The sequence below is a fragment of the Pseudomonas tremae genome, from assembly GCF_023278125.1.
GTDB lineage: Bacteria > Pseudomonadota > Gammaproteobacteria > Pseudomonadales > Pseudomonadaceae > Aquipseudomonas > Aquipseudomonas tremae.
Map to the genome: position 1 here is coordinate 1,635,942 of NZ_CP066270.1, position 113,381 is coordinate 1,749,322.

The following is a 113,381-nucleotide window of genomic DNA, read 5'->3' on the forward strand; positions in this document are numbered from 1 at the left end:
CCGAGAGCCTGCTGGAATGGCACGCGCGACTGGCCGAGCGCGGTGGCTGGCTGGTGGTGGATGAAGCGTTCATGGACAACACGCCGGCCCTCAGCCTGGCAACCGAGACTTGGCGCATCGGGCTGATAGTGCTGCGCTCGTTCGGCAAGTTTTTCGGTCTGGCCGGTGTCAGGCTGGGGTTTGTGCTGGCCGAGCCGGTGCTGCTCAAGGCGCTGGCGCAAGAAATAGGCCCTTGGTCTGTCAGTGGTCCGACCCGCATTATCGGTCAGGCCTGTCTGGGCGATGTGCAAGGCCAGGAGCATCAGCGCGAGCGCAGTGATCGGGCGCGTGACCGGCTGGTGGCATTGCTCGAACAGTACGGCCTGGCTCCGGACGGTGGCTGTGCGCTTTTTCAATGGCTGGTCACCGCACAGGCACAGACACTTTACGAATTTTGCGCCCGGCGCGGTGTTCTGCTACGGCTGTTCGCAGGGTCAACCCCGGAATCCGGCAGCCTGCGCTTCGGTTTGCCTGGCGAAGAGGCTGACTGGCATCGTCTGCACAACGTTTTGCTTGAATACCGCAAGGAATACCCATGGCCACGCTGATGGTACAAGGCACCACGTCGGATGCCGGCAAAAGTACGCTGGTGACGGCGCTGTGCCGCTGGCTTATCCGGCAGGGTGTGAGCGTCGTGCCGTTCAAGCCGCAGAACATGGCGCTCAACAGCGCGGTGACGGCGGACGGTGGCGAGATCGGACGTGCGCAGGCTGTCCAGGCCCAGGCGTGCTTTCTGGAGCCACACACCGACATGAACCCGGTGCTGCTCAAGCCTAATAGCGACACCGGCGCGCAGGTGATCATTCATGGCCGTGCTGTTACCACCATGAACGCGGTGGCTTATCACGGCTATAAAGAGATCGCCATGCAGGCGGTGCTGGAGTCGCATCGACGGCTTGGCGAAAGCTACCCGGTAATCATGGTCGAAGGCGCGGGCTCGCCTGCCGAGATCAATCTGCGCGCCAACGACATCGCCAACATGGGGTTTGCCGAGGCGGTCGACTGTCCGGTGCTGCTGATTGCCGATATCAACCGCGGCGGCGTCTTCGCCCATCTGGTCGGCACGCTGGAGTTGCTCTCGCCGAGCGAGCAGGCGCGGGTCAAAGGTTTCATCATCAACCGGTTTCGGGGCGACATTGCCCTGCTGCAACCGGGTCTGGACTGGCTGGAAGCGCGCACCGGCAAACCGGTGGTCGGCGTTTTGCCTTACGTGATGGACCTGCATCTGGAAGCCGAAGACGGTCTCGATCAGCGCCAGACCGACAAGGTCGAACAGGTCCTCAACGTGGTCGTGCCGGTGCTGCCACGCATCAGTAATCACACCGATTTCGACCCGCTGCGCTTGCATCCTCAGGTCAATCTGCAGTTCATCGGGCCAGGCCAGGCGATACCGCCTGCCGATCTGATCATCCTGCCCGGCTCGAAAAGCGTACGCAGCGACTTGAAATACCTGCGCGCCAATGGCTGGGACACCGCTATCGACCGGCACCTGCGCTATGGCGGCAAATTGATGGGGATCTGCGGCGGCCTGCAAATGCTCGGCGAGTACCTGCATGACCCGCTGGGGCTGGAGGGTGCTGCCGGTTCAAGTCCCGGGCTCGGTCTTCTGACGATGAGTACCGTACTGGAAACCGAGAAACAACTACGCAACGTGCGAGGCCATCTGACGCTGGAAGACGCTGAAGTCAGCGGTTACGAAATTCATGCCGGCGTGACCACCGGCGTGGCGCTGGAGCAGTCCGCGGTCAGGCTTGATGATGGCCGTTGCGATGGCGCGCAGAGCACTGACGGGCAGATACTCGGCACCTACCTGCATGGGCTGTTCGAATCACCTGCGGCGTGCAGTGCCTTGTTGCGCTGGGCCGGCCTGGAAAACGTTCAGTCGGTCGATTATCACGCTTTGCGCGAGCGCGACATCGAGCGCCTGGCGGACCTGGTTGAAAAACACCTGGACGGCCGCCTGCTCCGCGAGCTGTGCGGCCTGGAGGCAAGCTGAATGCTGCAATTGATCCTCGGTGGCGCCAGGTCCGGCAAAAGCCGGCTGGCCGAGAAACTGGCCATGAATTCCGCGCTGGAGGTGATTTACATCGCCACCAGCCAGCCCCTTGATGGCGAAATGAATCATCGCATTGCCAGCCATCGTGCGCGCCGTCCCGAGCAATGGGGGCTGGTAGAGGAGCCTGTCGAGCTGGCGCGAGTGCTGCGCGACAACGCCGCGTCCGACCGCTGTCTCCTGGTGGATTGTCTGACCCTGTGGCTGACCAATCTGCTGATGCTCGACAGCTCAGAGCGTCTGGCTCGGGAGCGTGAAGCGCTGCTTGACTGTTTGGCCGGTTTGCCGGGTGAAATTATTTTTGTCAGCAACGAAACCGGGCTCGGTGTTGTGCCTCTCGGTGAGCTGACCCGCCGTTATGTCGACGAAGCCGGCCTGCTGCATCAAACGCTGGCCGAGCGTTGCCAGCGCGTCGTATTAACCGTTGCTGGTCTGCCCCTGGTCCTTAAAGGAACACCGTTATGAGTAATTCCTGGTGGCTCACGCCTGCTCAGGCCATAAATATGCCAATGCGCGAAGCTGCACTGGCGCGCCAGGCGCAACTGACCAAACCCGCCGGTTCGCTGGCACAGCTGGAGCGCCTGGCGGTTCAGCTTGCCGGCCTGCAAGGGCGTGAGCGTCCGGCTGCCGACACATTGTGGATCGCGATCTTCGCGGGCGATCACGGCGTTGTTGCTGAAGGTGTGTCAGCGTATCCGCAGGAAGTCACTGGCCAGATGTTGCACAACTTCGTCAACGGCGGCGCAGCGATCAGCGTGCTGGCGCGTCAGTTGTCGGCGCACCTGGACGTGGTGGACCTGGGCACGGTTTCGCCGATGGACCTGCCGGGCGTTCTTCATCTGCGACTGGGGGCGGGTACTGCCAACCTCGCGCAGGGGCCGGCGATGAGCGAAGAGCAGGGTTTTGCTGCCTTGCAGGCCGGTCGCGACAGCGTCTTGCGTGCCAAGGCAGCGGGAACCGAGTTGTTTATCGGCGGAGAAATGGGTATTGGCAATACCACCTCTGCCAGTGCGCTGGCGTGCTCTATTCTGGAATGCGCCGCGCCGTTGCTGGTAGGGCCTGGCACCGGACTGAACGCGGAGGGCGTCGCCCACAAGACGCAGGTCATCGAGCGCGCGCTGGCGTTGCATGCCGAGCACTCGGGTGATCCGTTGCGAAGCCTGTTCTGCCTGGGTGGGTTTGAAATCGCAGCCCTGACGGGCGCCTATCTGGCCTGCGCGCAGGAAGGTATCGCGGTGCTGGTCGACGGCTTCATCTGCAGCGTGGCGGCATTGGTGGCTGTGCGCCTGAACCCGTCGTGCCGCAGCTGGTTGTTGTTTGGTCACCGTGGTGCGGAGCCGGGACATCGGCATTTGCTGGAAACGCTTTGGGCCGAGCCGCTGCTTGATCTTGGCATGCGTCTCGGTGAGGGCAGCGGTGCGGCTCTGGCAGTACCTCTGGTGCGCCTGGCTTGCGAGCTGCACAACGGCATGGCGACATTTGCCGAAGCTGCGGTGGCGGATCGTCCGGCATGAACTTGCATCTTGATCTGTTGAGGCATGGGGAAACCGAGCTGGGCGGTGGGTTGCGCGGCAGCCTTGATGACGCGCTGACAGACCTCGGCTGGCAGCAGATGCGTGATGCGGTCGTTGACGGCGGCCCCTGGGAGCGGATTGTCAGCTCGCCGTTGCAGCGCTGCGCGCGGTTCTCCGAGGAGTTGGCGCAACGTCTGTCGTTGCCCCTGCAACTGGAGCCGGGTCTGCAGGAATTGCACTTTGGCGATTGGGAAGGCCACAGTCCTGCGCAACTGATGGAAACCGATGCTGAAGGGTTGGGGTTGTTCTGGGCTGATCCTTATGCGTTCACGCCGCCCAATGGCGAACCTGTGGCCGATTTCTCGTCTCGAGTGCTGAACGCCGTGCAGCGTTTGCATCAGGCCTGTGCCGGTGAGCGCGTGCTGCTGGTCAGCCACGGCGGGGTGATGCGTTTGCTGATGGCTCAAGCGCGTGGTCTGCCTCGTGAGCAGTTGTTGCAGGTGGTGGTCGGTCACGGCGCCCTGTTGTCGATTCAGGTCGCCGCTGGCGGTCTGCTGACGGAAGTCTGAAATGCTCCCATTCTGGATCGCTCTGCAATTTCTCGGCAGCCTGCCGATCCGCCTTCCCGGCATGCCTCGTCCCGAGGAGCTTGGGCGTTCGCTGTTGTTCTATCCGCTGGTAGGCGTGGTATTCGGCACGTTGTTGCTGGGTTTCAATGCGCTGCTCGGCGGTACGCCGCTGATGTTGCACGCCGCGCTGCTGCTCTGCGCCTGGGTGTTGCTCAGCGGTGGTTTGCACCTGGATGGCCTGGCAGACAGCGCCGACGCCTGGCTGGGCGGTTTCGGCGATCGCGAGCGTACCTTGAGCATCATGAAGGACCCACGCAGCGGGCCCATCGCGGTGGTCACGCTGGTGCTGTTGCTGCTGCTCAAATTCGCCGCCATTGTGGCGCTGATCGAAAGTCAGAACAGCATCGGGCTGCTATTGGCGCCGCTGATCGGGCGCAGTGCCATGCTTGCACTGTTTCTTGGTACGCCTTACGTGCGCGCTGGTGGGTTGGGCCAGGCACTGGCCGATCATCTGCCGCGCAGCCTCGGCCGCAAGGTGTTGTTGGCCAGCGCCTTGGCCTGTGTGCTGCTGGCGGGCTGGTCGGGTGTGTGTGCAGTGCTGGTCTCTACTGTGTGTTTTTTCTGGTTGCGTCACTTGATGATGCGGCGCCTTGGAGGGGCGACGGGCGATACGGCAGGCGCTTTGCTGGAATTGCTCGAGCTGACAGTCGTGCTGACACTGGCGCTGGTTTAAGCGCTGTCGAGGGATATGCCCTGACTGGATTGACAGCGTTGCCGGGCAGGGCGTAGCGTCGCGGCTCGCAGGCACATCCGCGTGCAACTGTTGCAGGGAGCTGACAATGACATCGATCTGGCGTACCAGTGGCTGGATTCTCGTGGGCAGCGCCTTGATCCTGGCGTTATCACTGGGTACGCGGCACGGCTTCGGGCTGTTTCTGTCGCCCATGAGCGCGGATTTTGGCTGGGGCCGCGAAGTGTTTGCCTTCGCCATCGCTTTGCAAAACCTGATGTGGGGGCTGGCGCAGCCGTTTGCCGGTGCGCTGGCAGACCGCTTTGGCGCGGCGAAAGTCGTGTTCGTCGGCGGTATTCTTTATGCCGTGGGGCTGCTGTGCATGAGCATGGCCGACTCGCCCCTCAGTCTTTCATTGAGTGCCGGTTTGCTCATCGGCATAGGCCTTTCCGGTACGTCGTTCTCGGTCATTCTGGGTGTGGTCGGGCGCGCGCTGCCTGCCGAGAAGCGCAGCATGGGCATGGGGATCGCCAGTGCGGCCGGGTCATTCGGCCAGTTCGCCATGCTGCCCGGTACCCTGGGCCTGATCAGCTGGCTGGGCTGGTCCGGCGCCTTGCTCGTGCTGGGCGTGATCGTCGCGTTGATCCTGCCATTGGTGGGCATGCTCAAAGACATACCTACCGCCTCTACCGGCGTCGAGCTTACCCTGGGCGAGGCTCTGCGCGAGGCCTGCTCGCATTCGGGGTTCTGGTTGCTGGCGCTGGGCTTTTTCGTCTGCGGCTTTCAGGTGGTTTTCATTGGTGTGCATCTGCCTGCTTATCTGGTGGACCAGCACTTGCCGGCCAAGGTCGGCACCATGGTGCTGGCGCTGATCGGGCTGTTCAATATTTTCGGCACTTACACCGCGGGCTGGCTGGGCGGTCGTATGTCCAAGCCTCGACTGTTGACCACGCTTTATCTGCTGCGCGCAGTGGTGATCGTGCTGTTTATCTCGGTCCCGCTCAGTCAGACCACCGCCTACCTGTTTGGGGTGGCGATGGGCCTGCTTTGGCTGTCCACAGTTCCTCTGACCAACGGTACGGTGGCGACGCTGTTCGGTGTGCGCAACCTGTCGATGCTGGGCGGTATCGTTTTCCTGTTTCACCAGTTGGGGGCTTTTCTGGGTGGCTGGCTGGGCGGTCTGGTGTACGACCGTACCGGGAGCTACGACCTGATCTGGCAAGTCTCAGTGCTGCTCAGCCTGCTGGCGGCGGCGCTCAACTGGCCTGTGCGTGAGCGCCCGGTGGCCAGGCTGCAGGCGCAAGGTGGTCTGGCGTGACCGGGCGCTGGCCATTAGCCTCGGCCTTGCTGGCGGTGGCGGTGCTGTTGGGGCTGCTGTGGTGGGCCTGGCAACATGTCGGGCTGGCAGCATTACAACTGGGCCTGGGCGCTTGCTAGGCAGAAGGCCTGGCTTGCGGTAGCGTGTCGGTAGACCACAATAATCTTCAGGGCCACCATGATGAATATTCGCTTTGCTTCGATTTCTCTTTTGTTGCTGGCCATGAGCGGCGCTGCAATGGCCGCCGATTGCCCGCCGCTGTTGCAAGGCGAGCTGCCCAAGCTGCGCGCCAAGGAAAACATCGACCTGTGCAAGCGCTTTGCCGGCAAGCCGCTGGTGGTGGTCAACACGGCCAGCTTCTGTGGCTTCGCGCCGCAGTTCAAAGGGCTTGAAGAACTCAGCCAGCGTTACAAGGGGCAGGGGCTTGAGGTGCTGGGCGTGCCGTCCAACGACTTCAAGCAGGAGGCCAAGGACGGTGAAGAAACCGCCAAGGTTTGCTACGTCAATTACGGCGTGACCTTCACCATGACCGAGCCGCAGGCTGTGCGCGGTGACGATGCCACTCACCTGTTTAAAGTGCTTGCCGAGCAAAGCAGCGCGCCACGCTGGAACTTCTATAAGTACGTGGTCGATCGCCAGGGCAAGGTCATCGCCAACTTTTCCAGCATGACCAAGCCCGATGATCCTGAACTGATTGCGGCCATCGAAAAGGCGATTGCATCGAAGCCCTAGGTTGCAGGGGAGTGCGAAGCTCAAGTCGAGCCCGAATCTCGCTGATTCGCAGCACGGTATGACGCAGAGCGTTACGAAATGCATGCCAGCGCGGGGCATTGGCATGACAGTCATGGAGTATGAATGCTGTTCCCGCACCCCATCGGGGAGCGCAGCCCCAGGCGCTTTGCATCCGCTTTCAAGGGTGTCAGGCGCGCAATAAAAAGCCCGCGATCATCACTGGTCGCGGGCTTTTTCAGCTTGGCGGTCGCCTGTCAGAAGCGATAGGTAACCGAGGTGCCCAGGCCGTGAGCAGTGTTGCGGTAGTCGGCGCTGTAAGAACCCTTGGTCGCGCTGCTGTCGCGGATCTTGGTTTCTTCTTCACGCAGGTACGAATACGCCACGTCGATGGTCAGGTCGTCGGTCGGGCTCCAACCGGCACCGAAGCTGATGATCTTGCGATCGCCAGTCGGGATGCGTGGGGAGCGGTTGACGTTGTTGGTTGGCGACTGATCAACGGAGAAGCCAGTGCGCAGCGTCCACTCTTTATTGACCTTGTACGATGCACCAATGGCGTGTGCCCAGGTGTCGTGCCAGTTCTGTTCTTCAGAGATAGTGCCGATCGGGCCGACGGAACCGCCGAGCAGGGCAGGAACGCCATCGTTGTTGACGGTGATGTCTTGCAAGCGGCTCCAGCGGGTCCAGGTGCTGCCTGCATAGACAGTCCAGTTTTCGTCGAGCTGCTGAGTGATGGAGAAGTCCACGGACTCAGGCGTGGAAATATCCAGCGAAGCGTCGTACTTCTGGCCGGAGAATCCGCCGAAGCCCGAGCCTTCGATCTTGGTCTTGCCTTTGAGCTTGTAATCGACCTTCGAGTGGTAGGTCAGGCCAAGGCGTGTGGTGTCGGTGGCTTGCACCAGAATACCGGCATTGAAGCCGATCGCGGTGTCATCGCCTTCGATCTTCACCTTGCCGTCGTTCAGGCCAGGGCTTCTGGCGTTCAGCGTGGCAGACGTCAGCTCGCCGTCGATACGGTTGATGGTCGGGCCGAAACCGATGGAGACCTTGTCGTTGAATGCATAGCTGACTGTCGGCTGAAAGGTCACGACCTGGACGTGGCTCTTGTCGCCCCAGTAGCGGCCTGCGAAGCCTTTTTCGTAATCGGTGACCAGGCCGAACGGCACGTACACGCCCAGACCAAATGCCCAGTGATCATCGATAGGTTTTACGTAGTAGCCCATTGGCACGCCGACGACCGGGACCATGTCACCGTCGTTGCTACCGCCAAATGTGCCGCGACCATTGTCGATGTCGGTCTTGGCGATAACGGCTGCGGCGCCTCCGCTGATTTGTTCGCGTTTTATGCGCGACATGCCGGCAGGGTTGCCGAATACAGTGCTTGCGTCATCGGCTGAGGAGGAGCGACCTGCGAAACCGGTGCCCATGCCGCTGATACTTTGTTCATTGAGGGCGAAGCCGGCAGCGAGCAATTGAGAAGAAGCCAGGCCCAGAGCGAGTCCCAGCGTTGTCCGGTTCAGTGCTTTTGTCATTATTTTCATTATTAGAACTCCTTGTTGTTCACCGCTCGGAAATTACCAACATTTTGAACGGCGCGCTATAGCCTGAATAGCCCGATTTAGAGCTATTCTTGTAGGACAATCCTGAAAAAGCAGTAGGAAATGCACTTTTTTCGAAGTTCTGTTGTCGTGCTTACTCGTCAGGTCGGTCACTTTTATCACGGGCATTAAAAAGCCCCGCGTGTAAGGCGGGGCTTCGGGCTTGCGTTACAGCTGTCGTCAGGCGATGAGAGCCTGACGGGTACGCTCGATCACGGCTTGCAGCGGTTCGGCGCTTGCGTACTGATCGGGGTACAGGCGTTCGCTGTGGCGGGCGATGCCGTGTTCATTGACGATGGTAAAGCTGAAGCAACCTTTGCGAGCTGCCATGATCAGGCAGTTCATCGGGGCAAAAGCATTGGTAAGCGTGTGAATCGCGTGCTGAGTTTGAGTATTCATATTCAAGGTGTTTCCTGAAACAACACGGAACAATACCGTGCATAAATAAAGATTCCAGTAAACGCGGGCCGACATTTGATAAAAAAGCCTGGCTGGGCGGAGAACCTGACTGGAACAAGACAGGCAGTTGAAGCGCGCTTTATCGTATGGCGCTCTGGCTGACCGGTAGGTACTTAGGAGGGCAGGCAACACGACAGGAGCAAAGGTTCTACGCTCCAGGTGAAGATCCTGATCAATTGCAGGCTGGTTGAAGCAGACCATGAGAGCCGTTACTGCACTGACACCTTTATGGTGCTTCAGCGAGAAGGTTCATGTCTGGAAACCATCGAGGTGGTCGATCCCTTGTTGCCAACATTCTCGTCGCATGGAGGAGTGTCTGTCGGGGGACTTGTCGACCGGAATTGATTTTCAGCTTGGTACTAACGGCGGCAATGCTACCGACGGCGAACAGGTAATGCAATAGGCTACGTGAAAAATAATTCTCAATGCACAAGCAGTCGATAGGCCAGCACCGCCACGGAGGCAACCATCGAACATCCCAGCAGGTAGGCTGCGATGGTCAGTCGAGTCGACTCGCGGCGTTCGGTGGCGCGCATTATATCGCCTGCCTGATTGATGCGGCCCTTGCTCAGGTCCCTGCAGATGATCAGGTTCAGGGCGATGGCAGATAACAGCACGCTGCAGGCGAACACCACGCCGTCCGGTGAGGGCAGCAGCAGGCTGGTCGCGATAGCAGTTATACAGACTGCTATCAATAACACGAAGAACTTCAGTATCTCCCTCATGGAACCCTTCACTGAATCATTGATGGCTGACGGCGGGTGTTTTTCAAGATGACTTCTGCCGAAGCGCGCGCAGTCTATCGCTTGCAGCAACTTTAGGGGACTGCGCCGTGCAGGAAAGCGCTCGGGGGCATGGCGCCTTCTTTTGAAACGACCGCTACAAGCCAGTGTGTATGGGGATTTAGGTGACATCGTGCGCAGATTACCTGACGCACCACATCCCTGAAAAAACGCCTACGCGAGCGTTGTGCACATTAGCGCCACAAGCTGCCACATCACTGTCACAAGTGTTGCTAAGGGTTTGATTTATGATGGTGATTTATTAAGTCAATGAAAAACATCGCTTTTTTTTGCTGGTGAAAAAATCGTCAGTTTGAGCGCAAGCCCCATTCTGTCTGCGTTTGCGGAAGTTAAAGGAAGGTTGTCCACTGAGTTATCCACAGCTTCTGTGGATTGTCCCGGTGGTGATGTCCCGGTAATGGGGGCTGTGCGACTGCGCAAAAACGCGTAGAATCCGTCACCCCGATTTGCCCCCGCCTTTTGATCTTGCCTCGCTAGAGAGGCTGTTTCTGCTGCACTATTTGTGTTTCTACCTACAATGCCGCTGGCGGTGATTCGGCCTGCATGGAGTCTTTATGGCACTGGACCTGAACAGCCTGTTACTTGGGCTTGCTGCAGCCGCATTGCCCTTGTTGGCATTGCTCTGGCAGATGCAGCGTCGTCTGGCCTCGCGCCAGGCTGAAAGCGCGTTGCTGGATGAGCGTCTGAGCATGGCGCAGATGGCGCAGGAAGGCCTGAACGCGCAACTGGACGCCTGCCGTGACGAAGTCAGCGATCTGGGGCATGCCAACTCGGCCAAGCAGGCCGACCTTGCTGCGCTGCGCCGTGAAGTCGAATTGCTGCGCGAGGAAAGCGACAATGCCCGCGAAATGGCACAAGGCTGGACAGTCGAGCGTGCCGGCAGAGAAGCCGAGTTGCGTCGGCTGGATGCGCAGTGCGCAGCACTGAATGCCGAACTGCGCGAGCAGCAGGACAGCCATCAACAGCGTCTGAACGATCTTCAAGGGTCCAGAGACGAACTGCGCGCCCAGTTCGCCGAGCTGGCAGGCAAGATCTTCGACGAACGTGAGCAACGCTTCGCCGAAACCAGCCAGCAGCAATTGGGGCAATTGCTGACACCGCTCAAGGAACGTATTCAGTCGTTCGAAAAGCGTGTCGAAGAAAGCTACCAGAATGAAGCTCGCGAGCGTTTTTCGCTGGCCAAGGAGCTGGAGCGTCTGCAGCAACTGAACCAGCGCCTGAGTGATGAAGCCACCAACCTGACGCGCGCGCTAAAAGGGCAGAAAACCCAGGGCAACTGGGGCGAGCTGATTCTCGAGCGGGTGCTGGAGCATGCAGGGTTGGAAAAAGGCCGCGAGTACCAGACGCAAGTCAGCCTCAAAGGGCCTGATGGCGAACGTTTTCAACCTGACGTGCTGATCATGCTGCCGGGTGACAAACAGGTGGTGGTCGACGCCAAGGTGAGCCTGACCGCTTACCAGCAATATGTGTCTGCCGATGACGAGGTTATCGGCCAGACCGCGCTCAAGCAGCATGTGCTGTCACTGCGCAATCACGTCAAAGGCTTGTCGGGCAAGGATTACAAGCGCCTTGAAGGTCTGCACAGCCTGGATTTCGTGCTGCTGTTCGTGCCCATCGAAGCGGCGTTTTCAGCGGCATTGCAGGCTGAGCCCAATCTGTTTCAAGAGGCTTTTGATCGCAATATCGTGATTGTCAGCCCAACCACGTTGCTGGCCACTTTGCGGGTAATCGACAGCCTCTGGAAACAGGAGCGGCAGAGCCAGAACGCGCGCGAGATCGCCGAGCGGGCAGGCTGGCTGTATGACAAATTCGTGCTGTTCATTCAGGACCTGGACGAAGTGGGCAACCGCTTGCAGCAACTGGACAAAGCGTATTCGGCCGCACGCAACAAGCTGACCGAAGGGCGCGGCAACCTGATCAGTCGCAGCGAGCAGCTCAAATTGCTGGGCGCACGGGCCAGCAAGAGCCTGCCGCCCGACCTGCTCGAAAGGGCCATGACGGACGGGGAAGGCCTGATTCGGCAGCCTGAGTGAGGCAGGGCGCAGGCAGTTGCAAAAGCCCGCTGCAATATCCGGCAATGAGCCGTCCGTCGCAAAGACTAGAAGCGATCCTGCACAACTGTCACATTGGTTCCATCGGGGAAATTTTTTTCCGTAGCACTCGGCTAAATGTTCAATTTGCTTCTACGATCTTTAGTGAGTGATGGATACAGGTCAGGTTTTTCCCTCAAGGGGGCTCTATGAACAGCAAAATGCAAGAATGGCTCCATGATCTTGGCGTTGCACTGGGTCTTATCGAACGACCGAAACTGCAGCCTATTCCGGTTCGTACCAACGACGATCGTCGTCGTCCACGCCGGTAAGCACCTCGCTGCACAGCGTGTGCCTGGTCACGTTACCTATAGCAACGGGGCGTAAAAGCGTCCCGGCACAAGACGTTTTTTCCAGAGTCGGTGTCCCGGTTACACTCATAACCCCTCGCTTTTGCTGTCGTCCGGCAGCGTTTCCCGTCTTATCAACAGAATGGTGTCGATCACCTGTGTCAGCGGCGTGGTCTGTAACTTCATCGAATCCGGAAACTCGACGTTGAACTTCGTCTGCAGAGCATCAAGCAGTTTCTCGATGTCGTCTTGATCCATAGCCAGGTCGTCGAAAGTGGCTGCCATGTGAATTTCGGACTTATCCACCAGGATAACGCCCAACTCGTCAAACACTCCCTGACTGATTCCCTCGCGATTCATGAGTATTCCTGATGTTGGCCTTGTCAGGATGGGGCAGGCGTACTTCATGTCACCAGCTTGGACTGATTAGACTAGCTCAAGCAGGGGAGACGGCTGTGGATTGCACCGACGCGGATGGACGAAGTTGTTTAAACTGCCCGATTGTTCGACAGGCGGCTCTCTGCATGGCCGAGCTGACATCCTTGTTGCCCTCCAGGCGTGCCGTTTCTGGTTGCGCGGCAGGCCCGTCCCAGAGAGAACCGATGCCCCGCGCCCGCTGTGAACGTTGTTTGCGCCCGACCCTGCATTGCCTGTGTGCGTTGATCCCGCGTCTGGACAGCCGCACCCGGGTGTTGATCCTGCAGCATCCTGGCGAAGTCAGTCATGCGTTGAACACCGCACGGCTGGCAGCGCTCGGGCTGGTCAATGCGCAACTGTGTGTCGGGGAGGTGTTCGATGATCTGCAAACACTCCTGAACCCGCCCGGCTATCAGGCACGATTGCTGTTCCCGGGTGAAACTGCCGAAACGCTGGCGCCTTACGCGGGCGATTCGCTGCCGATGCTGCTGGTCGTGCCGGACGGCACTTGGCGCAAGGCACGAAAAATGCTGCACCTCAACCCTCTGTTGGCTGCCTTGCCGCGCGTCAGTCTGGGTGCCGTGCCTGTTTCGCGTTACCGCTTGCGCAAGGCGCCTGGTCCGAATGCATTGTCGACTCTGGAGGCAATCGTGCATGCGTTGCAGTCACTTGAAGCACCGGGCTCGTTCGAGGCGCTGCTGAAGCCGTTCGATGCATTGATCGACGGTCAGATTCAGGCCATGGGCGACGAGATGTATCAGCGTAATCATGGCGACAAGGCTTGATAAAACAATTTGCAGCGTTAAGCGCGCTCAGCTGTAACTGTTGCTTTTCAGGACAGCGCCTAGAATAAGCGGGTGTTCTATTTCTCGCGGAATTGCCGATGCACATCTCTTCTGGTCGTTGGGTCTACGGCCTGTGCCTGTCACTGCTGACGGCGCTGCTCTGGGGCATTCTGCCGATCAAACTCAAGCAGGTTCTGCAGGTGATGGATCCGGTAACAGTTACCTGGTTCAGGCTGTTCGTCTCCGGCGTGCTGTTGTTTGTGTGGCTGGCGTCGGTCAAGCGTCTGCCCAGCTTCAAGATGCTGGGTCGCAAAGGCAAGGTGCTGGTGGGGCTGGCTGTGTTCGGGCTGGTAGGTAACTACGTGTTGTACCTGATCGGTTTGCGCCTGCTGAGCCCGGGTACCACGCAGCTATTGGTGCAGGTAGGCCCGATCTTTCTGCTGATCAGCAGTATCTTTCTGTTCAAGGAACGCTTCAGTGTGGGGCAGGGCATCGGCTTGCTGGTGCTGATGGTCGGCTTTGGCTTTTTCTTCAATCAGCGTCTGCTCGAGCTGTTTACCTCGCTGGGTGATTACACCACCGGTGTGCTGATCGTGCTTCTTGCTTCGACGGTCTGGACCTTTTACGGGCTGAGCCAGAAGCAGTTGCTCACGGTATGGAACTCACTGCAGGTCATGATGGTGATCTACCTGTTCTGCGCATTATTGCTGACACCTTGGGCGCACCCCGCCGAAGCGTTGCTGCTGAGCCCGTTGCAAGGCTGGCTGCTGCTGGCCTGCTGCCTGAATACGTTGGTGGCCTACGGTGCGTTTGCTGAAGCATTGGCCCACTGGGAAGCGTCGCGGGTCAGTGCGACCCTGGCGTTGACGCCTCTGGTCACTCTGGCCGCAGTAGCGGCGTCTGCCTGGCTTTGGCCTGCTTACGTGCAGGCCGAAACCCTGAACGTGCTGGGTTACGGCGGTGCCTTGCTGGTGGTTTCAGGGTCGGCGTTGACCGCGCTTGGGCCTTCTCTGGTCGCTGGTTACCGGGCAAGAAGGGCGAGGCTGGCTCAGGTTTAAGAGGCATTGATGCAGGGTAAGCCGTTCAGCGCTTGCCCAGCGCCTGGGCCTGAAGAATCCATTCCTGCCGCTGTTGTTCGGTGGCACTGTGTACCGGCGCGAATTCGGTCAGGCGCTTCGTCTTGATCCCGCAAAAGCCCAGGATTGTCCGAACCATCTGCCGATGTGCAGGGGCGCCGTATATCCAGCGAAAATAACGCGGCGGGGTATCCAGAGTCACCAGCAGCTCTGCCGTCCGACCTTTGAGCAGTTCGTTGGCGCGATGCCTGCGTCCGTGGGCCTTGAACGCAAAGCCCGGCATCAACACCCGGTCGAAGAACCCGGTCAGCAACGCAGGCAGGCCGCCCCACCAGACCGGATAGACAAATACCAGGTGCTCGGCCCAGTGAATCTGACGCTGGGCTTCAAGCAGGTCAGGCTCCAGCGTCTGGGTCTGGTCGTAGCCACTGTGCAGAACCGGATCGAAATCCAGTTCGCCCAGCTTGATGACCCGCACCACATGGCCTTCGCTTCGTGCAGCCTGCGCGTAGGCATCACCCAGGGCATGGCAGAGGCTGATGGTTTTCGGCGTGCCGTACACCATCAGTATCCGTTTGCCGTTGCCTTCCAGTGGCGTTGCACCGGATCTGGCATCAGCCATTGCTGCCTGCCTCCAGCATTTTGTCCGGACGTACCCAGGCGTCGAATTCCTCATCGGTCAGGTAGCCCAGCGCAAGTGCCGCCTCGCGCAGGGTCAAACCCTCGGTATAGGCTTTCTTGGCAATTTGCGCCGACTTGTCGTAGCCGATATGCGGATTGAGCGCAGTGACCAGCATCAAGCCGCGCTCGAGGTGCTCGGCCATCTTCTCGGCGTCTGGCTCCATGCCGGCGACGCAGTGTTCGTTGAAGTTGCTGCAGCCATCGGCCAGCAGGCGAATCGATTGCAGGACGTTGTGGATGATTACCGGCTTGTACACGTTCAGTTGCAAGTGCCCCTGACTGGCGGCAAAGCCTATCGTCACATCGTTGCCCATGACCTGACAGGCCAGCATCGACAGCGCTTCGCACTGAGTCGGGTTGACCTTGCCGGGCATGATCGAACTGCCGGGCTCGTTGGCTGGCAGCCTGACTTCTGCCAGCCCGGCGCGTGGGCCTGAACCCAGCAGGCGCAAGTCATTGGCGATTTTCATCAGGGTGCCGGCCAGTGTTTTCAGCGCGCCGGAAAGCGCTGCCAGCGGCTCGTGACCCGCCAGTGCGGCGAACTTATTGGGCGCGGTGACGAACGGCAGGCCGGACAATGCGGCCAGTTCTGCAGCGATCGCTTCAGCAAAGCCCTTCGGCGAGTTGAGCCCGGTGCCCACTGCCGTGCCGCCTTGCGCCAGCTCGTAGACCGCAGGCAGGGTGGCGCGAATGGCTTTTTCAGCGTAATCCAGTTGGGCCACAAAGCCTGAAAGCTCCTGGCCAAAGGTGATCGGCGTCGCGTCCATCATGTGCGTACGTCCGGTCTTGACCAGTTTCATGTGGCGCGCGGATTGCTCGGCCAGTCCGGCAGACAGTTCGGCTATGGCCGGCAGGAGGTGTTCCTTGACCGCCTGAGCAGTGGCGATGTGCATGGCCGTCGGGAAGCAGTCGTTGGAGCTTTGCGAGCGATTGACGTGATCGTTAGGGTGGACCGGCGATTTGCCGCCACGGCCCTGACCGGCCAGTTCGTTGGCACGACCGGCAATCACCTCGTTGACGTTCATGTTGCTCTGCGTGCCGCTGCCGGTTTGCCAGACCACCAGCGGGAACTGCGCATCGTGCTGCCCTTCAAGTACTTCATCGGCGGCCTGTTCGATCAGGCGCGCGATGTCTGCAGGCAAGTCTCCATTGCGATTGTTGACGCGCGCAGCGGCCTTCTTGATCAGGGTCAGGGCGTGCAGGACGGGCAGCGGCATGCGCTGATCGCCAATCGCGAAATTGATCAGTGAGCGTTGGGTCTGCGCCCCCCAGTAGGCATCCTCGGGGACTTCGATCGGGCCGATGCTGTCGGTTTCGGTGCGGCTCACAGGTCTTACTCCTTTAAGTACGTTGCAGGTTAGGTAGCCATATGCGGAGAGGGTTCCCGAGCACTGCTTTTTAACCGCTCGGTGAACCGGGGGTTGAGACAAAAGCCCACATAAGCGCAGAATGGTCGGCCCTGGGGTAATGCCTCGTTCGCTAGATAAGGAAACTCGATGACCCGTCTTCGTGCCATTTGTACCGCGGTAGCGCTGGTGTGTGCCAGTGGTCAGGTCTTTGCCGACACCGCCAGTCACAATGCGAGCGCCGAAACATTCCTGAAGCTTGCCAACGCCGATCGCCTGGGCGCTCCGGTCTACGCGCAGGTTCAGCAGATGTTTGCCCAGCGTTTCGCTGAAACCAAGGCACCTGCCTCGAAAAAGGCGCTGCTTGAAACCTATCAGGCCAAAGCCAACACCGCACTTGATCAGGCCATCGGCTGGAACAAGCTCAAGCCTGAAATGGTCAAGCTCTACACCACCAACTTCACTGAAAGCGAGTTGAAGGATCTGGTTGCGTTCTACCAGTCCCCGCTTGGCAAGAAAGTGATGACCAAAATGCCTGAGCTGGCGCAACAATCCGCTCAGTTGACCCAGAGCAAGCTGGAAAGCGCAGTGCCGGTCGTCAACAAGCTGCTGGCTGACATGACTGCCGAGCTGGAGCCTGCCAAGGCCGCTGCTCCTGCTGCCGCTCCGGCCAAGAAGCCCTGACAGGCGGTTTTTGACATGACCATGCAACAACGAATCGAGTCGGCGCTTGCGCTGCTGCAACCGCATCATCAGCAAGTGCTCGATGAGAGCCACATGCACAGTCGTGGTCAGCAGACGCATTACAAGGCCGTTCTGGTCAGTGATCAGTTCGAGGGCCTGAGCCAGGTCAAGAGGCACCAGAAGGTCTATGCCACGCTGGGGGCTCTGATGGGCGAGTTTCACGCGCTGGCCTTGCACACGTACACGCCTGAAGAATGGGCGAAAACCGGTGCTGCGCCTGCTTCGCCCACCTGTGCTGGCGGTCATTGACAGGCACGCTTTGCCGATCACGCCCCCTCTGCGGGGGCAATTGATCCGCCGAGCTGCCTGCTGAACCGCGCTTTTTGCTAGAATCCGCACCGCGCCGACTGGCCGGTGCGTTTTTTTGTCCGCAATTTTTTACCCGGTAGGCCCTTTGCGAGGGTCGCCACTGGAGAGATACATGACTCAAGAGCCGATGACTCAGCCGATCGTCGTAGCGGCGCTATACAAGTTCGTGACCCTCAGCGATTACGTGGCACTGCGCGAGCCGCTGTTGCAGGCGATGGTCGACAACGGCATCAAGGGCACTCTGTTGATTGCCGATGAGGGCATCAACGGCACGGTTTCAGGCAGCCGTGAAGGCATTGATGGCCTGATGGCGTGGCTGAAGAGTGACCCACGCCTGATCGATATCGATCACAAGGAGTCCTACTGCGACGAGCAGCCGTTCTACCGTACCAAGGTCAAGCTCAAGAAAGAGATCGTGACCCTGGGTGTGGAGGGCGTGGACCCCAACAAAAACGTGGGCACTTACGTCGAGCCGAAAGACTGGAACGACCTGATCACTGACCCCGAAGTGCTGTTGATCGATACCCGTAACGATTACGAGGTATCAATTGGCACTTTCGAAGGCGCCATTGATCCAAAGACCACGTCGTTTCGTGAGTTTCCCGAATACATCAAGGCGCATTTCGACCCGGCGGTACACAAAAAGGTCGCAATGTTCTGTACCGGTGGCATCCGCTGCGAAAAAGCCTCGAGCTATATGCTGGGCGAGGGTTTCGAGGAGGTTTATCACCTCAAGGGCGGGATTCTCAAATACCTCGAGGAAGTCCCCGAGAAAGAGAGTCAGTGGCGCGGCGAATGTTTTGTCTTCGACAACCGGGTGACAGTTCGTCATGACCTGACCGAAGGCGATTACGATCAGTGCCATGCCTGCCGTACCCCTATCAGTGCCGAGGACCGCGCCAGCGAGCATTACTCGCCGGGTGTCAGTTGCCCGCATTGCTGGGATTCGTTGAGCGAGAAAACCAGGCGCAGTGCCATTGACCGGCAGAAACAGATCGAATTGGCCAAGGCGCGTAACCAGCCTCATCCAATCGGTCGTAATTACCGTTTACCATCCGAGCATCCAACTTCAGAGGCCTGAGCCATGTCCGCCCGCCTGATCTATGTCATGGACCCTATGTGTTCATGGTGCTGGGGTTTTGCCCCGGTTGCCGACGCACTGGTCACTCAGGCGCGCGAGGCGGGCGTGCCGTTGCACCTGGTCATGGGCGGCCTGCGTTCTGAAAAGATCGTTCTGGAGCCCGCCAAGCGCCGCTACATTCTCGAACACTGGCGGGCGGTCGAGGAGGCCACCGGGCAGGTGTTTCATCTCGAAGGCGCACTGCCGGAAGGTTTTGTCTACGACACCACTCCAGCCTGTCTGGCGGTCGCCGCCGCGCGGCATCTCGACCCTGAAGGTGCCTGGCTGCTGGCAGGGTTGATTCAGCAAGCGTTCTACGGCGAGGGTCGTGATGTGACGCTTCCTTCGGTGCTGGCCGAGTTGGCCGGGCAGGCGGGTTTTTCGCGTCAGGCATTCGCCGATGAATTTGAAAGCCCGGAGCGGCAGGCGGCCACGGTCGCTGATTTCGCCTGGGCGCAGGACCTGGGCATTGCCGGGTTTCCGACCCTGCTCGCCGAACGCAATGGCCAATTGGCGCTGCTGACCAATGGTTATCAGCCGCTGAGCAGCCTTTCGCCGCTGCTGGGGCGGTGGTTGGAGCGTGCACTCAGTGCGTGATGATCCCCCCGACGCGCACCGACAAGCGCATGCAGGCCGTGGCGATGCATTGAGCTGGGCTGAAATCCGCCGCCTCGCGTTACGTCATAAAAAAGCGCTGTGGCTGGCAAATGGTGTCGCGGTTCTGGCGACTCTGTGCAGTGTGCCGATCCCCCTGTTGCTGCCGTTGCTGGTTGACAAAGTGCTGCTGGGCCGGGGCGATGCCGCGCTGAAAGTCATGAATCATCTGTTGCCCGACAGCCTGCAGAAGGCGGTGGGCTACATCGGCCTGATGCTTTTGCTGACACTGCTGCTGCGCGTAGGGGCGCTGGTTTTCAACGTCTTGCAGGCGCGGTTGTTTGCCGGGCTGGCGAAGGACATCGTCTACCGTATCCGGCTGCGCCTGATCGAGCGGCTCAAGCGAATTTCACTGCGAGAATACGAAAGCCTGGGCAGCGGCACTGTCACCACGCACCTGGTGACCGATCTGGACACGCTGGACAAGTTTGTCGGCGAAACGCTCAGTCGCTTGTTGGTGGCGACCCTGACGCTGGCCGGCACGGCGGGCATTCTGATGTGGATGCACTGGAAGCTCGCGCTGCTGATCATGCTGTTCAACCCGCTGGTGATCCTCCTCACAGTCAAGCTCGGCAAGCGGGTCAAGCACCTCAAGAAGCTTGAGAACGACAGCACCTCGCGCTTCACTCAGGCGTTGAGTGAAACGCTGGATTCGATCCAAGAAGTCAGGGCCGGCAATCGGCAGGAGTTCTTTCTGGGGCGTCTGGGGTCAAAGGCGCAGGAAGTTCGCGACTACGCCATTAACTCGCAATGGAAGAGCGACGCTTCGGGGCGTGCAAGCGGCCTGCTGTTTCAATTCGGCATCGATATCTTTCGCGCCGCTGCGATGCTCACTGTGCTGTTCTCGGACCTCTCCATCGGGCAGATGCTCGCAGTCTTCAGCTACCTGTGGTTCATGATGACGCCGGTGGAGCAATTGCTGAACCTGCAGTACGCGTATTACGCAGCGGGCGGCGCACTCACGCGTATCAACGAGTTGCTGGCTCGAGCCGACGAGCCGCAATACCCCGGCGGTGTCGACCCCTTCAAGGGACGCGATACCGTGGGCATCGAAGTACGCGGCCTGAGCTTCGGCTATGGCGATGATCTGGTGCTGGATCAGTTGAATCTGAATATCGCGCCGGGGGAGAAGGTTGCGGTTGTCGGTGCCAGTGGCGGGGGCAAGAGTACGCTGGTGCAGTTGCTACTGGGCCTGTACACGGCGCGCACCGGGATCATTCGCTTTGGCGGCGTCAGCCAGCAGGATATCGGCCTGGAAACAGTGCGCGAGAACGTCGCCGTAGTCCTGCAGCATCCGGCGCTGTTCAACGACACCGTGCGGGCCAATCTGACCATGGGCCGCGACTGCAGTGATGACGCCTGCTGGCGGGCACTGGAAGTCGCGCAACTGGATTGCGCCATACGCGAACTGCCGCAAGGCCTGGACAGTGTGGTGGGGCGCTCCGGGGTCAGGATGTCTGGCGGGCAGCGCCAGCGTATGGCGATTGCGCGCATGGTGTTATCCGATCCTAAAGTGGTGATCCTCGATGAAGCGACTTCGGCGCTGGACGCTGCCACGGAGTACAACCTCCATCAGGCCCTCGCACGCTTTCTGCGCAGTCGCACCACGTTGATCATCGCGCATCGTCTTTCTGCCGTTAAGCAGGCTGACCGGGTGCTGGTGTTCGACGGCGGCCGAATTGTGGAAGACGGTGATCATCAGCAGCTGATTGCCGATGGAGGTCTGTACGCCAAACTGTACGGACATTTACAACAAATTTGATGTGCTTCGCCTTGATCAGTGTTCAAGTTGCTTCAATTTTGGGAGATTCAACTGCCATCATTGCGGAATTTAGCCTAGTCTCTGCGCTAGACGTTTATTCAGGCATGTGGTGACGTGAAACCCATGAAACAACCATGGACCTTCTCCAAGCCCCGTCTGTTGGGCATCGTATGGCCTTTCATTGCCGTCGCACTGTTTCAGGCGTTGTTGGGCTGCGTAAGCCTCTACACCATGTCTGCCGTGCGAAGCTATGTCGCGGGTGAAAGCCTCTGGTCCAAGGGGCAGAAGGACGCCATCCACTACCTGAGTCTTTACGCCAATACGCACGATGAAGGCGATTACCTGAAGTATCAGCGTGCCTTTGCTGTGCCGCAGGGCGGCCATGCATTGCGCAAGGCGCTTGACCAGCCCATTCCCTCTCTGTCGGATGCGCGGGCCGGCATCATCCAGGGCGGCAATCACCCGGACGATGTCAACGGCATCATCTGGATGTACCTGAATTTCCACAATTTCAGTTTCATGAAGCAGGCCATTCACTTCTGGGAAGTGGGGGATGGCTACCTGATGCAGCTCAACGAGCTTGCACAGCATATCCATGAGCGTGTTATTCAGGGCGATGTCACGCCTGCCGATGTCGAACAGTGGCGCGTGCAGATCAACGTCATCAATGACGGTGTCACGCCTGCAGCCAAGGCATTCAGCGACGCGCTGGGCGAAGGGTCGCGGTTTATCCTCAACCTGCTGATAGCGGTCAATCTGGTGACCGCCATTGTGCTGATTGTGCTGGCGCTGATGCGTGTGCGCCGCCTGATTGCCCAACGACGGCTGTTCGCCGACGCGCTGCAACTTGAGAAGGAGCGGGCGCAAATTACCCTTGAATCGATCGGCGACGGAGTGATCACCATCGATGTGGCGGGTGCCATTGTGTACATGAACCCTGCGGCCGAAGGTCTGACGCACTGGAAGAGCTCACAGGCCAGCGGGCTTCCTCTGGCGGCGCTGTTCAACCTGCTGGATGAATACGACCAGAAAGACAGCTCGACGCTGATCGATCAGATTGCCTCCGGAAGGCTCAAGGGCGGCAGCGCCAGCAGCAAATTGATCCAGCGGCTGGATGGCAGTACGGTTTCGGTAGCACTGGTCGGGACACCGATCCACACCTCCGGCGTGATCAGTGGTGCAGTGCTGGTGCTGCATGACATGACCCAGGAACGTCAGTACATCGCCGAGCTGTCATGGCAGGCTGCCCACGACCCGCTGACCGGGCTGGTCAACCGCAGCGAGTTCGAGCGACGCCTGCAACAGGTGCTTGATGAGCGCGGCGACGGCTCAGGCACCCATTGCCTGATGTTCCTTGACCTTGACCAGTTCAAGCTGGTCAATGACACCGGTGGCCATGCCGCAGGCGACGAACTGTTACGCCAGCTGTGTCAGGCCTTGCCGCAGGGCCTGCGCGACAGCGACACACTGGCACGTCTGGGTGGCGACGAGTTTGGCGTTCTGCTCGTCGACTGTCCGGCCAGCAAGGCTAACGACATTGCCGAGGCCTTGCGCGAAATTGTGCAGAGCCTGCATTTCATGTGGAAAGGCCGGCCGTTCATGACCACCGTCAGTATTGGTCTTGTGCATCTGGGCGACGTGCCTGTCACCCTCGAAGCATCACTGTCCGCCGCCGACATGGCCTGTTACATGGCCAAGGAAAAGGGCCGTAACCGGGTTCAGGTGTACAGCGTCGACGACCTGACGCTGTCCATGCGTTTCGGCGAGATGGCCTGGATACAACGCTTGCACATGGCAATGGATGAAAACCGGTTCTGTCTTTATGCTCAGGAAATCGCCGCCATGAGCGGAGAGGGCAATGAGGTACGCCACATCGAGATTCTTCTGCGTCTGCGTGACGAATCCGGGAGGATGGTGGTGCCGGACAGCTTTATCCCGGCTGCCGAGCGTTACGGGCTGATGACCACCCTGGATCGCTGGGTGGTACAGAACGTTTTCAAGGTCATCGCCCAGTGCCAGAGTGATGACAGGCATCAAGCACCTCAGGCGCTGTGTGCTATAAATTTGTCTGGTTCAAGCATTGGAGATGATACGTTTCTCGAGTATCTGAAGCATCAGTTCGTGGCTTTTGATGTGGCGCCGGAGATGATCTGCTTCGAGATCACTGAAACCAGTGCCATTGCCGATTTGCAAAGCGCCATCAGATTCATCAACGAGCTGAAGTCACTGGGCTGCAGGTTTTCTCTGGATGATTTCTGTTCCGGGATGTCGTCCTTTGCCTACCTGAAGCATTTGCCAGTGGACTTTCTGAAAATTGATGGCAGTTTTGTAAAGGACATGCTCGACAATCCGATCAACAAGGCCATGGTCGAGGTCATCAATAATATTGGCCATGTGATGGGCAAACGCACCATTGCCGAGTACGTCGAGACGCCCCAGATAGAGTCTGCGTTGCTGGAAATGGGCGTGGATTTTGCACAGGGCTATCTGATTTCGCGTCCTGAATTGTTCACTTGTGAAAGTCTGTACATTCAGCCCGTACGGCCTGACCCCCTGATGTTCGGCGCGCCAGGAACGCTACGTTAATCAGTCGAAACCTTATAAGGAGATACCCAGTGATCGACACTTTCGAGAGAACAGGTCCGCTCATGGAAGCCAGCAGCTACCCGGCCTGGGCGCAGCAGCTGATCAAGGATTGCAGTGCTGCCAAGGCGCGGGTCGTCGAACACGAGTTGTATCAGCAGATGCGTGACGCAAGACTGAACCCGCTGATCATGCGCCATTACCTGATTGGTGGCTGGCCCGTCGTGGAGCAGTTTGCGGTGTACATGGCCAAAAACCTGACCAAGACCCGCTTCGGCCGTCATCCTGGCGAAGACATGGCGCGTCGCTGGCTTATGCGCAACATTCGAGTCGAACTCAACCACGCTGATTACTGGGTCAACTGGTGCGCATCTCACGATGTGACGCTTGAGGATCTTCATGATCAGCACGTAGCCCCGGAGCTGCACGCGCTGAGCCACTGGTGCTGGCAGACCAGTTCCTCGGATTCTCTGGCAGTAGCGATGGCTGCCACCAACTACGCCATCGAAGGTGCAACGGGGGAGTGGTCGGCGGTGGTCTGTTCGTCAGGTGCCTACGCTGAAGCGTTCCCTGAAGAGACCCGCAAGAAAGCCATGAAATGGCTCAAAATGCATGCACAGTACGACGATGCGCATCCTTGGGAAGCGCTTGAGATTATTTGTACGCTGGTGGGTAACAAACCGAGTCAACAGTTGCAGGCCGAGCTGCGTCAGGCCGTTACCAAAAGCTACGATTACATGCACTTGTTCCTGGAGCGCTGCATGCAGCTCGACAAGATCAAGTCTGCGCGCGGACGGGTCGCCGCACTGGAAGCGTAGGGAGGAGGAAGGCGGGAGAGGTCGCGACGCTAGCTGGCCATCGCAAGGCGGTTTCGGCCTTGACGCTTTGCAACATAAAGAGCGTTGTCGGCCCGGCGCAGCAGGCTGTCGGCCGTTTCCGTTGACAGCAGCGTCGAACAGCCGAGACTGACAGTCATGTTCAGCGTCGGATCAAGCTCCTGAAACTCGAGGTCTCGTACCGCCTGGCGTAATCGTTCACCGATCAGTTCAGCTGAATCGGAGTCGGTGTTCGACAGAATCACCACAAATTCTTCCCCGCCATAGCGGAACACGCGGTCAATATTCCGCAACTGCGTCTTCAGACTGTGCGCTACGGTTTTCAGCACGTCATCACCCGTGTGATGGCCGTATTCATCATTCACTTTCTTGAAGTGATCAATGTCCAGCATGAGCAGCGACAGCGGCTGCTTGTGGCGACGAGAAACCTCTATTTCCCGGGCAAGGCTCTGGTCCATTGCGATACGGTTGCCGGTATCGGTCAGCGAGTCACGAAGTGCGCTCTGAGTGGCGATGCGGTACAGCAATGCATTGAGCAGCGGGTACAGCAGGCAGACCAGCAAGGACTCGAGGTCGCTCAATTGCCGGGTGTCAAAGGGCTTGGCACACTGGAACTCCAGTTCGCCGATGAATTTACCTTCATGACGCAAGTGAAAACTCGCACTGTTGGATGACACCTCGCCCAGCCGCAGGTGCAGGTCACTTTCGACGTGTCTATAGATCAGACCGCTTAATGGCAGGAACCGCTGCACGCCCTGAAAGAACAGGGTTAATATCCGCTCTGCCTCCAGACTGGTCTGCAGTTGGCGCCCAAGCTGGTAAATCAGCTCGGGCAGTGACGGGGGTGGGAGTACGGCGTCAGGTCGATTTCGAAAGCCAAGTCTCTGCAATTCAGCCGTATCGAAATCGATTGCATGGGTCTGGGTAGGAAAATTCATCTCTTCGCTCCTCAGCACATATTGCTGGCTTGGCTGGGTTAGAGGGGACGTGTCGCGATTCGGTTCATTTTTGCCTAGACATATTGAAATCAGTGGTTTAGCTGACGTCAGCTCTCTGACAGTGACGAATTTTCGGCAATTCCTTGGCTTTAAGAAGCGCAAAAAGCGGCGCTTGTGACAGTTTTTTGTCACAAGCACACGGGGGCGTGTCAGTTTATTGAGCGTTCAGGGCTTGTCCGTTGACGCCCTTGCTGTCCGGCCCCATGAGGTACAGGTAGACCGGCATGATGTCCTCGGGCGCAGGGTTGTCCAGAGGGTTTTCGGAGGGGTAGGCCTGTGCTCGCATGCCGGTGCGAGTGGCACCCGGGTTGATGCTGTTGGCGCGTATGGCGGCCACGCCATCGAGCTCGTCAGCGAGGGTTTGCATCAGCCCTTCGGTAGCGAATTTCGACACGCTGTAGGCGCCCCAGTTTGCACGTCCCTTGCGGCCGACGCTGCTGGATGTGAACGCGATAGAGGCATCTTCCGAGAGTTCGAGCAGCGGCAGCATCGCCTGGGTCAGCATGAACGTGGCATTCACATTGATGTGCATGACCTGCGCGAATTCCTCGGCGGATATCTGTTCCAGCGGGGTGCGCGGACCAATAATCGATGCGTTGTGCAGCAAACCGTCGAGACGACCGAACTCGGTCTCGATCATGCCTGCCAGTTCCTGGTAGTGGCCCGGGCCGGCGATTTCGAGGTCGAACGGTATGACTACCGGTCGTGGCTGGCCTGCCGCCTCGATCTGGTCGTACACCTCGGACAGGCTGCTCTCGGTTCTGCCCAGCAGCAGGACGGTTGCGCCGTGTGCGGCATAGCTTCTGGCAGCCGCTGCGCCAATCCCGCGACCGGCTCCGGTAACCAGAACGATCCGGCCTTTGAGCAGGTCCGGGCGCGCGGAGTAATCAAACATGAATGGCCTCTTTCATTAATAATGGCGGGTTCAGCAACTGCACACGGCGTTATCCAGCACCTTGCGCAATTCTAGCGGATGGTCGACCACCACATCGGCGCCCCAGTGGTCGGGGTTGTCGTCGGGGTGGATGTAGCCGTAGCGAACAGCAGCAGTCTTGGTGCCCGCGTCCCGCCCTGATTCGATATCGCGCAGGTCATCGCCTACGAACAACACGCTGGCTGGGTCCAGATCGAGCATCTTGCAAGCCAGGATCATTGGCTCTGGGTGCGGTTTGCTGTGCGTGACGTGATCGGGGCAGATCAGTACCGCCGAGCGCTCCGAGAGCTTGAGCTGATCCATGATTGGCTGCGCAAATCGCACCGGTTTGTTGGTCACCACGCCCCAGATCAGACCGGCTTTCTCGATATCGGCCAGCAACTCGGGCATGCCGTCGAAAAGCTTGCTGTGGGTGGCGCAGTCACGCTGGTAGCGTTCCAGAAACTCCACACGCAATGCCTCGAACTCCGGTGCATCGGCAGACATTGCGAAGGCGGCGGCGACCATTGCTTTGGCGCCCCCGGAGACGACGTCGCGGATCAGTTTGTCCGGCACGCCGGGAAGGTCGCGTTCCGCCAGCATCGCCTGAGCAATGGCGATGAAGTCGGGCGCGGTGTCGAGCAGGGTGCCATCCATGTCGAATAAAACTGCTCTCAAGCGCATGTCTTATGCCTCCCGCAGGGTATGGATCATGTAGTTGACGTCAACGTCGGAGGCAAGTTTGTAATGCTTGGTCAGCGGGTTATAGGTCAGGCCGGTGATGTCCTTGACCTGCAGGCCTGCATCGCGGCTCCAGGCGCCCAGCTCGGAAGGGCGGATGAATTTCTTGAAGTCATGAGTGCCGCGCGGCAGCAGGCCGAGAATGTATTCGGCACCGATCACGGCAAACAGGTAGGCCTTGGGATTACGGTTGATGGTCGAGAAAAACACCTGGCCGCCGGGCTTGACCATGCGGTAGCAGGCTCGAATCACCGAGGAAGGGTCCGGGACGTGCTCGAGCATTTCCAGGCAGGTCACCACATCGAACTGCTCGGGCATTTCTTCGGCCATGTCTTCGGCAGTGATCTGCCGATACTCGACGCTGACACCGGATTCGAGCTGATGCAACTGCGCCACTGCCAGTGGCGCTTCGCCCATGTCGATACCGGTGACGGTTGCGCCGCGCAGTGCCATCGCCTCGCTCAGAATGCCGCCGCCGCAACCGACGTCCAAAACCTTCTTGCCGGCCAGACTGGCGCGCTCGTCGATCCAGTTGACGCGCAAGGGGTTGATGTCATGCAGCGGCTTGAATTCGCTTTCGCGGTCCCACCAGCGATGGGCCAGGGCCTCGAATTTGGCGATTTCTGCGCGGTCGACGTTGCTCATGGGTGTCCCTCTTGAACTCAAAATTCGTTTTCATCAGTCTGGTATAGATGAACCAGACTGGCATGTGTTCGGTCCGGATCGAATTATTCGACTTTGCCGGAAATACGCTGGCCCCAGGCAATGGCAGTGTCGCGCAGTGCATGCTCATCCATGCGGGTCAGGTGGCCATCGTCGAGCAACTGTTTGCCTGCCACCCAGACGTGGCTCACACAGTCGCGTCCCGTGGCATATATAAGCTGAGACACCGGATCATAGATCGGTTGCTGGGCCAGTCTGGACAAGTCGAAAGCGACCATGTCCGCAGCCTTGCCAAGTTCCAGCGAGCCGGTTTCGTCCTGCAAGCCCAGCGCGCGGGCACCATTGAGGGTTGCCATGCGCAATGCCCGGTGGGCATCCAGAGCTGTGGCCGAACCGGCGACCGCCTTGGCGAGCAGGGCGGCAGTGCGCGTTTCGCCGAGCAGATCGAGGTCATTGTTGCTGGCCGCGCCGTCGGTGCCCACTGCAACGTTCACACCCGCCTGCCATAGTCGCTCGACCGGGCAAAAACCGCTGGCCAGCTTGAGGTTGGACTCGGGGCAATGGATAACGCTGGAATTGCTTTCCACCAGCAGTTCGAGGTCTTCATCGCTGATTTGCGTCATGTGTACGGCCTGAAACCGCGGGCCGAGCATGCCCAGGCGATTGAGCCGGGCAAGGGGGCGTTCCTGATGTTGCTCGACGGCCTGTTCGACTTCAAAGGCGGTTTCGTGGACATGCATCTGGATCATGGCATCGAGTTCGTCGGCGATGACCCGGATCTTTTCCAGGTTTTCATCGCCCACGGTATAGGGCGCGTGCGGGCCAAAGGCAATTTTGATACGCGGGTGGTGTGCCAGGTCGTTGAACAGTTCGATGCCGTTGTGCAGTGCTTCATCGGTGGTCCGTGCGCCCGGAATCGGAAAGTCCAGTACCGGCACGGTGATTTGCGCGCGCATACCGCTGAGGTGGACGCGTTCGGCAGCCACTTTGGGGTAGAAATACATGTCCGAGAAACAGGTGATGCCGCCCTTGAGCTGCTCGGCGATGGCCAGATCGGTGCCGTCGCGCACGAAATCTTCATCGACCCACTTGCCTTCGGCAGGCCAGATGTGGTCCTGCAGCCAGGTCATCAGCGGCAGATCGTCGGCCAGGCCGCGAAACAGTGTCATTGCTGCGTGGCCATGGGCGTTGATCAGGCCGGGGCTGAGCAGCATGCCAGGTAGCTCTTGCACCTGCAGGGCATCGTGGCGCAGTGCCTCGGCCCGTGGGCCGATATAGACGATGAGGCCGTCGTAGATGCCGATACCGTGGTCCTTGAGCACTACGCCCGCAGGCTCGACCGGCACCAGCCAGGTGGGCAGGAGCAGCAGGTCGAGCGGTGGCGTGGCGTTCGGCATGAGAAGGTTTCCAAAGCTTATTACGTTGATGTCGAAGTATACCCGAGCGTCTTCGCGGACTGCTCGCTATAATCAGCGGCTTTTGATGCTGGGTTTCGGATGTTCAAGATGGAGTTGGCGATGCGCGATCGACTGTTGGCTGCAGAGAAGGTAAAGGCCATCGATTGGCGAGACAACGCGTTGTACCTGCTTGACCAGCGGGTGCTGCCTTTCGAGGAGGTCTGGCACCGCTACACCACTGCCGCCGGGGTCGCCGAGGCGATTCGCACGATGGTGGTCAGGGGTGCGCCTGCTATCGGCATCAGTGCCGCCTATGGCGCGGTGCTGGGCGCTCGTGCCCGTATAGAAGAGGGCGGCGACTGGTATCCGGCGCTGGAAGAGGACCTGCAGTTGCTGGCCGATTCGCGACCGACCGCAGTGAACCTGTTCTGGGCATTGAACCGTATGCGTGACCGGTTGATGCGGGTCAAGAACGGCGACAACCCGCTGGCGGCGCTGGAGGCCGAGGCCGTGGCCATTCACCTGAGCGACCGCGAAGCCAATCTGACCATGGCGCAGCTGGGCGCCGATCTGATTCGCCGGCACCAAGGCAATCTCCAGACAGTGCTGACCCACTGCAATACCGGGGCGCTGGCCACGGGCGGTTTCGGCACCGCGCTGGGCGTGATTCGCGCCGCGCACCTTGAAGGCATGATCGAGCGGGTCTACGCCGGTGAAACCCGGCCCTGGCTGCAGGGTTCGCGGCTTACCGCATGGGAACTGGCCAACGAAGGCGTCCCGGTGACCCTCAATGCCGACTCTGCCGCCGCCCACCTGATGCGCACCAAAGGCATTACCTGGGTGATCGTCGGCGCCGACCGCATCACGGCCAATGGCGATGTGGCGAACAAGATCGGCACGTATCAGCTGGCGGTCGCTGCCATGCATCACGGCGTGCGCTTCATGGTCGTGGCGCCGAGTTCGACCATCGATATGGATATGGCCAGCGGCGACGACATCATCATCGAAGAGCGTGATGGTCGTGAGCTGCTTGAGGTAGGTGGGCAGCGGGTCGGCGCTGACGTAGAGGCCTTCAATCCGGTGTTCGATGTGACGCCGGCAGACCTCATCGACGCCATCGTGACCGAAAAAGGCATTGTCGAGCGTCCCGACACTGCACGCATGGCGCAATTGATGAGCCGCAAACACCTTCATTGATCCCTGGGCTCCACGCCTCGCCGCTTGCGCAAAGCGGCTGCGCGAGCCTGTAAGCGTCTCTCAGGCGTCTTGTGGGCTGGTGGCTCGCTTTCAGGGCCTGCAAAGGATGTGAGCGCCTCCGCGATTGTGGTAACATCCGGCGGTTTCCGGGGACACTGACAATGGTCGTCCACGCTGCGTAGATTCATGGCATAACTCGTTGATTTGTCGTAAGTCGCTGCCTGCAAATGCTGGCAGCGGCGAGCTTTGTAAATCCCGAATGGATTTATGAGGTTTCACCAGAAAAAGGAATCAGGCTTCTCATGGGCGAACTGGCCAAAGAAATCCTCCCGGTCAATATCGAAGACGAGCTGAAGCAGTCCTACCTCGACTACGCAATGAGCGTAATTGTGGGTCGGGCACTGCCCGATGCGCGCGACGGCTTGAAGCCCGTGCACCGGCGCGTGTTGTTCGCAATGAGCGAGCTGGGTAACGACTGGAACAAGCCGTACAAGAAATCCGCCCGTGTGGTTGGTGACGTGATCGGTAAATATCACCCGCACGGCGACACGGCTGTGTACGACACCATCGTTCGTATGGCTCAGCCATTCTCGCTGCGCTACCTGCTGGTAGACGGCCAGGGCAACTTCGGTTCGGTCGACGGCGACAACGCTGCGGCCATGCGATACACCGAAGTGCGCATGACCAAGCTGGCTCACGAGCTGCTGGCCGACCTGCACAAGGAAACTGTGGACTGGGTGCCGAACTACGACGGCACCGAAATGATCCCCGCGGTCATGCCGACCCGTATTCCCAACCTGCTGGTCAACGGTTCCAGCGGTATCGCCGTGGGCATGGCGACCAACATCCCGCCGCACAACCTCGGTGAAGTCATCGACGGTTGTCTGGCACTGATCGACAACCCCGAGTTGACGATCGACGAACTGATGCAATACATCCCCGGCCCGGACTTCCCGACCGCAGCGATCATCAATGGTCGCGCCGGCATCATCGAAGCCTATCGTACCGGCCGTGGACGCATTTACATGCGTGCCCGCTCCATCGTCGAAGACATTGACAAGGTGGGCGGTCGCCAGCAGATCGTCATCACCGAGCTGCCTTACCAGTTGAACAAGGCGCGGCTGATCGAAAAGATCGCCGAACTGGTCAAGGAAAAGAAACTCGAAGGCATCACCGAACTGCGCGATGAGTCCGACAAGGACGGCATGCGCGTGGTCATCGAGCTGCGCCGTGGCGAAGTGCCTGAGGTCATTCTCAATAACCTCTACGCCCAGACCCAGCTGCAAAGCGTCTTCGGTATCAACATCGTTGCGCTGATCGACGGTCGCCCGCGCATCCTTAACCTCAAGGATCTGCTGGAAGCGTTCGTTCGCCACCGCCGTGAAGTGGTCACCCGCCGTACCGTCTTCGAACTGCGCAAGGCGCGTGAGCGTGGCCATATCCTTGAAGGTCAGGCCGTGGCGCTGTCCAACATCGACCCGGTCATCGCGCTGATCAAGGCCTCGCCGACACCTGCCGAAGCCAAGGAAGCGCTGATCAAGACGCCATGGGAATCGAGCGCCGTGGTCGAAATGGTCGAGCGTGCCGGTGCCGACTCATGCCGTCCTGAAAACCTCGATCCGCAATACGGTCTGCGTGAAGGCAAGTATTTCCTTTCGCCGGAACAGGCTCAGGCCATCCTGGAGCTGCGTCTGCATCGTCTGACCGGTCTGGAGCACGAGAAGCTGCTGGGCGAATATCAGGAAATCCTGACTCAGATCGGCGAGCTGATCCGCATCCTGAACAGCGCCACGCGCCTCATGGAAGTGATCCGCGAAGAGCTCGAACTCATCCGTTCCGAGTACGGCGATGCCCGTCGCACCGAAATTCTCGATGCGCGTCTGGACCTGACCCTGGGTGATCTGATCACCGAAGAAGAGCGCGTTGTCACCATTTCTCACGGTGGCTACGCCAAGACCCAGCCATTGGCGGTCTATCAGGCCCAGCGTCGCGGTGGCAAGGGCAAGTCGGCTACCGGCATCAAGGATGAGGACTACATCGCTCACCTGCTGGTTGCCAACAGCCATACCACGTTGCTGATGTTCTCCAGCAAGGGCAAGGTTTACTGGCTCAAGACCTACGAGATCCCGGAAGCCTCGCGCGCTGCACGTGGTCGCCCGCTGGTCAACCTGTTGCCATTGAGCGACGGTGAGTACATCACCACCATGCTGCCGGTCGATCTCGAAGCCATGCGCAAGCGTGCCGACGAAGAAGGCGAAGCCCTCGAGGCCGAGCTGGACGACGCGGAAAACAGCAACGAAACCGAAGAAGAGCGCAAGGCCCGCATCAAGGCTGCCGACAAGAAGAAGGCTCCGTTCATCTTCATGTCCACGGCCAACGGCACGGTCAAGAAGACTCCGCTGGTGGCATTCAGCCGTCAGCGCAGCGTCGGTCTGATCGCCCTTGAGCTGGACGAAGGCGACATCCTGATTTCTGCTGCCATCACTGACGGCGAACAGGAAATCATGCTGTTCTCCGACGGCGGCAAGGTTACCCGCTTCAAGGAATCCGACGTTCGCGCCATGGGCCGTACGGCTCGCGGTGTGCGTGGCATGCGTCTGCCTGAAGGGCAGAAGCTGATTTCGATGCTGATCCCGGAAGAAGGCAGCCAGATCCTTACCGCTTCCGAGCGCGGCTACGGCAAGCGTACGGCCATCTCCGAGTTCCCCGAGTACAAGCGCGGCGGGCAGGGCGTTATCGCCATGGTCAGCAACGAGCGAAACGGCCGCCTGGTCGGCGCGGTTCAAGTGCTTGATGGCGAGGAAATCATGCTGATCTCTGACCAGGGCACACTGGTGCGTACCCGCGTCGGAGAAGTGTCCAGCCTGGGTCGTAACACTCAAGGCGTGACCCTGATCAAGCTGGCCAGCGACGAAAAACTGGTTGGCCTGGAGCGTGTTCAGGAACCATCGTTAGTCGAAGGCGAAGAGCTTGAGGGCGAAGAGGTTGTTGATGGTTTGGTTGCAGGTGTTATTGATGCGGACGTCGAGGATTCAGGTGAAGACCTGCAGGCCGACGCAGCAGCCGATGATGACGAACCTCAGAGCTGAGTTGTAACGTAAATCAGGTAAGGGCTGGCTCGTCTGTGATTGCATCTGCGTCACGGACAAGTCCAGCCCTTGCGGCATTCGGCCAGCCTGAACCGGATCAGAATTTTCGTAACGAGCTGCCGACCGCCATGGCGGCTGCCTGCTCGTGATGCAGCATCCAGAAACAAGCGCGTACAGACCCAACGTATTTGACGAGAGTGGATATGAGCAAGCGAGCCTTTAACTTCTGCGCAGGTCCTGCCGCGCTTCCTGAAGCTGTTCTGCTGCGTGCCCAGACGGAGCTCCTCGACTGGCACGGCAAAGGCTTGTCGGTCATGGAGATGAGCCACCGCAGCGACGAGTTTGTCTCCATTGCCACCAAGGCCGAGCAGGATTTTCGCGATCTGCTGTCCATTCCCTCCCATTACAAGGTGCTGTTCCTGCAAGGCGGCGCCAGCCAGCAGTTCGCGCAGATCCCGCTGAACCTGTTGCCTGAAGACGGCAAGGCCGATTACATCGACACCGGTATCTGGTCGCAGAAGGCTATTGATGAGGCGTCGCGTTACGGCGCAGTCAACGTCGCGGCCAGCGCCAAGGCTTACGATTACTTCGCCATCCCTGGCCAGAACGACTGGAAGCTGTCCCAGGACGCAGCCTACGTTCATTACGCGCCGAACGAAACCATCGGTGGCCTGCAATTCGACTGGATCCCGGAAGCCGGTGATGTGCCGCTGGTAGCCGACATGTCTTCGGACATTCTCTCGCGTCCGGTAGATATATCGCGTTTCGGCATGATCTACGCGGGTGCGCAGAAGAATATCGGCCCCAGTGGCATCGTGGTGGTGATCATTCGCGAGGACCTGCTGGGTCGCGCGCGTTCGCTGTGCCCGACCATGCTCAATTACAAGGTCGCTGCCGACAACGGCTCGATGTACAACACGCCGCCGACGCTGGCCTGGTATCTGTCGGGGCTGGTGTTTGAATGGCTGAAAGAGCAAGGCGGTGTGGAGGCAATCGGCAAGCTGAACGACATCAAGCAGCGCACGCTGTATGACTTCATCGATGCCAGCGGGCTGTACAGCAACCCCATTAACAAGCCTGACCGTTCGTGGATGAACGTCCCGTTCCGTCTGGCGGATGATCGTCTCGACAAGCCGTTTCTGGCCGGTGCCGATGCGAATGGCCTGCTCAACCTGAAGGGCCACCGTTCGGTCGGTGGCATGCGCGCTTCTATCTACAATGCGGTGGATCTCAATGCGGTCAATGCATTGGTGGCCTATATGAAAGACTTCGAGAAGGAGCACGGTTGATGTCCGAGCAAGAACTCAAGGCGCTTCGCGTCCGTATCGACAGCCTCGATGAAAAGGTTCTGGAGCTGATCAGTGAGCGGGCTCGCTGTGCACAGGAAGTGGCCAGGGTGAAAATGTCCTCGCTGGCTGAAGGCGAGGTGCCGGTTTTCTATCGTCCCGAGCGCGAAGCTGCGGTGCTCAGGTGGGTGATGGAGCGTAACCGCGGGCCGTTGAGCAACGAAGAGATGGCGCGTCTGTTCCGCGAGATCATGTCTTCCTGCCTGGCCCTTGAGCAGCCGCTCAAGGTCGCCTACCTCGGTCCGGAAGGCACGTTTACTCAGGCTGCCGCGATGAAGCACTTCGGTCATGCGGTTATCAGCCTGCCGATGGCCGCCATCGACGAAGTGTTTCGCGAGGTGGTCGCCGGTGCGGTGAATTTTGGCGTGGTCCCGGTGGAAAACTCCACCGAAGGCGCCGTCAACCACACGCTGGACAGCTTTCTCGAGCACGACATGGTGATCTGTGGCGAAGTCGAGCTGCGCATCCACCACCATTTGCTGGTGGGCGAAAGCACCAAGACGCAGAGCATCTCGCGTATCTATTCACATGCCCAGTCGCTGGCGCAGTGCCGTAAATGGCTGGATGCGCATTACCCGAATGTCGAGCGGGTTGCGGTGGCCAGCAATGCCGAGGCCGCCAAGCGGGTCAAGGGTGAGTGGAACTCTGCGGCAATTGCCGGCGATATGGCAGCAGGCCTTTATGGCCTGACGCGCCTTGCAGAAAAGATCGAAGACCGCCCGGACAACTCGACACGGTTCCTTATCATTGGTAATCAGGAAGTCCCGCCTACCGGCGATGACAAGACCTCGATCATTGTTTCGATGAGCAACAAGCCGGGCGCGCTGCATGAATTGCTGGTGCCGTTCCACGAGAGCGGGCTGGACCTCACGCGGATCGAAACCCGTCCGTCACGCAGTGGCAAGTGGACCTATGTGTTCTTCATCGACTTCGTCGGTCACCATCAGGATCCGCTGGTCAAGTCCGTGCTGGAAAAAATCAGTAGCGAAGCCGTGGCCTTGAAGGTGCTGGGTTCTTACCCTAAAGCGGTACTTTGAGGGGGCGGTACATGATCTGTCTGTTTTTTGCCTTGCCGGTCTGTCAGGTGTGTTCGCGTGGTTGATGTGATTTCAGAACAGCCTGTCCGGCCTCTGATCGGTCGACTGGTGGTGGTAGGGCTCGGGTTGATTGGCGGCTCGTTTGCCAAGGGTGTGCGCGAGAGCGGTCTTTGCCGGGAAGTGGTCGGGGTCGATCTCGACCCAAGGTCACGTGAGCTGGCAGTCGAGCTGGGCGTTGTGGACCGCTGTGAAGCGGATCTGGCCTTGGCCTGCTGCGGCGCCGACGTTATTCAACTGGCTGTGCCGATTCTGGCGATGGAGAAGCTGCTTGCGTTGCTCGCGCCACTTGACCTCGGCGGCGCAATACTGACCGATGTCGGCAGTGCCAAGGGTAACGTGGTCCGGGCTGCGCGACAGGCATTCGGGCAGATGCCGTCGCGTTTCGTGCCGGGGCACCCGATCGCCGGGTCCGAGCAAAGCGGCGTCGAGGCCTCCAATGCTGCGCTGTTCAGGCGCCACAAGGTCATCCTGACTCCGCTGGCCGAAACCGACCCGCATGCCGTTGCAGTCGTTGACCAATTGTGGTCCGCTCTGGGCGCCGACGTAGAGCACATGCAGGTCGAGCGCCACGACGAAGTGCTGGCCGCAACCAGCCATCTGCCGCACCTGTTGGCGTTCGGTCTGGTGGACTCGCTGGCCAAGCGTAACGAAAACCTCGAAATATTCAGGTACGCTGCCGGCGGCTTTCGTGATTTCACACGTATCGCAGGCAGTGATCCGACCATGTGGCATGACATCTTCATGGCCAACCGCGAGGCGGTGTTGCGAACGCTGGATACCTTTCGCAGTGATCTCGATGCCTTGCGCGATGCTGTCGATGCGGGCGATGGGCCGCAGTTGCTGGACGTATTCACGCGTGCCCGCGCGGCTCGCGAGCATTTCGGCAGAATTCTGGCCAGCCGCGCGCGCGTGGATGCGGCGCCCGGCGATCAGCGTAACGCCGCAGTCCGCTCCGGTGACGGTGTAAGTCATCGCATCAAAGGGCCAATTGATGTCACGTCCTCGGTGCTGTTTATGGTCGCCACCTCGATCAGCGAAGGCTGTGACTTGCTGCTGGAAGATGTCGGCGTCAGCTCGGCGTGCGAGGGGGCTATAGATGTTCTGCGCCTTATGGGGGGCGATATCGCGCTGCAAAACGTCCGTGCAACGGCAGGCGGAACGCTCGCAGACCTGCACGTGCGCTCTGCCAGGCTGAAAGGCGTCGATGTCCCGGAGGCGCTGGTTCCGCTGGCCATCGACACGTTTCCAGTGCTTCTGGTTGCCGCAGCCTGCGCAGAAGGGCGTACCATTCTGCGCGGCGCACAGGCGCTGCAGGCTGAACAGGCAGAGTGTGTGAGGCTGATGGCTGACGGGCTGCTCACCCTCGGAATCGAGGCCGAGCCCGTGCTGGATGGCATTATTATCGAAGGCGGCACGCCAGATGGCGGCGAGGTTGATGCTCGCGGTGATCAGCGTATCGTCATGGCGTTTCGCGTTGCATCGTTACGGGCTTCGGCGCCCATCCGTATTCAGAATTGTGCGGATGCCGCCACAGTGTTTCCCCATTTTCTGGCGCTGTGCGCTCAAGTCGGCATGCGTGTAGCGCAAGAGGACAAAAAGTGAAGATCAAACCCCCCGTTATTACCATCGACGGACCTAGCGGTTCCGGAAAAGGCACGGTTGCCGGATTGCTGGCCAGAAAGCTTGGCTGGTGCCTGCTTGATTCCGGTGCCTTGTATCGCTTGCTGGCTTTTGCCGCGCGCAATCATGGCGTCGACCTGACCAACGAAGAAGCGCTCAAGGTCCTTGCCGCTCATCTGGATGTGCAATTCGAGGCGACCCGGGAAGGGCAGGGGCAGCGCATCGTCCTTGAGGGCGAAGATGTCACTCAGGCCATTCGCAACGAGCAGGTCGGAAGCGGCGCTTCGCAAGTTGCATCATTGCCGGCGGTACGCGATGCCCTGTTGTTGCGCCAGCGCGCCTTTCAGGAAGAACCGGGGCTTGTGGCTGATGGCCGCGACATGGGAACGGTCGTGTTTCCGGACGCCCCGCTGAAAATATTCCTCACCGCCAGTGCCGAGGAGCGTGCGCGCCGACGTTACTTGCAGTTGAAGGCCAAGGGCGATGATGTTAGTCTGTCGAGTCTGCTAGATGAGATATGTGCGCGCGACGAGCGCGACACCCAGCGAGCGGTAGCACCGCTCAAGCCGGCGCACGACGCCATACAGCTGGATTCCACCGAGTTGTCCATCGAGCAGGTGCTTGAACGCATTCTGAGCGAAATCGCACTCCGCGATATTGCCGGGTGACGAAGAAGCATGCGGGAGACCAGTCATAGTCCCGCAGGCTTTCTTTTACTTGAACGAAACCCACGTTGTCTGGAGCGTGGCAGATGGGCGTATTCTTCGCCCTTGATCAACAGGAATTAAAATGAGCGAAAGCTTTGCAGAACTTTTTGAAGAAAGCCTAAAGACCCTCAACCTTCAGGCCGGTTCGATCATCACCGCGATCATCGTGGATATCGACTACCAGGCTGGTTGGGTTACGGTTCACGCCGGTCTGAAATCTGAAGGCCTCATCCCGCTGGAACAGTTCCACAACGACGCTGGCGAGCTGACCATCAAGATCGGCGATGAAGTTCACGTTGCGCTGGACGCGGTCGAAGATGGCTTTGGCGAAACCAAGCTGTCCCGCGAAAAAGCCAAGCGTGCCGAGTGCTGGATCGTTCTGGAAGCGGCTTTCGCAGCTGAAGAAGTGGTAAAGGGCGTTATCAACGGTAAGGTTAAGGGCGGCTTCACTGTCGACGTTAACGGCATCCGTGCGTTCCTGCCTGGTTCTCTGGTTGACGTCCGCCCTGTGCGTGACACGACTCACCTGGAAGGCAAAGAGCTCGAGTTCAAGGTCATCAAGCTGGACCAGAAGCGCAACAACGTTGTCGTTTCCCGTCGCAGTGTCCTGGAAGCCGAGAACAGTGCCGAGCGCGAAGCTCTGCTCGAGTCCCTGCAGGAAGGCCAGCAAGTCAAAGGTATCGTCAAGAACCTCACCGATTACGGCGCATTCGTCGATCTGGGTGGCGTCGATGGCCTGCTGCACATCACCGACATGGCCTGGAAGCGCATCAAGCATCCATCGGAAATCGTCAACGTTGGCGATGAGATCGATGTAAAGGTCCTGAAGTACGATCGCGAGCGCAATCGTGTTTCCCTGGGTCTGAAGCAACTGGGTGAAGACCCATGGGTTGCTATCAAGGCTCGCTACCCGGAAAGCACCCGTGTTACCGCGCGTGTTACCAACCTGACCGACTACGGCTGCTTCGCAGAGCTGGAAGAAGGCGTGGAAGGCCTGGTACACGTTTCCGAAATGGACTGGACCAACAAGAATATCCACCCTTCGAAAGTCGTTCAGGTTGGCGACGAAGTGGAAGTCATGGTTCTGGACATCGACGAAGAGCGTCGTCGTATCTCCCTCGGCATCAAGCAGTGCAAATCCAACCCATGGGAAGATTTCTCTGGCCAGTTCAACAAGGGCGATAAAATCTCCGGCACCATCAAGTCGATCACCGATTTCGGTATCTTCATTGGTCTGGACGGCGGCATCGACGGTCTGGTTCACCTGTCCGACATCTCCTGGAACGAAGTGGGCGAAGAAGCCGTACGTCGCTTCAAGAAGGGCGACGAGCTCGACACTGTGATCCTGTCGGTTGATCCTGAGCGTGAGCGCATCTCGCTGGGTATCAAGCAGCTGGAAAGCGATCCGTTCTCCGAGTACGTCACTGTCAATGACAAAGGCGCAATCGTTCGCGGTATCGTTAAAGAAGTTGACGCCAAAGGCGCCATCATCACTCTGGCCGACGACATCGAAGCGACCCTCAAAGCCTCCGAAATCAGCCGTGACCGCGTTGAAGACGCGCGTAACGTTCTGAAAGAAGGCGAAGAGATCGAAGCCAAGATCATCAGCGTTGACCGCAAGAGCCGCGTAATCAGCTTGTCCATCAAGTCGAAAGACGTTGAAGACGAGAAAGAAGCAATCCAGAGCCTGCGTAGCAAGCCTGAAGTTGCTGAAAGCACTGGTCCTACCACTATTGGTGACCTGCTGCGCGCGCAAATGGAAAAACAGAACTAAGTTCTGCTTGACCATAAAAGGGGCGACTTCGGTCGCCCTTTTTCATGCTCGCCATTCGGGCCACACCGCTGTTATCCCTTCAGCCTGTCATGTACGGCTTTGGTCGTAAAACGCCTTCAATAGCCTCTCGGGCCCTGTCAGCTCATCGTGGGTTCTGGTGTCTCTTTCCTGTAACAAGGGTGTAAACGCTTTGTGCCTGGTTGGCAGCGTTGAACATAAGTCAATACATGGGCTGTTCAAATTCATCCGGTCATGCTAAAACCTTCGGAGCGCTGATCTAGCTGCTTGAAAAAGAAGGGAAAAATATGACGAAGTCGGAGTTGATCGAACGAATTGTCACCCATCAAGGGCTGCTCTCATCCAAGGATGTCGAGCTGGCCATCAAGACCATGCTTGAACAAATGTCTCAGTGCCTCGCAACCGGTGACCGAATCGAGATTCGGGGTTTTGGCAGCTTCTCTCTGCATTACCGTGCACCGCGAGTAGGGCGTAACCCGAAGACCGGCCAATCGGTCAGTCTCGATGGTAAATTTGTACCGCATTTCAAGCCGGGCAAAGAGCTTCGAGACCGGGTGAACGAAGATGAAGAAGAGGGCTTTTGAAGCCGCCCACCAAAGGATCAACAGATGCGTATTTTCAAACGAGTCATTCTGATCGTTACCGTCCTTTTCGTTGCGTTGGCGACAACCGTATTTGTGCTTGAAAATCGGCAGTCCGTTGCTGTGAACCTGTTTGGCTGGTCAGCGCCGGAGCTTCCTTTGGCTTTGCCTGTAGTCATAGCGCTGCTTCTGGGCATGCTCATAGGCCCGTTTCTGGCGTGGATTACCAGCTTTCGTAAAAAACGTTCGCCTTCCGTTCGTTCTGCCTGAGTAGAGTCTTCAGGCCTCTTCGGTTGCTGGTGTGACGATGTCATCTGAAAGCCAGCCGACTTCTCTCCTCGATAAAACGGCACGCCTTGCACGTGTGCTGTAGTGTATTTCAGCACACCATCCGGTTTTTTACCGAAATTCGTACTTATAATATCGTCAGTTTATTCTCGCGTTAGTTGAGTAAATGTTACTGCTGCGCGTAGGAATATTCTCTTTTTAAAACAGAGTGCCCATTCTCAAGGGGCGTACGGCTATAGTTGCATTCAGTGACGATAGCCGTTTCTGTAACAGCGTTGTGTCAAGTCTTGAAAATAAGTTGTTCAAGTGCAGAATGCGCCGAAATAACGGCCCAGGCCTGAAGTCGGATTGTGGCACTCGCCACCGATTCAGGAAGGCAACAAAAGGTAACTGCATGTCTTACCCGGAAATCATTCACCACGGCGCTGTCGATACTGTCACCGGCTCATGCCATCAACTGCTCATGAACAGTTCAAGCAGCCTGTTGATCGACTGCGGTTCGGTCCAGGGGCGCGAAGGGCGGGTCGAGTCAGCATCGTTCGATTTCGACCCCGAGAGCATCAGGGCGCTGCTGGTCACTCACGTCCACAATGACCATGTCGGACGTATTCCCGAATTGCTGGCGGCAGGCTATACAGGGCCGATACTGTGCAGCGAGCCCAGCGCTCACATGCTGCCGCTGGTCATGGAGGACACTCTTAAAATTGCATTCGCCCACGATCCCGCACAGGCCGAGCGACACCTCGAGACCATTAACAAGCGGGTCATTGCGTTGCCGTTCGATAACTGGTTCAGCCTGATCGATCACGAATCGCTGCATTGCAAGGTTCGCCTGCAGCGTGCCGGGCATATTCTGGGTTCGGCATATGTGGAATGCGACCTGCACTACCCGCTGGAAGGGCGCTCCATCCGCGTGGTTTTTTCCGGAGACCTGGGCGCCAGTCATACGCCGTTCCTGCCTGCGCCAAAGCCTCCGGAGCGCGCAGACGTTCTGGTTCTGGAAAGCACATACGGTGATCGTCTTCATGAGGATCGCAGTACTCGCCAGCAAGGGCTCGAGCGAATCATTGACAAGGCGCTGGAAGACAACGGCACGGTCCTGATTCCAGCCTTCAGTATCGGTCGTACTCAGGAGTTGCTCTATGAGCTGGAGGACATTCTGCGGCGCAAGATGCTGCTGAGTCAGGCCGGTGAAGGCTCTGCGCGGCTCGACGGCGACGACATCCTGCCTGGCGACTGGTCACGGTTGCCGGTCATTCTCGATTCACCGCTGGCAAGTCGTTTCACGAAGCTCTACCAGTCATGTGAAGATTATTGGGATAACGATGCCCGGCTTCGCTCGGGGGCCGGAAGAAAGCCGTTGGGTTTTGATCAGTTGATCGGTATCGACACTCACGAGCAGCACCTGCGCACCGTCAATTACCTCGCAAGTACTGCGCGTCCCGCCATTGTCATTGCCGGTAATGGCATGTGTGCAGGAGGCAGGATCGTCAATTACCTGAAAGCCATGTTGGGCGACCGTCGACATAATGTGGTGTTTGTCGGTTATCAGGGCAAAGGCACACCGGGTGCAGCCATTCAGTCTCATGGCCCGCTGGGAGGCTACGTCGAGCTGGACCGCGAGCGTTTTGATATTCGTGCGGGTATTCACACCGCCAACGGTTATTCTGCCCACGCAGATCAGGCTGAACTTGTCGAGTTTGTCACTGGTATGAAAGAGTGGCCTGCGCAGGTCCGCCTGGTGCATGGCGAGGCCTCCGCCAAAGAAGCGCTGGGGACTGTGTTATCCCGTAAGTACGCTCTTCAAAAACATGCTGTGGATCTTGTCATTCCCTGACGGTTTTTTATAGGCCCGAGCGGGCGTTCTAGTTGTCTGGCGAAAACGGCCTGTTCATTTTAACCACTCGGCGTTCTGGCATAACTGTTGTAAAGAAGGCGGTTGGAGAAGTGGCAAGATAGATTGAAAATATTTTAGTTGTCAAAAAGAGTCACATAAGGAATATTTGGCCGATTTGGAAGGGCGTTCTTGCATGAGCGATGATGTTGCATTGGTTGCGATAACAGGTGCGACAGGGTTCGTCGGCAGCGCTGTCGTTCGTTATTTGATTGATCGTACCGGTTACTCCGCAAGGGTCGCTGTCCGGAACGCAAGTGCGTATCAGTGTCCTGCGCAACGTGTGGAGGTCGTTCAGGTAAAGTCCCTTGCGCCGGATAATGATTGGGCGGCATTTCTGCGTGATGCGAAGGTAGTTGTGCATTGTGCAGCGCGCGTTCATGTACTCGCCGAAACTGCTTCCGAGCCAGACCAGGAATATTTTCGCGCCAACGTCAGCGCCACCCTGAACCTGGCCGAACAGGCGGCAGCTGCAGGTGTGAAGCGCTTCATCTTCCTCAGTTCCATCAAGGCCAATGGCGAGGTTACAGCGCCGAACGCGCCGTTCACGGCCGACGACACCTGCAAGCCGCTGGACGCCTACGGCGTTTCCAAGTTGAAGGCCGAGGAGGGGCTGCGCGAGTTGTCTGTCCGAACGGGCCTGGAGGTCGTGATCATTCGCCCGGTGCTGGTCTATGGCCCTGGGGTCAAAGCCAACTTCAAAAGCATGATGCGCTGGCTCGATAAGCGCGTGCCGTTGCCGCTCGGGGCCATTGATAACCGTCGAAGCCTGGTCGCCGTCGACAATCTGGCTGATCTGCTAATGCGCTGTGTCGAGCACCCTGCTGCTGCGGGGCAGACGTTTCTGGTGAGTGACGGGGATGATCTTTCCACCAGTCGGCTCTTGCGTGAGATGGGCAAGGCGCTTGGCAAGCCGGCCAGATTACTGCCCGTTCCGGCCGGTGTATTGAAAGGGGCGGCAACGTTGTTGGGCAAGAGCGCGTTTTCCCAGCGTTTATGCAGCTCGTTGCAGGTCGATATCAGTAAAACCTGTACGATGCTGGACTGGCATCCAGCTGTGAGTGTTGAACACGCGATGCGCGATACGGCTCGGTATTATCTGGAACATGACAAGCATGATTGAGTGGCTATCGGTAGCGGTGGTTGCGCTCCTGTCTCTGGCGTTGACGGGGTTGCTGCGCAAATACGCACTGGCCAGAAGCCTGATTGATGTGCCCAACGCGCGCAGCTCTCACTCCTTGCCTACTCCCCGTGGTGGCGGCGTTGCCATTGTCATCGCGTTTCTCCTGGCCGTAACGTTGCTGACCGGGATCGGGCACCTGTCAGCGTCTGCTCTTACCGCCATCATCGGTTCGGGAGGCCTGGTGGCACTGGTCGGTTTCATGGACGACCATGGGCACATTGCTGCACGCTGGCGGCTTCTCGGGCATTTTGTCGCTGCCGGCTGGACCTTGTTCTGGCTGGGCGGGCTTGCGCCACTCAGCATCATGGGCTGGAGCTTCGATCCGGGGCCGCTCGGCCAGGTACTTGCCGCGTTCTATCTGGTGTGGATGTTGAACCTCTACAACTTCATGGACGGCATCGACGGAATTGCTGGCGTCGAGGCGGTGACCGTGTGCTTGGGCATGAGCATCATTTATGCATTGGGGGGCCATGTCGGGTTATCGTGGGAGTCTCTGCTGCTGGCCGCTGCTGCGGCAGGTTTTCTGTGCTGGAACTTCCCCCCGGCCAAGATATTCATGGGGGATGCGGGCAGCGGTTTTCTCGGAATCGTCCTCGGTTTGCTATCCATTCAGGGTTCCTGGGCTTCGCCTCAGCTATTCTGGTGCTGGCTGATCCTGCTGGGCGTGTTTATCGTCGATGCGACCCTGACCCTGATTCGCCGATTGTTGCGTAGAGAGAAAGTCTACGAAGCCCACCGAAGTCACGCCTATCAGTTCGCTTCGCGGGATTACGGCAAGCACCTGCCCGTGACGCTGGCCGTCGTGATGATCAATCTGGTATGGCTGCTACCCGTGGCACTGTGGGTAGCGCTGATGGGGGGCGATGGGCTGACATGGACGGCAATTGCCTACGTACCGCTGGTTTATCTGGCCCTGAGGTTCAGGGCGGGTAAAGCGGAAAGGATGTAACGAAGCGGGTTTCCGGTTGTCTCAGACACGTAGTTGTTTCTCAGGCGCCGGTTCCAGTGATGTTCAACCGGCAGCATAACGGAGCATTAAACAATTGATGAGTAGGTTGCGGTCCAGTTTGCTGGCGTTACCCCGCCGCAAAAAACGGATAATTCAGGTTGCTGCCGACGTGCTGCTCGTCTGGCTGGCTCTGTGGATGGCGTTTGTCGTGCGACTGGGTATCGACGAACTGATCAACCCGCTGGAAAAACACACCTGGCTTTTCATCAGTGCGCCGCTCGCCGCCATTCCCCTGTTTATCCGTTTTGGCATGTATCGGGCGGTCATGCGCTATTTCGGCAATGATGCCCTGATTGCGATCATCAAGGCGGTCACGATGTCATCCCTGATACTGGGGTGCATGGTTTACGTCTACAGCAACCATCAGCAACTGGTCCCGCGCTCGGTCATCTTCAACTACTGGTGGCTGAGCATGGTCATGATCGGCGGTCTACGCCTTGCCATGCGCCAATATTTTCTCGGTGACTGGTTTGCGGCAGCGCAGCACGTGCCCTTTGCCAAAAGTGACAATGGTCTGCAAAAAGTCGCCATCTACGGTGCCGGTGCTGCTGGTAATCAGTTGGTCGCTGCATTGCGCATGGGGCGCCTCATGCATCCCGTGGCGTTCATCGATGATGACGAATCAATCTCCAATCGAGTGATTTCAGGCCTTCAGGTTTATAAGCCGCGAAACATTCAGCGAATGATAGATTCAACCGGCGCTCAAGAGATTCTTCTGGCAATTCCATCATCATCACGTGGGCGGCGTCGGGAAATTCTCGGTTTTCTGGAAGGCTTCCCGCTTCACGTGCGAAGTGTTCCCGGTTTCATGGATCTGGCGGCCGGCAGGGTAAAGGTGGACGACCTCCAGGAAGTCGATATCGCCGACCTTCTGGGACGTGACTCGGTACCTGCGCGGGACAACCTGCTGGAGCATTGCATCAAGGGCAAGACGGTCCTGGTGACTGGCGCCGGCGGGTCGATCGGTTCAGAGCTCTGCCGCCAGATCCTCCTGCTGCAGCCCACCCAGCTGCTGTTGCTGGATCACAGCGAATTCAACCTTTACAGCATTCTTTCCGAGCTTGAGCAGCGTTCGGCGCGCGAATCGCTTTCGGTCAAGTTGCTGCCCATTCTCGGTTCAGTACGCAACCACCCCAAGCTGCTGTCGATCATGAAAACCTGGAGGGTCGACACGGTTTATCACGCGGCCGCCTACAAGCATGTGCCGATGGTCGAACACAACATTGCCGAGGGTGTGCTCAACAACGTGGTTGGTACGCTCAATACCGCCCAGGCGGCCTTGCAATCGGGTGTTTCCAACTTTGTCCTGATCTCCACCGACAAGGCGGTCAGGCCGACCAACGTAATGGGCAGCACCAAGCGCCTTGCCGAGTTGATACTGCAGGCCCTGAGTCGCGAAACGGCGCCGGTCATATTTGGCGACAAGGCCAATGTGTATCAGGTGAACAAGACCCGCTTCACCATGGTCCGCTTCGGCAATGTGTTGGGGTCGTCAGGCTCGGTGATACCGCTGTTTCACAAGCAGATCCAGTCAGGCGGACCTCTGACGGTCACCCACCCGAAGATCACCCGCTACTTCATGACTATCCCCGAGGCTGCCCAGTTGGTCATTCAGGCGGGTTCCATGGGCCATGGCGGAGATGTGTTCGTTCTGGACATGGGCGAGCCGGTCAAGATCATAGAACTTGCCGAAAAGATGATTCACCTGTCAGGTCTGGCCATTCGTTCCGAGAAGAACCCGCACGGTGACATTTCGATCGAGTTTACCGGGCTGCGTCCGGGCGAGAAGCTCTACGAAGAGCTGCTGATCGGAGACAACGTCGTCGCCACCGAACATCCGATGATCATGAGTGCGAACGAAGATTATCTGCAATGGGATGTGTTGAAAGGCCGCCTGACAAAGTTGCTGGATGCGGTTGATCGGGACGATTACAACAGTGTGCGTCAATTACTGCGTGAAACAGTCAACGGCTATACACCAGAAGGCGAAATCGTTGACTGGATGTATCAGGAACGCAGCGGAGAACCGTGATTTCCCTCGCTTTTACTGAGGTTTGTCAGGCGCAGACATACGTTGATTGATGTCGAAACAGGTCGCAATGCTCCGTTTCTTTTCCCGAGAGAAACAGTGGTTTAAGTTTTAGGCACAGCATTTGGAGTGCTGCCTTGAACTGCTATGGAGCTTCATCTATGCGAACCCCTTTTTTCAGCTCTCTTGTCTTTGCCTTGCTGACCACAGCCTCGGTTGCGGTCAGCGCCGCCCAACAACCGGCTCAGCCGCCGCCCATGATGACCATGGACGCAGCACCCGCTGTCGTTCATGAGCAGCGCGAAGATCGGGTCAATCTCAACACTGCCGATGCACAAACCCTCCAGAAGCAGCTGGCCGGTATTGGCAAGAGCAAAGCCGATGCCATCGTTGCGTACAGAGACGCCAACGGCGAGTTCACGTCAGTCGATGAGCTGATTGAAGTAAAGGGCATTGGCAAGGCCATTCTGGACAGGAACCGCGATAAGCTGTCCGTTAACTAAGTATTAAAGGCGCCTGAAAAAAGACAGGCCGATCATTGATCGGCCTGTCTTTGGGTGCATCGTTAAATAAGCGTTGATACAGCGACAACGTCCACATCTTCAATGTGTCAGTTTGCGGTTTTTCTCAGCTCCTGTTTGAGGAAGTCGCGTGTCTCGTCAAGAATGCGTTTCGACAACGCGTCGTCGAAAGCGCTGCGCGCTAGTACCAAGCCACCTACCAGAGTAGACAATGTTGGCAAGCTTCTGGATTTGTCACCAGAAGGTGCCTTGTCGAACAGCTCAAGCAAATGAAGAATGATCTTGTCAGTTACCTCGCTGGGTTGATCGCGATGTCCCAGTTCCAGGCACATGCTCGGTAACGGGCATCCGCCATCCGGTGCGTCACGACTGTCAAGAGAAAGATATAGATCAATGAATTCACTGAGCGAGTCCTGTTTGGCGAAAACTTCGCTGGTGATTCCTTTTACCTCGTCGAGGGCGTGATTCAATGCCTGTTCGACCAGATCATCCTTGGATTTGAAATGCGCGTAAAAACCGCCATGGGTCAAGCTGAGTGCTTTCATCAAAGGTTGTAAGCCTGTAGCACCAATGCCGTCGCGCCGAAAGCGCATCGACGCTTCCTTGACGATGCGTTGGTGGGTTTGGGCCTTATGATCGAGCGCGTAACGCATGCGCTGAGTCTCCAGAGATGACCAATGTGTCAGGGCATTTATACATGGATAGGTGAATCGATGCAGCAGGCTTTCGCTAATGATTGCCAGTCGATACCGAATCCTGCGAACCACTTCCGTTTTGAATGTCCAGATAATGTATCAGGCTGGCCTTGGATATTTCACCCAGATGGCTGCCCGTCAAGCGCCCTTCAGGCGAATAGAACAGGGTAGTCGGGAGCGCGACCGAGCCGACTTGCCGGGCAAACTCCCCGTCCGGGTCAAGTAAGCTGTTGCGCAGCGGCAGGCCCTGTGTCGACAGGTAGCGGCTGACTGTATCGGCACTTTCGGCTTGATTGACGAACAGGAATACGATGTCCGTTCGCGCCAGTTGCATATCTCGCAGCACTGGCATTTCCCTTCTACACGGAGGGCACCATGTTGCCCAAAGGTTTATGACAATCGACTTGCCTCGGTAGTCAGAGACTCTGACCGGCTTGCCAGTCGTGTCCAGCAGCGTTGTTTCGGGCAGTGGCGCCCCCTGTTGGTAGCTGCTCAGAATCAGGCCGCCCAGCAGCCATACAAGCAGCCCGGTGCCGAGGCCCAACGCTAGCGCACGACGTCGCTTGGGGTGTCGCCAGCCGATGATCAAACCGCCCATCACGGCCCCGATAACACCCGGCCAGACCAGGAAGCCGCCATCCCGGATGTCCAACGCCTTCCAGGGCGCGTCGCAGCACTCAGCGAAGTAGGCAGCAACGAAGGCCACACGTGCAGTGATGAGGCCAAGAATGAACAGCCCGAATACAGCTGTCTTTTTGGGTTCGACATGGCGCAGGCAATGGGCTTCTATCAGCGTCGCCAGCACAAGGGCCGTGAGCAGTAGCACGTGTGAAACCGCGATGGCGAACGGGCCTGCATTGATACTCAACATTTTGTTTTGGCTCTTGAAAGGCTTTGGTCTGCGCGCGCGATCATGCTCGCAGTTGAAAGCTCGCTGGCCGAGCCTTCGCGCGGTGATGGTATCTCTCGGTGTTTTTTTCGCATAACGCGCAACTGTGCCTGAGTGTGTGGCGGTTGATGGCGTCTGGATAAGCCAGAAAAGCACGGCTCACGACAGAAGGACAATCGGTCGCCAGCCCTTGGTATGCAAGGCGTGCGTAACGTAAAGACATCGCGGCCTTGCAAGTATTGTCCTACAAGCCTTTGACTTCTGCTGCCAATCCCGGAGAATCTGCCGCGCTGTTTTCGAGGGAGGCGCGGAACTGCCCGCTTTTTCGACGCGTCTTCCTTTTTGATAAACCGGCCACGGAGAGTCGACCGGATGAATGATCAGGCTAATGGCGTCGTAGAACGTCTGGACGTAGCTCCCGAGAGCATCGCCTCTTGGAATCGTAATGACACCACCTGGATGCTCGGATTGTTCGGTACCGCCATCGGCGCAGGTACTCTATTTCTACCCATCAATGCAGGCATTGGCGGTTTCTGGCCACTCATGGCCTTGGCATTGCTGGCATTCCCGATGACGTTCTACGCGCACCGTGGCTTGACCCGGTTCGTGCTGTCCGGACGCGAAGGGGCCGATATCACGGAAGTGGTCGAGCAGCATTTCGGCAAGAGCGCCGGCGCGATGATCACCTTGCTGTACTTCTTTGCAATCTTTCCGATTCTGCTGATCTACAGCGTCGCACTCACCAACACCGTAGGCAGTTTTCTCGAGCATCAGTTGCACGTAATGCCGCCCCCACGTGCGGTGCTGGCTTTTGTGCTGATCATGGGCTTGCTGGCCGTAGTGCGGTGTGGCGAACGATTCATCGTCAAGGCCATGAGCTTGATGGTGTACCCGTTTATCGTCGCGCTGCTGTTCCTTGCGGTATTCCTCATTCCGCACTGGACCGGCGGTATCCTGAGCACCGCGACCACCTTGCCTGAGCCCTCGGCATTTCTGCCGACCCTGTGGCTGGCTATCCCGGTGATGGTGTTTTCCTTCAACCACACGCCGATCATCTCTGCCTTCGCGGTAGACCAGAAACGTCAGTACGGCGAGAACGCTGAGGTGCGCAGTTCGCAGATTCTGGCTCGTGCTCACGGCCTGATGGTGGTGATGGTGCTGTTTTTCGTCTTCAGCTGCGTACTGACCCTTTCACCAGCCCAGTTAGCCGAAGCCAAAGCGCAGAACATCTCGATCCTGTCTTACCTGGCCAACCACTTCAATAACCCGACAATCGCTTTTGTCGCACCGCTGATTGCGTTCGTGGCCATCTCCAAGTCGTTCCTCGGGCACTACATCGGTGCCAGCGAGGGTCTGAAAGGGCTGGTTTTGAAATCCGGTCGTCGTCCGGCCCCCAAGGCTCTGGACCGGATGACTGCGATGTTCATGCTGGTAGTGTGCTGGCTGGTGGCAACGCTTAACCCGAGCATCCTGGGCATGATCGAAACGCTGGGCGGGCCGGTTATTTCGGCGCTGCTGTTCCTGATGCCGATGTATGCGATCTACAAAGTGCCGGCCATGCGCAAGTATGCAGGCGCATGGTCCAACTATTTTGTAATTGCCGCCGGTCTGGTGGCTATCTCGGCACTGATCTTTTCGCTGACACGCTGAGCCCCTGTGAGCTGCGCCGGCGTATCGGTGCAGCTCACGGTCAGGCTGTACGGAGTGCAGTCAATCCACAGGTTCAGGGTATAGCGGCCTGGACAGGTGCATGATGCTTGCGTAGTCGTAAACGTACTGGCGTCCCGCATGGCTGGTCGAACGCAGTTGGTCGATCAGTTGTCGCTCTTTCTTGTTCAGGTACCTCAACGCCGGATCTTGACTGGACTTCAGGCGATCACGTTCATGGGCGTCAGGGAATGCGATGACGTTTGTCATGAAAAATCTCCTTGGGTGTTAGTCCTTGTTCGCTTTGATGTAGCCCCGGTTGCGCTGGTTGTAGCGACGGCCCACCTTACCCATAAAAACTCGGCGCGGGCAACCCCGCAGATGGCCGCTTTGTCACAACGTTTGTGTAATCTCGTAGGATTGTCCTGTGCCGTTGATGACAATCTGTACGGCATCGTCTTCGAATTTGCCCAACAAGCTTTGCCCCAGTGGCGCGCGTGCGGTGATCACCGTGATTAACTGGTCGCCCGCGCTGACCTTCAGGCCTGCAGCATCCGGCCCCAGAAACAGGTAGTGAGTCTGCCCGCCCTGGGCTTCGACGATTATCAGATCACCGGTCTGAATGCCTCGCGATTCATCGAAAGGTTTGAGTGACCACTTCTGATAAAGCGTCAGTGACTGGCGTATTTCCTCTACCCGTCGTGCCTGGCCAGCTGCCAGATAAGAGGCTTCCAGGCCCAGCGTGTCGTATTTGTTTTCAGCGATGTTTTCTTCGTGGGTAGCCGTTTCGTAAGCGGTCTGCGCAGCCCGCTGCGCAACGTCCAGATCAATTTCCAGTTTATCGATGATCAGCTGCAACACGTCCTGCTTGTTCATGAGTTATCCACAATATTGATCGATGCTCGCACGACTTTTCTCGCTCGGAGCGGTGCGATCCTGCTGTATCCAGAAGTCACACTTGGAGCGGCTGAACGTGCGCTGCTGTTGTTCCTGAACCTGCTCGCGGGCCTGCCGGGCCTCGCTTTCACGCAGGCTTTGCTCGTATTTGCGGAACATTTCAGTTTCCGGCTCAGACGGCGGGGTGGTTTTCTGCGCGGGCGGGGCGGTCAGTTGCGCGGCAGCATTTTCCAGCGCCTGGCTTTGCGCGGGCGGCAAGTTCTTGAAGTACAGCATACCCGTGAAAAAAACAGCCATTGCGCCCAGCCAGATGCCCAGTGCAATGCAGACAATCAACTTCAATGACACATACAGGTCGCGACGGCGGGTGGTGGATGGCATGGCTGAACTCCTTTCAGGGCGACAAATGCTCTCGGTATCACGCAGGCGCAGCGTAGCGGCCATAGTCCACGGTAGCGAAGGGTAGATGCAATGTTTTGCGCCGACTGCCTTGCAGTCCGGCGCACGAGCCGTCATACAGTAACCGCATGGCCATTCAAACCATTGATCTTTGATGGTACTTTGCGCTGGGTTTGCATGGCTGACAACGCCTGCGATGTGAGGCAGTCCCCAGATCGAGAGACTGTTCTGGCACCGGCATTCGTTCAAGGAGAGGCATCGTTCATGGTTGAGCACCAATCAATACTTTTCGGTCCGCCCGGTACCAGCAAAAGCCATCGGGCACGAGCGGAAAAAGCACTGGCACTTGGCGTGGACAAGGCGCGTATTGTGCCGCTCACCTTTCATCCCGATTACAGTTACGGCGAATTCGTCGCAAGGCTGCTGCCTACCACCAACAAGAGTGGGCAAATCGAGTACCACGTTCACGCAGGTCCTTTCATCCGGGCGCTGGCGATGGCATTCGCTTACCAGCTTCAAGACTCTGCCGGTCAGGTACCGAAAAACGTTGTGCTGTTACTGGATGAAATCAACCGGGGCAACTGCGCGGAAATATTCGGCGATGTGTTCCAACTGCTGGACCGCGATGAGTCGGGCTGGTCCAGTTACGAGATCAGTGTTTCCGAACTGGTGTTATGTGCTTTCAAAGCAGAGCTTGAACGCGTGCTCGGTCATTCCTGGCCTTATCCTGAGTTGACTGACAAGCTGCAAACCTGTCTGGAATTGCGGCAGCTGTGCCTGCCGCCGAACCTGCACATGATCGGCACCATGAACACCAGTGATGAATCCATATTCTTCATGGACTCGGCGTTCAAGCGGCGTTGGCATTTCGAGTTTTGTGCCGAAGGTTTTGCTCAAGTGCCCGCCGAACAGCGCGATGCACTTATGCCATGTGGGCAGGATTTGACATGGCAGACGTTCGTGAATGCCTTGAACCGGTTCATCCGTGAACGCTGCACTGCGCCCAGGCTGGATGACAAACTGGTCGGCCCCTGGTTTGTAAAGGCCAGGTGCAGAATCGACAAACAGACCCTGCTTCAGGCTCACCCGGCGCATCTGGCTGCACTGGAAGCCAGCGCCAGCAAGTTCGGCGACATGATCAGCGGTGTGCCTGAGAGCAGAGCGTTCGACGAGCAGCACAGGCTTCTGGCAGAAGAGTTGTCTGAAACCGACAAGCAAAGGCTTCTAAAGCATGGCGGTTATGATAAAAGCGCCGAGCTGAAATTCACCGCGATCCGCTCCGGTTCTGGTGTGGCCAATGATTATTACTGCTCCAATCGGAGCCGCAAGAAATACAAGTCCGATGACACAGGCCTGATTGTCGAAGACTACCTGCAAACCCTATCGATGTTTGAGGTGGGCATAGCCTCCTATCACATCGAGCGCACCGATATCGTCGGCAAGTTGTTCTTTTACTTGTGGGACAACGTATTTGATCGAGACAAGTCACCGCTCTGTAATCTGCTCGATCTGAAGCATCAGGAGCTGCGTACCTTCGGGCAGTTTGCGGATCAGGCTGAGCAGTTTGTCGAACGCTTGTGCGCCGGGCCGGTTGAAGCAACTGTGCCGCCGCGTGAAAACGCAGCCAGCGCCCCGGCAGAAGAAAACTCTACAGCCGAAGAAGTCTGAAGATGCGGCTGGACGAGATCGAACGGGTCGAAAGTGGCAATGAAGTGGGGCTGGTACGCGAACCCGATGGCCGATACTTGCTGAAAGTCCCTTATGGTATGGCAGGGATGGACAGCGAAGAGGCCCTCTCGCTGCTTTACCGCTGCTTTGTAGTTTTTCGCCGAACCCGTCGTGACAGCGATTCGTCGAGCCCCCGTGACGGAACGGAAGACGCTCGGGAAGAGGGCTGTGGGCGTGGTGGCGACAGCGTTTCGTTTCATGATGCGCTCGGGCTCGATGAACTGTTCGACAAGGCTGACCCACGCAGTCTGCTGTCCCTTTGCGAGAGGAGATGCCGCAGCGTTGATGATCCGTATCGCCGATTTGACAGACACCTGCACCGGGCCGTGTTCGACCAAAGTGGCGTGGCTTACCTTGACTATGTTCAGGGACCGCTCAAGACCGGGCAGTTCGGCAAGGCCGATATAGTCGGGCTTTACTGTGTCCTTGCCCTGGATTTCTATCGAGAACTGCTGAAGGTCGATCCGCTTTGCGCCTGGGGTAGTTTTCTTGGCGAAGGGGAGGCCCTGGCAGAGGCTTTTCGACACCGCTACCTCAGTGCCGAGGACTCTCTCTATCGTGGCGATGCCGAGTCGCGTCAGCGCAGTCTGAGTCGTCTGCGTCACTTGTTGCAGTCTATCGATCGATGCGCGGTACCGCGGGACGCCCACTATCATCAGTTGCATGGCGCGCTCGAGTCTTACCTGAATGCCGGCAGTCAGGGGGGCGCCCACTGCGGGCTTGTATGGGGAGTGAACGACTTCTGGGCGGTCTGGGAGTCGATCTGTCTGTGCCATGCGCTGAGCGAAAAGGCGGGTGGCGAAGAGCGCTTCGAAACCTGTGATGACCAGCATCTGCCACATGGACTGTCGAGTTACGAGTCCCAGTCCCGCTGGGACAGACAGCGGCAGAAACTCTTCGCGCGCAATCACATCGAGCGGCGTCCCGATCTGGTGACTCGGGATGACGCAGCCTGGACCATCGTGGATTTCAAGTATTACTCGCGGCCGCGGCTGATGCGGCCCAAGTGGGCCGAGGATGCTGTTCTGGCAAAGGAAGAGCGTGATTTTCTGAATATGGAGGTCTATGGGTTGCTGCTCTGTCACCACCTTGCCAGAGAAGGTTGCAGCGACCATCGGGTAACGCTTGAAATGTGGCTGCCTGGCGAGCAGGCAAAATGGTCCGAGCCTGTGGGTCAGCCAGCATGGGACCCGCCTCTGGTGCTCCGTTCATTGCCCACTGTCGACCTGATCCGTGCGTATGCAACACGCTATCAGTGTTCTGCTCTGCTCTGAGCGCCCCCCACTTGCTTTTGACTTGGGTAAAGGTGGTGGCAACCGACCTTTCTGAACGACAATCAGCGTTTTGCCCTTCAGCCTCAGGAAGCCAGGATGAAAGCCTCGTGGGACATTTTTTGCAGCGTCGTCGATAACTACGGTGATGCGGGTGTGACCTGGCGTCTGGCACGCCAATTGGTTGCCGAACATGGCCTGCAGGTTCGTTTATGGATCGACGATCTGTCGGCGTTCGCTCGGCTGTGTCCTGGTGCCGACGCGGCGGCCGTGCAGCAACAGCATGAAGGCGTCAGCGTTTGCCAGTGGCCAGTGCAATGGGCAAGCACGGTCATTCCTGATGCAGTGATCGAAGCCTTTGCCTGTCGATTGCCGGAGTCGTACACCGAAGCAATGCTGCAACACTCGCCAAGGCCGCTGTGGCTGAACCTCGATTACCTGAGTGCCGAAGAATGGGTGTCAGGCTGTCACGGGCTGCCGTCGCCGCAGTCTAACGGCCTCAAGAAGTTCTTTTTCTTCCCGGGTTTTTCCGACACCACAGGCGGTTTGCTGCGCGAGCGAGACCTTGTGAACAGGCGCCATGCCTTTGAGCATGACAAAGCGGAGCAGCGCGCCTTTCTTGAAGGGCTGGGCGTCGAGCCGCTGGAAGATACCCGTCTGATATCGGTGTTTGCCTACGAAAACCCGGGCCTGGGCAGTTGGCTTGACGTATTGGCCAACGATGAACGACCGACACACATGCTGGTGCCGGAAGGCCGCATTCTGGGCGATCTGCAGCGCTGGCTTGGCAGTGAACTGGCGGTAGGCACGACGCAGGTGAGGGGCGCACTCACGGTGCAGGTCTTGCCGTTCGTCAGTCAGGAGCAGTACGACCTGCTGCTGTGGAGCTGCGATTTCAACATCGTGCGCGGTGAGGACTCGTTCGTGCGGGCGCAATGGGCGGGGCGACCGATGCTCTGGCACATCTATCAACAGGAAGACGATGCGCACCTGCCGAAGCTCGATGCTTTTCTGGCACTGTATCTGGACGGGCTTTCGCCCCCTGCCGGACAGGCTTTGAGCCGCTTGTGGCACGGTTGGAGCGCTGGCGGCGACCTTGCCGATAGCTGGAAAGAGCTGATGGCGCACTGGCCTGAAATCGAAAGACATGCCGAGCGCTGGTGCCTGCAACAAGCCGCACAGACTGATCTTGCCACGGCGCTGGTGCAGTTTTATGGAAATTCGCTATGATACGCGACCTTGATATCAGGCTCTGTACGGAAAGTGCCTGTGTAGGCTATTTCTCGTACAGAGCCTTTGGTTAATTCATCCAAATTCGGATATATGCAATGAAAACTGGTAAAGAGCTGAAACCCGGTACCGTGATCCGTCTCGAAAACGATCCTTGGCTGGTTCAGAAAGCTGAGTTCACCAAATCCGGTCGTAACAGCGCGATCATGAAGACCAAGCTGAAAAACCTGCTGACCGGTTACAAGACCGAGATCGTCTACAGCGCCGATGACAAACTGGACGACGTGATCCTCGACCGCAAGGAAGCCACTCTGTCTTTCATCAGTGGTGACACCTACACGTTCATGGACACCACTGACTACACCATGTACGAGCTGAACGCCGAAGACATCGAAAGCGTTCTGCCATTCGTCGAAGAAGGCATGACCGACATCTGCGAAGCCGTTTTCTTTGAAGACCGTCTGGTTTCCGTTGAACTGCCGACCACTATCGTGCGCCAGGTTGACTACACCGAAGGTTCCGCTCGCGGCGACACCTCTGGCAAGGTCATGAAGCCTGCCAAGCTGAAAAACGGCACCGAGCTGAGCGTTGCAGACTTCATCGAAATCGGTGACATGATCGAGATCGACACCCGCGAAGGCGGTTCCTACAAGGGCCGTGCCAAGTAAGCAGGGTGTTTTGACCCCGTTACGCAAAAAACCCGCATCGCTGCGGGTTTTTTTATGCCTGAAATTCTGCTGAACAGCGGTGCTCAGGCTTCAAGCGGCTTTCACACCGTCACATGCAGGCGCACATCGACGTTGCCACGTGTGGCGTTGGAGTACGGGCAGACCACGTGAGCGGCGTCTACCAGTTGCTGGGCGTCGGCTTGTTCAAGGCCAGGAAGGCTGACATGCAGGTCGATGTCCAGACCGAAACCACCGGGGATCTGGCCGATGCCTACGTGAGCAGTGATCGAGGCGTCTGCCGGGATGCTGCGTTTGCTTTGACCGGCCACGAATTTCAGCGCGCCAATGAAGCAGGCCGAGTAGCCGGCAGCGAACAATTGCTCAGGGTTGGTGGCTGCGCCGCCAGCACCGCCGAGTTCTTTCGGGGTCGCCAGTTTGACGTCGAGAATATTGTCGCTGGAAACGGCACGACCATCACGGCCGCCGGTGGCGGTTGCAACTGCGGTGTAAAGCGTGTCCATGGTATTTCCTCGTTTTCATGAGCTTGGTTGTGCGCCAAATACTTGCGCGCAATATAATCACGCGACAAAGGTATCTCTTGATTAGTTAGTGCGCAAGCTAAATTTCGCGAGGAGTGAAACGCTGCGTTGAATCCCGCCTACAGACTCTGGTGCAGATGGTCACGCAGGTCGAGCAACTGAGCCTGCAGTTCATGGAGTTTTTCCATGCTCAGGCCGCTGGTGGAGAGAATGCAGCCTGGCACGTTCAGGGCCTTGTGCTGCAATGCACGACCTTGTTCGGTCAGGTGCAGTAACACCACACGCTCGTCTTCCTTGCTGCGCGTGCGACTGATGAAGCCTTCACCTTCAAGGCGCTTGAGCAAGGGCGTCAGCGAACCCGGATCGGTCAGCAGGCGCGTGCTGACATCGCTCACGGTCAGACCGTCTTTTTCCCACAGCACCATCATGGCCAGGTACTGCGGATAGGTCAGGCCAAGTGCCTGAAGCAAGGGTTTATAGACCTTGGTCATCATCAACGAGGTGGAGTAGAGGGCGAAACATAATTGATTATCCAGCAGCAACAAGTCGCAATCAGCGGACTCAAGGTGGGTCGGGCTCTTGTCGGCACTCATGTCGGATCCTCGTACTCGGTAAACTGAGTTTAACCCAGTGTTGAACTGTTTTAACGCGCTGGATAATTTCCATGCCTGCGAGCTGGCAGCAATGTCATCATGTGTTGTGTATGAAAAAAGACATTATCGGGTGTTGACGCGGACAGGACTGCGCAGCATTTGACCATCGGATGGTTGGGGATGCAGTGTGATTGAAATTGTGATGTTCGTGTTGCTCGGCGCGTTAATGGGCACCTTGGGAGGGTTGTTCGGAATTGGCGGCGGGCTGGTGGCGATTCCGGTACTGGGCGTTTTGTTCGGGCTTGATCAACAGCTGGCTCAGGGCACTGCCTTGTTGATGGTGCTGCCCAATGTGTTGCTCGCGTTGTGGCGCTACAACCAGCGTAACCGGATTTTACTGCGCAACGCACTGATGCTGATCATTCCCGGTTTCTTCATGGCCTGGCTCACGTCGCTGCTGGCCGTACGGGTCGATCCACAAGGCATGCGCCTGGGCTTTATCGTCTTTCTGGTGGTCTTGACTGTGTTTAACGTCGCGCAAATGTATTGGCGTAATAGTCAGGCAGGCACCGGGCTGCGTCATGAGCGCTGGCTGTGGCTGCTGGGTGTCGGTTCCGGCGTCACCGGCGGCTTGTTTGGCGTAGGCGGCGGAGTGGTGGCTACTCCGATCCTGACCAGCATGTTCGGCGCTACGCAGGTGGTTGCGCAAGGGCTTGCTCTGTCGCTTGCGGCTCCAAGCACTGGTATCACATTGGTCACTTACGCGCTGCACGACCACGTCAACTGGTCGATGGGTATCCCGTTGGCGATCGGCGGTCTGGCCAGCATCAGTTGGGGTGTAAAGCTGGCGCACTCGTTGCCGGAGCGCACGTTACGCCTGATGTTCTGTGTGTTTCTGGTGCTGTGCGCAGTGATTCTCGCGCTTAAAGTCTGAGCCCTTCGGGACCACCCGCTCAAGTTTCGAGCGGGCAGTTGATCTGGCACGCGTTGGTCAGCGTCTGACCTGCTTTAGGGTTTCGGCAATCAGGAACGCCAGTTCCAGCGACTGATCGGCGTTCATGCGCGGGTCGCAGTGCGTGTGATAGCGGTCCGATAGGCCGTCTTCAGTAATCGGTCGGGCGCCGCCGATGCATTCGGTGACGTTCTGACCGGTCATTTCGATGTGGATGCCTCCGGCGTATGTGCCTTCTGCCTGATGCACCTGAAAGAACTGCTTCACTTCGCCGAGGATCTGCGCGAAGTCGCGGGTCTTGTAACCGCTGCTGGCCTTGATGGTGTTGCCATGCATCGGGTCGGAGCTCCACAGCACCTTGCGGCCTTCGCGCTCGACCGCACGAATCAGCTGTGGCAGGTGATCGCCGACCTTGTTGGCACCCATACGCGCTATCAGGTTCAGACGTCCCGGGTCGTTGTCCGGGTTGAGGGTGTCGATCAGGCGAATCAGGTCTTCGGTGTTCATGCTCGGGCCGACTTTTACTCCGATCGGGTTGTTCATCCCGCGCAGGAATTCAACGTGCGCGCCGTCCAGTTGCCGGGTGCGATCGCCGATCCATAACATGTGCGCCGAGCAGTCGTAGTAATCGTTGGTCAGGCTGTCGCGCCGCACGAAGGCTTCTTCATAGTTGAGCAACAACGCCTCATGGGCGGTGAAGAAGCTGGTTTCGCGCAGTTGCGGCGAGCTGTCCATGCCGCAGGCGCGCATGAATGCCAGGGTTTCGTCGATACGACCCGCCAACTGGCTGTATTTGTCGGCCAGCGCCGAGTTGGCGATAAAGTCCAGATTCCACTTGTGTACCTGATGCAGGTCGGCAAACCCGCCCTGAGCGAAAGCGCGCAACAGGTTGAGGGTGGCAGTGGACTGGTTGTAGGCCTGGATCAGGCGTTCCGGATCCGGCACGCGGCTTTTTTCGTCGAAGCCGATACCGTTGACGATGTCACCCCGATACGCAGGAAGCGTCACGCCGTCGATGGTTTCGTCATTGGCCGAGCGTGGCTTGGCAAACTGTCCGGCCATGCGTCCGACCTTGACGACCGGGCAGCCGGCGGCAAAAGTCATGACGATTGCCATCTGCAACAGCACCTTGAACGTGTCGCGAATCTTGGCCGCAGAAAACTCCATGAAGCTTTCTGCGCAATCGCCGCCTTGCAACAGGAACGCCCGACCCTGGGTGACTTCGGCAAACTGGCGACGCAACTCGCGGGCTTCGCCTGCGAATACCAGCGGCGGGTAGCTGGCCAGCGTCTGTTCGACTTTCAGCAAATGCTCTGTGTCAGGGTATAGGGGTTGCTGTTGAATCGGCATTGCCCGCCAGCTGTCGGGGCTCCAGGGTTGGCTCATCATTGGCTCTTGGGTTGCGCAATCGGACAGGCATGTTAGCAGTTCGTCGTCACGCTGCCAGCGTGGTGCAGATCACTGGAAAGGTGTTGCAGCCTGCAAAGTGTGACAAAACGGTGCGCTTGCCCGACAATTCGAGCTTTGCGCCCGGTGCGGCCCAGGACCAGGAACGGTGATGACGGAAGAGCGTGAGCGCGTAGAACGAATTCTGGCTGAGGTCCATGACGACTTCGGCATGATCCGCGTGCTGGAGGTGGAGGATTACCGCTTCCTCGAGTTCGGCGATGCAATTGAACAGAGTTGCACCTTCACGGCTGATCCGAGCTGGCTGGAGTATGACTACACCCGTGCGATGTTGATCGGCGCCTTGTGCCACGAGGCGCCGGAGAGCGCATTGTTTCTCGGTCTGGGCGCCGGGACGCTGACCCAGGCCTGCATGAAGTTCCTGCCGCTGGAAGATGTGGAAGTGATCGAACTGCGTCCCGACGTGCCACGTCTGGCGATGGAGTTCATGGGGCTGGATGATGACCCTCGGCTGTACATCCGCATCGGCGACGCGCTGGATCTGCTGCACAGCGCGGAACCGGCTGATCTGATCTTTGTCGACCTGTATACCGATGTCGGGCCTGGCGTCGGGCATCTGGCCTGGAATTTTCTGCAGAGCTGCCAGCAGCGTCTCACGCCCGGCGGCTGGCTGATCATCAACCAGTGGGCGACCGACGATGGCAAGCCGCTGGGCGCGGCGCTGCTGCGTGGTCTGTACCATCGTCATTACTGGGAGCTGCCGGTCAAGGAGGGCAACGTGATTCTGATCGTGCCTGCCGATCTGGATCAGGTGCTTGATATCGAGGCGCTCAGCGTACGTGCTGAAGCACTTGCACCACGTTTGGGGTACTCGCTGGCTTCATTGATCCGGGCTGTCCGTTCAGCGACCTGACAAGCCTGGCGATGCGCCGATTATGCGGAAATTCGGGTAGGACAATTCGCCACACCCTGCAGGGCGCGATACCGGTCATCCGAAGAAATAGATTAAACGTTTAAGCGACAATGCCCGTAATCTCTGGTCCGCGCTTTGGCGAGGGCCTGTCGCGCCGCTGGTCAATGCCAGCTTTTGCACTCGCAGGGCGTAATGTTTCATAAAAAAAGACTCACCAAGGTGCGTATTTCCGGTATAGTGCGCGCCGGCCTTAACACGGCCCTCGTCGAGGTATTGCAGTTCCCCGAAGCCAGCTTCGGTCGCTTGTTCGCATAGCGGACTAGCCTGGACGATCCATTCATCAAACGTTTTCGCAAATCCCCGCCGACAAAGCAGCCAGGGTGACCTCAAGGTCGTACACGGCACGCGCAGCTTTGAAGCATGGGTCTTTGCGGATGCACTAGAGGCAGACCCATGACCCAGGAAATCGGCGGCTTCGCCGCTCTCGAACTTCATCCAAATATCGTTGCAGCTGTCGTCGCCACTGGCTACGAAGAGCCTTCGGCCATCCAGCAGCAATCGATCCCGATTATTCTCGCCGGTCACGACATGATCGGTCAGGCGCAAACCGGTACGGGTAAAACCGCCGCGTTCGCACTGCCTATCCTGCACCGGATCGACCCGAGCAAGCGCGAGCCGCAAGCACTTATCCTGGCCCCGACCCGCGAGCTGGCACTTCAGGTTGCCACCGCGTTCGAGACCTACGCAAAACAAATGCCGGGCGTGACCGTTGTAGCGGTCTACGGCGGCGCGCCTATGGGCCCTCAGCTCAAGGCCATCCGCAATGGCGCACAGATCGTCGTCGCTACTCCGGGCCGTCTCTGCGACCACCTGCGTCGTGACGAGAAAGTCCTGGCGACCGTGAACCATCTGGTTCTCGACGAAGCGGACGAAATGCTCAAGCTGGGCTTCATGGACGACCTCGAAGTCATCTTCAAGGCCATGCCTGAAACCCGCCAGACCGTCCTGTTCTCGGCCACCTTGCCGCAATCTATTCGTGCCATCGCCGAACGCCACCTGCGTGACCCGAAGCACGTCAAGATCCAGACCAAGACCCAGACCGTTACCGCGATCGAGCAGGCTCACCTGCTGGTTCACGCTGACCAGAAGACCTCGGCTGTATTGAGCTTGCTGGAAGTCGAAGACTTCGACGCCCTGATCATGTTCGTCCGCACCAAGCAGGCGACCCTGGACCTGGCAAGCGCCCTTGAAGCCAAAGGCTACAAGGCTGCTGCACTGAACGGCGACATCGCCCAGAACCAGCGTGAGCGCGTCATCGAATCCCTCAAGGATGGCCGTCTGGACATCGTTGTTGCGACCGACGTTGCCGCCCGTGGTCTTGACGTTCCTCGTATCACCCACGTATTCAACGTGGACATGCCTTACGATCCTGAGTCCTACGTTCACCGTATCGGCCGTACCGGTCGTGCAGGTCGCGAAGGTCGTGCTCTGTTGCTGGTGACTCCTCGCGAGCGCCGCATGCTGCAGGTGATCGAGCGTGTTACCGGTCAGAAGGTTGCGGAAGCCCGCCTGCCGGATGCCCAGGCCGTCCTGGATGCTCGCATCAAGAAACTGACCAACAGCCTGTCGCCGCTGGTTGCCGATGCCGAATCGACTCATGGCGATCTGCTGGATCGTCTGACTGCCGACATCGGTTGCAGCCCGCGTGCCCTCGCTGCTGCACTGCTGCGCAAGGCTACCAACGGTCAGGCTCTTACCCTGGCAGCCATCGAGCGTGACCGTCCGCTGGTTCCGAACAACGCCCCTCGCGGTGATCGTCCAGAACGCAGCGGCAGCAGCGACCGTGGTGATCGTCCAGAGCGCGAGCGTCGTGCGCCGGTTCCATTGGCCGAAGGTCGTGCACGTTGCCGTACCGCGCTGGGTGCGCGTGATGGCATCGCTGCCAAGAACCTGCTGGGCGCCATCCTCAACGAAGGCGGCCTGGCTCGCGAAGCCATCGGCCGTATCCAGGTTCGTGACAGCTTCAGCTTGGTAGAACTGCCGGAAGATGGTCTTGAGCGTCTGTTGACCAAGCTCAAGGACACCCGCGTTGCCGGCAAGCAGCTCAAACTGCGTCGCTATCGCGAAGACTGATCCGCTCTTGAGCTGATCGGCACATAAAAAATCCCCGACTGGTTCGGGGATTTTTTTATTCCGGATTCTGCAGTGCCTGCGTTGTTCAGGGTCAGTCGAACCGATAGATGTCCATCCCTAGCGCGCCCATGGTGAAGCCTTGGTGAGCAATGCTGAAAGCGCCCCCTGCGCCTCGGGCGAAATACAGCGGCAGCAGATGTTCATCACTTGGATGCGCACGTTTGGCATGCGGGGCGAGGGTGCGGTAGTGGTGCAGGGCTGCTTCATCGTCGTCATGCAGCTTGTCTACCATCCAGTTGCGAAACTCCACAGCCCAAGGCTCGGCGCTTCCCGGGCCCGCGTTCCAGTTCAGATCCCGCAGGTTATGGGTGATGCTGCCTGAGCCGATAATCAGCACGCCTTGTTCTCGAAGCCCGGCGAGCGCTTTGCCCACTTGTGTCTGCAGCGCTGGTCCCTGACGGCTTGGCAGTGAGACCTGCACCACAGGGATGTCGGCGTCCGGGTACATTAGCGACAAAGGGACCCAGACGCCGTGATCAAATGGCCTTCTGCTGTCGATGCGTGCCGTCAGACCATCCGCTGCGAGCAGTTCGACGACCGTCCGGGTCAGCTCCGGCAGCCCCGGTGCGGGGTATTGAACCGCGAACAGCTCGGCTGCAAAGCCGCCAAAGTCATGCCAGGTCTCGGGTTGAGGGTTGCCGTTTACAATAAGCTCATGGCTTTCCCAGTGCGCAGACACCATCACGATGGCGCGAGGTCTGGGCAGGCTGGCAGCCAGTTGCCTGAGGGCAGGGCCGCTCTCGCCGGGCTCCAGGGCCAAGGTAGGGGAGCCGTGGGAAATGAAGAGGCTAGGGAACATTCAAAGCTCCAGAAAATGAGGATGAACCATAGTCGTTCATCCTCATGATCTAAATCTAATATAAGTTCCAGCGGTTTTTTATCGGGTATTTAGATGTTCAGCCGCGACGGCGCAGTGCCTCGATGCGTTGCTCCAGCGGCGGGTGGCTCATGAACATGCCTGCCAGGCCTTTCTTGAGGCCGGCGTTGATGCCGAACGCCGTCAGGCTGTCAGGCATGTTCACCGGTACGCCCTGTTCTGAGCGCAAGCGTTGCAGAGCGCCAATCATTGCGTCAGTGCCTGCCAGTCGGGCACCTGCATCATCAGCGCGGAATTCCCGTTTGCGCGAGAACCACATGACAATCGCGCTTGCCAGGAAACCCAACACCAGTTCGGCGAAGATCGTCGTGATGTAGTAGGCAATACCCTGACCGTTCTCGGTCTTGAAGATCACCTTGTCGACGAAGTTCCCGATAATGCGGGCGAAGAACATCACAAAGGTGTTCACCACACCCTGCACCAGTGCCAGCGTGACCATGTCACCGTTGGCAACGTGGCCGATCTCGTGCGCCAGTACAGCTTTCACTTCATCCGGCGAAAAGCGCTCGAGCAAGCCCTGGCTCACTGCTACCAGTGCGTCGTTCTTGTTCCAGCCCGTAGCGAATGCATTGGCTTCATAGGCCGGGAAAATACCGACTTCCGGCATCTTGATGCCTGCGTCGCGAGACAATTGTTCGACGGTCTGCAGCAACCATTGCTCATGGCGAGTGCGAGGCTGGGTAATGATCTGAGTGCCGGTGCTCATTTTCGCCATCCACTTGGAGATGAACAGCGAGAACAGCGAGCCCGCGAAACCGAACACAGCGCAGAAAACCAGCAGCTGATTGAGGTTTAGATCAACCCCGTTGGCCGCCATGAACCCATTGAAGCCAAAAAGGCTCAAGGTGATGCTGGCAATCAGCACGACCGCAAGGTTAGTGGCCAAAAACAGCAAAATGCGCATCATGGTCGAAACGTTCTCCTCAGGTAAATATGTAACTCGATGCCGGGTATATAAGGTGATGACCGTCGCTATTCAACACAGGGACTATTTCAAACTGTGTCCTGCCGTCGCAATCAATGGTAATCCGGGAAAGCTGAACAGCGCCTGAGCCAGAGTGGTCGATGCCTGAAGGGGTGGAGGCTGTGCCTGAAGACAGTTTTTGCGGGATAGAAATAAACTGCCCCGAACGGGTCGGGGCAGCCAGGCAGCGCGACAGCTTACTGACTATAACCTTTCAGAAAGTTACCGATGCGGCCAATGGCCTGCTCCAGTTCGTCGACGCGCGGCAGGGTCACAACGCGGAAGTGATCAGGGTAGGGCCAGTTGAACGCCGTGCCTTGCACCACCAGGAGTTTTTCCGACAGCAGCAGGTCGAGAACGAACTTCTCGTCGTTGAAGATCGGACAGACTTTCGGGTCGATACGCGGGAACGCATACAGCGCGCCCATCGGCTTCACGCAACTGACGCCTGGAATGTCGTTGAGCAATTCCCAGGTGCGGTTGCGCTGCTCCAGCAGGCGGCCTGGTGGCAGAATCAGGTCGTTGATGCTCTGGTAGCCGCCAAGAGCGGTCTGGATGGCGTGCTGGCTGGGCACGTTGGCACACAGGCGCATGTTGGCAAGGATGTCGATGCCTTCGATGTAGCTCTGCGCGTTGTGCTTCGGCCCGGAAATGGCAATCCAGCCGGAGCGGAAGCCCGCTACCCGATAGGACTTGGACAGGCCGTTGAATGTCAGACACAGCAGGTCCGGCGCCAGCGAGGCGGTGCAGATGTGCACGGCATCGTCATAGAGGATCTTGTCGTAGATTTCATCGGAGAACACCACCAGGTTGTGCTGACGTGCCAGTTCCAGCATGCCCAGCAGCACTTCGCGTGAGTAAACCGCACCCGTCGGGTTGTTCGGGTTGATGATGACCATCGCCTTGGTGTTCGGGGTGATCTTGGCCTTGATGTCTTCCAGGTCCGGCCACCAGTTGGCCTGCTCGTCGCACAGATAATGCACCGGGCTTCCACCCGACAGCGCAACGGCTGCCGTCCACAGTGGATAGTCGGGAGCCGGCACCAGCACTTCGTCGCCATTGTTGAGCAGTGCCTGCATCGACATCACGATCAGTTCGGAAACGCCGTTGCCCAGATAGATGTCTTCAATGCCGACACCTTCGACCTGTTTCTGCTGGTAGTACTGCATGACGGCTTTGCGGGCGCTGAACAGGCCCTTGGAGTCGCTGTAGCCCTGGGCTGTCGGCAAGTTGCGGATCACGTCCTGCAAAATTTCGTCCGGCGCCTCGAAACCAAACGGTGCCGGGTTGCCGATATTCAGCTTGAGGATGCGATGGCCTTCCTCTTCCAGACGTTTGGCGTGCTTGAGCACTGGCCCGCGAATGTCGTAGCAGACGTTTGCGAGCTTGTTCGATTTGTTGAACTGCATGGTGATGATCCCGAAAATGGACGAGGTGTTGCCGGCCTGCAATGAGGGTTGCTGCACGCTCGCCATGAAAATGGGTTTGTATGCGACAAACACGGGTGACAGACTGGGGTCTGAATGGGCGCAATCATACGTGCCACCTGATCTGCGGAAAAGACACAGATCGGGCTTTTTCGAGTTTGGAGGTGTACCTGTGGACAAGATGCAAAAAACGCTTGAAGAGTGGAAGCAGATGCTCGACCCGGAGCAATACAATGTGTGCCGACTGAAAGCCACCGAACGGCCGTTTTCCGGCAAGTACAACAACACAAAAACAGCTGGTGTCTACCATTGCATCTGTTGCAACGAGGCGCTGTTCGATTCGCAAACCAAGTTCGACTCGGGTTGCGGCTGGCCGAGTTTCTATGCGCCGCTGGAAGGCAGTGCGGTGGTCGAAGTACGCGATATCAGTCATGGCATGATTCGTACCGAAGTCGTCTGCGCCAAATGTGACGCTCACCTGGGGCATGTATTTCCCGACGGCCCTCCACCGACCGGCCTGCGTTATTGCATCAACTCGGTGTGCCTGACGCTGGAGACTCGCGCTTAGCGCACCTTGCTATTTGCCGGCAACAATTATGAAAACTGGCGTGCGCGCAGCTGCCTTCTTGCGCGCTATCGTCAGGCGGTGTCTTTCCCGTCCTGTCTCGAACCTAGGTCTCGTCATGAGTGAAAACCTGCTCAACATCCCGGTCACCACGATCAAGGGAGAACAGAAAACCCTCGCCGATTTTTCCGGCAAGGCGGTGCTGGTGGTCAACACGGCAAGCAAGTGTGGCTTCACGCCTCAGTATCAGGGGCTGGAAAAGCTCTGGCAGGACTACCGGGATAATGGGCTGGTAGTGCTCGGCTTTCCGTGTAATCAGTTCGGCAAGCAGGAGCCGGGCGATGAAGGCGCTATTTCGGGGTTTTGCGAGCTGAACTACGGTGTCAGCTTCCCGCTGTTCAAAAAAACAGACGTGAATGGCCCTCAGGCCCACCCGTTGTTCGTCCAGCTCAAACAGCAGGCGCCGGGCTTGCTGGGAACCGAGCGTATCAAGTGGAATTTCACCAAGTTTCTGATCGGCAAGGACGGCACTCTGGTCAAGCGTTTCGCCCCCCTGACCAAGCCTGAAGAGCTGACCAGTGAAATCGAGGCGCTGTTGCGTTAGGCGGTTTCAGCTGTTCTCGGTGAGCGGTATCCACTGGTCCAGAATGCTGATAAGTTCGGTCCGTCTGAACGGTTTGGCCAGGTAGTCGTTCATGCCTGCCGCCTTGCAGCGCTCGCGTTCGTCAGGCATGGCGTTGGCGGTCAGGGCGACGATCGGCAGGTTGGGCCAGCGACCGCTGCTGCGGATCTGGCGGCTGGCTTCGTAGCCATCCATGACCGGCATGTTGCAGTCCATCAATACCAGATCGAAATGGCCTTGTTCCAGTTGCTCCAGTGCTTCGCCACCATGGCTGCTGACGACCACTTCGCACCCCAGTTTGACCAATATGCTTTTAGCGACCAGTTGATTGACCGGGTTGTCTTCTACCAAAAGGACCCGCGCCAGCCGTTGTGTTGCCTGTTCGCCTGACGCTGGGTCTCCGATACCTGTCTCTTCATGATTCAGGATTCGTCGCAGCGTATGGTAAAGCGCGTTTCGGGCCAGCGGTCGGGCCTGCTGTTGCAGCGGGGCGAGGGCAGCAACCTGTTCGCTAGGCATGAAGTTGCCGTACGCGGTGACCAGTAATATCGGTACTGGCGTCCTCGGCCGAATGGCGAACAGGCATTCCGGGCAGTCGGTAATCACCAGGTCCGGCGTGTCATCCGGATCAAGGTCGTCAGCGCTGCGTCGCTTGAGGTCCACGCCCCAGTAAGGCAGCAGAGTGCCCAGCAGTTCGACCAGCCCGCTGCCCGCCGAACTGATGACCGTGACACGGCCTTTGAGTGGGGTTTGGGCGACCGCAGGCATATGGATCGGCAATGGCAATTCGGCGCTGAACTGACTGCCGAACCCCGGCAGCGAGTGAATGCTCAGCTTGCCATTCATGGCCTCGCACAAATTGTGGGTCAGTGCCAGACCCAGTCCGGTGCCACCGTACTGGCGGGTGATGGCGGTCTCTGCCTGAGTGAATGGCTGAAAAATCCTGGCCTGCGCATCCTGCGCGATCCCTATGCCGGTATCGCGCACCTCGATACGGATGCGATTGTCTCCGAGCGTGGCGTCCGCATGGTGAGTCAGGCGCACATCGACGCGTCCGAAGCGGGTGAACTTGAGGGCATTGGACAGCAGATTGCTGACGATTTGCCGGACTCTGGTCGGGTCGCCCGTGATCATCGCCGGAAAGTCCGGCTCGATCAGGCAGGTCAACTCGACACTGGGCGCCGCGTTCTGCGAGAGCAGGTTGGCGGTGTCTTCGATCAAGGCGCCGAGATCAAAAGGAATGCGCTCGATCTCCAGGTGACCGGCGTCGAATTTGGACATGTCGAGAATATCGTTGAGCAGTTCCACCAGGACCTTGCCCGAGTCATGGGCAATCATCAGCTGCTGGCGTTGTTCTGCGCCCAGCGGGCTGTCCAGCGACAGCGCCAGCATGCCCAGCAAGCCGTTCAGCGGCGTGCGGATTTCATGGCTCATGTGCGCCAGGAAAGCTGCGCGCGCATGGGCCATGTCCAGCGCAGTACTGCGCGCTATCTGCAGCTCTTCATTGGATTCGCGCAGGCGCAGGTTGCTTGCCTTGAGCTCGTCGGTACGCGCCGAGACGATATTTTCCAGCTCGTTGAGGTGATCGTTCAGCCGGTCCTCGGCCGCACGGCGTCTGGAAAACTCGGTGCTCACGGTTTCGAACTGGCGATTGAACGTCGCGACCAGCACGCCGATTTCATCCTGCTCGTGGTGCGGCGGGCAGTTTATCTTTGCCTGATCGGGGCTGCGCGGATCGCGACTGCTCAATTCCCGGATGACCCTTACCAGCGGTTTGGTCAGGGTTGCGTAGAACAGGATGGTCAGAATGCCGGCCAGCGCAAGACTGCGTAAAAATCCGTTGAGCAGGGTGATTTCTGCGCGTTGCAGGAAGTGACTGCCGAACGCGAAGGTGTCGACAGTCAGGTACAGTGTGCCGATGGTTTCGTCAGGAAGGTGATCGAGGTGCAGCTTTTCCTGAAACTGCCGGCTTTCGCCGAACAGCCAGTCGCTGAGCACTCGATAGCGGCCTGTGGCCATTGGTCGATCAACGCTGGCGAGTACCGTATCGTTGTTGTCGGTCAGTCTGGCACTGACTACCGCAGGCGAGTGCAGCAGCCCGAGGGTGAGTTCCTGAGCCAGTTCGGCATCGATGTTGTAGGCAATTCGCGAGGCGGGATTCTGGATGATTTCCAGCAGTGACTTGATTTCCCGATTGATGGAAGCGTCTTCACTGGCATAATCGATCGCAATCTGCGCCACGCTCAGCAGGGTTCCAAGCACGAAGCCGATCAGAACGGACAGTCGTGCCTGTTTGAATGAAAGCCTGTTCTTGAGCGATATATCCATGAGTAATGACTGTCAGTTGTCGTGCCGATGCCGGTCAAGCATAGCTGATCGGCACCGGTCACCCATCAGTTAAATAGTGAGGAGATCCCGTGGATTCTCGGTTGGATGCTTTTCTGCAGCGCGCTGACGCGGTGCTGGCCCGTCTGGAGCCATTGCTGCCGGCCCTGCGAGACCCTGTCGACTGGACAAAGGCGCTGGCTGCCCGTTGGGTGCGCGAAGGGCGCAGCGGCTATCTGATGCCTTTGCAGGTCAGTCTGGATACACGCCTGACCGACCTGATCGGCGTTGACCGGCAACGTGATCAGCTAGGGCGCAATACACGCCAGTTCATTGCAGGCCTGCCTGCCAACCATGCCTTGCTGTGGGGCTCGCGGGGCACTGGCAAGTCGTCGCTGATCCGGGCATTGCTTGCCGAATATGCGCCTGCGGGCCTGCGTCTGATCGAGATCGAACGTGATCACCTGGGGGATCTGCCCCGTGTGGTCGAGCAATTGCAGGCGCTGCCGCAGCGGTTCGTGCTGTTCTGTGATGACCTGTCGTTCGAGTCGGGGGAGGGCGATTATCGCGTGCTGAAAAGCGTGCTTGACGGTTCGCTGGAGCAGGCACCGGACAATGTGCTGCTGTACGCCACCTCCAATCGTCGCCATCTGGTGCCGGAGAAGGAGAGCGACAACGTCAACTGGCAGCACGTCGACGGTGAACTGCACCCCAGTGAAGCGGTAGAAGACAAGATTGCCCTGTCCGATCGCTTCGGGCTGTGGCTGTCTTTCTACCCGTTTACTCAGGAGCATTATCTGAACGTGGTCGAGCACTGGATCACGCAACTGGCACACAAGGCTGGACTGCAATGGCAGCGTGACGAGCCTCTTGAAAAGGCTGCCATTCGCTGGGCAACCGCGCGCGGCAACCGAAACGGCCGATGCGCTTATCAATTTGCGCGTTATTGGGTAGGACTTGAATTGTTGGAGCAACAGGCATGATCGATTTGCAAAACACCGGGGCAGGTCTTGAGGGTTACGGGCTGCTGGCCGCACAGCTTGAGGCGTTACTGGCCGATGAGCGTGATTTCATCGCCAACGCGGCGCAGTTCTCGGCGTTCCTCTACACCCAGATCGAAGACCTGAACTGGGCTGGCTTTTATCTCAATCGTGACGAAGAACTGGTGTTGGGACCGTTTCAGGGTCAGATCGCCTGCGTGCGCATCCCGTTCGGTCGCGGAGTCTGCGGGGCGGCGGCGCACACCCGGCAGACCCAGCGTGTTCAGGATGTTCACGAGTTCCCAGGGCACATCGCCTGCGACAGTGCGTCGAACAGCGAACTCGTTGTGCCGTTGGTCAAGGAGGGACGTTTGATTGGCGTGCTGGACCTGGACAGTCCGAGTGTAGGGCGCTTCAAGGAGGCGGATCAGTCGGGGGTGGAGCGTCTGGCAGCCATCTTCCTGGCGTCGACCGATTGCTGAGCCAGCATCAATCGACCTTATGCTGCCCGTATGGCTATTCGGGCAGCTGCGCGGGCAGTCATCAGTCGTAGATGACTTTTTTCTTCCATTCCGACTCGGTGTCGTCCTGTTTCAGGCCTTCAGTCAGAGCGTTATCGTCATCTTCGGTAGGTGCGGTGTTGGTCAAGACCACCGAGTTGGCACGGGCCAGTTGCTTTTCCATCGCCAGCAGTTGCTGTTGATAAGTGACAGGGTCGGGCTGGTTACGCAAATACTGCACGCCGCGCTCGAAGGCCAGGCGTGCCTGACCTGGCTGGTCCTGAGACAGTGCGGTTTGACCCAGATTGTTGAAGAACTCGATATGCAGGTTGACCAGAATAGTGCGTATCTCACGAATCCAGTGCTTGGCTTCGCTGGTTTGCAGAAAACCGTCATGCGCAGCCCGCGTGACCTGGCCATGCAGGGCTTCCAGCAGAAACCGTACATCCTTGGCCTTGGCTTCGGTCTGAATAGGCGAGACCGGGTTGGGCACATCGATGCCTTCGCCTTTGGCAATCTGCTCTTCCAGTTCGCCGATGCGGTGCTTGAGCTGGGCGTTGCCTTTCTCCATATTAAGCATGCGCTGCACAACGTTGAGTTCCAGGCGTGTCAAAAGCAACTTCAGTGCGGGTGACATCAGCTGACCTGGAAACACTTCAGTGATTTCACCGCAGCGACGCAGGCGATCACTCAGTTCAACCTTGGTGCGGGCTTTTTCCAGTTTGCCGTTTTCAGCGACGTGATTCAGGTAGCCGATCGCGATCAGCAGCGCAATGCCTGCCAGTACCATCAGCGTGATCATGAGTGGAGTCACTGTGCAAACCTCATTTGTTCAATTAGTTTTAGTGCGAGTGTAGTGGCTAAGCACTACTGCGCATAGATGCCCTCTCGGAGTTTGTCGGCATCTCTTCTATATAGATGAGGGCAGATCAGGCAACTGAGCAATATAGGTCAGGCCAGCGGACGGCCGGTTGCTGTCGGCCACTGTCTGGCCGACGTCGAAGTTATTGATTTCAATAAATTTTCAGATGGGGGTTGACGCCTTCTCAAACCATCCATAGAATGCGCGCCACTTACAGCGTAAAGCACACAGCGTAGCGCAAATAAGTAGTGAATGTTGTACGTGTGTCCCCTTCGTCTAGTGGCCTAGGACACCGCCCTTTCACGGCGGTAACAGGGGTTCGAGTCCCCTAGGGGACGCCATTGCGGGAATAGCTCAGTTGGTAGAGCACGACCTTGCCAAGGTCGGGGTCGCGAGTTCGAGTCTCGTTTCCCGCTCCATTTTTAAGCAGCTTTGCTTCAGGGCAGGGTTGAGTGAAACCAGTACACATCTTCGGATGGTGTCTGGAACTGAAACACACACCATTGTGTTTCAGGCAGTGTCCCCTTCGTCTAGTGGCCTAGGACACCGCCCTTTCACGGCGGTAACAGGGGTTCGAGTCCCCTAGGGGACGCCATATTGCGGGAATAGCTCAGTTGGTAGAGCACGACCTTGCCAAGGTCGGGGTCGCGAGTTCGAGTCTCGTTTCCCGCTCCAAATTCACAAAAACGCCGCTCAATAGAGCGGCGTTTTTGTTTGTGCGTTTTACTGATCGGCATTTCCAGACAACGCCACTTGCTGTGAAGCAGCGTTGTCCGGCGCTTACCATCAAGGCATCTGCGGCATTTCATTAGGGCGCATGTCAAACACTAGCACCTCTGCGTCGACGCCGTCTTTCAGGCTGATCAACTGTTCGTTGCGCACCCGTACACCGTCCCCTTCGCCCAGTTGCTCGCCATTGAGCACGACGCTGCCACGGGCAACATGCACGTAAGCGTAGCGGTTGGGTGCCAGCTCCAGCGTCGCAGTTTCGTTGCCATCGAACAGGCCGGCATACACGCGAGCGTCCTGACGAACCTTGAGCGCACCGTTTTCGCCTTTCGGCGAGATGATCAACTGCAAACGGCCGCGTTTCTGCTCGGCGCTGAAATGCTCCTGCTGGTAGTTCGGCGTTGCACCTGCAACGTTCGGTACGATCCAGATTTGCAGAAAATGCACGCCCTCGGAGTGCGAATGGTTGAATTCACTGTGCGCCACGCCGCTGCCGGCACTCATGAGCTGCACATCACCCGGGCGAATTACCGAGCCGGTGCCCAGTGTGTCCTTGTGTTCCAGTGCGCCTTCCAGCACGTAGGAAAATATCTCCATGTCGCGGTGCGGGTGCTGACCAAAGCCTTTGCCTTCAGCAACGCGATCATCGTTGATCACTAGCAGGTCAGAAAACCCCTGCTGCCGCGGGTCGCGATAGCCGCCAAAAGAGAAGGTGTGAAAGGATTTCAGCCAGCCATGATTAGCAGCGCCACGCTCGGAGGCCTTGCGAAGAGTCAGCATGATTCTTTCTCCATCCATACATCGATGCTGCACATTCAGCAATCGATCAAGTGAGACGAAGATTACGGCTTATCGACTGTCGCAATAAGGGGCTGAGAGATGAATCACTGTCTCGCTGAGGTTGACAGTGCCCAGCGGAACGTTAGGCTCTGGGTGAACATCTTGTTGATCACACTCAGGCCGCGACCCATGAATCCTTTTGAAGACATGCGAATTTTCTGCCAGGTCATGGAGTCTGGCAGCTTCACGGCGGCATCCGAAAAGCTCGGGCTGTCCAAGCAGTTTGTCAGCCGTCGCCTGATGCAGTTGGAGGAGCGGCTAGGGGTGCGTCTGCTCAACCGCTCGACACGACGCCTGGATGTCACGCCACTGGGCCAGAGTTACTACGAATCGTCCCTGCGTCTATTGGCCGAGGTCGAACAAGTGGAGCAGGGCATCACCGGGCAGAACCATGAGCCCAGAGGCACGCTGCGCCTGAGTGCGCCGCTGTCGTTTGCAGTTGCTCATCTGGGCTGCCTGCTGCCACAATTTTTAAAGCGTTACCGCGATGTGGCGGTGGAAGTCGATCTGAGCGACCGTCCGGTGGACGTGATCAGTGAGGGTTATGACGTGGTACTGCGTATTGGCTTGCTGGAGGATTCCAGCTTGATTGCGCGGCGCATTGCGTCGATTGATCGGGTTTACTGCGCCAGCCCGGCGTACCTCGCCGAGCGTGGTACGCCGCAAAAACCCGAGGACTTGCACGCTCACGATTGTCTGCCTTACGGGCACAGTCGTCAGGTGCAGTGGCGTTTTCAGAATGTGGGCAAGGCAACCAGCCTGAGCGTCAGTGGCCGAATGCGCGTCAATAACGGTGAGCTGCTCAAGGACGCCGCCCTTGCCGGGCTGGGTGTCACCTATTTGCCGACCTTTATCGTCGGTGCAGCGTTGCGCGACGGGAGCCTGGTTCGTGTGCTGGATGATTTGCGGCCCGAGCCGCTGACGCTGTCAGCAGTTTACCCGCAGCACCGTCAGGCGTCGCGGCCAGTGCAGGCATTTGTCGAGTTTCTGCGTGAGCGCCTTGATTCTGGGATTGAGCCGGATGATCTGCGCAACTGATCGGAATTCCCACGTCATCCCTCGCTGCATCCGGCAAACGCTGCCTTGCCGTCACACATCAGTATGGCGCCGAACACTGCGACGTAGCACCAGCGCTCGTTGATTGGTCTTGCGCTGGGTATGATGGTCGTCTGTCTTTGCTGGAGCGGACATTCATGCCTGCCGAAAAACCCGAAGTAGTCATCACCTATTGCATTCAGTGTCAGTGGCTGCTGCGTGCAGCGTGGCTGGCTCAGGAGTTGCTGAGTACCTTCAGTGACGACTTGGGCAAGGTGTCTCTGCAGCCTGGCACCGGTGGCGCATTTCGCATCACCTGTGACGGTGTGCAGCTCTGGGAGCGCAAGGCCGATGGCGGCTTTCCCGAGGCCAAAGTGCTCAAGCAGCGCCTCCGGGACCAGATCGATCCGGCACGCGATCTCGGCCATAACGACCGACCCACGCCCGACAGCCCTCGGTAAGACGGCGCCGCTGTCACGACATCGCCATGTGCGTGTCACATTCAGTTAACCGGCATGCTCCACTCTCTTCGAAACCATGCCGGAGGTCGTCCCCATGAGCAGTGCCCAGCTCGCCACACCCAGCCGCAAACAACGTGTGCGGACCTTGTGGATTTCCGACGTTCACCTTGGCACGCGTGATTGCCAGGCCGAGCATTTGTCTGCCTTTCTCAAGCGCTATCAGGCTGACAAGGTGTATCTGGTGGGCGACATCATTGATGGCTGGAAGCTGCGTGGCGGCATGTATTGGCCACAAGCGCATACCAACGTGATCCGCCGCCTGCTTACCATGAGTAAGCGTGGCACCGAGGTCATCTACGTCACGGGCAATCATGACGAGTTTCTGCGCCGTTACTCGAAACTGGTGCTGGGCAACATACAACTGGTAGACGAAATCGAGCACCTGACGGCAGATGGCCGACGTTTTCTGGTGATACACGGCGATCAGTTCGACGTGATCACCCGTTATCACCGCTGGCTGGCCTTTCTGGGCGATTCGGCCTACGAGTTCACCCTGACCCTCAATCGCTGGCTGAACCACTGGCGGGCCAAGTATGGCTATGGCTATTGGTCGTTGTCGGCGTACCTGAAGCACAAGGTCAAGAGCGCCGTGAGCTTCATCAGCGACTTCGAGGAAGCCATCGCCCACGAGTGCGTCAAGCGCGGTCTGGACGGCGTGGTGTGTGGGCATATTCACCACGCTGAAATTCGTCAGGTGGGCGGTGTGGAATACCTTAATTGCGGTGACTGGGTCGAATCCTGTACTGCCTTGATCGAGCACCTGGATGGCAACATCGAACTGTTCCGCCTGGCTGATGCACACCTGAAAGCGCAGCAAGTGGTGACGCAGGAACCGGTCAGCGAGCCTGCTGCCTGAACCTCAGAACGGCACCTTGCCCAACAGCATGTCGCGGTACATCACGAAGTCGCCGAGCAGGCTGTAGAACGGGTGCCTGAACGTGGCCGGACGGTTTTTCTCGAAGAAAAAATGCCCTGCCCAAGCGAAGCCGTAACCCGCAAGCGGCAGCAGCCACAACAACCCCCATCGGCCACTGCCCAAGCCGAACGCCAGCAAAAAGACCACCAGCGACGTGCCGATAAAATGCAGGCGCCGGCTGGTACTGCTGCTGTGTTCCGCGAGGTAGAAGGGATAGAACTCGGCAAAGCTTGAGAAACGCTTGATGGTATCCACGGTGCGCCACCCTCGTGTTGGTTCCTGTTGTTATACACAAGTCCCGAAGAGCCCGGAAGACGAGGGGGGCAGCGCGGGAAGGCGTGTTATCGCGGTGGTCGGCCTCAATGTCGCCAGAACGCCGGTACGCACAGAACCAGCACGGTAATGATCTCCAGTCGACCCAGCAACATGCCGCCGGACAGAATCCATTTGGCGGCATCCGGCAGGGTAGAGAAATTACCGGCCGGCCCGATGACTTCACCCAGGCCTGGCCCTACGCCGGACACCGTACTGGCGGCGCCGGTGAGCGCGGTCATCCAGTCCAGACCAAGCAGTGACAGCATCAGCGCAATCAGGCAGATGGTAATCGTGAAAAAGAACGAAAAGGTCAGGATCGAGCGAACGATCTCGTCGTCCAGACGATGGCCGTTGTATTTCTGCTTCATCACAGCGCGCGGGTGGATCAACTGATTGAGGTTGGTCTTGAGCAGGATGTAGGCCACCTGGAAGCGGAAAATCTTCACGCCGCCCGCTGTCGAGCCAGAGCAGCCGCCGATGAAGCCCAGGTAAAAGAACAGCATCAGCGAGAAATTGCCCCACAGGCTGTAGTCGCCGAGTGCAAAGCCTGTAGTCGTGACCACCGACGTGACATTCAGGGCCACATGGCGCAACGCTTCGGTCCAAGGCAGGTCCGTGGTGTTGGCGTACCAGACGGTCATCACCAGCCAAGTGAGCAGCAACAGACCGATCAGCCCCTGCACCTGCTCATCCTTGATCAGCGCCTTGCGGTTGCCGCGCAGGGTCGCGACATAGAGAGTAAAGGGCAGGCTGCCGAGGATCATCACCACGATGGCGACCCAATGCACGGCAGGCTGGGGCCACTTGGCCAGCGACTGGTCGGAGGTAGAAAAACCACCGGTGGAAATGGCCGACATCGCGTGGTTGATCGCATCGAACAGGCTCATGCCTGCTGCCCAGAAGGCCAGGCTGCCCAGCGCGGTAAAGCCGACGTAGGCCAGCACAATAAATTTTGCGACCATGTGCGAGCGCGGCATGACTTTTTCGGAGCGGTCGGAAGACTCGGTCTGGAACAGGCGCATGCCACCGATACGCAATAACGGAAGAATGGCCACCGCCATGCCGATGAAGCCGATGCCGCCGAGCCAGTGCAGCATCGAGCGCCAGATCAGAATGCCCGGCGACATGCTGTCCAGATTGCTGAGTACGGTCGAGCCGGTGGCGGTAATGCCCGACATGCTTTCAAAAAACGAGTCGGTGTAGCTGATGTGCTGGGTCAGCAGAAAGGGTAGGGCAGCGAAGATGCACACCACGATCCAGCTGGAAACCGTCAGCATGTACATGTCCCGTGGGCGCAGTTGCACATTGTCGGGACGTCCGGGCACCACCAGCGCCAGTCCTGCGATGAAGGTAATCGCGCTGGCCCACAGAAACTCGCGCAGGTCTTCGAAACGGTCGTAGATGACCAGCGTCGCCATGGGCACAATCATCGCGACCGCCAGAGTGATCAGGAAGATGCCGATGATGAAACCAATGATGCGAAGGGTCGGCAACGACATGGATGGCTCTGGGCGGTGTCTGGGAAAGGCGCCATTCTACCTGCGCTTTGTGCCAAGTAAACCGGCATGGCGGGCCGGAAGGTTCGACACAAAGGGTAAGGATTTGCCGGTCATGCTCGTTATTGACGGTAAACAGGCTCTAGAATGTCAGATCATTTTTCAAGGAGACCGCCCATGCAGGCGCTCGACGTTTTGCTCAATCGCGTATCTGTACCGCGACTGGTCGACCCGGCCCCGGACGCGGCTCAGCGGGAAATCATGTTCGGTGCGGCCTTGCGCTCGCCCGATCATGGCCAGTTGAGGCCGTATCGTTTTCTGACTGTCGAAGGCTCGGCCCGCGAGCGCATGGGCGAGCTGCTGGTGGAGGCGCTGCAGCAAAGCGGCAACGAAGTCACCCAGCAGGCGTTGGACAAGGCCCGTCTTGGCCCGTTGCGCGCGCCGCTGGTCGTGGTAGTCATCGCCCGGCTGCAGGACCACTTCAAGGTGCCGCGTTCGGAGCAATTGATCACTGCTGGTTGTGCGGCCCACGGCGTGCTGCTGGCTGCTTATGCGCTGGGTGTCGGAGCGGTATGGCGTACAGGCGAATTGTCCTACGCGCCGCAGGTTGCCAAGGGCTTCGGGCTTGATGAAGGTGAAGAAGTGATCGGTTTTCTTTACCTGGGCACGCCGCTAAACCCGCCACGCCAGGCCCCTAAAGTTGACGTGGGCGAGTATGTCAGCGAGTGGCAGGGCTAGTCGTTACAGGAAAACTGCTGCACGTCGGTGCTACTGCGTTGATAACCGATCGAGCGCGAGCTCGACCGGTTTTCGCCCGTTGCCCCTTGCATGGCCTTTGTTCGGCGACGTTTCCTACACCGTCTGAAGCGACCTAGCGTTGGCCGGCTCGAGCGGCAGATCGAGCGTCGCGATAAAGCCGCCTTCCGGGTGATTGCCCAGAATCAGGCTGCCGCCGTGCCTTTCAGCTGCCCGTCTGGCAATCGCTAGACCCAGGCCGTGCCCCGGAGCAGTCTGTCCAGGCGCTCGATAAAAAGGCTCGCCGAGTTGCGCCAGGTGCTCGTCTGCGACGCCCGGACCGTGATCGCGAACGCTCAGACGGATGCGGTTGCCAGCCTGAATCGCTTGCAGCTCGATGCTCTGCCCCGGGGCATTGAAGCGCAAGGCATTGCGCAACAGATTGTCCAGCGCCCGCTCGATCATGTCCGGCCAGCCTTGCAATTGCAAAGCGCTCTGAACCTCGACGTTGATATTCTGCTCGACGCCGTCCAGGTGCGTGTCATGCTTCAGGCGGTTTAACAGCGCGTTGAGGTCAATGGGCTCCGGGACAGCGAAATCGGCATCCAGACGCGCCAGGGCTAGAATCTCGCTGATCAATGCTTCCAGTCTGTCGCATTCACGGCCCAGGCGCGGCCATAGTCGTTCCCGTTCGGCAGGTTCTGCCCGCTCGGCAAGTGCCAGCGCGATTCGCAGCCGCGCCAGCGGTGAGCGCAGTTCATGAGACACGTCGCGCAATAGCTGACGTTGACTACCAATCAGGCTTTGCAGGCGTGCGCCCATGCGGTTGAAATCGGTGGCCAGCACGCCGAATTCATCCCGACGATTGGCCAGTTGCCCGAGGCTTTGCTGTTGGTAGCTGGTCTGCCCCAGATCATGCACCGCACCGCGCAGTCGGTTCAGCGGGCGAGTGATCGACAGTGTCACAAACAGGCTGAACAGGGTCAGCACCACCAGGGCGATGCCCAGCGCACTCAATGGCCACATGAGGCTCTGGCGATGCCAGGCATCAAGTTCCGGGTGCGGGACGCGGTAGATGAACAGGTAGGTTTCGCCGGTTTTGGGGCTTACGTATTCAGTCGCCAGCCGCCGCCAGGGCAGTTTGCGCCCCTGATCCTCATCGGCTTGCTGCCTGGCTTCGAGCGCTGCGGCACGGGGTGGGAAAGTGCCCCGCACCATAGGCTCGCCGCTGTCGCTCAGTACCTGAACGTCAATGCGATTACGGCGTTTGATGTCCTGGAGAAACTCTTGAGCATCATTCGCCCCCTGCTCTTCGAAGCGTTGTGTCCATTGTTCCGGCAACGTATTGAGCACCGGATGGCGATTGAGGATCCACGCATCCTGATTGAGCATATGCCCCACCAGCACTGACAGGCCTCCCACCAGAGCAATGGCTAGCCAGAAACTGGCCAGGATTCGCCAGAACAGTGAGCGCACGGGACTTCCTCGATCTGAATAAAAGAAGCCCGGCATGCGTGTGCATGCCGGGTTCGTTGCAACGCGTCAGGCCGGACGGCCTGACAGTTATTGCATTTTTGCCGCTTTTTCCGCTTTCCAGGCTTTGAATTCGGCCCATTCGGCACGACGTTCGTCCTGCCTTTTCTTGATTTCGTCGAACTGCTTCTGCTGTTCCGGGCTCAGCAGTACACGAATTGCACTGTCAGTCTGGGCGCGCTTGGCATTGATTTCGTTATACATCGCTTTCTGCTCGGGAGCAGGCATCTTGTCCAGGTAGCGTTGAGTGATGTCATGACGTTCATGCTTCTGCTCACGCATCAGCCTGTCGATCTGCTGGCGCTGCTCACGGCTCAGGTCGAGGTCTCCCAGCGGGCCTGGTCCGCGATGCATGCCTGGGCCGGGTTCACCCATTGGGCCGCGACGCATGTCCGGGCCTGGGCCTTGATTACCACGATCAAGGCGCATGGCTGGCGCGTCTGCGTCAGGGCCGCCTGGTGGTGGAGGTGGCGGTGCAGCCATGGCAATGGTCGGCAGGGCAGTGGCAAACATCAAAGCGATCAGGGTCTTGCGCATGGTGTATCTCCTTGTCTCTAGTGCGGCTTGATGCCGATGAGCCCAGTTTAGGGAGAACAAGGTCAAGCGCAGTCAGCGCTTGGTAAAGCTTGTGTAAGGGAAGCGCTACACGTCGCACCCTTCGGGTTGCAGGCGAAAGGCTTTGGCGTGCGGCTTTCAACTGTTCAGAGGCTGTAATAGTAGCCGCGGCTGCGCAGTGCGACGATGCGCGGACGTCCGTCCGGGTGTGGGCCGATTTTCTTGCGCAGGTTGCTGACATGCATGTCCAGGCTGCGGTCGTACAGTGTCAGTTTGCGACCCAGTGCCAGTTGTGCCAGTTCCTGTTTGTCCAGCGGCTCGCCAGGCTGGCGCATCAGGGCTTCCAGCAGACGGCTCTCGGACACCGTGAGGGTCAATTCCTTTTCGTCGACACTGACTACGCCGCGCATCGGGCTGAACGTCAGGTCACCCAGTTCCAGCTGTGTAGACGATGCCACCGGATGACTGCGACGCAGCACCGCGCGCAACCGGGCAGTGAGTTCGCGGGGGTCGCAGGGTTTGGCCAGGTAATCGTCGGCACCCAGTTCCAGGCCCAGAATGCGGTCCAGCGGTTCGCCACGTGCCGAGAGCATGACCACTGGCAGGTCGGGGTGGTCGGCGCGCAATTGCTTGAGCAATTCCAGGCCGCTGCCATCGGGCAGCATCACATCCAGCACCACGGCAGCCGGGGCCGCTTCGGCCAGTGCCCGCCGCGCGCTGTTGCCGTCGTGGCAGGCGCGCACCTGAAAGCCTTCCTGGCTCAGCCAACTGCTCAGCAGTTCGCACAGCTCCTGATCATCATCTATTAGTAACAGCTCGCTCATGACTCACTCAATTGGCCACTGCCGGGGTGCCGCGTGACTCTGCCTCGATCAGAAAGCAGAGCTGTTAAAAAGTCGGTCGGGCAGGGTCAGGGCATGACCTGCTTGAACGGCTTGACCACGACATGAGCATAGGCGCCTGCTGCAACATACGGGTCGGCGTCGGCCCAGGCTTTGGCTGCGCTCAGTGATTCGAATTCGGCCACGACCAGGCTGCCGCTGAAACCGGCTGCGCCTGGATCGTTGCTGTCGACCGCAGGGTGCGGGCCGGCCAGCACCAGTCGGCCAGCGTCTTTTAGCGCATTCAGGCGCTCAAGGTGCGCAGGGCGAACGCTCATGCGTTTTTCCAGCGAATTTTCGACGTCGGTGGCGATGATTGCGTAGAGCATGTCAGTCCTCGGATTTGGTCGTATTGGGAGCGGTGTCGTGCAGGTGACGCGACAGGTAGATGCCTTGACCGACCAGGAACAGCAGGGTCATGCCCAAGCTGCCGAACACCTTGAAGTCGACCCAGAACTCTTGGTAGGTGAACGCCACGTACAGATTGGCCGCTCCACAGAACAGGAAGAAGATGATCCACGCGATGTTCAGTCTGGTCCAGATGGCCGCCGGCAAGGTCAGCGCGTGGCCCATGATGCGCTGGATCAGCGGGCGATCGCCAATGAAGTGGCTGCCGGCGAAGGCGACCGCAAATAGCCAGTTGACCACCGGCGCTTTCCACTTCAGGAAGGTTTCGCTGTGGAAGGCCAGTGTCAGGCTGCCGAACACCAGGCAGGCGACCAGCGTCAGCCACTGGCTTTTTTCCAGCTTGCGCTGTTTGATGTAAAGAATGCCGTAAACCACCACCGAACTGATGATCAGCATCGCCGTTGCACTGAAAATGCCGCCTACCATGTAGGTATTGCCGAGGATATCCACGGCGCGCGGCTCGGTTTTATAAACGATGAAAAACAGGAGCAGCGGGATGAAGTCGATGAATTGTTTCACAATGGCAGCCAGAAGCAGGATGTGGCGGCATAATAACAAACATCAATGAACACGAAAGCACCACTATGAATGTTGACCTGCATTGCCACAGCACCGCTTCCGACGGGGCGCTCTCGCCCACGGCGCTGGTTGCCCGTGCCCATGAAAACGGCGTGCGCGTCCTTTCTCTGACTGACCACGACACGCTCGAAGGGCTTGAAGAAGCCCGTGAGGCGGCGCTTTCATTGGGTATGCAACTGGTCAATGGGGTGGAACTGTCTTGTGTCTGGGGCGGCGCGACTATTCATGTGCTGGGTTACGGGTTCGATACTCAGGCCCCTGCGTTGACCGACGCCATCGCCCGTTTGCATGACGGACGCTGGCTGCGTGCCGAAGAAATCAGCCGTAAATTGGCGATCAAAGGTATGCCTGGAGCGCTGGAAGGCGCGCGGGCGATCCAGCAAGAGCTCGGCGACAGCGGCAATGCACCGGCGCGTCCGCACTTTGCCGACTTTCTGGTGCGCGGTGGTTACGTCAAGGATCGTGCCGAAGCATTTCGCAAATGGCTGGGTGCGGGCAAACTGGGCGACGTCAAGCAGCATTGGCCGACGCTGGAAGAAACGGTGGCGACGTTGCGCGCCTCTGGCGCCTGGGTCAGCCTCGCGCATCCTTCGCATTATGACTTTACCCGCAGTAAACGGCGTAAACTGGTCGGCGATTTCGTCCAGGCCGGTGGGCATGCCATAGAAGTGGTCAATGGCATGCAGCCTGCCGATCAGGTCGGAACCCTGGCCATCCTCGCCCGTGAGTTCGGTCTGCTGGTGTCTGCCGGCAGCGATTTCCACGGTCCCGGTGCCTGGGGCGAGATCGGCACCTATCGTCCGGTGCCGGAGGATCTACCGCCTTTATGGTGCAGATTCAAACATGAACAGCCTACTGCCGCCGTCTGAACAGGAAGTTACCGTGAGTCAATTTTTCCAGGTCCATCCGGAAAACCCGCAGCCGCGCCTGATCAAACAGGCCGCGGAAATCATAAAAGCCGGCGGGCTGGTGGTGTACCCGACAGATTCGTCCTACGCGCTGGGTTGCCAGATTGGCGACAAGAGCGCCATCGAGCGTATTCGCCGTCTGCGCCAACTGGACGACAAGCACAATTTCACCCTGATGTGCTGCGACCTGTCGCAACTGGGGCTGTTTGCCAAGGTCGACACCGGTGCCTTTCGCGCGCTCAAGGCGCATACGCCAGGGCCGTATACCTTCATTCTCAACGCCACTCGTGAAGTGCCGCGCCTGGTGCTGCACCCCAAGCGCCGCACCATCGGCCTGCGCGTACCCAGCCACCCCATCGCCCAGGCATTGCTGGAGCAACTGGGCGAGCCGCTGATGAGCGTCAGCCTGATCATGCCCGGTGACACGGTGCCCTTGAGCGACCCGTACGAGATGCGCCAGGTGCTCGAGCATCACGTTGACCTGATCATCGACGGCGGTATCGGTGGCATCTCCGCGTCCACAGTCGTCAATCTGTCCGAGGGCGAGCCGCAGATCGTTCGGGTCGGTTGTGGTGATCCGGCGCCGTTCGGTGAACGCGCTTAATGACGGTCGTCGAGGCCGCAGACAGCCAGTCTGATGCCCAGCAGGAGCTGCCGTTCGCGCTGGTCTACGGACGGGCAGTCACGCAGATGCCGCTGGACCTGTACATTCCGCCGGATGCGCTCAAGGTTTTTCTCGAAGCGTTCGAAGGACCGCTCGACCTGCTGCTGTACCTGATCCGCAAACAGAACATCGACATCCTCGACATCCCGGTGGCCGAAATCACCAAGCAATACATGGGTTATGTCGAGTTGATGAAAACCGTGCGTCTGGAGTTGGCGGCGGAATACCTGGTCATGGCGGCCATGCTGGCCGAGATAAAGTCGCGCATGCTGTTGCCGCGCTCGGCGGAAATAGAAGAGGAAGAGGGCGACCCACGTGCCGAACTGATTCGGCGCCTGCAGGAATACGAGCGTTTCAAGGCCGCCGCTGAAGGCATCGACGGCCTGAAGCGAGTCGGTCGCGATGTGATCGTGCCGAAACTCGACGCCCCTGAAGCCCGCGCCCGCAAGCTGTTGCCGGATGTCAGCCTTGAGGAAGTGCTGATGTCCATGGCCGAAGTGCTGCATCGCGGTGACATGTTCGAGAGTCATCAGGTCAGCCGCGAGGCCCTGTCCACCCGCGAACGCATGAGCGATGTGCTGGAGCGGCTCAAGGGCGGCGGTTTCGTGCCGTTTGCCGAGCTGTTCACTGCTGAAGAAGGACGTCTGGGGGTGGTTGTGACATTCATGGCCGTGCTTGAGCTGGTCAAGGAGTCCCTTGTCGAACTGGTCCAAAACGAGCCCTTTGCGGCGATCCATGTCCGGGCGCGAGCCGAGTAGAGCAAGAACACACCCATGAACCTCAACGAACCTCGCGAACTGGCCCCTTTGCTTGAAGCATTTCTGCTGGCCTCCGGAAAACCGCAGACGCTTGAACGGCTGTATGAGCTATTCGAAGAAGGCGAGCGGCCCGAGCCTCCGGTGTTCAAGAAAGCGCTGGAGGTGCTGCGCAAGTCCTGCGAGGGGCGCGCTTTTGAGCTCAAGGAAGTGGCCTCGGGCTACCGATTGCAGATTCGGGACCGCTTTTCGCCGTGGGTCGGACGGTTGTGGGAAGAACGACCGCAGCGTTACTCCCGGGCCATGCTGGAAACTCTGGCTTTGATTGCCTATCGCCAGCCGATTACCCGTGGCGAGATCGAAGACGTGCGTGGTGTGGCGGTCAACAGCCACATCGTCAAGACACTGCTGGAGCGCGAATGGATTCGCGTCGTGGGCTACCGCGACGTGCCGGGCAAACCGGCGATGTTCGCTACCACCAAGGGCTTTCTCGATCACTTCAACCTCAAAAGCCTGGATGAACTGCCGCCGCTGGCCGACCTGCGCGAAATGGAGACGGAACCGGTCATGGACTTCGAGGAGGCCCCCGTGCCCGCCCATTTGCAGGCGCTGGCCGATGCCAGTCTCGACCCGGACGAAGAGCCTGAGGCCCCACGCGACGAAACCAGCTTCCGTAGCCTGCTGGTGGAGCTCGATTCGATGGAACAGGGACTCAAGATCGACTTCGATGACCTGTTGCGAGCGGAGCCAGAGGCTGAGGCTGAGGCTGAGGTTGAGAATAAGGGCAAGGATAAAGAAGACGAGGCCTGATTCTCGCTCCCACACTCCGCGTGGTAGCGCCTTTCTGGACGTTCCGCGTCCCTCTTTGCAATGTAGAGCAGGAGCGTGCGAAACGATATTCTCTGACTGTCGTGCCGATGCCCTGCGAGCTTCCGGTCGAATTCCTCTGCCACGCCACGGTCACATCTGATATCCCCAGCCATGAGATTCGCTGCCCCATGAGTTCGACCAAGAACCCCTGCATCAGCCTGTGCAAATTCGATGATGACATTTGCCTTGGGTGTGGCCGCAGCAAGCGGGAGATCAAGGCCTGGAAGAAGCTGGAAAAAGACGACAAGCGCAGCGTGCTCGAGGAGTCCGCCAAACGGCTGGCGAAGCTCAAGACCGCCGGTCGCAAAAAGAAGAAGTGATACCGGCATTTGTCTCTGGCGCTTGATGCGTAAAAATGCTCAGGGGCGTATGATGGCCGACCCTCGGCGATAAGCAATCGCCCGGGCTTTCAAGTATTTCGCCTTGCCGCTTCCTACAGCGCGCAGGGCACAGGTCTTGCCGGTTCTCGGCCAGCCCTGATTCGACACACCGGGAGGTGCCCAGATGAGTGAAAAAGACAAGCAGGACAGCCAGGAAATCGGACCCGCAGGCGAAAAGCTGCAGAAGGTTCTGGCGCGCATTGGCGTGGGTTCACGCCGTGACGTAGAAGCCTGGATTACCCAAGGCCGTATCAAGGTCAACGGCAAGGACGCGACCCTCGGTCAACGCGTCGACCTGCATGACGCCATCAGTGTCGATGGTCGCGTCATCAAGCGCGAAGAAGCGGCTGAAACAGTCCGTCGCGTAATCATGTACAACAAACCCGATGGCGAAATCTGCACCCGTGACGACCCTGAAGGCCGTCCGACCGTGTTTGATCGTCTGCCGCGCCCTAAAGAAGGCCGCTGGATCAACATCGGTCGTCTCGACATCAACACCACCGGCTTGCTGATGTTCACCACCGACGGCGAACTCGCCAACCGTTTGATGCACCCCTCGTTCGAAATGGACCGCGAATACGCAGTTCGTGTGCGTGGCGAGGTCGATGACGACATGCTGCTGCGCCTCAAGAACGGCGTGATCCTCGAAGACGGTCCTGCGCGTTTCACCGATATCCAGCAGGCTCCGGGCGGCGAAGGCTTCAACCACTGGTACCACTGCGTGGTGATGGAAGGCCGCAACCGCGAAGTGCGTCGGCTCTGGGAATCCCAGGGGCTGGTGGTCAGCCGTCTGAAGCGCGTGCGTTACGGGCCGGTGTTCCTCAACTCCGACCTGCCGATGGGCCGCTGGCGTGAAATGAGTCAGTACGAAGTCGACATTCTGGCTGCCGAAGTCGGCCTTCAGCCTGTGGCCCAGCCTCAGATGAATGCCAAGACCAAGGACAAGATGGAGCGTCTGCAGCGTCAATCGTCCCGTCCGTTGGGCAAGGGCGAGCGCGTTGTCCGTACGCTGCGTCCTGCCGCTGGCGCTCCGGCGAACAGCGACCGCGCCCCGCGTCAGCCGCAGATCACCGGCAGCGAGCGTGATCGTCCGCGTGGCGGCGATTCGACTCAGCGTCCGTCACCGCGCAAGGATTCCGGCAAGCCCGGTTCCCGCGCACCGCGTCCGGCCGACAACAGCCGTGGCACGCCGGTCGCCGAGCGTCCAAGCGAGATGAACAAACGTCCTGCCAAGCCCGGCCCAAAGCGTGTCGGCATCAAGCTGGTCAACGATGACGCGCCGTCCGGCAAACGTCGTGGCCCACCGGCAGGTTCGGGTCAGCGTCCTGGCTTCGGTCGTCGCAAGCCCGAGTGATCGCGCGGTGTAAATGAGCGGCAACGCCAGTCCTTAGGGCTGGCGTTGTTGTTTCTGGCGCGTTGAAAAGCGCTGTCACACAGCCGATGCACATCCGTTCCCCCGTTTTGAACTTCAGCCGGGATGCAGGTGTACAATGCTGCGCCTTTTTCTGTGAACCATTGCTGTTCAATACGCCGGGCTCTCGCTCCGGGTACTGCAGTTCTGCTGTGTCACGAGCGCGGCAGGTCCTTTTCCGTCGCAGAACAAGAACACCAGGTGGCTATTGAATGAGTGAAACATCCGCACCGTCAGGCGAGTTGAAACGTGGCCTGAAGAATCGGCATATCCAGTTGATCGCGCTAGGCGGCGCCATCGGCACCGGCCTGTTTCTCGGTTCGGCGGGTGTATTGAAATCTGCTGGCCCCTCGATGATTCTCGGCTATGCCATTTGTGGTTTCATCGCCTTCATGATCATGCGCCAGCTGGGCGAGATGATTGTCGAGGAGCCGGTGGCAGGGTCGTTCAGCCATTTTGCACACAACTACTGGGGCGGTTTTGCCGGCTTTCTGTCGGGCTGGAACTGCTGGCTGCTTTACATCCTGGTGGGTATGTCGGAGCTGACCGCGGTCGGCAAATACATTCATTACTGGTTGCCCGATATACCAAGCTGGGTGTCGGCGGCGGCCTTTTTTGTTTTGATCAATGCCATCAACCTGACCAACGTCAAGGTCTTTGGCGAGACCGAGTTCTGGTTCGCGATCATCAAGGTGGTGGCAATCATCGGCATGATCGCGCTGGGTAGCTACATGCTGGTTAGCGGCAGCGGTGGCCCGCAGGCATCGGTCAGCAACCTTTGGGAGCACGGCGGGTTCTTCCCCAATGGCGTTAGCGGGCTGGTCATGGCGCTGGCGATCATCATGTTCTCGTTCGGCGGCCTCGAAATGCTCGGTTTCACCGCTGCCGAGGCCGAACAGCCGAAAACCGTCATCCCCAAGGCGATCAATCAGGTCATCTATCGCATCCTGATTTTCTACATCGGTGCGCTGGTGGTGCTGTTGTCGCTGACGCCGTGGGACAGCCTGCTGGCCAGCCTCAATGCCTCGGGTGATTCGTACAGCGGCAGCCCGTTTGTGCAAGTGTTCTCGATGCTGGGCAGCGACACGGCTGCACACATCCTCAACTTTGTGGTGCTGACCGCTGCGCTGTCGGTCTACAACAGCGGCACCTATTGCAACAGCCGCATGCTGGTGGGGATGGCCGAGCAGGGCGATGCGCCTAAAGCGCTGGCCCAGGTCGACAGACGCGGCGTGCCGGTCAAGGCAATCTTTGCCTCTGCGGCCGTGACCCTGGTGGCGGTGCTGCTCAATTACTTCGTGCCGCATCAGGCGCTGGAGCTGTTGATGTCGCTGGTGGTGGCCACGTTGGTGATCAACTGGGCGATGATTAGCTACTCGCACCTGAAATTCCGCCAGCACATGAATCGCACAGGGCAAGTGCCGCTGTTCAAGGCGCTGTGGTATCCCTATGGCAATTACGTGTGCCTGGCTTTTGTGGTGTTTATTCTCGGCATCATGCTGATGATCCCCGGCATTCAGATCTCGGTTTACGCAATCCCGGTGTGGCTGGCGGTTATGTGGGTATGTTATCGGGCCAAAAACAGGCGTAGCGTTATGCTGAATGCCGGGGTTGGCAAGTAAACGTGTCTGTTACAGAAAAGAAGATGCCTTGATGCTGGTGATTTCCAACAATGTCCATCTGCCGGACGCCGAGATCGAGCTGACTGCCATTCGTGCCCAGGGTGCGGGTGGGCAGAACGTCAACAAGGTCTCCAGCGCCATGCACTTGCGTTTCGACATCAACGCTTCATCGCTGCCGCCGTTCTACAAGGAGCGGTTGCTGGCGCTGAGCGACAGTCGGATCACCAGTGACGGGGTGATCGTGATCAAGGCCCAGCAGTACCGAACGCAAGAGCAGAACCGTGCCGACGCGTTGCTGCGCTTGAGCGAGCTGATCGTAAACGCCGCCAAGGTCGAAAAGAAACGCCGCCCGACCCGACCGACTCTGGGCTCCAAGACCCGCAGGCTCGAGTCCAAGAGCAAGCGCGGCTCGATCAAGGCAGGGCGCGGGAAAGTGGATTTCTGAGTGGCCCTTCAATACCGGACGCAGAGCGTCGCACGATAGTTGAGATCATTACTGGTGCAACGCCTGAGCCTGCTTGTACATGTAAACGCTCAACCCCAGCCCGGCGAGTGATGCCAGCGCCGCGAACAGAAAGATCGAAACGAAGCCGAACCCGGCAGCAATTGCGCCTGCCAGAGGGCCGGTGATGCCCAGTGACAGGTCGATGAACAGCGAGTACGCGCCCACTGCGGCACCCCGGCTTGAGGCCGGAACCAGATTGACCGCCTCCACGCCCAGCGCCGGGAACACCAGCGAGAAGCCGAAGCCGGTCAGCGCTGCGCCTGCCAGCGCCAGCTCCGGCGTTGGCGCTATCCACAGCAGCAACAACCCCAGGCTTTCCACTGACAGGCAAACGATGGCCACCCGAAAGCCGCCCAGACGGTTGATCAGGCTGCCAAACAGCAAGCGTGCCGCGATGAAGCTGCCGCCGAACACTGTCAGGCACAGTGCTGCATTCGGCCAATGGTTGCTGGCGTAATACAAGGTAATGAACGTTGCGATGGTGCCGAAGCCAATGCCGCCCAGCGCAAGGCCCATGCCGTGCGGGAACACCCGTCCCAGTACATGCATGAACGGCAGTCGTTCGCCTTGCACGATCGGCGCGGCCTGCTTGTGCCAGGTCAGGTAAAGCCCCAGCGAGCACAGCAGAATGATGCTCACGCCGACTGTCCACAGCCCGAGCGAGTCGACCATCCACACACCCAGTGGCGCGCCAACGGCCAGTGCGCCATAGCTGGCGATACCGTTCCAGGAAATCACCTTGGCAGTGTTCTGCGCGCCGACCCGGCCGATACCCCAGCCAATCGAGCCGGAGCCCACCAGGCTTTCCGCGCTACCGAGGATTACCCGGCCAATCAGCAGAATCACCAGGCTCGTCATCGGCCAGTCGTCCAGCCAGACTGGCACCAGCATGAACACGCCGCTCAAGCCACAACCCGTCAGGCCTATCTGCACCGCTTTCTTGCTGCCCAGATTATCCACGATGCGACTCGACCAGGGCCGGCTGACCAAGGTTGCCAGGTACTGCACGCTGATGACCAGCCCTGCGATCACCGCCCCGAAGCCCAGATCGCTGTGGACATAGCCAGGCAGGACGGCAAGGGGGATGCCGATGTTCAGGTAGCCGATGAAGGTGAACATCACTATGGAGACAACAGTCAGGGTGACGGCCATCGGGCTTTGCGGGGTTTGCTGTGTGTCGGGCATGGGGCAGGCTTTCATTCTGTGCGGGCGTGACGTTCGAGCGGGCAGGGGAAAACCCTTAGCAAGCTCTCAAAGTGCTCATCATACCGACGCATCGGGTAGTGCAGGTGCAACAGTTTTAAATAAACGGCAAAAGAAGGGTTATTTGTTCGCTGGTGCGACGAGTTGCGTGGTCACAAGGGCGGCCAACGCGTTTTCCTGGGTGCCGAAGCGGGCGAGCAGGGCGCTCTGTTTTTCTGGGCTGAGCCTGGACCATACCTCGACCATCTTCTCGGCGGTGCCGATCAATGCGCTGGCTTGGGTTTCAGTGAAATCATTCATGAATCGGTGTCTGCCTGTTGCTGGTTTTTCAGGCGTATTGAAAATCGGCAAAACCTTTTTCGATACGCCTGAAAACAATCGCCTTCAGTCTTTGCTTCCGGCTTTCTGGCTGTCTTGAGCCGAGGGTGCTGCTTTCATCGCTGCAGGTTGACCAAGCTCTTGTTGAGCAAGAGTCGACTGCTGTGGTTCCTGTTGGCCTGGTGGGAAGTTCGGGATTTCATGCATTGTCATCGCTCCTCGCAAGGGGTTGCAGATAGAACCGTGCTTTAAAAAAGCATGCGCAGGATAACCCACTGAAAATGACAATCAGGATATTTTTTTACCCTCATTGGCCGCTCTGCGAAACAAAATCGCTTTTTTACTGTCCCGGTTTCTGCCTCGCAAGCGTCGTACTGCGCCGTTTTACGGGGCGCAGCGCTATTGGCTACGCCAGATCTATCGCTCGATTTTTATTTGCGACCTTGCGCACTTTCAGCGACTTCGTCGGTGCGCGCTGCCATGATGAAATCGTTGCGGTGCAGCCCTTTGATCGAGTGGCTCCACCAGGTCACGGTGACTTTGCCCCACTCCGTCAACAATCCAGGATGATGGCCTTCAGCCTCGGCGATCTCACCGACAGCGTTGGTGAATGCCAATGCGAATTTGAAATTCTTGAACAGGAAGACCTTTTCAAGCTGCATCACGCTGTCGCGAACTTCGATATTCCAGTCAGGGATCTGCCTGAGCAATTCCGGCAATTCGGCTTCGCTGACCTGCGGAGCGTCGGCGTGGCAGGCTTCGCAGTGGGCTTGATTCAGGGTGGTCATAAGCAGGTTTCCTTTTCAAAGGTCTGGCTGCAAGTCAGGCAGCGTTGCTTTTGGGTTTAGGCGGGAATTTTGGGGCGTGCAAGCCTAGCTGCATACCTTGCGCGACCAGCGCCATGATGTCTTCCTGAGCCAGATCGAACAGACGTTTGAGGTTCGGCAAGACAAAGTACAGTGGCTGCAGAATATCAATCCGATAGGGGGTGCGCATCGCTTCAAGTGCGTCGAAAGGCTGATGCTCCGGGGCCGACGACACGCTGTAAACCGCTTCCTTCGGAGAGGAGAGAATTCCTCCGCCATAGATGCGCCGGCCTTGCGGCGTATCGACCAGGCCAAACTCGATGGTCATCCAGTACAGCCTCGCCAGGTACACGCGTTGTTCCTTGCTGGCACTCAGGCCCAGTTTGCCGTAAGTGTGGGTAAATTCGGCAAACCACGGGTTAGTCAGCAGCGGGCAGTGGCCGAATATCTCGTGAAAGATGTCTGGCTCCTGCAGGTAGTCCAGTTCTTCTTCGCTGCGAATAAACGTCGCTACCGGAAAACGCTTGCTGGCCAGCAATTCGAAAAAGGTCTGGAAGGGGATCAGCGCAGGCACACGTTCAACCTGCCAGCCAGTGGTCTCACCGAGCACCTTGTTGATCTCGCCAAGCTGCGGGATACGGTCGTCAGGAAGGCCCAACTGCTCGATACCGTCCAGATATTCCTGGCAAGCGCGGCCTTCTATGATCTTCAGTTGTCGGGTAATCAGGGTGTTCCAGACCGCATGTTCGGATGCCGGATACTCGATGAAGCCCGAAGCATCCGGTTCGCGGGCAACGTAGTGCGTCTGGGTCATGCTGATCCCCTTGAAAGGCTGTTGTTATTGTGAAGTCTCTGATTGCAGGAATACTCCAGCTGCGAAGGGAAGTCAGCGACTTGGCGCGTGCAATCTGATCGGGTTGCCAGTCACTTCGTAACGAAAACTTTACGAAAGACGCGGTTGCGTCATAGATTGCAGTTCTTGCTGGTCGTATTACTCTCTGGCTGTAACGTATTATTTACGAGCAAGTTCGCCTTCCGATAAAAATATCGACGCTGACAGGAACACATCACTCATGCGCATCAAGGTGCATTGCCAGAACCGCATCGGCATTCTTCGCGATATTCTCGATTTGCTGGTTGCCTATGGCGTGAACGTGGCGCGTGGCGAGGTCGGCGGCGAGCATGGTGACGCGATCTATTTGCACTGCCCGAACCTGATCAACCTGCAGTTCCAGGCGCTGCGCCCGAAGTTCGAGGCGATCACCGGTGTGTTCGGCGTCAAGCGTGTCGGGTTGATGCCCAGCGAGCGGCGGCACATGGAGCTGAATGCGTTGCTGGGCGCGCTGGAGTTCCCGGTGCTGTCCATTGACATGTCTGGCGCCATTGTCGCCGCCAATCGCGCCGCCGCCCAGTTGCTGGGCGTGCGTGTCGATGAAGTGCCGGGCATCCCGTTGTCGCGCTATGCCGAGGATTTCGACCTGCCTGAGCTGGTGCGGGCCAGCCAGTCGCGTATCAATGGTTTGCGGGTCAAAGTGCGCGGCGATGTATTCCTGGCAGATATCGCGCCGTTGCAATCGGAACACGATGACAGCGAGGCCATGGCTGGCGCGGTGCTGACATTGCATCGCGCCGATCGGGTCGGCGAGCGCATTTATCATGTGCGCAAGCAGGAGTTGAGAGGGTTCGACAGCATCTTTCAGAGCTCGCGGATCATGGCTGCAGTCGTTCGCGAAGCAAGGCGCATGGCGCCCCTTGACGCCCCGTTGTTGATCGAAGGCGAGACCGGCACTGGCAAGGAACTGCTGGCCCGCGCCTGTCACCTTGCCAGCCCGCGCGGCCAGTCGCCGTTGATGGCGCTCAACTGTGCCGGTTTGTCAGAGTCGATGGCTGAAATCGAACTGTTCGGTTACGACCCCGGTGCATTTGAGGGCGCACGGGCCGAAGGCCGGCTCGGGCTGCTGGAACTGACGGCAGGCGGAACGCTGTTTCTGGATGGTGTCGGTGAGCTGAGCGCGCGCATGCAGGCCAAGTTGTTGCGCTTTATTCAGGACGGTAGCTTTCGTCGTGTCGGTAGTGATGAAGACATGTTTCTCGATGTGCGAGTCATGTGTTCGACCCAGGTCGATCTGTCAGCACTCTGCGCCGCCGGGCTGTTTCGGCAGGATCTGTATCACCGCCTGAACGTGTTGTCGTTGCACATTCCGCCGCTACGCGACTGTCTGGACGGGCTCAAGCCACTGTTGGAGCATTTTCTTGATCACGCCAGCCGCCAGATCGGCTGCCCGCTGCCTGGCATATCGCCTGCGGCTATCAAGCGTCTGAGCAACTACCATTGGCCGGGCAACGTCCGGCAACTGGAAAACGTATTGTTTCAAGCGGTATCGCTGTGCGAGGGCAACCATGTGCAGGCCGAGCATATTCGTCTGCCGGATTACGCCGGAGGGCAGGGTCTGGCCGAGGGCGCACTTGAGGGCGGCCTAGAGGCAATTATCGGACGTTTCGAGCGCTCGGTACTGGAGCAGTTATACGCACAGCACCCCAGCAGTCGTCAGTTGGCCAAACGCCTGGGTGTGTCACACACAACCATCGCCAACAAGTTGCGCGACCACCAGATAGGCAAGCAAGCAGGCAAGGAAAAAGACCTGTACGCGCCGGATCTGTAAGGTACGACACGCGCCTCGCCACAGGTTTCTGCGAGGCGCCGTGCGATTGTCACAGCGGTACGCAAGATCAACCGTTGCTGCAACCGTTACCCATCACCTGATAGCCCATGACATGCCGCGTACCTTGTGAGTCTTCATAGACCATGCGCGCCGGTACCACTTCGCAGACGTTGGGGGTCTGACTGATCGAGATGACCTTGGCGATATCCAGGTGAGTGCCGTAGGTATATTGTTCGACACGGGCTTGTTGAGCAGCCACCTTGGCCTGCGATTCTTCTGCCATGGCCAAGCTGCTGATGCTGCACAGCGCCAATACCATTAGTGAAGCTTTCATTGCGTTTTTACCTTTTTGAGGGTGAGCGCCGCCGCATCACGTTTTTGGCGTCATGTGCGGGCTGTGAGTGATGCGTTTTTTGATCAGGAACAACGCTGCGTGGGGGCAGCTGATGTTTGCCTTGCTGGCGGGATGAATTCTATGCCTGATGCGAAACCACATATATAAAGGCTTTGGATAAGCGCTTTCATCAAAACGGTAATAATCCGGATGACGCTTCCGGCAATCGCACCTGCCGCTGAAACCACGGCCCCGCCGGTAATACCAACGTCGAATGGCTCCTCGGGGTGTAGCGGGATACAACGGGTGCATAAAACAACAACTATCCACCGAGGTAACCAAGATGAGTGCAGCTTCCCTGTACCCCGTCCGCCCAGAAGTCGCAGCGACTACGCTGACGGATGAAGCGACCTACAAGGCCATGTACCAGCAGTCGGTGGTCAACCCGGATGGTTTCTGGCGTGAACAGGCGCAGCGGCTCGACTGGATCAAACCGTTCACCGTGGTCAAACAGACCTCATTCGACGATCACCGTGTCGACATCAAATGGTTCGCCGATGGCACCTTGAACGTTGCCTACAACTGTCTGGACCGCCACTTGGCAGAGCGCGGCGACAGCATCGCAATCATCTGGGAAGGTGATGACCCCTCGGAACATCGTGAAATCACCTACCGCGAATTGCACGAAGAAGTCTGCAAGTTCGCCAACGCCCTGCGTGGTCAGGACGTGCACCGTGGCGATGTCGTCACCATTTACATGCCAATGATCCCCGAGGCTGTGGTCGCCATGCTGGCGTGCGCCCGGATCGGTGCCATTCACTCGGTCGTGTTCGGCGGTTTCTCACCCGAAGCGCTGGCCGGCCGCATCATCGATTGCAGCTCCAAGGTCGTCATTACCGCAGACGAAGGCCTGCGGGGTGGCAAGAAGACCGCGCTCAAGGCCAACGTCGACCGCGCGCTGACCAACCCGGAAACAAGCAGCGTGCAGAAGGTCATTGTCTGCAAGCGCACCGGCGGTGAAATCGAGTGGAACCGTCATCGGGACATCTGGTATCACGCCCTGCTCGAAGTGGCCTCCAGCACCTGCGCGCCCAAAGAGATGGGTGCCGAGGAATCGCTGTTCATCCTTTACACCTCCGGCTCGACCGGCAAACCCAAAGGAGTGTTGCACACCACGGCGGGCTACCTGCTTTACGCAGCGCTGACCCACGAGCGCGTGTTCGATTACAAGCCGGGAGAAGTCTACTGGTGCACTGCGGACGTCGGCTGGGTCACCGGGCACAGTTACATCGTGTATGGCCCGTTGGCCAATGGCGCGACCACCTTGCTGTTTGAAGGCGTGCCGAACTATCCGGACATCACCCGTGTGTCGAAGATCATCGACAAACACAAGGTCAATATTCTCTACACTGCCCCGACTGCGATTCGCGCCATGATGGCTGAAGGTACCAAGTCGGTCGAAGGCGCCGACGGGTCCAGTCTGCGCCTGCTGGGTTCGGTCGGCGAGCCGATCAATCCGGAGGCCTGGGGCTGGTATTACAACACCGTCGGCAAGCAGAATTGCCCGATTGTCGACACTTGGTGGCAGACCGAGACCGGCGGCATTTTGATCAGCCCATTGCCGGGCGCAACGGCCTTGAAGCCAGGCTCTGCCACTCGGCCGTTCTTTGGCGTGATCCCTGCGCTGGTAGATAACCTGGGCAACCTGATCGAAGGCGCTGCCGAGGGCAACCTGGTGATTCTCGACTCCTGGCCGGGTCAGTCGCGCACGCTGTATGGCGACCACGACCGTTTCGTCGACACCTACTTCAAGACGTTCCGGGGTATGTACTTCACCGGTGACGGCGCGCGTCGTGACGAGGATGGTTATTTCTGGATCACCGGACGCGTGGACGATGTGCTCAACGTTTCCGGGCACCGCATGGGTACGGCCGAGATCGAAAGCGCGATGGTTGCGCATCCCAAAGTCGCCGAAGCGGCAGTGGTTGGCGTGCCGCATGATCTGAAAGGGCAGGGCATCTACGTCTATGTCACCCTCAACGCCGGCGAAGAACCCAGCGATGCGCTGCGCACCGAATTGCGCAACTGGGTGCGCAAGGAAATCGGTCCGATTGCCTCGCCGGACTTCATTCAGTGGGCGCCCGGCCTGCCGAAGACCCGCTCGGGCAAGATCATGCGCCGTATCCTGCGCAAGATCGCTACCGCCGAATACGATGCGTTGGGCGACATCTCTACCCTGGCTGATCCAGGCGTCGTGCAGCACCTGATCGATACGCACAAGACCATGAACGCAGCCTGATCGTTAAGTGTAGAGCGCCCCGTCCGGTGAAAGCCGGGCGGGGCGCTTGTGTTTCTGCGCCTTGAAGCGCAAACGGGATATATATCGGGTTGTTATGGGTTTACACGGCGTTTGTGGGGGGCGCTTCGTTATAGGACAGTCTCCGGCGTGTTTGTAGGAAAGAACGACGTACAAGGGCTTTAAATTCAGCATGTGGAACGCTGGGCTTGCCGGATTCAAAGGCTTTGCCAATAATGGGCGCGCTTTTTGCTGCGTTGACAGGTTGAACCTGCTCTGCTGGATCAGTAGAAAACTGCTCCGTCAATAGCGTAGAGGGGCTTTTCATGTGCTTCTGTAACTAGTTGTCGCATTGAAGAAATATCGACTTCGAGCCTGTCGTTAAAATGCCCCTCGTTCGCCAAAGGTCTGTGAGCCGCCAAAGCGGTGTCACGCGCTTGACGTCGCTCTCCCCGAGATTGTCCTTTCGCACATTGGGCGTTTGCTCACTTTGCCACTTGTCGTGCTTTACCGATGGAGTCCTGGAAATGAAAAAGCTCATGCTTATTGGCGCGATGGCGCTGTCCGTCCTCGCCCAGCCGATCTTCGCTGACGAAAAACCGCTGAAAATCGGTATCGAAGCAGCTTATCCTCCGTTCGCTTCCAAGGCGCCGGATGGCAGCATCGTCGGTTTCGACTACGACATCGGCAACGCGCTGTGCGAAGAAATGAAGGTCAAGTGCACATGGGTCGAGCAGGAATTCGACGGCCTTATCCCGGCACTGAAAGTACGCAAGATCGACGCGATCCTGTCGTCAATGTCCATCACCGACGACCGCAAGAAATCCGTTGATTTCACCGGCAAGTACTACAACTCTCCAGCGCGTCTGGTGATGAAGGAAGGCACCCAGGTCAGCGACAGCCTGGCCGAGCTCAAGGGCAAGAAGATCGGCGTGCAGCGCGGTTCGATCCACGAGCGTTTTGCCCGTGAAGTCCTGGCCCCGGCAGGTGTGATCGTTACCCCATACGGTTCGCAGAACGAAATCTACCTGGACATCGGCGCAGGTCGTCTGGACGGCACCATCGCTGACGCGACGCTGCTGCAGGACGGCTTCCTGAAAACCGATTCCGGCAAGGGCTATGCGTTCACCGGCCCATCTTTCACTGACCCGAAATACTTCGGTGACGGCATCGGCATTGCCGTGCGCAAGGGTGACAAGGCCAACCTCGACCGCCTCAACGCTGCCATCGCCGCGATTCGCGCCAATGGCAAGTACAAGGCAATCCAGGACAAGTACTTCGACTTCGATATCTACGGCAAATAAGTCGTTACACAGTCGATGAGCAAGATGGCGCAGACAGGGTTGCCTGGTTTTGCGCCATTTTCATTCCACGCTTGAGGACCTCACATCATGTTGAAAGGTTACGGAGCTGTCATCCTCGAAGGCGCCTGGCTGACGTTGCAGCTGGCCCTGTCGTCGATGGCTCTGGCGATCGTTCTCGGTCTGATCGGCGTGGCACTGCGTCTTTCTCCGGTGCGCTGGATCGCCTGGCTGGGCGATCTGTACAGCACGGTCATTCGTGGCATTCCCGATCTGGTACTGATCCTGCTGATCTTCTATGGCGGCCAGGACCTGCTCAATCGCGTCGCGCCGCTGCTGGGTTTCGACGACTACATCGATCTCGATCCCTTGCTGGCCGGTATCTGCACGTTGGGGTTCATCTTCGGGGCCTACCTCTCGGAAACCTTCCGCGGGGCGTTCATGGCGATTCCCAAAGGTCAGGCCGAAGCGGGTATGGCGTATGGCCTGAGCAGTGGCAAGGTGTTTTTCCGCATTCTGGTGCCGCAGATGATTCGTCTGGCGATACCCGGTTTCACCAATAACTGGCTGGTGCTGACCAAGGCCACCGCGCTGATCTCCGTGGTCGGTCTGCAAGACATGATGTTCAAGGCCAAGCAGGCGGCCGATGCCACCCGCGAGCCGTTCACCTTCTTTCTGGCGGTTGCAGCGATGTACCTAGTCATTACCAGTGTTTCGCTGCTCGCGCTGCGTTATCTGGAAAAACGCTACTCGGTAGGCGTCAAGGCGGCTGACCTATGATCTTCGACTACAACATGATCTGGGAAAACCTGCCGCTGTACTTTGACGGCCTGCTGACGACCCTCAAACTGCTGGCTATCTCTCTCGGCTTCGGGCTGCTTGCAGCGTTGCCGCTGGGCTTGATGCGCGTCTCGAAAAACCCGTGGGTGAACCTGCCGGCCTGGCTGTACACCTACGTGATTCGTGGCACACCGATGCTGGTTCAGTTGTTCCTGATCTACTACGGGCTGGCCCAGTTCGACGCGGTGCGCGAAAGCTTCCTATGGCCGTGGCTGTCCAGCGCAACGTTCTGCGCATGCCTGGCGTTTGCGATCAACACCAGCGCTTATACCGCCGAGATCATTGCCGGAAGCCTTAAGGCTACGCCAGCCGGCGAGATCGAGGCCGCGCGAGCGATGGGCATGTCCAAGGCCAAAATGTACCGTCGCATTTTGCTGCCGTCAGCCTTGCGCAGGGCCCTGCCGCAGTACAGCAACGAGGTGATCATGATGCTGCAGACCACCAGTCTGGCGTCCATCGTGACCCTGATCGACATCACCGGCGCGGCGCGCACGGTCAACGCGCAGTTCTACCTGCCTTTCGAGGCTTACATCACCGCAGGCGTCTTCTATCTGTGCCTGACATTCATTCTGGTGCGGCTGTTCAAGATTGCCGAGCGCCGCTGGCTGGGCTACCTCGCCCCACGGAAGGTCTGAAATGCAAAGAATCGATCATGTATTGCCGTGGAGCACCCTCGGCACCGAGCGTACGCTCAGCGTCTTCCGCTTCGGTACGGGCGAGCGCAAAGCGTATATTCAGGCCAGCCTGCACGCGGATGAGCTGCCCGGGATGCGCACCGCCTGGGAGCTGAAAAAGCGTCTCACCGAGCTGGAGCGGCAAGGTCTTCTCAAGGGTGTCGTCGAACTGGTGCCGGTCGCCAACCCGCTGGGTCTGGGGCAATTGCTGCAAGGCGCGCACCAAGGCCGTTTCGAGTTCGGCAGCGGCAAGAATTTCAACCGTGACTTCACAGAACTGAGCGATCCGGTCGCCGAGTTGCTGGAAGGCCAGTTGGGCGATGACCCGCGCGCCAACACCCAGTTGATTCGTCAGGCGATGACCACTGCGCTGGAGGGCCTGCCCGCTGCGCAATCCGAGTTGCAGGGCATGCAACGCATCCTGCTCAAGCACGCCTGCATTGCCGATGTAGTGCTCGACCTGCACTGTGACGCCGACGCCGCGCTGCACATGTACGCCTTGCCGCAGCACTGGCCGCAATGGCGTTCACTGTCGGCGCACTTGAATATTCAAGTGGCGCTGCTGGCCGAGGACTCCGGCGGCAGCTCGTTCGATGAAGCCTGTTCGCTGCCGTGGCTGCGCCTTTCGCGTATTTTCCCGCAAGTACAAATCCCGCTGGCGTGTCTGTCCACCACCATTGAGCTGGGCGGTCAGGCCGATACCGGCAAGCCTCAGGCCGAAGCGCATGCTGAAGGCATTCTGGCGTTTCTGGCGGAGCAAGGCTTCATTGGCGGCGACTGGCCGCAGCCCGCCCATGAAGCCTGTGAAGGCATGCCGTTCGAAGGCACCGAACTGCTCTACGCGCCGCACCCTGGCGTGGTGACGTTCCTGCGCGCGGCGGGTGACAGGGTCGAAGTTGGCGACCCGCTCTTTGAAGTCATCGACCCTCTGTCCGATCAGGTCAGTACTCTTTGTGCGAATACTGCCGGGGTGTTGTTCGCCATCGAGCGGCTTCGCTACGCTCAACCCGGTTTCTGGCTGGCCAAAGTGGCGGGGCGTACCGCGCTGCGTCATGGACGTCTGCTCAGTGATTGACCGTTCTGTGGGAACCGAAAGCATGAACAAACTGGAAGTGCAGGATCTGCACAAGCGCTATGGCAGTCACGAAGTGATCAAGGGTATTTCCCTGACCGCCAAGGCTGGCGATGTGACCAGCATCATCGGCTCCAGCGGCTCCGGGAAAAGTACCTTCCTGCGCTGCATCAACCTGCTCGAACAGCCCCATGCCGGCAAGATCCTGCTCAACAACGAAGAGTTGAAGCTGGTGCCGAACAAAGAGGGCGGCCTGAAGGCTGCGGATGCCAGGCAACTGCAGCGCATGCGCTCGCGGCTGTCGATGGTGTTTCAGCATTTCAACCTGTGGTCGCACATGACGGCTTTGCAGAACATCATCGAGGCCCCGGTTCACGTTCTGGGCGTGTCGAAAAAGGAAGCGCTGGAAAAAGCCGAGCATTACCTGGCCAAGGTCGGGGTTTCCCATCGCAAGGATGCATACCCTGGACACATGTCCGGCGGCGAGCAGCAGCGGGTGGCGATCGCTCGTGCATTGGCGATGGAACCCGAAGTCATGCTGTTTGACGAACCGACTTCGGCGCTCGACCCTGAGCTGGTCGGCGATGTGCTCAAGGTCATGCAGGGCCTGGCTCAGGAAGGCCGGACCATGGTGGTGGTCACTCATGAAATGGGCTTTGCCCGTGAAGTCTCCAATCAACTGGTTTTCCTGCACCAGGGCGTCGTACTGGAGCGCGGCAACCCGCGTGAAGTGCTGGCCAATCCGCAGACCGAGCGCCTGCAACAGTTTCTGTCCGGCAGCCTCAAGTGACGATCGGCATCGCCTGGCGGTGCCTTTTTATGGCAGAACAGGTCATGCTGCGCGACGCGCGACGTGACCTGGATGTTCCAGATCGAGCCTTTCTCCACAGGCCCGGCTTTTGCGGCAATACGTATCGGATCTCCCAATGACTGCCCATCGAATCGGTTTCCTCGTCTGGCCTGGCACCAAAGCCCTGACCCTGGCGCTTGCCGAGGAAGCCCTGCGCGTTGCTCAACGCGTACATCCTGAAGTGGTCTACGAATTGTCGTTTCTGCAGGCCGAGGCTGCCGACGCTGCTCCCGTCACTGGTGGGTGGCAGTTGCCGGGTGAGCCGTGGGCCGGGCAGCTGGAAGGTTTGCACAAGCTGTTTCTGCTGGCTGATGAGCCGCCTGCAGCCGTGGCGCCGGCGCTGAGCAGCGCACTCAAGCAACTGGTACGTGCCGGCTGTTCGATCGGCGGGCTGTCGGCAGGGGTTTATCCGCTTGCTCAATTGGGTCTGCTGGACGGCTATCGCGCTGCGGTCCACTGGCGCTGGCAGGATGATTTTGCCGAGCGTTTTCCGAAGGTCATCGCCACCAGCCATCTGTTCGACTGGGACCGCGATCGTCTCACCGCCTGCGGCGGCATGTCGGTGCTCGACTTGCTGCTGGCGGTGCTGTCCCGCGATCATGGCGCCGAACTGGCTGGGGCGGTGTCCGAAGAACTAGTGGTCGAACGCATTCGCGAAGGTGGCGAGCGGCAGCGCATTCCATTGCAGAACCGTCTGGGCTCCAGTCATCCGAAGCTGACCCAGGCGGTGCTGTTGATGGAAGCCAATATCGAAGAGCCGTTGACCACCGATGAAATCGCCCAGCACGTGTGCGTGTCGCGCCGCCAGCTGGAGCGCATCTTCAAGCAATACCTCAATCGCGTGCCCAGCCAGTACTACCTGGAACTGCGCCTGAACAAGGCGCGCCAGATGCTGATGCAGACCAGCAAGTCGATCATTCAGATCGGCCTCTCCTGCGGGTTTTCATCGGGGCCGCACTTCTCCAGTGCCTATCGCAATTTCTTTGGCGCCACGCCGCGTGAAGATCGCAATCAGCGCCGCAGCAGCAGCCCGTTTGAGCTTTCGCCGGTGCCTGCCGAGCGCGGCTGATCCTGTTGTCGCAGCAGAAGTGCTGTACCGACAGCTCAGGTCCAGACACTCATGCTCAATCTGTTTAAACTGCGTCTTTGTGACGCAATATGTCGCATTGCCGAAAACCTTGAAAAAACCCGGTTTTGCGCTGTAACAAGTTGTCGCCTGGCGGCAAGGCCGAACAGAATTCAGTCCTTACAATCTTCCCATCGCTCGCCAGTTTCAGGCAGGCGTTCCTCATCAGGAGACTCCGATGTCCGTTGAGCATGCTGCGGTGCAACGCGCCGATTTCGACCAGGTAATGGTCCCCAACTACGCCCCGGCCGGGTTCATTCCTGTGCGCGGTGCGGGCTCCCGGGTCTGGGATCAGGCGGGACGCGAACTGGTGGATTTCTCGGGCGGGATCGCCGTCAACGTATTGGGCCACTGCCATCCGGCGCTGGTCGGTGCCTTGACCGAGCAGGCCAATAACCTCTGGCATGTGTCCAATGTGTTCACCAACGAGCCGACGCTGCGTCTGGCCAAAAAGCTGGTGGATGCGACCTTCGCCGAGCGCGTGTTCTTTTGCAACTCGGGTGCCGAAGCCAACGAAGCAGCCTTCAAGCTGGCGCGCCGCGTGGCGCATGATCTGCACGGCCCTGACAAGTACGAAATCATCGCGGCGGTGAACAGTTTTCATGGCCGCACCCTGTTCACTGTGAGCGTGGGCGGACAGCCAAAGTACTCCGACGGTTTCGGGCCGAAGATCACCGGCATCAGCCATGTGCCTTACAACGATCTCGAAGCCTTGAAAGCAGCCGTGACTGACAAGACCTGCGCTGTAGTGCTGGAGCCGATTCAGGGCGAAGGCGGCGTTTTGCCGGGTCAGCTGGAATACCTGCAAGGCGCGCGCAAACTGTGTGACGAGCACAACGCACTGCTGGTCTTCGACGAAGTGCAAAGCGGCATGGGCCGGAGCGGTCATCTGTTCGCCTACATGCATTACGGCGTGACCCCGGACATCCTTTCCAGCGCCAAAAGCATCGGCGGCGGCTTCCCGTTGGCAGCCATGCTGACCACTGAAAAGCTGGCGAAGCACTTTGCGGTAGGCGTTCACGGCACCACCTATGGCGGCAACCCGCTGGCGTGCGCTGTAGGCGAAGCGGTAATCGACGTCATCAACACACCTGAAGTGCTGGCTGGCGTGAAGCGCAAGCATCAGCAATTCAAGACCCGTCTGGAAAGCATCGGCCAACAGTACGGCGTGTTCACCGAGGTGCGTGGTCTGGGCCTGTTGATCGGTTGTGTGCTGTCTGATGCCTGGAAAGGCAAGGCCAAGGACATCTTCAATGCGGCCGAGGCCCAAGACCTGATGATCCTGCAAGCTGGTCCCGACGTGATTCGTTTCGCCCCGAGCCTGGTGATTGAAGACGCAGACATCGAAGAGGGCCTGAACCGCTTCGAACGCGCCATTGCCAAGCTGACGTCCTGATTCTACTGCTGTCTTCCGGTGCTTGCCCGACGGGCTGGCACCGGACATTTTCCTGCGCTGTGCAGCATCACGCTGCATGGCGCATTTATCAGCGCCGGTCGCAGACACCGGTCGATCTACAAGGAGTGGCACCATGCTGGTAATGCGCCCTGCGCAAATGGCTGATCTGGCCGAGGTCCAACGCCTCGCTGCCGACAGCCCTATCGGTGTCACGTCCTTGCCCGACGATGCTGGCCGTCTGACCGACAAGATAGGCTCGTCGGAGGCATCGTTTGCCGCCGAAGTCAGCTTCAATGGCGAGGAAACCTACTTCTTCGTGCTGGAAGACAGCGAGAGCGGCAAGCTCGTCGGCTGTTCCGGTATCGTCGCCTCGGCAGGCTATTCCGAACCGTTCTACAGCTTTCGCAACGAAACCTTCGTGCATGCTTCGCGCGAACTGAAGATCCATAACAAGATTCACGTCCTGTCGCAGTGCCACGACCTGACCGGCAACAGCCTGCTGACCAGCTTCTATGTCGTCCCCGAATTGGTGGGCACCTCTTGGTCGGAGCTCAACTCGCGTGGCCGTCTGCTGTTTGTCGCCAGTCATCCCGAGCGCTTTGCCGATTCAGTGGTCACCGAAATCGTCGGTTACAGCGATGAACAGGGCGACTCTCCGTTCTGGGATGCGATCGGGCGCAACTTTTTCGACCTCAATTACGCCGCTGCCGAACGTCTGTGCGGGCTGAAAAGCCGGACCTTCCTCGCCGAGCTGATGCCGCATTACCCAATCTACGTGCCCTTGCTGCCCGATGCTGCGCAGGAAGCGATGGGGCAGGTCCATCCGCGGGCACAGATCACCTTCGACATACTGATGCGCGAAGGCTTTGAAACCGATCATTACATCGACATCTTCGACGGTGGCCCCACGCTGCATGCCAAGGTATCCGGCATCCGTTCCATCGCGCAGAGCCGTCTGGTGCCGGTCAAGGTCGAGGCCGGGCCAGGCAGCGACGTCGGTAAGGGCGGTCGTCTGTACCTGGTTGCCAATGGCCTGTTGCAGGATTACCGCGCGGTATTGCTGGAACTGGACTGGGCGCCTGGCCGACCTGTGGTGCTGAGCCTGCAGGCCGCCGACGCGCTGGGTGTCGGTGAAGGTGCCAGTGTGCGGATCGTGGCGGTCTGAGCCAGACGTTCGATTGTTGATTAGTGAGTTTCAAGGCTCTCGATGAGCCGCTGAGGAGAAAACATGATCGTTCGTCCCGTACGCAGCAGCGACTTGCCCGCGCTGATCGAGCTGGCGCGCAGCACCGGCGCCGGTCTGACGACCCTGCCTGCCAATGAGCAGCGTCTGGCCCATCGGGTCGGCTGGGCTGAAAAGACCTTTCGCGGAGAAGCCGAGCGCGGTGACGCGGACTACCTGTTCGTGCTCGAAGACGACGACGGCCGTGTGGTCGGAATTTCCGCCATCGCCGGTGCGGTCGGGCTGCGCGAGCCCTGGTACAACTACCGGGTCGGGCTGACGGTCAGTGCGTCGCAGGAACTGAACATTTACCGGGAAATTCCGACGCTGTTTCTGGCCAATGACCTGACGGGCAATTCCGAGTTGTGTTCGCTGTTTCTGCACAGGGATTCGCGCAACGGCCTCAACGGTCGCCTGTTGTCGAAAGCGCGCATGCTGTTCATTGCCGAATTCCCGAAGTTGTTCGGCAACAAGATCATTGCCGAAATGCGCGGCATGTCCGACGAAAATGGCCGCTCGCCATTCTGGGAAAGTCTGGGACGGCATTTTTTCAAGATGGAATTCAGTCAGGCTGACTACCTGACCGGTGTGGGCAACAAGGCGTTCATCGCCGAGCTGATGCCCAAGTTTCCACTGTACAGCTGCTTTCTTTCCGAAGACGCACGCAGCGTGATCGGCCGTGTACACGCGGACACCGAGCCGGCGCTGGCCATGCTCAAGGGCGAGGGCTTCTCGTATCAGGGCTATGTTGACATCTTCGATGCAGGCCCGGCCATCGAATGCGAAACCGGCAAGATTCGCGCGGTGAGGGACAGCCAGGCACTGGTGCTGGCCATCGGCACACCGGGCGACGACGCGCCGCAGTTTCTGATCTACAACCGCAAGCGTGAAGACTGCCGCATCACTGTAGCGGCTGCGCGTTTTGCTGCCGGCACACTGGTGGTCGATCCGAAAACCGCCAGGCAGCTGCGCATGAGCGCCGGGGACAATGTGCGTGCGGTGCCGTTGTCTGCGACGCGGGAGGGCCTTTGATGAGTACGTTGTATATCGCAGGTAACTGGCAGGACGGGCAGGGCGAGCTGTTCACTTCGTTGAACCCGGTTACCCAGCAAGCGCTGTGGTCCGGGCACGGCGCGACAGCAGAGCAGGTCGGGCAGGCCACTTGTGCCGCCCGGCAGGCGTTTCCCGACTGGGCGCTTCGCTCGCTGGACCAGCGTATTGTCGTGCTGGAAGCCTTTGCTGACAGCCTTCGGCAGCACGCTGATGAGCTGGCGCAGTGCATTGGTGAGGAAACCGGCAAGCCGCTGTGGGAATCCGCAACCGAAGTGACCAGCATGATCAACAAGGTCAATATTTCAGTGCAGGCCTATCGCGAAAGAACCGGCGAAAAAAGTGGCCCGCTCGGCGACGCCACGGCGGTCTTGCGCCACAAACCACATGGTGTGGTTGCAGTATTCGGGCCTTACAACTTTCCCGGTCACTTGCCGAACGGCCATATCGTGCCGGCTCTGCTGGCCGGCAACACGGTGTTGTTCAAACCCAGCGAACTGACGCCGAAAGTCGCCGAACTGACAGTCAAGTGCTGGATCGACGCCGGGCTGCCTGCCGGTGTGCTGAACCTGCTGCAGGGTGGGCGTGAAACCGGCATTGCGCTGGCGGCCAACCCAGGTATCGACGGCCTGTTTTTCACTGGATCGAGTCGTACCGGTAATACTCTGCACCAGCAGTTTGCCGGGCGTCCCGACAAGATTCTCGCACTGGAAATGGGCGGTAACAATCCATTGGTGGTCGATCAGGTCCAGGATATCGAAGCGGCGGTGTACACCGTCATTCAGTCGGCATTCATTTCTGCAGGTCAGCGTTGTACCTGTGCGCGTCGTTTGCTGGTGCCCGAGGGCGACTGGGGCGACGCCTTTCTGGCTCGCCTGGTGGCGGTCAGTGCGACGCTTGAAGTCGGACCGTTCGATCAGCAGCCGGCGCCGTTCATGGGCTCGGTGATTTCCCTGGAGGCCGCGCGCGCGTTGATGGACGCGCAACGCCAATTGCTTGCCAGCGGTGCAGTGACCTTGCTGGAGATGCGCCAGCCGCAGCCCGCCGCTGCGCTGCTGACGCCGGGCATTATCGATGTCAGTGCTGTGTTGAACAGGCCCGACGAAGAACTGTTCGGCCCGCTTCTGCAGGTTATCCGCTATGCCGGGTTTGACGCAGCCATCGCCGAAGCCAATGCCACTCGGTACGGTCTTGCAGCCGGCTTGCTGTCTGATTCGCAAGCGCGCTATCAGCAGTTCTGGCTGCAGAGCCGTGCCGGTATCGTCAACTGGAACAGGCAACTGACCGGGGCTGCCAGCAGCGCGCCATTCGGTGGCATAGGTGCTTCGGGCAACCACCGGGCCAGCGCTTATTACGCTGCCGATTATTGCGCGTATCCGGTCGCCTCGCTGGAAGCCGCCAGCCTCACCTTGCCCGCGACATTGACCCCCGGTATCAGGCTGAACTGACTGTGTGCGCCACGAATGCTTATGAAAACAGATCCACGGAGCCTTGCCGATGAAGTCCTGTGAAGTGAATTTTGACGGTCTGGTCGGGCCAACCCACAACTACGGCGGGTTGTCCTACGGTAACGTTGCGTCCCAGAGTAACAGCCAGCAATGCGCGAACCCGCGTGAGGCGGCGCTGCAGGGTCTGGCGAAAATGAAGGCGCTGATGGACCTGGGCTTTACCCAGGGTGTACTCGCGCCTCAGGAACGACCAGACGTTGCCGGTCTGCGTCAGTTGGGTTTTACCGGCAGCGATGCCCAGGTGATCGAAAAGGCTGCCCGCCAGGACATGCCATTGCTGGTCGCCAGTTGCTCGGCGTCGAGCATGTGGGTGGCTAACGCTGCTACGGTCAGCCCCAGTGCCGACACGGCCGATGGCCGGGTGCATTTCACCGCTGCCAACCTCAACTGCAAGTATCACCGCAGCATTGAGCATCCGACCACCAGCCGAGTGCTGGGTGCAATGTTTGCCGATGCAAGCCATTTTGCCCACCATCCTGCGCTGCCGCCAGTGGCACAGTTCGGCGATGAAGGTGCGGCCAATCACACCCGTTTTTGCGCGGGCTACGGCGAAGCCGGGGTGGAATTTTTTGTGTTTGGCCGCAGCGCCTTCGATACACGTTACCCGGCGCCGCAGAAGTACCCGGCTCGCCAGACCCTTGAAGCGTCACGAGCCGTCGCTCGTTTGCACGGTTTGCGCGAAGAGGGCGTTGTCTATGGGCAACAGAACCCCGCGGTCATCGATCAGGGCGTGTTTCACAACGATGTGATCGCAGTCGGCAATGGCGACGTGCTGTTCTATCACGAGGACGCCTTCCTCCATACCGGGCAGATACTCGGTGAGCTGCGTGACAAGCTCGGTCGGGCAGGCGGGCAATTGCGGGCTATCTGCGTGCCGCAGGCCGAGGTGTCTGTTCAGGATGCAGTGCGCTCATACCTGTTCAACAGTCAGCTGTTGTCACGCGACGATGGCTCGATGTTGCTGATTGTGCCGCAGGAATGCCAGGCCAATGCCAATGTCTGGGACTACCTGCAACGGCTGGTGGCCGACCAAAGCCCGGTGGCCGAGGTCAAGGTGTTCGACCTCAAGCAAAGCATGCAGAACGGTGGTGGGCCGGCGTGCCTGCGCTTGCGCGTGGCGCTTAACGAAACCGAGCTGGCGGCGGTGAACCCAGGCGTGATCCTGACCGCTCCGCTGTATCAGACGCTAACCCAATGGGTCGACAGGCATTACCGTGACCGCATGAGCGAAAACGACCTGGCCGACCCGCGATTGCTCACTGAATGCCGGACGGCATTGGATGAACTGACGCAAATCCTTAAACTGGGTGCCGTTTATCCGTTTCAACTGAATTGAAACATCTTGCGTGTCGGGCAACGTCCCGATGCACGATTTCCTTTATAGAGAGCATTTCCATATGAGCGACGCCCTGCAACTGATCCTTGAAGACACCGATGGCACCCAGCTGGAAACCTCCTGCACCCGCGTTGCCGTAATCTGGCAGGGCAAGGAACTGTGGATTCAGCAAGACGGCCGTGGCCAGTTGCTGATCGGCGTTGACGTTGAAGAAGGCGATGCCGAATACGCCAATCTGCTGTTGCGCCCGCTGGCCACCAACCTGGTCAGCCTGCAACTGGAGATGGAACCAGCCGACATCGGCGCCGAAGAAGACGGTCACGTCCACGGTCCTGACTGCAACCACTGAGGAAGCACACCATGATCGCCCTCGGCAAACTGCTTGAACTGACCCTGGCCGGGCGTGAGCCGGCGGAGAAGACTCAACTGACCGTCGAAGGCGTGCGCATGCGATGGCTGAGCGAAGGCGCCCTGGAGGTCCGTCCGCCAGAGGCGCGTGACAATGGCACCGACCTGCTGCTGTCAGCCGGCATTCATGGTAACGAGACTGCCCCCATCGAGCTGCTGGACGAACTGATCCGCAGCATCGCACGCGGCGACCTGAAACCGCGTGCACGCATTCTGTTTCTGTTCGGCAACCCGGATGCCATGCGTCGGGGTACGCGGTTTGTCGAGCAGGACGTGAACCGGCTGTTCAACGGTCGTCACGAACAAAGCGGCGGCGCGGAAGCCCTGCGCGCTTGCGAGCTGGAGCGGCTGGCCGCCAGCTTCTTCAGCCTGCCAGACCGTTATCGGCTGCATTACGACCTGCACACCGCCATTCGTGGCTCGAAGATCGAGCAGTTCGCGCTGTACCCGTGGAAAGAAGGCCGCCAGCACTCCCGCCGCGAACTGGCCCGGCTGCGCGCAGCAGGGATGAGTGCGGTGCTGTTGCAGAACAAGCCGTCCGTCGTGTTCAGCGCCTATACCTACGATCAACTGGGTGCCGAGGCCTTCACGCTGGAACTGGGCAAGGCCCGGCCCTTCGGCCACAACCAGCAGGTTAACCTGGCGCCGCTGCGTTTGCGTCTGGAGCAGATCATCGAAGGCACCGAGCCGGAAGCCGATGAGAACCTGGAAGGCTTGCAACTGTTCAGCGTCGCCCGGGAAGTCATCAAGCGCAGTGACGCGTTCACGTTCAACCTGGCGGATGACGTGGAGAACTTCACCGAACTTGAAAAAGGCTACGTGTTGGCCGAGGACGTGAGTGATTCACGCTGGGTGGTGGAAGAAGAGGGCGCAAGAATCATCTTCCCCAACCCGAAAGTCAAAAACGGCCTGCGGGCGGGGATTCTGATTGTGCTTGCCAGTGCTGACGCGCTTGGCTGACTGAACGCTTCGCGCTTGCCAGCGATTATAGTAGGAGCGGACTTGTCCGCGAACTGCCGGGAACCGGCAGCAAAACCAGGCACCTCGGTGTATCAGGCCCAGCCGAGGTGCCCCGGTTCTCCGCGCATCTGCAGGTAGATACTTCAGCAGGCCGCTTTTTGCTGGGTGTCCAGGCGGCGCAGGCTGCGGACCTTGTTCAGAGTATCCGCGCAGGTCTTGGCTGCTTCTTCGCCTTTATGTACGAAGTGATCGAAGAAGAACTTCAGATGCTCTTCACCTGCATGGAAGTGGTGCGGCGTCAGGACCACGGAGAAAACCGGTACTTCGGTTTCCAGCTGGACCTGCATCAGTGCGCTGACCACTGACTGCGCGACGAATTCGTGACGATAGATACCACCGTCCACCACCAGTGCCGCGCCGACGATGCCAGCGTAACGGCCGCTATTGGCCAGCAACTTGGCGTGCAACGGGATTTCAAAGGCGCCACCGACTTCAAAGATGTCGATGTCACTTTCGGCGTAACCCTGGTTAGCCATTTCGGCGATAAAACCTTTACGGCTCTGGTCGACGATATCCTTGTGCCAGCAGGCCTGAATGAAAGCGACGCGTTCGTTTGAATGGCTCTTGCTTTTGCTGTCGATTGCGGTTGGTTGCACGTGTTCTGACTCCTGTTTATAGAAAAAACAGGGCATTTGGATCGAAAGGGATTCAAGTCACGTAGGAAAGCCTCCTGAACGATGTCGTTCATGGAGAGGTTTTGCAGACGTCATTGTAGACACCAATCCCGCTCTCTCTTCATCCGGACTATGACCGTCGGCCCCGGAATCACACCGGGTCTGCTGACCTTGTTGATCGCCGGCCAAAGCCGCGACCCCCAAGCGCTCGCGGGCTAGACGCATTGCGCGTCATTACCGCCGGTGGGGAGTTGCGCCCCGCCCTGAGAACGTTGCCGTCACTTTACGTGGCCGGCGCAGGATTTTTATCACAGATCGTTCGATCATGCATGGACACTTTCGTACGGTAATCCTGCCTTTTTCTTATAAGGACGCGGAGTATCGAGAGTCGCAGCGCTTGATTATCATGTGCCTCAGCCTCAGTAATGCCTTGTTGCAAGCCAAGCGTTGCATGCATTATCGATTTTCGAATTTCAGGGAGCTTTTTTGTGACTGTCATCGATTTGCGCAGCGACACAGTGACTCTGCCCACGCCGGGCATGCTCGACGCCATGATCAAGGCGCCTGTGGGCGATGATGTCTACGGTGAAGACCCCACGGTCAATCTGCTCGAGGAGACGCTCGCTGAACGCCTGGGGTTCGATGCTGGCTTGTTCGTGCCGTCCGGCACCATGAGTAATTTGCTGGCACTGATGGCGCACTGTGAGCGCGGCGACGAATACATCGTCGGTCAGCAGGCCCATACTTACAAATACGAGGCCGGTGGTGCGGCAGTGCTGGGTTCAATTCAGCCGCAGCCACTGGAAGTGCAGGCTGACGGTTCGCTGAACCTGCAGCATGTACTCGATACCATCAAACCGGATGATTTTCACTTTGCCCGCACGCGTTTGCTGGCACTTGAAAACACCATGCAGGGCAAAGTCCTGCCGCTGGAGTATCTGGCTGCAGCGCGCGCGTTGACCTTGGAAAAAGG

Annotated in this window: 111 protein-coding genes, 4 tRNA genes, 1 pseudogene and 1 riboswitch (2 of these 117 cut by a window edge); of the genes and pseudogenes, 78 read left to right on the plus strand and 38 right to left on the minus strand. The window is 58.7% G+C overall.

All coding sequences use genetic code 11. The features are described from left to right. From cobD to I9H09_RS07585, 9 genes are all read left to right on the plus strand, one after another. Positions 1–587, plus strand: the 3' portion of a protein-coding gene (gene cobD / locus I9H09_RS07550) for a threonine-phosphate decarboxylase CobD (RefSeq protein WP_122346587.1). The gene continues 427 nt to the left of window position 1, outside the view; the window shows 587 of its 1,014 coding nt (coding positions 428–1,014); its start codon lies beyond the left edge, outside the window; it ends in the stop codon at positions 585–587. Further along, positions 575–2,035, plus strand: coding sequence for a cobyric acid synthase (locus I9H09_RS07555; protein ID WP_122323490.1), 1,461 nt, complete (start codon positions 575–577; stop codon positions 2,033–2,035). The genes cobD and I9H09_RS07555 overlap by 13 nt, the downstream gene beginning before the upstream one ends. Further along, positions 2,036–2,557 carry a bifunctional adenosylcobinamide kinase/adenosylcobinamide-phosphate guanylyltransferase gene (gene cobU / locus I9H09_RS07560; protein WP_122323491.1) on the plus strand — a complete coding sequence of 174 codons (522 nt, stop codon included), beginning with the start codon at positions 2,036–2,038 and terminating at the stop codon, positions 2,555–2,557. It begins immediately after the preceding gene. Beyond that, positions 2,554–3,606: a nicotinate-nucleotide--dimethylbenzimidazole phosphoribosyltransferase gene (gene cobT, locus I9H09_RS07565; RefSeq protein ID WP_005889699.1), complete on the plus strand. Its 1,053-nt coding sequence runs from the start codon at positions 2,554–2,556 to the stop codon at positions 3,604–3,606. Before cobU ends, cobT begins: the two co-directional genes overlap by 4 nt. Further along, entirely contained in the window at positions 3,603–4,175 is a 573-nt protein-coding gene (cobC, locus tag I9H09_RS07570) for an alpha-ribazole phosphatase family protein (protein ID WP_053480504.1), read from the plus strand. The genes cobT and cobC overlap by 4 nt, the downstream gene beginning before the upstream one ends. A gap of 1 nt (position 4,176) precedes the next feature. Continuing rightward, positions 4,177–4,908 (plus strand): adenosylcobinamide-GDP ribazoletransferase, encoded by a 732-nt coding sequence (locus tag I9H09_RS07575; RefSeq protein WP_122346588.1) that lies wholly within the window; start codon positions 4,177–4,179, stop codon positions 4,906–4,908. Positions 4,909–5,014: 106 nt separating this feature from the next. After that, entirely contained in the window at positions 5,015–6,223 is a 1,209-nt protein-coding gene (locus I9H09_RS07580) for an MFS transporter (RefSeq protein ID WP_053480506.1), read from the plus strand. Then, positions 6,220–6,342 carry a hypothetical protein gene (locus I9H09_RS26890; protein WP_053480507.1) on the plus strand — a complete coding sequence of 41 codons (123 nt, stop codon included), beginning with the start codon at positions 6,220–6,222 and terminating at the stop codon, positions 6,340–6,342. The genes I9H09_RS07580 and I9H09_RS26890 overlap by 4 nt, the downstream gene beginning before the upstream one ends. A 61-nt stretch (positions 6,343–6,403) precedes the next feature. Continuing rightward, positions 6,404–6,955: a glutathione peroxidase gene (locus tag I9H09_RS07585; RefSeq protein WP_005889708.1), complete on the plus strand. Its 552-nt coding sequence runs from the start codon at positions 6,404–6,406 to the stop codon at positions 6,953–6,955. 254 nt (positions 6,956–7,209) lie between these two features. Here the strand turns inward: I9H09_RS07585 and I9H09_RS07590 are convergent, their stop codons facing one another. From I9H09_RS07590 to I9H09_RS07600, 3 genes are all read right to left on the minus strand, one after another. Beyond that, positions 7,210–8,493, minus strand: coding sequence for an OmpP1/FadL family transporter (locus I9H09_RS07590; protein ID WP_024690082.1), 1,284 nt, complete (start codon positions 8,491–8,493; stop codon positions 7,210–7,212). Between the two features lie 237 nt (positions 8,494–8,730). Continuing rightward, complete coding sequence (locus I9H09_RS07595) at positions 8,731–8,949, minus strand: hypothetical protein (RefSeq protein WP_002554588.1); 219 nt, start codon at positions 8,947–8,949, stop codon at positions 8,731–8,733. A 482-nt stretch (positions 8,950–9,431) separates the two neighbouring features. Further along, positions 9,432–9,734 carry a hypothetical protein gene (locus I9H09_RS07600; RefSeq protein WP_122346589.1) on the minus strand — a complete coding sequence of 101 codons (303 nt, stop codon included), beginning with the start codon at positions 9,732–9,734 and terminating at the stop codon, positions 9,432–9,434. Positions 9,735–10,480: 746 nt separating this feature from the next. On the opposite strand from I9H09_RS07600, the gene I9H09_RS07605 reads away from it, so the two are divergent. Both I9H09_RS07605 and I9H09_RS26895 read left to right on the plus strand, forming a co-directional pair. Further along, positions 10,481–11,845, plus strand: a complete 1,365-nt coding sequence (locus I9H09_RS07605) for a DNA recombination protein RmuC (RefSeq protein WP_162880326.1) — start codon at positions 10,481–10,483, stop codon at positions 11,843–11,845. 206 nt (positions 11,846–12,051) lie between these two features. After that, positions 12,052–12,174 carry a PA1414 family protein gene (locus I9H09_RS26895; protein ID WP_117144034.1) on the plus strand — a complete coding sequence of 41 codons (123 nt, stop codon included), beginning with the start codon at positions 12,052–12,054 and terminating at the stop codon, positions 12,172–12,174. A gap of 105 nt (positions 12,175–12,279) precedes the next feature. On the opposite strand, the gene I9H09_RS07610 is transcribed toward I9H09_RS26895, so the two are convergent. Further along, on the minus strand, positions 12,280–12,552 hold the full coding sequence (locus I9H09_RS07610; protein ID WP_122346590.1) for an acyl carrier protein: 273 nt from the start codon (positions 12,550–12,552) through the stop codon (positions 12,280–12,282). A 242-nt stretch (positions 12,553–12,794) separates the two neighbouring features. Here I9H09_RS07610 and I9H09_RS07615 point away from each other — a divergent pair, with 242 nt between their 5' ends. After that, positions 12,795–13,394 carry a tRNA-uridine aminocarboxypropyltransferase gene (locus I9H09_RS07615; protein ID WP_236502262.1) on the plus strand — a complete coding sequence of 200 codons (600 nt, stop codon included), beginning with the start codon at positions 12,795–12,797 and terminating at the stop codon, positions 13,392–13,394. 98 nt (positions 13,395–13,492) lie between these two features. Then, positions 13,493–14,452, plus strand: coding sequence for a DMT family transporter (locus I9H09_RS07620; protein ID WP_005889722.1), 960 nt, complete (start codon positions 13,493–13,495; stop codon positions 14,450–14,452). Between the two features lie 25 nt (positions 14,453–14,477). On the opposite strand, the gene I9H09_RS07625 is transcribed toward I9H09_RS07620, so the two are convergent. Then, complete coding sequence (locus I9H09_RS07625; RefSeq protein ID WP_005889723.1) at positions 14,478–15,092, minus strand: NAD(P)H-dependent oxidoreductase; 615 nt, start codon at positions 15,090–15,092, stop codon at positions 14,478–14,480. Further along, positions 15,085–16,479, minus strand: coding sequence for a class II fumarate hydratase (locus I9H09_RS07630; RefSeq protein WP_053480510.1), 1,395 nt, complete (start codon positions 16,477–16,479; stop codon positions 15,085–15,087). Before I9H09_RS07630 ends, I9H09_RS07625 begins: the two co-directional genes overlap by 8 nt. A 168-nt stretch (positions 16,480–16,647) precedes the next feature. On the opposite strand from I9H09_RS07630, the gene I9H09_RS07635 reads away from it, so the two are divergent. From I9H09_RS07635 to I9H09_RS07665, 7 genes are all read left to right on the plus strand, one after another. Beyond that, positions 16,648–17,181, plus strand: coding sequence for a DUF2059 domain-containing protein (locus tag I9H09_RS07635; protein WP_005889727.1), 534 nt, complete (start codon positions 16,648–16,650; stop codon positions 17,179–17,181). Between the two features lie 15 nt (positions 17,182–17,196). Beyond that, the gene (locus I9H09_RS07640; RefSeq protein WP_024690078.1) at positions 17,197–17,490 is read left to right on the plus strand and encodes a BolA family protein; all 294 of its coding nucleotides are present in this window, start codon (positions 17,197–17,199) and stop codon (positions 17,488–17,490) included. Between the two features lie 187 nt (positions 17,491–17,677). After that, entirely contained in the window at positions 17,678–18,631 is a 954-nt protein-coding gene (gene trhO / locus I9H09_RS07645) for an oxygen-dependent tRNA uridine(34) hydroxylase TrhO (RefSeq protein ID WP_162010129.1), read from the plus strand. A gap of 3 nt (positions 18,632–18,634) precedes the next feature. Further along, a complete protein-coding gene (locus I9H09_RS07650; RefSeq protein WP_122323514.1) occupies positions 18,635–19,267 on the plus strand; it encodes a DsbA family protein in 633 nt (210 codons plus the stop codon). Then, the gene (locus I9H09_RS07655) at positions 19,260–21,086 is read left to right on the plus strand and encodes an ABC transporter ATP-binding protein (protein ID WP_122346592.1); all 1,827 of its coding nucleotides are present in this window, start codon (positions 19,260–19,262) and stop codon (positions 21,084–21,086) included. Before I9H09_RS07650 ends, I9H09_RS07655 begins: the two co-directional genes overlap by 8 nt. 123 nt (positions 21,087–21,209) lie before the next feature. After that, positions 21,210–23,672 carry an EAL domain-containing protein gene (locus I9H09_RS07660; RefSeq protein ID WP_122346593.1) on the plus strand — a complete coding sequence of 821 codons (2,463 nt, stop codon included), beginning with the start codon at positions 21,210–21,212 and terminating at the stop codon, positions 23,670–23,672. A gap of 29 nt (positions 23,673–23,701) precedes the next feature. Continuing rightward, entirely contained in the window at positions 23,702–24,487 is a 786-nt protein-coding gene (locus I9H09_RS07665) for an iron-containing redox enzyme family protein (RefSeq protein WP_024669886.1), read from the plus strand. A gap of 29 nt (positions 24,488–24,516) precedes the next feature. On the opposite strand, the gene I9H09_RS07670 is transcribed toward I9H09_RS07665, so the two are convergent. From I9H09_RS07670 to I9H09_RS07690, 5 genes are all read right to left on the minus strand, one after another. After that, positions 24,517–25,443, minus strand: a complete 927-nt coding sequence (locus I9H09_RS07670; protein WP_005889734.1) for a GGDEF domain-containing protein — start codon at positions 25,441–25,443, stop codon at positions 24,517–24,519. A gap of 214 nt (positions 25,444–25,657) precedes the next feature. After that, on the minus strand, positions 25,658–26,398 hold the full coding sequence (locus I9H09_RS07675) for a YciK family oxidoreductase (protein WP_122323511.1): 741 nt from the start codon (positions 26,396–26,398) through the stop codon (positions 25,658–25,660). A gap of 30 nt (positions 26,399–26,428) precedes the next feature. Then, positions 26,429–27,100, minus strand: a complete 672-nt coding sequence (mupP, locus tag I9H09_RS07680; RefSeq protein WP_122323510.1) for an N-acetylmuramic acid 6-phosphate phosphatase MupP — start codon at positions 27,098–27,100, stop codon at positions 26,429–26,431. 3 nt (positions 27,101–27,103) lie between these two features. After that, entirely contained in the window at positions 27,104–27,802 is a 699-nt protein-coding gene (gene ubiG, locus I9H09_RS07685) for a bifunctional 2-polyprenyl-6-hydroxyphenol methylase/3-demethylubiquinol 3-O-methyltransferase UbiG (protein WP_005889739.1), read from the minus strand. Between the two features lie 83 nt (positions 27,803–27,885). Further along, positions 27,886–29,217, minus strand: a complete 1,332-nt coding sequence (locus I9H09_RS07690) for a TRZ/ATZ family hydrolase (protein ID WP_053931396.1) — start codon at positions 29,215–29,217, stop codon at positions 27,886–27,888. A gap of 120 nt (positions 29,218–29,337) precedes the next feature. On the opposite strand from I9H09_RS07690, the gene mtnA reads away from it, so the two are divergent. From mtnA to I9H09_RS07760, 14 genes are all read left to right on the plus strand, one after another. Continuing rightward, a complete protein-coding gene (gene mtnA, locus I9H09_RS07695) occupies positions 29,338–30,414 on the plus strand; it encodes an S-methyl-5-thioribose-1-phosphate isomerase (protein WP_053480516.1) in 1,077 nt (358 codons plus the stop codon). Positions 30,415–30,716: 302 nt separating this feature from the next. Further along, positions 30,717–33,503, plus strand: a complete 2,787-nt coding sequence (gene gyrA, locus I9H09_RS07700; protein WP_122323509.1) for a DNA gyrase subunit A — start codon at positions 30,717–30,719, stop codon at positions 33,501–33,503. Between the two features lie 203 nt (positions 33,504–33,706). Then, a complete protein-coding gene (gene serC / locus I9H09_RS07705) occupies positions 33,707–34,792 on the plus strand; it encodes a 3-phosphoserine/phosphohydroxythreonine transaminase (RefSeq protein WP_122323508.1) in 1,086 nt (361 codons plus the stop codon). Then, entirely contained in the window at positions 34,792–35,886 is a 1,095-nt protein-coding gene (pheA, locus tag I9H09_RS07710) for a prephenate dehydratase (RefSeq protein WP_122346594.1), read from the plus strand. Before serC ends, pheA begins: the two co-directional genes overlap by 1 nt. A gap of 57 nt (positions 35,887–35,943) precedes the next feature. Next, positions 35,944–37,548 carry a prephenate dehydrogenase/arogenate dehydrogenase family protein gene (locus I9H09_RS07715; protein WP_122346595.1) on the plus strand — a complete coding sequence of 535 codons (1,605 nt, stop codon included), beginning with the start codon at positions 35,944–35,946 and terminating at the stop codon, positions 37,546–37,548. Continuing rightward, complete coding sequence (gene cmk / locus I9H09_RS07720; RefSeq protein WP_122346596.1) at positions 37,545–38,234, plus strand: (d)CMP kinase; 690 nt, start codon at positions 37,545–37,547, stop codon at positions 38,232–38,234. Before I9H09_RS07715 ends, cmk begins: the two co-directional genes overlap by 4 nt. A 121-nt stretch (positions 38,235–38,355) precedes the next feature. Then, on the plus strand, positions 38,356–40,047 hold the full coding sequence (gene rpsA / locus I9H09_RS07725) for a 30S ribosomal protein S1 (RefSeq protein WP_002554562.1): 1,692 nt from the start codon (positions 38,356–38,358) through the stop codon (positions 40,045–40,047). 305 nt (positions 40,048–40,352) lie between these two features. Further along, positions 40,353–40,649 (plus strand): integration host factor subunit beta, encoded by a 297-nt coding sequence (ihfB, locus tag I9H09_RS07730; RefSeq protein ID WP_002554561.1) that lies wholly within the window; start codon positions 40,353–40,355, stop codon positions 40,647–40,649. A gap of 24 nt (positions 40,650–40,673) precedes the next feature. Continuing rightward, entirely contained in the window at positions 40,674–40,916 is a 243-nt protein-coding gene (locus tag I9H09_RS07735; RefSeq protein WP_122346597.1) for a LapA family protein, read from the plus strand. A gap of 412 nt (positions 40,917–41,328) precedes the next feature. Then, the gene (locus I9H09_RS07740; RefSeq protein ID WP_122346598.1) at positions 41,329–42,771 is read left to right on the plus strand and encodes an MBL fold metallo-hydrolase; all 1,443 of its coding nucleotides are present in this window, start codon (positions 41,329–41,331) and stop codon (positions 42,769–42,771) included. Between the two features lie 193 nt (positions 42,772–42,964). Continuing rightward, positions 42,965–43,951, plus strand: a complete 987-nt coding sequence (locus I9H09_RS07745) for a UDP-glucose 4-epimerase family protein (RefSeq protein ID WP_236502261.1) — start codon at positions 42,965–42,967, stop codon at positions 43,949–43,951. Then, complete coding sequence (locus I9H09_RS07750) at positions 43,944–44,960, plus strand: MraY family glycosyltransferase (RefSeq protein ID WP_122311606.1); 1,017 nt, start codon at positions 43,944–43,946, stop codon at positions 44,958–44,960. The genes I9H09_RS07745 and I9H09_RS07750 overlap by 8 nt, the downstream gene beginning before the upstream one ends. Positions 44,961–45,057: 97 nt before the next feature. Next, on the plus strand, positions 45,058–47,052 hold the full coding sequence (locus I9H09_RS07755) for a polysaccharide biosynthesis protein (protein ID WP_005889765.1): 1,995 nt from the start codon (positions 45,058–45,060) through the stop codon (positions 47,050–47,052). A 158-nt stretch (positions 47,053–47,210) separates the two neighbouring features. Beyond that, positions 47,211–47,552, plus strand: a complete 342-nt coding sequence (locus tag I9H09_RS07760; RefSeq protein WP_005889766.1) for a ComEA family DNA-binding protein — start codon at positions 47,211–47,213, stop codon at positions 47,550–47,552. A gap of 107 nt (positions 47,553–47,659) precedes the next feature. Here I9H09_RS07760 and I9H09_RS07765 read toward each other — a convergent pair whose 3' ends face one another. Together I9H09_RS07765 and I9H09_RS07770 are read right to left on the minus strand one after the other, a co-directional pair. After that, positions 47,660–48,223, minus strand: coding sequence for a TetR/AcrR family transcriptional regulator (locus I9H09_RS07765; protein ID WP_122346599.1), 564 nt, complete (start codon positions 48,221–48,223; stop codon positions 47,660–47,662). A gap of 76 nt (positions 48,224–48,299) precedes the next feature. Continuing rightward, on the minus strand, positions 48,300–49,136 hold the full coding sequence (locus I9H09_RS07770) for a TlpA disulfide reductase family protein (RefSeq protein WP_122346600.1): 837 nt from the start codon (positions 49,134–49,136) through the stop codon (positions 48,300–48,302). Positions 49,137–49,526: 390 nt separating this feature from the next. Between I9H09_RS07770 and I9H09_RS07775 the strand changes: the two genes are divergently transcribed. Further along, positions 49,527–50,804, plus strand: a complete 1,278-nt coding sequence (locus I9H09_RS07775) for an aromatic amino acid transport family protein (protein ID WP_122311608.1) — start codon at positions 49,527–49,529, stop codon at positions 50,802–50,804. Positions 50,805–50,864: 60 nt separating this feature from the next. Here the strand turns inward: I9H09_RS07775 and I9H09_RS07780 are convergent, their stop codons facing one another. The 3 genes from I9H09_RS07780 to I9H09_RS07790 all read right to left on the minus strand — a co-directional run bounded on the left by I9H09_RS07780 (position 50,865) and on the right by I9H09_RS07790 (position 52,079). Beyond that, entirely contained in the window at positions 50,865–51,071 is a 207-nt protein-coding gene (locus I9H09_RS07780) for a hypothetical protein (RefSeq protein ID WP_002554553.1), read from the minus strand. Between the two features lie 123 nt (positions 51,072–51,194). After that, positions 51,195–51,677 carry a GreA/GreB family elongation factor gene (locus I9H09_RS07785; protein ID WP_024669873.1) on the minus strand — a complete coding sequence of 161 codons (483 nt, stop codon included), beginning with the start codon at positions 51,675–51,677 and terminating at the stop codon, positions 51,195–51,197. A gap of 3 nt (positions 51,678–51,680) precedes the next feature. Beyond that, positions 51,681–52,079, minus strand: a complete 399-nt coding sequence (locus tag I9H09_RS07790; protein WP_005889775.1) for a hypothetical protein — start codon at positions 52,077–52,079, stop codon at positions 51,681–51,683. A gap of 282 nt (positions 52,080–52,361) precedes the next feature. Here I9H09_RS07790 and I9H09_RS07795 point away from each other — a divergent pair, with 282 nt between their 5' ends. From I9H09_RS07795 to I9H09_RS07810, 4 genes are all read left to right on the plus strand, one after another. Then, on the plus strand, positions 52,362–53,765 hold the full coding sequence (locus tag I9H09_RS07795; RefSeq protein ID WP_236502260.1) for an McrB family protein: 1,404 nt from the start codon (positions 52,362–52,364) through the stop codon (positions 53,763–53,765). A 2-nt stretch (positions 53,766–53,767) separates the two neighbouring features. Then, positions 53,768–55,099 carry a hypothetical protein gene (locus tag I9H09_RS07800; RefSeq protein ID WP_122346602.1) on the plus strand — a complete coding sequence of 444 codons (1,332 nt, stop codon included), beginning with the start codon at positions 53,768–53,770 and terminating at the stop codon, positions 55,097–55,099. 96 nt (positions 55,100–55,195) lie between these two features. Beyond that, positions 55,196–56,326 (plus strand): elongation factor P maturation arginine rhamnosyltransferase EarP, encoded by a 1,131-nt coding sequence (gene earP, locus I9H09_RS07805; protein WP_122346603.1) that lies wholly within the window; start codon positions 55,196–55,198, stop codon positions 56,324–56,326. A gap of 98 nt (positions 56,327–56,424) precedes the next feature. Continuing rightward, a complete protein-coding gene (locus I9H09_RS07810; RefSeq protein ID WP_005889783.1) occupies positions 56,425–56,994 on the plus strand; it encodes an elongation factor P in 570 nt (189 codons plus the stop codon). Between the two features lie 101 nt (positions 56,995–57,095). On the opposite strand, the gene I9H09_RS07815 is transcribed toward I9H09_RS07810, so the two are convergent. Then, complete coding sequence (locus I9H09_RS07815) at positions 57,096–57,515, minus strand: organic hydroperoxide resistance protein (protein WP_005889785.1); 420 nt, start codon at positions 57,513–57,515, stop codon at positions 57,096–57,098. A 137-nt stretch (positions 57,516–57,652) separates the two neighbouring features. Further along, the gene (locus I9H09_RS07820; protein WP_005889787.1) at positions 57,653–58,126 is read right to left on the minus strand and encodes a MarR family winged helix-turn-helix transcriptional regulator; all 474 of its coding nucleotides are present in this window, start codon (positions 58,124–58,126) and stop codon (positions 57,653–57,655) included. 187 nt (positions 58,127–58,313) lie between these two features. Between I9H09_RS07820 and I9H09_RS07825 the strand changes: the two genes are divergently transcribed. Next, complete coding sequence (locus I9H09_RS07825; protein ID WP_183136751.1) at positions 58,314–59,060, plus strand: sulfite exporter TauE/SafE family protein; 747 nt, start codon at positions 58,314–58,316, stop codon at positions 59,058–59,060. A gap of 57 nt (positions 59,061–59,117) precedes the next feature. Here I9H09_RS07825 and I9H09_RS07830 read toward each other — a convergent pair whose 3' ends face one another. Further along, entirely contained in the window at positions 59,118–60,464 is a 1,347-nt protein-coding gene (locus I9H09_RS07830; protein WP_122346605.1) for a class II 3-deoxy-7-phosphoheptulonate synthase, read from the minus strand. 172 nt (positions 60,465–60,636) lie between these two features. On the opposite strand from I9H09_RS07830, the gene I9H09_RS07835 reads away from it, so the two are divergent. Then, on the plus strand, positions 60,637–61,398 hold the full coding sequence (locus tag I9H09_RS07835; protein ID WP_005889793.1) for a spermidine synthase: 762 nt from the start codon (positions 60,637–60,639) through the stop codon (positions 61,396–61,398). Positions 61,399–61,851: 453 nt separating this feature from the next. Then, positions 61,852–63,531 (plus strand): DEAD/DEAH box helicase, encoded by a 1,680-nt coding sequence (locus tag I9H09_RS07840; protein WP_487250748.1) that lies wholly within the window; start codon positions 61,852–61,854, stop codon positions 63,529–63,531. Positions 63,532–63,622: 91 nt separating this feature from the next. On the opposite strand, the gene I9H09_RS07845 is transcribed toward I9H09_RS07840, so the two are convergent. The 3 genes from I9H09_RS07845 to I9H09_RS07855 form a co-directional block, all read right to left on the minus strand. After that, on the minus strand, positions 63,623–64,390 hold the full coding sequence (locus I9H09_RS07845; protein ID WP_054990798.1) for a DODA-type extradiol aromatic ring-opening family dioxygenase: 768 nt from the start codon (positions 64,388–64,390) through the stop codon (positions 63,623–63,625). Between the two features lie 97 nt (positions 64,391–64,487). Then, positions 64,488–65,375, minus strand: a complete 888-nt coding sequence (htpX, locus tag I9H09_RS07850) for a protease HtpX (protein ID WP_005889801.1) — start codon at positions 65,373–65,375, stop codon at positions 64,488–64,490. 254 nt (positions 65,376–65,629) lie between these two features. Continuing rightward, on the minus strand, positions 65,630–66,841 hold the full coding sequence (locus I9H09_RS07855) for a pyridoxal phosphate-dependent aminotransferase (RefSeq protein ID WP_005889803.1): 1,212 nt from the start codon (positions 66,839–66,841) through the stop codon (positions 65,630–65,632). Positions 66,842–67,031: 190 nt separating this feature from the next. Between I9H09_RS07855 and msrB the strand changes: the two genes are divergently transcribed. Next, the gene (gene msrB, locus I9H09_RS07860) at positions 67,032–67,427 is read left to right on the plus strand and encodes a peptide-methionine (R)-S-oxide reductase MsrB (protein WP_024669864.1); all 396 of its coding nucleotides are present in this window, start codon (positions 67,032–67,034) and stop codon (positions 67,425–67,427) included. 115 nt (positions 67,428–67,542) lie between these two features. Then, positions 67,543–68,028, plus strand: coding sequence for a glutathione peroxidase (locus I9H09_RS07865; protein ID WP_024669863.1), 486 nt, complete (start codon positions 67,543–67,545; stop codon positions 68,026–68,028). Between the two features lie 6 nt (positions 68,029–68,034). On the opposite strand, the gene I9H09_RS07870 is transcribed toward I9H09_RS07865, so the two are convergent. Continuing rightward, the gene (locus I9H09_RS07870) at positions 68,035–70,374 is read right to left on the minus strand and encodes a hybrid sensor histidine kinase/response regulator (RefSeq protein ID WP_024669862.1); all 2,340 of its coding nucleotides are present in this window, start codon (positions 70,372–70,374) and stop codon (positions 68,035–68,037) included. Between the two features lie 89 nt (positions 70,375–70,463). Between I9H09_RS07870 and I9H09_RS07875 the strand changes: the two genes are divergently transcribed. Beyond that, the gene (locus tag I9H09_RS07875) at positions 70,464–71,354 is read left to right on the plus strand and encodes an ATP-binding protein (RefSeq protein ID WP_054990799.1); all 891 of its coding nucleotides are present in this window, start codon (positions 70,464–70,466) and stop codon (positions 71,352–71,354) included. Next, on the plus strand, positions 71,351–71,833 hold the full coding sequence (locus I9H09_RS07880) for a GAF domain-containing protein (RefSeq protein WP_122347595.1): 483 nt from the start codon (positions 71,351–71,353) through the stop codon (positions 71,831–71,833). Before I9H09_RS07875 ends, I9H09_RS07880 begins: the two co-directional genes overlap by 4 nt. A 61-nt stretch (positions 71,834–71,894) precedes the next feature. On the opposite strand, the gene I9H09_RS07885 is transcribed toward I9H09_RS07880, so the two are convergent. Further along, positions 71,895–72,653: a hypothetical protein gene (locus I9H09_RS07885; RefSeq protein ID WP_054998457.1), complete on the minus strand. Its 759-nt coding sequence runs from the start codon at positions 72,651–72,653 to the stop codon at positions 71,895–71,897. 325 nt (positions 72,654–72,978) lie between these two features. On the opposite strand from I9H09_RS07885, the gene I9H09_RS07890 reads away from it, so the two are divergent. The 4 genes from I9H09_RS07890 to I9H09_RS07905 all read left to right on the plus strand — a co-directional run bounded on the left by I9H09_RS07890 (position 72,979) and on the right by I9H09_RS07905 (position 73,388). Then, positions 72,979–73,054 (plus strand) — tRNA-Glu (locus tag I9H09_RS07890). A 2-nt stretch (positions 73,055–73,056) separates the two neighbouring features. Beyond that, positions 73,057–73,132 (plus strand) — tRNA-Gly (locus tag I9H09_RS07895). A gap of 100 nt (positions 73,133–73,232) precedes the next feature. Beyond that, positions 73,233–73,308 (plus strand) — tRNA-Glu (locus I9H09_RS07900). 4 nt (positions 73,309–73,312) lie between these two features. Further along, positions 73,313–73,388 (plus strand) — tRNA-Gly (locus I9H09_RS07905). A 111-nt stretch (positions 73,389–73,499) separates the two neighbouring features. Here I9H09_RS07905 and I9H09_RS07910 read toward each other — a convergent pair. After that, complete coding sequence (locus I9H09_RS07910; RefSeq protein WP_122347594.1) at positions 73,500–74,222, minus strand: pirin family protein; 723 nt, start codon at positions 74,220–74,222, stop codon at positions 73,500–73,502. Between the two features lie 189 nt (positions 74,223–74,411). Here I9H09_RS07910 and I9H09_RS07915 point away from each other — a divergent pair, with 189 nt between their 5' ends. The 3 genes from I9H09_RS07915 to I9H09_RS07925 all read left to right on the plus strand — a co-directional run bounded on the left by I9H09_RS07915 (position 74,412) and on the right by I9H09_RS07925 (position 76,694). Next, complete coding sequence (locus I9H09_RS07915; protein WP_024669859.1) at positions 74,412–75,320, plus strand: LysR family transcriptional regulator; 909 nt, start codon at positions 74,412–74,414, stop codon at positions 75,318–75,320. 155 nt (positions 75,321–75,475) lie between these two features. Further along, on the plus strand, positions 75,476–75,778 hold the full coding sequence (locus I9H09_RS07920) for an Rdx family protein (protein ID WP_024669858.1): 303 nt from the start codon (positions 75,476–75,478) through the stop codon (positions 75,776–75,778). Between the two features lie 94 nt (positions 75,779–75,872). Then, positions 75,873–76,694 carry a UDP-2,3-diacylglucosamine diphosphatase gene (locus I9H09_RS07925; protein ID WP_005889821.1) on the plus strand — a complete coding sequence of 274 codons (822 nt, stop codon included), beginning with the start codon at positions 75,873–75,875 and terminating at the stop codon, positions 76,692–76,694. Between the two features lie 3 nt (positions 76,695–76,697). Here I9H09_RS07925 and I9H09_RS07930 read toward each other — a convergent pair whose 3' ends face one another. Together I9H09_RS07930 and I9H09_RS07935 are read right to left on the minus strand one after the other, a co-directional pair. Then, the gene (locus I9H09_RS07930) at positions 76,698–77,009 is read right to left on the minus strand and encodes an Mpo1-like protein (protein WP_005889823.1); all 312 of its coding nucleotides are present in this window, start codon (positions 77,007–77,009) and stop codon (positions 76,698–76,700) included. 104 nt (positions 77,010–77,113) lie between these two features. Continuing rightward, positions 77,114–78,568, minus strand: coding sequence for a TrkH family potassium uptake protein (locus I9H09_RS07935; protein ID WP_024669855.1), 1,455 nt, complete (start codon positions 78,566–78,568; stop codon positions 77,114–77,116). Between the two features lie 174 nt (positions 78,569–78,742). On the opposite strand from I9H09_RS07935, the gene I9H09_RS07940 reads away from it, so the two are divergent. Then, on the plus strand, positions 78,743–79,303 hold the full coding sequence (locus I9H09_RS07940) for a nitroreductase family protein (RefSeq protein ID WP_005889829.1): 561 nt from the start codon (positions 78,743–78,745) through the stop codon (positions 79,301–79,303). Positions 79,304–79,417: 114 nt separating this feature from the next. Here the strand turns inward: I9H09_RS07940 and I9H09_RS07945 are convergent, their stop codons facing one another. The 5 genes from I9H09_RS07945 to I9H09_RS07965 all read right to left on the minus strand — a co-directional run bounded on the left by I9H09_RS07945 (position 79,418) and on the right by I9H09_RS07965 (position 83,196). After that, on the minus strand, positions 79,418–80,776 hold the full coding sequence (locus tag I9H09_RS07945) for a sensor histidine kinase (protein ID WP_005889831.1): 1,359 nt from the start codon (positions 80,774–80,776) through the stop codon (positions 79,418–79,420). Between the two features lie 87 nt (positions 80,777–80,863). Continuing rightward, complete coding sequence (locus I9H09_RS07950; protein WP_005889833.1) at positions 80,864–81,370, minus strand: hypothetical protein; 507 nt, start codon at positions 81,368–81,370, stop codon at positions 80,864–80,866. A 164-nt stretch (positions 81,371–81,534) separates the two neighbouring features. Continuing rightward, on the minus strand, positions 81,535–82,212 hold the full coding sequence (locus I9H09_RS07955) for a response regulator transcription factor (RefSeq protein WP_024669853.1): 678 nt from the start codon (positions 82,210–82,212) through the stop codon (positions 81,535–81,537). 86 nt (positions 82,213–82,298) lie between these two features. Next, positions 82,299–82,598, minus strand: a complete 300-nt coding sequence (locus tag I9H09_RS07960; RefSeq protein WP_005889840.1) for a YciI family protein — start codon at positions 82,596–82,598, stop codon at positions 82,299–82,301. A 1-nt stretch (position 82,599) separates the two neighbouring features. Then, positions 82,600–83,196: a septation protein A gene (locus tag I9H09_RS07965; RefSeq protein ID WP_005889842.1), complete on the minus strand. Its 597-nt coding sequence runs from the start codon at positions 83,194–83,196 to the stop codon at positions 82,600–82,602. A 65-nt stretch (positions 83,197–83,261) separates the two neighbouring features. Here I9H09_RS07965 and I9H09_RS07970 point away from each other — a divergent pair, with 65 nt between their 5' ends. From I9H09_RS07970 to arfB, 8 genes and pseudogenes are all read left to right on the plus strand, one after another. Next, a complete protein-coding gene (locus tag I9H09_RS07970; protein WP_122346654.1) occupies positions 83,262–84,125 on the plus strand; it encodes a PHP domain-containing protein in 864 nt (287 codons plus the stop codon). Positions 84,126–84,138: 13 nt separating this feature from the next. Continuing rightward, positions 84,139–84,768 (plus strand): L-threonylcarbamoyladenylate synthase, encoded by a 630-nt coding sequence (locus tag I9H09_RS07975; protein ID WP_005889846.1) that lies wholly within the window; start codon positions 84,139–84,141, stop codon positions 84,766–84,768. After that, entirely contained in the window at positions 84,768–85,586 is an 819-nt protein-coding gene (locus tag I9H09_RS07980; protein WP_122346655.1) for a segregation and condensation protein A, read from the plus strand. The genes I9H09_RS07975 and I9H09_RS07980 overlap by 1 nt, the downstream gene beginning before the upstream one ends. A gap of 15 nt (positions 85,587–85,601) precedes the next feature. Continuing rightward, positions 85,602–86,393: an SMC-Scp complex subunit ScpB gene (gene scpB, locus I9H09_RS07985; RefSeq protein WP_122346656.1), complete on the plus strand. Its 792-nt coding sequence runs from the start codon at positions 85,602–85,604 to the stop codon at positions 86,391–86,393. Between the two features lie 188 nt (positions 86,394–86,581). Then, entirely contained in the window at positions 86,582–86,773 is a 192-nt protein-coding gene (locus tag I9H09_RS07990; RefSeq protein ID WP_005889849.1) for a DUF1289 domain-containing protein, read from the plus strand. Between the two features lie 184 nt (positions 86,774–86,957). Continuing rightward, positions 86,958–88,187: a 23S rRNA pseudouridine(2605) synthase RluB gene (rluB, locus tag I9H09_RS07995; RefSeq protein ID WP_005889850.1), complete on the plus strand. Its 1,230-nt coding sequence runs from the start codon at positions 86,958–86,960 to the stop codon at positions 88,185–88,187. Between the two features lie 273 nt (positions 88,188–88,460). After that, a pseudogene (locus tag I9H09_RS08000) lies at positions 88,461–89,866 on the plus strand (amino acid permease). Positions 89,867–89,897: 31 nt separating this feature from the next. Continuing rightward, positions 89,898–90,311, plus strand: coding sequence for an alternative ribosome rescue aminoacyl-tRNA hydrolase ArfB (gene arfB, locus I9H09_RS08005; protein ID WP_005889854.1), 414 nt, complete (start codon positions 89,898–89,900; stop codon positions 90,309–90,311). A gap of 48 nt (positions 90,312–90,359) precedes the next feature. Here arfB and I9H09_RS08010 read toward each other — a convergent pair whose 3' ends face one another. The 4 genes from I9H09_RS08010 to phhA form a co-directional block, all read right to left on the minus strand. Further along, entirely contained in the window at positions 90,360–91,556 is a 1,197-nt protein-coding gene (locus tag I9H09_RS08010) for an MFS transporter (protein WP_122311620.1), read from the minus strand. Between the two features lie 138 nt (positions 91,557–91,694). Continuing rightward, entirely contained in the window at positions 91,695–91,874 is a 180-nt protein-coding gene (locus tag I9H09_RS08015) for a hypothetical protein (RefSeq protein WP_024689773.1), read from the minus strand. Positions 91,875–92,323: 449 nt separating this feature from the next. Continuing rightward, positions 92,324–92,680, minus strand: coding sequence for a 4a-hydroxytetrahydrobiopterin dehydratase (locus I9H09_RS08020; RefSeq protein WP_122311621.1), 357 nt, complete (start codon positions 92,678–92,680; stop codon positions 92,324–92,326). Positions 92,681–92,714: 34 nt separating this feature from the next. Beyond that, positions 92,715–93,512, minus strand: a complete 798-nt coding sequence (gene phhA / locus I9H09_RS08025; protein WP_024689774.1) for a phenylalanine 4-monooxygenase — start codon at positions 93,510–93,512, stop codon at positions 92,715–92,717. A 259-nt stretch (positions 93,513–93,771) separates the two neighbouring features. On the opposite strand from phhA, the gene I9H09_RS08030 reads away from it, so the two are divergent. After that, positions 93,772–95,361 (plus strand): sigma-54-dependent transcriptional regulator, encoded by a 1,590-nt coding sequence (locus I9H09_RS08030; RefSeq protein WP_122323495.1) that lies wholly within the window; start codon positions 93,772–93,774, stop codon positions 95,359–95,361. Positions 95,362–95,428: 67 nt separating this feature from the next. Here I9H09_RS08030 and I9H09_RS08035 read toward each other — a convergent pair whose 3' ends face one another. Beyond that, positions 95,429–95,695: a DUF2790 domain-containing protein gene (locus I9H09_RS08035; RefSeq protein ID WP_024670842.1), complete on the minus strand. Its 267-nt coding sequence runs from the start codon at positions 95,693–95,695 to the stop codon at positions 95,429–95,431. 343 nt (positions 95,696–96,038) lie between these two features. Between I9H09_RS08035 and acs the strand changes: the two genes are divergently transcribed. The 14 genes from acs (at position 96,039) to astE (ending at position 111,734) form a co-directional block, all read left to right on the plus strand. Further along, entirely contained in the window at positions 96,039–97,994 is a 1,956-nt protein-coding gene (acs, locus tag I9H09_RS08040; RefSeq protein ID WP_024670843.1) for an acetate--CoA ligase, read from the plus strand. A 524-nt stretch (positions 97,995–98,518) separates the two neighbouring features. Continuing rightward, entirely contained in the window at positions 98,519–99,295 is a 777-nt protein-coding gene (locus I9H09_RS08045) for an ABC transporter substrate-binding protein (protein ID WP_053480535.1), read from the plus strand. Between the two features lie 87 nt (positions 99,296–99,382). Then, positions 99,383–100,072: an ABC transporter permease gene (locus I9H09_RS08050; RefSeq protein ID WP_005889878.1), complete on the plus strand. Its 690-nt coding sequence runs from the start codon at positions 99,383–99,385 to the stop codon at positions 100,070–100,072. Beyond that, the gene (locus tag I9H09_RS08055) at positions 100,069–100,767 is read left to right on the plus strand and encodes an ABC transporter permease (protein ID WP_005889880.1); all 699 of its coding nucleotides are present in this window, start codon (positions 100,069–100,071) and stop codon (positions 100,765–100,767) included. The genes I9H09_RS08050 and I9H09_RS08055 overlap by 4 nt, the downstream gene beginning before the upstream one ends. 1 nt (position 100,768) lies before the next feature. Beyond that, positions 100,769–101,881 carry a succinylglutamate desuccinylase/aspartoacylase family protein gene (locus I9H09_RS08060; protein WP_122311623.1) on the plus strand — a complete coding sequence of 371 codons (1,113 nt, stop codon included), beginning with the start codon at positions 100,769–100,771 and terminating at the stop codon, positions 101,879–101,881. Between the two features lie 22 nt (positions 101,882–101,903). Next, the gene (locus tag I9H09_RS08065) at positions 101,904–102,668 is read left to right on the plus strand and encodes an ABC transporter ATP-binding protein (protein WP_122346665.1); all 765 of its coding nucleotides are present in this window, start codon (positions 101,904–101,906) and stop codon (positions 102,666–102,668) included. A gap of 136 nt (positions 102,669–102,804) precedes the next feature. Beyond that, complete coding sequence (gene argR, locus I9H09_RS08070; RefSeq protein ID WP_005889885.1) at positions 102,805–103,797, plus strand: transcriptional regulator ArgR; 993 nt, start codon at positions 102,805–102,807, stop codon at positions 103,795–103,797. Positions 103,798–104,032: 235 nt separating this feature from the next. After that, positions 104,033–105,250, plus strand: coding sequence for an aspartate aminotransferase family protein (locus I9H09_RS08075; protein ID WP_024670847.1), 1,218 nt, complete (start codon positions 104,033–104,035; stop codon positions 105,248–105,250). A 133-nt stretch (positions 105,251–105,383) separates the two neighbouring features. Then, positions 105,384–106,415 carry an arginine/ornithine succinyltransferase subunit alpha gene (aruF, locus tag I9H09_RS08080; protein WP_005889888.1) on the plus strand — a complete coding sequence of 344 codons (1,032 nt, stop codon included), beginning with the start codon at positions 105,384–105,386 and terminating at the stop codon, positions 106,413–106,415. Between the two features lie 63 nt (positions 106,416–106,478). After that, the gene (astA, locus tag I9H09_RS08085) at positions 106,479–107,504 is read left to right on the plus strand and encodes an arginine N-succinyltransferase (protein WP_122346657.1); all 1,026 of its coding nucleotides are present in this window, start codon (positions 106,479–106,481) and stop codon (positions 107,502–107,504) included. Beyond that, the gene (gene astD / locus I9H09_RS08090; RefSeq protein ID WP_183142400.1) at positions 107,501–108,970 is read left to right on the plus strand and encodes a succinylglutamate-semialdehyde dehydrogenase; all 1,470 of its coding nucleotides are present in this window, start codon (positions 107,501–107,503) and stop codon (positions 108,968–108,970) included. Before astA ends, astD begins: the two co-directional genes overlap by 4 nt. Positions 108,971–109,019: 49 nt before the next feature. Continuing rightward, positions 109,020–110,366 (plus strand): N-succinylarginine dihydrolase, encoded by a 1,347-nt coding sequence (gene astB, locus I9H09_RS08095; protein WP_236502258.1) that lies wholly within the window; start codon positions 109,020–109,022, stop codon positions 110,364–110,366. A gap of 61 nt (positions 110,367–110,427) precedes the next feature. Further along, positions 110,428–110,715 carry a hypothetical protein gene (locus I9H09_RS08100; RefSeq protein WP_005889899.1) on the plus strand — a complete coding sequence of 96 codons (288 nt, stop codon included), beginning with the start codon at positions 110,428–110,430 and terminating at the stop codon, positions 110,713–110,715. 11 nt (positions 110,716–110,726) lie between these two features. Beyond that, positions 110,727–111,734 carry a succinylglutamate desuccinylase gene (gene astE, locus I9H09_RS08105; protein ID WP_122346660.1) on the plus strand — a complete coding sequence of 336 codons (1,008 nt, stop codon included), beginning with the start codon at positions 110,727–110,729 and terminating at the stop codon, positions 111,732–111,734. A gap of 143 nt (positions 111,735–111,877) precedes the next feature. Here the strand turns inward: astE and I9H09_RS08110 are convergent, their stop codons facing one another. Continuing rightward, positions 111,878–112,390, minus strand: a complete 513-nt coding sequence (locus I9H09_RS08110; RefSeq protein WP_005889906.1) for a 6,7-dimethyl-8-ribityllumazine synthase — start codon at positions 112,388–112,390, stop codon at positions 111,878–111,880. 126 nt (positions 112,391–112,516) lie between these two features. Beyond that, a riboswitch (FMN riboswitch) is annotated at positions 112,517–112,683 on the minus strand. A gap of 213 nt (positions 112,684–112,896) precedes the next feature. On the opposite strand from I9H09_RS08110, the gene ltaE reads away from it, so the two are divergent. Further along, a protein-coding gene (gene ltaE / locus I9H09_RS08115; RefSeq protein WP_236502257.1) for a low-specificity L-threonine aldolase crosses the window boundary here: on the plus strand, positions 112,897–113,381 show its start. It continues 520 nt past the right edge of the window; only the first 485 of its 1,005 coding nucleotides appear in the window; its start codon is at positions 112,897–112,899; its stop codon lies off the right edge, out of view.

Bases quoted from the DNA above. Each gene is read 5' to 3' on its own strand.
- I9H09_RS07920 (WP_024669858.1), top strand. From the start codon at position 75,476: ATGCCTGCCGAAAAACCCGAAGTAGTCATCACCTATTGCATTCAGTGT.
- I9H09_RS07855 (WP_005889803.1), bottom strand. From the start codon at position 66,841: ATGCAGTTCAACAAATCGAACAAGCTCGCAAACGTCTGCTACGACATT.
- I9H09_RS08065 (WP_122346665.1), top strand. From the start codon at position 101,904: ATGAACAAACTGGAAGTGCAGGATCTGCACAAGCGCTATGGCAGTCAC.
- I9H09_RS07785 (WP_024669873.1), bottom strand. From the start codon at position 51,677: ATGAACAAGCAGGACGTGTTGCAGCTGATCATCGATAAACTGGAAATT.
- I9H09_RS07745 (WP_236502261.1), top strand. From the start codon at position 42,965: ATGAGCGATGATGTTGCATTGGTTGCGATAACAGGTGCGACAGGGTTC.
- I9H09_RS08075 (WP_024670847.1), top strand. From the start codon at position 104,033: ATGTCCGTTGAGCATGCTGCGGTGCAACGCGCCGATTTCGACCAGGTA.
- I9H09_RS07690 (WP_053931396.1), bottom strand. From the start codon at position 29,217: ATGCCGAACGCCACGCCACCGCTCGACCTGCTGCTCCTGCCCACCTGG.
- I9H09_RS07555 (WP_122323490.1), top strand. From the start codon at position 575: ATGGCCACGCTGATGGTACAAGGCACCACGTCGGATGCCGGCAAAAGT.
- I9H09_RS07635 (WP_005889727.1), top strand. From the start codon at position 16,648: ATGACCCGTCTTCGTGCCATTTGTACCGCGGTAGCGCTGGTGTGTGCC.
- aruF (WP_005889888.1), top strand. From the start codon at position 105,384: ATGCTGGTAATGCGCCCTGCGCAAATGGCTGATCTGGCCGAGGTCCAA.
- trhO (WP_162010129.1), top strand. From the start codon at position 17,678: ATGACTCAGCCGATCGTCGTAGCGGCGCTATACAAGTTCGTGACCCTC.
- I9H09_RS07670 (WP_005889734.1), bottom strand. From the start codon at position 25,443: ATGAATTTTCCTACCCAGACCCATGCAATCGATTTCGATACGGCTGAA.
- I9H09_RS07845 (WP_054990798.1), bottom strand. From the start codon at position 64,390: ATGTTCCCTAGCCTCTTCATTTCCCACGGCTCCCCTACCTTGGCCCTG.
- I9H09_RS07790 (WP_005889775.1), bottom strand. From the start codon at position 52,079: ATGCCATCCACCACCCGCCGTCGCGACCTGTATGTGTCATTGAAGTTG.
- scpB (WP_122346656.1), top strand. From the start codon at position 85,602: ATGAACCTCAACGAACCTCGCGAACTGGCCCCTTTGCTTGAAGCATTT.
- I9H09_RS07795 (WP_236502260.1), top strand. From the start codon at position 52,362: ATGGTTGAGCACCAATCAATACTTTTCGGTCCGCCCGGTACCAGCAAA.
- I9H09_RS07580 (WP_053480506.1), top strand. From the start codon at position 5,015: ATGACATCGATCTGGCGTACCAGTGGCTGGATTCTCGTGGGCAGCGCC.
- I9H09_RS07585 (WP_005889708.1), top strand. From the start codon at position 6,404: ATGAATATTCGCTTTGCTTCGATTTCTCTTTTGTTGCTGGCCATGAGC.
- ihfB (WP_002554561.1), top strand. From the start codon at position 40,353: ATGACGAAGTCGGAGTTGATCGAACGAATTGTCACCCATCAAGGGCTG.
- I9H09_RS07940 (WP_005889829.1), top strand. From the start codon at position 78,743: ATGCAGGCGCTCGACGTTTTGCTCAATCGCGTATCTGTACCGCGACTG.
- I9H09_RS07865 (WP_024669863.1), top strand. From the start codon at position 67,543: ATGAGTGAAAACCTGCTCAACATCCCGGTCACCACGATCAAGGGAGAA.
- I9H09_RS26895 (WP_117144034.1), top strand. From the start codon at position 12,052: ATGAACAGCAAAATGCAAGAATGGCTCCATGATCTTGGCGTTGCACTG.
- I9H09_RS07830 (WP_122346605.1), bottom strand. From the start codon at position 60,464: ATGAGCCAACCCTGGAGCCCCGACAGCTGGCGGGCAATGCCGATTCAA.
- rpsA (WP_002554562.1), top strand. From the start codon at position 38,356: ATGAGCGAAAGCTTTGCAGAACTTTTTGAAGAAAGCCTAAAGACCCTC.
- I9H09_RS07775 (WP_122311608.1), top strand. From the start codon at position 49,527: ATGAATGATCAGGCTAATGGCGTCGTAGAACGTCTGGACGTAGCTCCC.
- I9H09_RS07615 (WP_236502262.1), top strand. From the start codon at position 12,795: ATGCCCCGCGCCCGCTGTGAACGTTGTTTGCGCCCGACCCTGCATTGC.
- I9H09_RS07650 (WP_122323514.1), top strand. From the start codon at position 18,635: ATGTCCGCCCGCCTGATCTATGTCATGGACCCTATGTGTTCATGGTGC.
- rluB (WP_005889850.1), top strand. From the start codon at position 86,958: ATGAGTGAAAAAGACAAGCAGGACAGCCAGGAAATCGGACCCGCAGGC.
- mtnA (WP_053480516.1), top strand. From the start codon at position 29,338: ATGCGCGATCGACTGTTGGCTGCAGAGAAGGTAAAGGCCATCGATTGG.
- I9H09_RS07675 (WP_122323511.1), bottom strand. From the start codon at position 26,398: ATGTTTGATTACTCCGCGCGCCCGGACCTGCTCAAAGGCCGGATCGTT.
- I9H09_RS07640 (WP_024690078.1), top strand. From the start codon at position 17,197: ATGACCATGCAACAACGAATCGAGTCGGCGCTTGCGCTGCTGCAACCG.
- pheA (WP_122346594.1), top strand. From the start codon at position 34,792: ATGTCCGAGCAAGAACTCAAGGCGCTTCGCGTCCGTATCGACAGCCTC.
- I9H09_RS07625 (WP_005889723.1), bottom strand. From the start codon at position 15,092: ATGGCTGATGCCAGATCCGGTGCAACGCCACTGGAAGGCAACGGCAAA.
- I9H09_RS07815 (WP_005889785.1), bottom strand. From the start codon at position 57,515: ATGGACACGCTTTACACCGCAGTTGCAACCGCCACCGGCGGCCGTGAT.
- I9H09_RS07910 (WP_122347594.1), bottom strand. From the start codon at position 74,222: ATGCTGACTCTTCGCAAGGCCTCCGAGCGTGGCGCTGCTAATCATGGC.
- I9H09_RS07660 (WP_122346593.1), top strand. From the start codon at position 21,210: ATGAAACAACCATGGACCTTCTCCAAGCCCCGTCTGTTGGGCATCGTA.
- acs (WP_024670843.1), top strand. From the start codon at position 96,039: ATGAGTGCAGCTTCCCTGTACCCCGTCCGCCCAGAAGTCGCAGCGACT.
- htpX (WP_005889801.1), bottom strand. From the start codon at position 65,375: ATGATGCGCATTTTGCTGTTTTTGGCCACTAACCTTGCGGTCGTGCTG.
- I9H09_RS07770 (WP_122346600.1), bottom strand. From the start codon at position 49,136: ATGTTGAGTATCAATGCAGGCCCGTTCGCCATCGCGGTTTCACACGTG.
- I9H09_RS07935 (WP_024669855.1), bottom strand. From the start codon at position 78,568: ATGTCGTTGCCGACCCTTCGCATCATTGGTTTCATCATCGGCATCTTC.
- I9H09_RS07870 (WP_024669862.1), bottom strand. From the start codon at position 70,374: ATGGATATATCGCTCAAGAACAGGCTTTCATTCAAACAGGCACGACTG.
- I9H09_RS07575 (WP_122346588.1), top strand. From the start codon at position 4,177: ATGCTCCCATTCTGGATCGCTCTGCAATTTCTCGGCAGCCTGCCGATC.
- I9H09_RS07620 (WP_005889722.1), top strand. From the start codon at position 13,493: ATGCACATCTCTTCTGGTCGTTGGGTCTACGGCCTGTGCCTGTCACTG.
- I9H09_RS08045 (WP_053480535.1), top strand. From the start codon at position 98,519: ATGAAAAAGCTCATGCTTATTGGCGCGATGGCGCTGTCCGTCCTCGCC.
- I9H09_RS08015 (WP_024689773.1), bottom strand. From the start codon at position 91,874: ATGAATGATTTCACTGAAACCCAAGCCAGCGCATTGATCGGCACCGCC.
- I9H09_RS07915 (WP_024669859.1), top strand. From the start codon at position 74,412: ATGAATCCTTTTGAAGACATGCGAATTTTCTGCCAGGTCATGGAGTCT.
- I9H09_RS07950 (WP_005889833.1), bottom strand. From the start codon at position 81,370: ATGCGCAAGACCCTGATCGCTTTGATGTTTGCCACTGCCCTGCCGACC.
- I9H09_RS08050 (WP_005889878.1), top strand. From the start codon at position 99,383: ATGTTGAAAGGTTACGGAGCTGTCATCCTCGAAGGCGCCTGGCTGACG.
- cobC (WP_053480504.1), top strand. From the start codon at position 3,603: ATGAACTTGCATCTTGATCTGTTGAGGCATGGGGAAACCGAGCTGGGC.
- I9H09_RS07595 (WP_002554588.1), bottom strand. From the start codon at position 8,949: ATGAATACTCAAACTCAGCACGCGATTCACACGCTTACCAATGCTTTT.
- I9H09_RS08035 (WP_024670842.1), bottom strand. From the start codon at position 95,695: ATGAAAGCTTCACTAATGGTATTGGCGCTGTGCAGCATCAGCAGCTTG.
- astE (WP_122346660.1), top strand. From the start codon at position 110,727: ATGATCGCCCTCGGCAAACTGCTTGAACTGACCCTGGCCGGGCGTGAG.
- I9H09_RS07780 (WP_002554553.1), bottom strand. From the start codon at position 51,071: ATGACAAACGTCATCGCATTCCCTGACGCCCATGAACGTGATCGCCTG.
- phhA (WP_024689774.1), bottom strand. From the start codon at position 93,512: ATGACCCAGACGCACTACGTTGCCCGCGAACCGGATGCTTCGGGCTTC.
- I9H09_RS07590 (WP_024690082.1), bottom strand. From the start codon at position 8,493: ATGAAAATAATGACAAAAGCACTGAACCGGACAACGCTGGGACTCGCT.
- ubiG (WP_005889739.1), bottom strand. From the start codon at position 27,802: ATGAGCAACGTCGACCGCGCAGAAATCGCCAAATTCGAGGCCCTGGCC.
- I9H09_RS08030 (WP_122323495.1), top strand. From the start codon at position 93,772: ATGCGCATCAAGGTGCATTGCCAGAACCGCATCGGCATTCTTCGCGAT.
- I9H09_RS07735 (WP_122346597.1), top strand. From the start codon at position 40,674: ATGCGTATTTTCAAACGAGTCATTCTGATCGTTACCGTCCTTTTCGTT.
- earP (WP_122346603.1), top strand. From the start codon at position 55,196: ATGAAAGCCTCGTGGGACATTTTTTGCAGCGTCGTCGATAACTACGGT.
- I9H09_RS07970 (WP_122346654.1), top strand. From the start codon at position 83,262: ATGAATGTTGACCTGCATTGCCACAGCACCGCTTCCGACGGGGCGCTC.
- I9H09_RS07960 (WP_005889840.1), bottom strand. From the start codon at position 82,598: ATGCTCTACGCAATCATCGCCACCGACGTCGAAAATTCGCTGGAAAAA.
- cobU (WP_122323491.1), top strand. From the start codon at position 2,036: ATGCTGCAATTGATCCTCGGTGGCGCCAGGTCCGGCAAAAGCCGGCTG.
- mupP (WP_122323510.1), bottom strand. From the start codon at position 27,100: ATGCGCTTGAGAGCAGTTTTATTCGACATGGATGGCACCCTGCTCGAC.
- I9H09_RS08100 (WP_005889899.1), top strand. From the start codon at position 110,428: ATGAGCGACGCCCTGCAACTGATCCTTGAAGACACCGATGGCACCCAG.
- I9H09_RS07835 (WP_005889793.1), top strand. From the start codon at position 60,637: ATGACGGAAGAGCGTGAGCGCGTAGAACGAATTCTGGCTGAGGTCCAT.
- I9H09_RS07765 (WP_122346599.1), bottom strand. From the start codon at position 48,223: ATGCGTTACGCGCTCGATCATAAGGCCCAAACCCACCAACGCATCGTC.
- I9H09_RS07925 (WP_005889821.1), top strand. From the start codon at position 75,873: ATGAGCAGTGCCCAGCTCGCCACACCCAGCCGCAAACAACGTGTGCGG.
- astB (WP_236502258.1), top strand. From the start codon at position 109,020: ATGAAGTCCTGTGAAGTGAATTTTGACGGTCTGGTCGGGCCAACCCAC.
- astA (WP_122346657.1), top strand. From the start codon at position 106,479: ATGATCGTTCGTCCCGTACGCAGCAGCGACTTGCCCGCGCTGATCGAG.
- I9H09_RS07755 (WP_005889765.1), top strand. From the start codon at position 45,058: ATGAGTAGGTTGCGGTCCAGTTTGCTGGCGTTACCCCGCCGCAAAAAA.
- argR (WP_005889885.1), top strand. From the start codon at position 102,805: ATGACTGCCCATCGAATCGGTTTCCTCGTCTGGCCTGGCACCAAAGCC.
- I9H09_RS07885 (WP_054998457.1), bottom strand. From the start codon at position 72,653: ATGATCACGCTGATGGTACTGGCAGGCATTGCGCTGCTGATCGCGATC.
- I9H09_RS07880 (WP_122347595.1), top strand. From the start codon at position 71,351: ATGATCGATTTGCAAAACACCGGGGCAGGTCTTGAGGGTTACGGGCTG.
- I9H09_RS08055 (WP_005889880.1), top strand. From the start codon at position 100,069: ATGATCTTCGACTACAACATGATCTGGGAAAACCTGCCGCTGTACTTT.
- gyrA (WP_122323509.1), top strand. From the start codon at position 30,717: ATGGGCGAACTGGCCAAAGAAATCCTCCCGGTCAATATCGAAGACGAG.
- I9H09_RS07990 (WP_005889849.1), top strand. From the start codon at position 86,582: ATGAGTTCGACCAAGAACCCCTGCATCAGCCTGTGCAAATTCGATGAT.
- I9H09_RS07955 (WP_024669853.1), bottom strand. From the start codon at position 82,212: ATGAGCGAGCTGTTACTAATAGATGATGATCAGGAGCTGTGCGAACTG.
- I9H09_RS08020 (WP_122311621.1), bottom strand. From the start codon at position 92,680: ATGACCACCCTGAATCAAGCCCACTGCGAAGCCTGCCACGCCGACGCT.
- I9H09_RS07750 (WP_122311606.1), top strand. From the start codon at position 43,944: ATGATTGAGTGGCTATCGGTAGCGGTGGTTGCGCTCCTGTCTCTGGCG.
- I9H09_RS07800 (WP_122346602.1), top strand. From the start codon at position 53,768: ATGCGGCTGGACGAGATCGAACGGGTCGAAAGTGGCAATGAAGTGGGG.
- arfB (WP_005889854.1), top strand. From the start codon at position 89,898: ATGCTGGTGATTTCCAACAATGTCCATCTGCCGGACGCCGAGATCGAG.
- I9H09_RS08060 (WP_122311623.1), top strand. From the start codon at position 100,769: ATGCAAAGAATCGATCATGTATTGCCGTGGAGCACCCTCGGCACCGAG.
- I9H09_RS07610 (WP_122346590.1), bottom strand. From the start codon at position 12,552: ATGAATCGCGAGGGAATCAGTCAGGGAGTGTTTGACGAGTTGGGCGTT.
- I9H09_RS07760 (WP_005889766.1), top strand. From the start codon at position 47,211: ATGCGAACCCCTTTTTTCAGCTCTCTTGTCTTTGCCTTGCTGACCACA.
- I9H09_RS07810 (WP_005889783.1), top strand. From the start codon at position 56,425: ATGAAAACTGGTAAAGAGCTGAAACCCGGTACCGTGATCCGTCTCGAA.
- I9H09_RS08010 (WP_122311620.1), bottom strand. From the start codon at position 91,556: ATGCCCGACACACAGCAAACCCCGCAAAGCCCGATGGCCGTCACCCTG.
- serC (WP_122323508.1), top strand. From the start codon at position 33,707: ATGAGCAAGCGAGCCTTTAACTTCTGCGCAGGTCCTGCCGCGCTTCCT.
- I9H09_RS07740 (WP_122346598.1), top strand. From the start codon at position 41,329: ATGTCTTACCCGGAAATCATTCACCACGGCGCTGTCGATACTGTCACC.
- I9H09_RS07840 (WP_487250748.1), top strand. From the start codon at position 61,852: ATGACCCAGGAAATCGGCGGCTTCGCCGCTCTCGAACTTCATCCAAAT.
- I9H09_RS07820 (WP_005889787.1), bottom strand. From the start codon at position 58,126: ATGAGTGCCGACAAGAGCCCGACCCACCTTGAGTCCGCTGATTGCGAC.
- I9H09_RS07980 (WP_122346655.1), top strand. From the start codon at position 84,768: ATGACGGTCGTCGAGGCCGCAGACAGCCAGTCTGATGCCCAGCAGGAG.
- cobT (WP_005889699.1), top strand. From the start codon at position 2,554: ATGAGTAATTCCTGGTGGCTCACGCCTGCTCAGGCCATAAATATGCCA.
- I9H09_RS07600 (WP_122346589.1), bottom strand. From the start codon at position 9,734: ATGAGGGAGATACTGAAGTTCTTCGTGTTATTGATAGCAGTCTGTATA.